This is a genomic window from Lysinibacillus boronitolerans JCM 21713 = 10a = NBRC 103108, assembly GCF_000772935.1.
GTDB lineage: Bacteria > Bacillota > Bacilli > Bacillales_A > Planococcaceae > Lysinibacillus > Lysinibacillus boronitolerans.
Window position 1 is genome coordinate 115,344 of record NZ_JPVR01000077.1, and the last position, 115,343, is coordinate 230,686.

The 115,343-nt window shown below is 35.4% G+C and carries 102 protein-coding genes, 1 tRNA gene, 1 other RNA gene and 2 pseudogenes (2 of these 106 cut by a window edge); 21 read left to right on the plus strand and 85 right to left on the minus strand.

Going from position 1 to position 115,343, the window contains the following annotated elements; all coding sequences use genetic code 11:
- Window positions 1-203, minus strand: partial view of an MFS transporter gene (locus tag CD31_RS14960; RefSeq protein WP_036078703.1) — the start only. 1,084 nt of this gene lie to the left of the window's left edge; the window shows 203 of its 1,287 coding nt (coding positions 1-203); the start codon lies at window positions 201-203; the stop codon falls past the left edge of the window.
- A gap of 134 nt (window positions 204-337) precedes the next feature.
- On the minus strand, window positions 338-1,798 hold the full coding sequence (locus tag CD31_RS14965) for an amidase (protein WP_036078705.1): 1,461 nt from the start codon (window positions 1,796-1,798) through the stop codon (window positions 338-340).
- A 130-nt stretch (window positions 1,799-1,928) separates the two neighbouring features.
- Between CD31_RS14965 and CD31_RS14970 the strand changes: the two genes are divergently transcribed.
- Window positions 1,929-2,660: a response regulator transcription factor gene (locus CD31_RS14970; RefSeq protein WP_036078708.1), complete on the plus strand. Its 732-nt coding sequence runs from the start codon at window positions 1,929-1,931 to the stop codon at window positions 2,658-2,660.
- Between the two features lie 164 nt (window positions 2,661-2,824).
- Here the strand turns inward: CD31_RS14970 and CD31_RS14975 are convergent, their stop codons facing one another.
- The 5 genes from CD31_RS14975 to CD31_RS14995 form a co-directional block, all read right to left on the minus strand.
- Window positions 2,825-3,721 (minus strand): hydroxymethylglutaryl-CoA lyase, encoded by an 897-nt coding sequence (locus tag CD31_RS14975; RefSeq protein ID WP_036078710.1) that lies wholly within the window; start codon window positions 3,719-3,721, stop codon window positions 2,825-2,827.
- A 19-nt stretch (window positions 3,722-3,740) separates the two neighbouring features.
- Window positions 3,741-5,096 carry a tripartite tricarboxylate transporter permease gene (locus CD31_RS14980; protein ID WP_004228168.1) on the minus strand — a complete coding sequence of 452 codons (1,356 nt, stop codon included), beginning with the start codon at window positions 5,094-5,096 and terminating at the stop codon, window positions 3,741-3,743.
- Complete coding sequence (locus CD31_RS14985) at window positions 5,093-5,533, minus strand: hypothetical protein (RefSeq protein WP_004228167.1); 441 nt, start codon at window positions 5,531-5,533, stop codon at window positions 5,093-5,095. The genes CD31_RS14980 and CD31_RS14985 overlap by 4 nt, the downstream gene beginning before the upstream one ends.
- 3 nt (window positions 5,534-5,536) lie before the next feature.
- On the minus strand, window positions 5,537-6,793 hold the full coding sequence (locus CD31_RS14990) for a hydroxymethylglutaryl-CoA reductase, degradative (protein ID WP_036078712.1): 1,257 nt from the start codon (window positions 6,791-6,793) through the stop codon (window positions 5,537-5,539).
- Window positions 6,794-6,930: 137 nt separating this feature from the next.
- Window positions 6,931-7,479, minus strand: coding sequence for a helix-turn-helix domain-containing protein (locus CD31_RS14995; RefSeq protein ID WP_036078714.1), 549 nt, complete (start codon window positions 7,477-7,479; stop codon window positions 6,931-6,933).
- Window positions 7,480-7,818: 339 nt separating this feature from the next.
- Here CD31_RS14995 and CD31_RS23865 point away from each other — a divergent pair.
- A pseudogene (locus CD31_RS23865) lies at window positions 7,819-8,157 on the plus strand (IS3 family transposase); the annotation flags it as partial.
- Between the two features lie 539 nt (window positions 8,158-8,696).
- Here the strand turns inward: CD31_RS23865 and CD31_RS23550 are convergent.
- The 3 genes from CD31_RS23550 to CD31_RS15015 form a co-directional block, all read right to left on the minus strand.
- Window positions 8,697-8,846, minus strand: a complete 150-nt coding sequence (locus tag CD31_RS23550) for a hypothetical protein (RefSeq protein WP_036078716.1) — start codon at window positions 8,844-8,846, stop codon at window positions 8,697-8,699.
- Between the two features lie 521 nt (window positions 8,847-9,367).
- Window positions 9,368-11,452, minus strand: a complete 2,085-nt coding sequence (locus CD31_RS15010) for a hypothetical protein (protein WP_036078718.1) — start codon at window positions 11,450-11,452, stop codon at window positions 9,368-9,370.
- 10 nt (window positions 11,453-11,462) lie between these two features.
- Entirely contained in the window at window positions 11,463-13,766 is a 2,304-nt protein-coding gene (locus tag CD31_RS15015; protein WP_036078720.1) for an McrB family protein, read from the minus strand.
- 351 nt (window positions 13,767-14,117) lie between these two features.
- On the opposite strand from CD31_RS15015, the gene CD31_RS15020 reads away from it, so the two are divergent.
- From CD31_RS15020 to CD31_RS15030, 3 genes are all read left to right on the plus strand, one after another.
- The gene (locus tag CD31_RS15020; protein ID WP_036078723.1) at window positions 14,118-15,098 is read left to right on the plus strand and encodes a restriction endonuclease; all 981 of its coding nucleotides are present in this window, start codon (window positions 14,118-14,120) and stop codon (window positions 15,096-15,098) included.
- 15 nt (window positions 15,099-15,113) lie between these two features.
- Window positions 15,114-15,668 carry a hypothetical protein gene (locus CD31_RS15025; RefSeq protein ID WP_036078726.1) on the plus strand — a complete coding sequence of 185 codons (555 nt, stop codon included), beginning with the start codon at window positions 15,114-15,116 and terminating at the stop codon, window positions 15,666-15,668.
- Window positions 15,669-15,820: 152 nt separating this feature from the next.
- A complete protein-coding gene (locus CD31_RS15030) occupies window positions 15,821-16,624 on the plus strand; it encodes a hypothetical protein (protein ID WP_036078729.1) in 804 nt (267 codons plus the stop codon).
- Between the two features lie 189 nt (window positions 16,625-16,813).
- On the opposite strand, the gene CD31_RS15035 is transcribed toward CD31_RS15030, so the two are convergent.
- From CD31_RS15035 to CD31_RS15080, 10 genes are all read right to left on the minus strand, one after another.
- Entirely contained in the window at window positions 16,814-17,917 is a 1,104-nt protein-coding gene (locus CD31_RS15035; RefSeq protein ID WP_036078731.1) for an AAA family ATPase, read from the minus strand.
- A complete protein-coding gene (locus tag CD31_RS22735; protein ID WP_052125386.1) occupies window positions 17,917-19,245 on the minus strand; it encodes a coiled-coil domain-containing protein in 1,329 nt (442 codons plus the stop codon). Before CD31_RS22735 ends, CD31_RS15035 begins: the two co-directional genes overlap by 1 nt.
- Before the next feature lie 108 nt (window positions 19,246-19,353).
- A complete protein-coding gene (locus tag CD31_RS15045) occupies window positions 19,354-21,030 on the minus strand; it encodes an AI-2E family transporter (RefSeq protein ID WP_036078733.1) in 1,677 nt (558 codons plus the stop codon).
- Between the two features lie 491 nt (window positions 21,031-21,521).
- Window positions 21,522-22,496, minus strand: coding sequence for a TIR domain-containing protein (locus CD31_RS15050; RefSeq protein WP_036078736.1), 975 nt, complete (start codon window positions 22,494-22,496; stop codon window positions 21,522-21,524).
- Between the two features lie 15 nt (window positions 22,497-22,511).
- Entirely contained in the window at window positions 22,512-24,899 is a 2,388-nt protein-coding gene (locus CD31_RS15055; protein ID WP_036078738.1) for a sacsin N-terminal ATP-binding-like domain-containing protein, read from the minus strand.
- Window positions 24,900-25,548: 649 nt separating this feature from the next.
- Window positions 25,549-25,806, minus strand: coding sequence for a hypothetical protein (locus CD31_RS15060; RefSeq protein ID WP_036078873.1), 258 nt, complete (start codon window positions 25,804-25,806; stop codon window positions 25,549-25,551).
- 9 nt (window positions 25,807-25,815) lie between these two features.
- Window positions 25,816-27,420 (minus strand): hypothetical protein, encoded by a 1,605-nt coding sequence (locus tag CD31_RS15065; RefSeq protein ID WP_036078740.1) that lies wholly within the window; start codon window positions 27,418-27,420, stop codon window positions 25,816-25,818.
- Window positions 27,421-27,602: 182 nt separating this feature from the next.
- Window positions 27,603-27,899, minus strand: a complete 297-nt coding sequence (locus CD31_RS15070) for a hypothetical protein (RefSeq protein ID WP_036078743.1) — start codon at window positions 27,897-27,899, stop codon at window positions 27,603-27,605.
- Between the two features lie 100 nt (window positions 27,900-27,999).
- Window positions 28,000-28,266 (minus strand): hypothetical protein, encoded by a 267-nt coding sequence (locus CD31_RS15075; protein WP_036078745.1) that lies wholly within the window; start codon window positions 28,264-28,266, stop codon window positions 28,000-28,002.
- Window positions 28,267-28,280: 14 nt separating this feature from the next.
- On the minus strand, window positions 28,281-28,577 hold the full coding sequence (locus tag CD31_RS15080) for a hypothetical protein (protein ID WP_036078748.1): 297 nt from the start codon (window positions 28,575-28,577) through the stop codon (window positions 28,281-28,283).
- A gap of 126 nt (window positions 28,578-28,703) precedes the next feature.
- Between CD31_RS15080 and CD31_RS15085 the strand changes: the two genes are divergently transcribed.
- Window positions 28,704-29,072, plus strand: a complete 369-nt coding sequence (locus CD31_RS15085) for a helix-turn-helix domain-containing protein (RefSeq protein ID WP_036078750.1) — start codon at window positions 28,704-28,706, stop codon at window positions 29,070-29,072.
- Between the two features lie 361 nt (window positions 29,073-29,433).
- On the opposite strand, the gene CD31_RS15090 is transcribed toward CD31_RS15085, so the two are convergent.
- The 11 genes from CD31_RS15090 to CD31_RS15140 form a co-directional block, all read right to left on the minus strand.
- Window positions 29,434-30,483 carry a replication-relaxation family protein gene (locus tag CD31_RS15090; protein ID WP_036078752.1) on the minus strand — a complete coding sequence of 350 codons (1,050 nt, stop codon included), beginning with the start codon at window positions 30,481-30,483 and terminating at the stop codon, window positions 29,434-29,436.
- 884 nt (window positions 30,484-31,367) lie between these two features.
- Window positions 31,368-32,231, minus strand: a complete 864-nt coding sequence (locus CD31_RS15095; protein WP_052125387.1) for an ATP-binding protein — start codon at window positions 32,229-32,231, stop codon at window positions 31,368-31,370.
- A complete protein-coding gene (locus CD31_RS15100) occupies window positions 32,140-33,132 on the minus strand; it encodes a helix-turn-helix domain-containing protein (RefSeq protein WP_036078753.1) in 993 nt (330 codons plus the stop codon). Before CD31_RS15100 ends, CD31_RS15095 begins: the two co-directional genes overlap by 92 nt.
- Window positions 33,133-34,463: 1,331 nt before the next feature.
- Entirely contained in the window at window positions 34,464-36,644 is a 2,181-nt protein-coding gene (locus tag CD31_RS15105; protein ID WP_244905035.1) for a Z1 domain-containing protein, read from the minus strand.
- 33 nt (window positions 36,645-36,677) lie between these two features.
- Window positions 36,678-36,998, minus strand: coding sequence for a hypothetical protein (locus tag CD31_RS15110; protein ID WP_036078757.1), 321 nt, complete (start codon window positions 36,996-36,998; stop codon window positions 36,678-36,680).
- 83 nt (window positions 36,999-37,081) lie between these two features.
- On the minus strand, window positions 37,082-40,036 hold the full coding sequence (locus tag CD31_RS15115) for a type III restriction-modification system endonuclease (RefSeq protein WP_036078759.1): 2,955 nt from the start codon (window positions 40,034-40,036) through the stop codon (window positions 37,082-37,084).
- A 2-nt stretch (window positions 40,037-40,038) separates the two neighbouring features.
- Entirely contained in the window at window positions 40,039-41,919 is a 1,881-nt protein-coding gene (locus tag CD31_RS15120; RefSeq protein ID WP_036078761.1) for a site-specific DNA-methyltransferase, read from the minus strand.
- 19 nt (window positions 41,920-41,938) lie between these two features.
- The gene (locus tag CD31_RS15125; RefSeq protein WP_244905036.1) at window positions 41,939-42,715 is read right to left on the minus strand and encodes a DUF4391 domain-containing protein; all 777 of its coding nucleotides are present in this window, start codon (window positions 42,713-42,715) and stop codon (window positions 41,939-41,941) included.
- Between the two features lie 15 nt (window positions 42,716-42,730).
- Entirely contained in the window at window positions 42,731-45,952 is a 3,222-nt protein-coding gene (locus CD31_RS15130) for a helicase-related protein (RefSeq protein WP_036078764.1), read from the minus strand.
- Window positions 45,953-46,500: 548 nt separating this feature from the next.
- Window positions 46,501-47,397, minus strand: coding sequence for a group I intron-associated PD-(D/E)XK endonuclease (locus CD31_RS15135; protein WP_036078767.1), 897 nt, complete (start codon window positions 47,395-47,397; stop codon window positions 46,501-46,503).
- An 11-nt stretch (window positions 47,398-47,408) separates the two neighbouring features.
- Complete coding sequence (locus tag CD31_RS15140) at window positions 47,409-47,657, minus strand: hypothetical protein (RefSeq protein ID WP_052125388.1); 249 nt, start codon at window positions 47,655-47,657, stop codon at window positions 47,409-47,411.
- A 355-nt stretch (window positions 47,658-48,012) separates the two neighbouring features.
- On the opposite strand from CD31_RS15140, the gene CD31_RS15145 reads away from it, so the two are divergent.
- The 4 genes from CD31_RS15145 to CD31_RS15160 all read left to right on the plus strand — a co-directional run bounded on the left by CD31_RS15145 (window position 48,013) and on the right by CD31_RS15160 (window position 52,429).
- A complete protein-coding gene (locus CD31_RS15145) occupies window positions 48,013-49,149 on the plus strand; it encodes a competence protein CoiA family protein (RefSeq protein ID WP_036078769.1) in 1,137 nt (378 codons plus the stop codon).
- Window positions 49,150-49,662: 513 nt separating this feature from the next.
- On the plus strand, window positions 49,663-49,875 hold the full coding sequence (locus tag CD31_RS15150; RefSeq protein ID WP_052125389.1) for a helix-turn-helix domain-containing protein: 213 nt from the start codon (window positions 49,663-49,665) through the stop codon (window positions 49,873-49,875).
- Window positions 49,876-49,899: 24 nt separating this feature from the next.
- A complete protein-coding gene (locus CD31_RS15155) occupies window positions 49,900-51,078 on the plus strand; it encodes a tyrosine-type recombinase/integrase (protein WP_036078773.1) in 1,179 nt (392 codons plus the stop codon).
- A 184-nt stretch (window positions 51,079-51,262) separates the two neighbouring features.
- Window positions 51,263-52,429, plus strand: a complete 1,167-nt coding sequence (locus CD31_RS15160; protein ID WP_036078776.1) for a site-specific integrase — start codon at window positions 51,263-51,265, stop codon at window positions 52,427-52,429.
- 146 nt (window positions 52,430-52,575) lie between these two features.
- On the opposite strand, the gene ssrA is transcribed toward CD31_RS15160, so the two are convergent.
- The 5 genes from ssrA to secG all read right to left on the minus strand — a co-directional run bounded on the left by ssrA (window position 52,576) and on the right by secG (window position 57,488).
- Window positions 52,576-52,931: a transfer-messenger RNA gene (gene ssrA / locus CD31_RS23025) on the minus strand.
- Window positions 52,932-53,274: 343 nt separating this feature from the next.
- Entirely contained in the window at window positions 53,275-53,742 is a 468-nt protein-coding gene (gene smpB, locus CD31_RS15165) for an SsrA-binding protein SmpB (protein ID WP_004228105.1), read from the minus strand.
- 71 nt (window positions 53,743-53,813) lie between these two features.
- Window positions 53,814-56,288, minus strand: a complete 2,475-nt coding sequence (rnr, locus tag CD31_RS15170) for a ribonuclease R (protein WP_036078778.1) — start codon at window positions 56,286-56,288, stop codon at window positions 53,814-53,816.
- Window positions 56,289-56,325: 37 nt separating this feature from the next.
- Window positions 56,326-57,072, minus strand: a complete 747-nt coding sequence (locus CD31_RS15175) for an alpha/beta hydrolase (protein ID WP_036078780.1) — start codon at window positions 57,070-57,072, stop codon at window positions 56,326-56,328.
- 188 nt (window positions 57,073-57,260) lie between these two features.
- The gene (gene secG / locus CD31_RS15180; RefSeq protein WP_004228101.1) at window positions 57,261-57,488 is read right to left on the minus strand and encodes a preprotein translocase subunit SecG; all 228 of its coding nucleotides are present in this window, start codon (window positions 57,486-57,488) and stop codon (window positions 57,261-57,263) included.
- A gap of 205 nt (window positions 57,489-57,693) precedes the next feature.
- Here secG and CD31_RS15185 point away from each other — a divergent pair, with 205 nt between their 5' ends.
- From CD31_RS15185 to dltD, 7 genes are all read left to right on the plus strand, one after another.
- Window positions 57,694-58,941 (plus strand): transglutaminase domain-containing protein, encoded by a 1,248-nt coding sequence (locus CD31_RS15185; protein ID WP_036078783.1) that lies wholly within the window; start codon window positions 57,694-57,696, stop codon window positions 58,939-58,941.
- Window positions 58,942-59,089: 148 nt separating this feature from the next.
- Window positions 59,090-60,736, plus strand: a complete 1,647-nt coding sequence (locus tag CD31_RS15190; protein WP_036078784.1) for an alkaline phosphatase — start codon at window positions 59,090-59,092, stop codon at window positions 60,734-60,736.
- A 279-nt stretch (window positions 60,737-61,015) separates the two neighbouring features.
- On the plus strand, window positions 61,016-61,153 hold the full coding sequence (locus tag CD31_RS15195; RefSeq protein WP_004228095.1) for a teichoic acid D-Ala incorporation-associated protein DltX: 138 nt from the start codon (window positions 61,016-61,018) through the stop codon (window positions 61,151-61,153).
- 17 nt (window positions 61,154-61,170) lie between these two features.
- A complete protein-coding gene (gene dltA / locus CD31_RS15200; RefSeq protein WP_036078786.1) occupies window positions 61,171-62,646 on the plus strand; it encodes a D-alanine--poly(phosphoribitol) ligase subunit DltA in 1,476 nt (491 codons plus the stop codon).
- A complete protein-coding gene (dltB, locus tag CD31_RS15205; protein WP_036078787.1) occupies window positions 62,643-63,806 on the plus strand; it encodes a D-alanyl-lipoteichoic acid biosynthesis protein DltB in 1,164 nt (387 codons plus the stop codon). The genes dltA and dltB overlap by 4 nt, the downstream gene beginning before the upstream one ends.
- A gap of 42 nt (window positions 63,807-63,848) precedes the next feature.
- Window positions 63,849-64,082 (plus strand): D-alanine--poly(phosphoribitol) ligase subunit 2, encoded by a 234-nt coding sequence (gene dltC / locus CD31_RS15210; RefSeq protein ID WP_016994756.1) that lies wholly within the window; start codon window positions 63,849-63,851, stop codon window positions 64,080-64,082.
- Window positions 64,079-65,254: a D-alanyl-lipoteichoic acid biosynthesis protein DltD gene (gene dltD / locus CD31_RS15215; protein ID WP_036078789.1), complete on the plus strand. Its 1,176-nt coding sequence runs from the start codon at window positions 64,079-64,081 to the stop codon at window positions 65,252-65,254. Before dltC ends, dltD begins: the two co-directional genes overlap by 4 nt.
- A gap of 42 nt (window positions 65,255-65,296) precedes the next feature.
- On the opposite strand, the gene CD31_RS24045 is transcribed toward dltD, so the two are convergent.
- The 12 genes and pseudogenes from CD31_RS24045 to CD31_RS15265 form a co-directional block, all read right to left on the minus strand.
- A complete protein-coding gene (locus CD31_RS24045) occupies window positions 65,297-65,422 on the minus strand; it encodes a hypothetical protein (protein WP_258860336.1) in 126 nt (41 codons plus the stop codon).
- A 218-nt stretch (window positions 65,423-65,640) separates the two neighbouring features.
- Window positions 65,641-65,757 (minus strand): annotated as a pseudogene (locus CD31_RS24050) (hypothetical protein); the annotation flags it as partial.
- A gap of 359 nt (window positions 65,758-66,116) precedes the next feature.
- Window positions 66,117-66,644 carry a DUF6241 domain-containing protein gene (locus CD31_RS15225; protein ID WP_036078790.1) on the minus strand — a complete coding sequence of 176 codons (528 nt, stop codon included), beginning with the start codon at window positions 66,642-66,644 and terminating at the stop codon, window positions 66,117-66,119.
- Between the two features lie 585 nt (window positions 66,645-67,229).
- The gene (gene eno, locus CD31_RS15230; RefSeq protein WP_016994760.1) at window positions 67,230-68,522 is read right to left on the minus strand and encodes a phosphopyruvate hydratase; all 1,293 of its coding nucleotides are present in this window, start codon (window positions 68,520-68,522) and stop codon (window positions 67,230-67,232) included.
- Window positions 68,523-68,524: 2 nt separating this feature from the next.
- On the minus strand, window positions 68,525-70,066 hold the full coding sequence (gene gpmI, locus CD31_RS15235) for a 2,3-bisphosphoglycerate-independent phosphoglycerate mutase (protein ID WP_036078793.1): 1,542 nt from the start codon (window positions 70,064-70,066) through the stop codon (window positions 68,525-68,527).
- Entirely contained in the window at window positions 70,059-70,820 is a 762-nt protein-coding gene (tpiA, locus tag CD31_RS15240; protein ID WP_036078795.1) for a triose-phosphate isomerase, read from the minus strand. The genes gpmI and tpiA overlap by 8 nt, the downstream gene beginning before the upstream one ends.
- Window positions 70,821-70,839: 19 nt before the next feature.
- Window positions 70,840-72,024 (minus strand): phosphoglycerate kinase, encoded by a 1,185-nt coding sequence (locus CD31_RS15245; RefSeq protein ID WP_026023505.1) that lies wholly within the window; start codon window positions 72,022-72,024, stop codon window positions 70,840-70,842.
- 544 nt (window positions 72,025-72,568) lie between these two features.
- Window positions 72,569-73,585 (minus strand): type I glyceraldehyde-3-phosphate dehydrogenase, encoded by a 1,017-nt coding sequence (gene gap / locus CD31_RS15250; RefSeq protein WP_016994764.1) that lies wholly within the window; start codon window positions 73,583-73,585, stop codon window positions 72,569-72,571.
- A 126-nt stretch (window positions 73,586-73,711) separates the two neighbouring features.
- Window positions 73,712-74,764, minus strand: coding sequence for a sugar-binding transcriptional regulator (locus tag CD31_RS15255; RefSeq protein WP_036078797.1), 1,053 nt, complete (start codon window positions 74,762-74,764; stop codon window positions 73,712-73,714).
- A gap of 175 nt (window positions 74,765-74,939) precedes the next feature.
- Entirely contained in the window at window positions 74,940-75,062 is a 123-nt protein-coding gene (locus CD31_RS24055) for a hypothetical protein (RefSeq protein ID WP_004228055.1), read from the minus strand.
- Between the two features lie 261 nt (window positions 75,063-75,323).
- Window positions 75,324-75,557, minus strand: a complete 234-nt coding sequence (locus CD31_RS15260; protein WP_036078799.1) for a glutaredoxin family protein — start codon at window positions 75,555-75,557, stop codon at window positions 75,324-75,326.
- 52 nt (window positions 75,558-75,609) lie between these two features.
- Window positions 75,610-76,527 carry a DMT family transporter gene (locus CD31_RS15265; RefSeq protein WP_036078803.1) on the minus strand — a complete coding sequence of 306 codons (918 nt, stop codon included), beginning with the start codon at window positions 76,525-76,527 and terminating at the stop codon, window positions 75,610-75,612.
- A 122-nt stretch (window positions 76,528-76,649) separates the two neighbouring features.
- Here CD31_RS15265 and CD31_RS15270 point away from each other — a divergent pair, with 122 nt between their 5' ends.
- Window positions 76,650-78,020, plus strand: a complete 1,371-nt coding sequence (locus CD31_RS15270; protein WP_036078805.1) for an aminotransferase-like domain-containing protein — start codon at window positions 76,650-76,652, stop codon at window positions 78,018-78,020.
- A gap of 54 nt (window positions 78,021-78,074) precedes the next feature.
- Here CD31_RS15270 and CD31_RS15275 read toward each other — a convergent pair whose 3' ends face one another.
- The 3 genes from CD31_RS15275 to CD31_RS15285 all read right to left on the minus strand — a co-directional run bounded on the left by CD31_RS15275 (window position 78,075) and on the right by CD31_RS15285 (window position 81,827).
- Complete coding sequence (locus CD31_RS15275) at window positions 78,075-80,348, minus strand: S9 family peptidase (RefSeq protein WP_036078808.1); 2,274 nt, start codon at window positions 80,346-80,348, stop codon at window positions 78,075-78,077.
- 148 nt (window positions 80,349-80,496) lie between these two features.
- Window positions 80,497-81,246: a TPM domain-containing protein gene (locus CD31_RS15280; protein ID WP_052125390.1), complete on the minus strand. Its 750-nt coding sequence runs from the start codon at window positions 81,244-81,246 to the stop codon at window positions 80,497-80,499.
- Entirely contained in the window at window positions 81,246-81,827 is a 582-nt protein-coding gene (locus CD31_RS15285; protein ID WP_036078810.1) for a LemA family protein, read from the minus strand. The genes CD31_RS15280 and CD31_RS15285 overlap by 1 nt, the downstream gene beginning before the upstream one ends.
- 133 nt (window positions 81,828-81,960) lie before the next feature.
- On the opposite strand from CD31_RS15285, the gene CD31_RS15290 reads away from it, so the two are divergent.
- Window positions 81,961-82,575: a spore coat protein gene (locus CD31_RS15290; protein ID WP_036078811.1), complete on the plus strand. Its 615-nt coding sequence runs from the start codon at window positions 81,961-81,963 to the stop codon at window positions 82,573-82,575.
- A gap of 88 nt (window positions 82,576-82,663) precedes the next feature.
- Here CD31_RS15290 and CD31_RS15295 read toward each other — a convergent pair whose 3' ends face one another.
- The 4 genes from CD31_RS15295 to CD31_RS15310 all read right to left on the minus strand — a co-directional run bounded on the left by CD31_RS15295 (window position 82,664) and on the right by CD31_RS15310 (window position 85,549).
- The gene (locus CD31_RS15295; RefSeq protein WP_016993912.1) at window positions 82,664-83,386 is read right to left on the minus strand and encodes an amino acid ABC transporter ATP-binding protein; all 723 of its coding nucleotides are present in this window, start codon (window positions 83,384-83,386) and stop codon (window positions 82,664-82,666) included.
- The gene (locus CD31_RS15300; protein WP_004228035.1) at window positions 83,383-84,093 is read right to left on the minus strand and encodes an amino acid ABC transporter permease; all 711 of its coding nucleotides are present in this window, start codon (window positions 84,091-84,093) and stop codon (window positions 83,383-83,385) included. The genes CD31_RS15295 and CD31_RS15300 overlap by 4 nt, the downstream gene beginning before the upstream one ends.
- A gap of 90 nt (window positions 84,094-84,183) precedes the next feature.
- On the minus strand, window positions 84,184-84,978 hold the full coding sequence (locus tag CD31_RS15305; protein ID WP_016993913.1) for a basic amino acid ABC transporter substrate-binding protein: 795 nt from the start codon (window positions 84,976-84,978) through the stop codon (window positions 84,184-84,186).
- Between the two features lie 496 nt (window positions 84,979-85,474).
- Window positions 85,475-85,549 (minus strand) — tRNA-Arg (locus CD31_RS15310).
- Between the two features lie 309 nt (window positions 85,550-85,858).
- Between CD31_RS15310 and clpP the strand changes: the two genes are divergently transcribed.
- Window positions 85,859-86,449, plus strand: coding sequence for an ATP-dependent Clp endopeptidase proteolytic subunit ClpP (clpP, locus tag CD31_RS15315; RefSeq protein ID WP_004228025.1), 591 nt, complete (start codon window positions 85,859-85,861; stop codon window positions 86,447-86,449).
- 54 nt (window positions 86,450-86,503) lie between these two features.
- On the opposite strand, the gene CD31_RS15320 is transcribed toward clpP, so the two are convergent.
- The 29 genes from CD31_RS15320 to lplA all read right to left on the minus strand — a co-directional run bounded on the left by CD31_RS15320 (window position 86,504) and on the right by lplA (window position 113,980).
- Entirely contained in the window at window positions 86,504-86,761 is a 258-nt protein-coding gene (locus CD31_RS15320) for an HPr family phosphocarrier protein (RefSeq protein ID WP_004228023.1), read from the minus strand.
- Window positions 86,762-86,873: 112 nt separating this feature from the next.
- Window positions 86,874-87,821 (minus strand): DNA-binding protein WhiA, encoded by a 948-nt coding sequence (gene whiA / locus CD31_RS15325; protein ID WP_036078812.1) that lies wholly within the window; start codon window positions 87,819-87,821, stop codon window positions 86,874-86,876.
- Window positions 87,822-87,886: 65 nt separating this feature from the next.
- On the minus strand, window positions 87,887-88,882 hold the full coding sequence (locus tag CD31_RS15330) for a gluconeogenesis factor YvcK family protein (protein ID WP_036078813.1): 996 nt from the start codon (window positions 88,880-88,882) through the stop codon (window positions 87,887-87,889).
- A 4-nt stretch (window positions 88,883-88,886) separates the two neighbouring features.
- Window positions 88,887-89,780, minus strand: a complete 894-nt coding sequence (gene rapZ / locus CD31_RS15335; protein ID WP_026023440.1) for an RNase adapter RapZ — start codon at window positions 89,778-89,780, stop codon at window positions 88,887-88,889.
- 9 nt (window positions 89,781-89,789) lie between these two features.
- Window positions 89,790-90,257, minus strand: a complete 468-nt coding sequence (locus CD31_RS15340; protein ID WP_016993558.1) for an NUDIX hydrolase — start codon at window positions 90,255-90,257, stop codon at window positions 89,790-89,792.
- A gap of 348 nt (window positions 90,258-90,605) precedes the next feature.
- Window positions 90,606-91,550, minus strand: a complete 945-nt coding sequence (gene trxB / locus CD31_RS15345; protein ID WP_036078816.1) for a thioredoxin-disulfide reductase — start codon at window positions 91,548-91,550, stop codon at window positions 90,606-90,608.
- A 161-nt stretch (window positions 91,551-91,711) separates the two neighbouring features.
- Entirely contained in the window at window positions 91,712-93,235 is a 1,524-nt protein-coding gene (locus CD31_RS15350; RefSeq protein WP_036078818.1) for a tetratricopeptide repeat protein, read from the minus strand.
- 90 nt (window positions 93,236-93,325) lie between these two features.
- Window positions 93,326-93,943 (minus strand): bifunctional phosphoribosyl-AMP cyclohydrolase/phosphoribosyl-ATP diphosphatase HisIE, encoded by a 618-nt coding sequence (gene hisIE / locus CD31_RS15355; RefSeq protein WP_016993559.1) that lies wholly within the window; start codon window positions 93,941-93,943, stop codon window positions 93,326-93,328.
- Window positions 93,940-94,701 carry an imidazole glycerol phosphate synthase subunit HisF gene (gene hisF / locus CD31_RS15360; protein WP_036078821.1) on the minus strand — a complete coding sequence of 254 codons (762 nt, stop codon included), beginning with the start codon at window positions 94,699-94,701 and terminating at the stop codon, window positions 93,940-93,942. Before hisF ends, hisIE begins: the two co-directional genes overlap by 4 nt.
- Entirely contained in the window at window positions 94,695-95,327 is a 633-nt protein-coding gene (gene hisH / locus CD31_RS15365) for an imidazole glycerol phosphate synthase subunit HisH (protein ID WP_036078824.1), read from the minus strand. The genes hisF and hisH overlap by 7 nt, the downstream gene beginning before the upstream one ends.
- Window positions 95,324-95,923 (minus strand): imidazoleglycerol-phosphate dehydratase HisB, encoded by a 600-nt coding sequence (hisB, locus tag CD31_RS15370; RefSeq protein ID WP_036078827.1) that lies wholly within the window; start codon window positions 95,921-95,923, stop codon window positions 95,324-95,326. The genes hisH and hisB overlap by 4 nt, the downstream gene beginning before the upstream one ends.
- Window positions 95,924-95,927: 4 nt before the next feature.
- Entirely contained in the window at window positions 95,928-97,202 is a 1,275-nt protein-coding gene (hisD, locus tag CD31_RS15375) for a histidinol dehydrogenase (protein WP_016993563.1), read from the minus strand.
- A 41-nt stretch (window positions 97,203-97,243) separates the two neighbouring features.
- Window positions 97,244-97,879 carry an ATP phosphoribosyltransferase gene (gene hisG, locus CD31_RS15380; protein ID WP_036078829.1) on the minus strand — a complete coding sequence of 212 codons (636 nt, stop codon included), beginning with the start codon at window positions 97,877-97,879 and terminating at the stop codon, window positions 97,244-97,246.
- Window positions 97,872-99,044 (minus strand): ATP phosphoribosyltransferase regulatory subunit, encoded by a 1,173-nt coding sequence (locus CD31_RS15385; protein WP_016993565.1) that lies wholly within the window; start codon window positions 99,042-99,044, stop codon window positions 97,872-97,874. Before CD31_RS15385 ends, hisG begins: the two co-directional genes overlap by 8 nt.
- A gap of 514 nt (window positions 99,045-99,558) precedes the next feature.
- Complete coding sequence (locus CD31_RS15390) at window positions 99,559-100,101, minus strand: acyltransferase (protein ID WP_016991706.1); 543 nt, start codon at window positions 100,099-100,101, stop codon at window positions 99,559-99,561.
- 5 nt (window positions 100,102-100,106) lie between these two features.
- Entirely contained in the window at window positions 100,107-100,748 is a 642-nt protein-coding gene (gene ppaX / locus CD31_RS15395; protein ID WP_036078831.1) for a pyrophosphatase PpaX, read from the minus strand.
- A 13-nt stretch (window positions 100,749-100,761) separates the two neighbouring features.
- Window positions 100,762-101,583 (minus strand): prolipoprotein diacylglyceryl transferase, encoded by an 822-nt coding sequence (gene lgt / locus CD31_RS15400; RefSeq protein ID WP_016991708.1) that lies wholly within the window; start codon window positions 101,581-101,583, stop codon window positions 100,762-100,764.
- Window positions 101,584-101,629: 46 nt separating this feature from the next.
- Window positions 101,630-102,565 (minus strand): HPr(Ser) kinase/phosphatase, encoded by a 936-nt coding sequence (gene hprK, locus CD31_RS15405; protein ID WP_004227974.1) that lies wholly within the window; start codon window positions 102,563-102,565, stop codon window positions 101,630-101,632.
- Between the two features lie 142 nt (window positions 102,566-102,707).
- Window positions 102,708-103,031, minus strand: coding sequence for a cytochrome c551 (cccB, locus tag CD31_RS15410; protein WP_036078833.1), 324 nt, complete (start codon window positions 103,029-103,031; stop codon window positions 102,708-102,710).
- Window positions 103,032-103,079: 48 nt separating this feature from the next.
- The gene (locus CD31_RS15415) at window positions 103,080-103,922 is read right to left on the minus strand and encodes a YitT family protein (RefSeq protein WP_036078835.1); all 843 of its coding nucleotides are present in this window, start codon (window positions 103,920-103,922) and stop codon (window positions 103,080-103,082) included.
- 163 nt (window positions 103,923-104,085) lie between these two features.
- Window positions 104,086-105,315: an EAL and HDOD domain-containing protein gene (locus CD31_RS15420; protein WP_036078836.1), complete on the minus strand. Its 1,230-nt coding sequence runs from the start codon at window positions 105,313-105,315 to the stop codon at window positions 104,086-104,088.
- Between the two features lie 165 nt (window positions 105,316-105,480).
- Window positions 105,481-106,128 (minus strand): VTT domain-containing protein, encoded by a 648-nt coding sequence (locus CD31_RS15425; RefSeq protein WP_036078838.1) that lies wholly within the window; start codon window positions 106,126-106,128, stop codon window positions 105,481-105,483.
- 249 nt (window positions 106,129-106,377) lie between these two features.
- Entirely contained in the window at window positions 106,378-107,925 is a 1,548-nt protein-coding gene (locus CD31_RS15430; RefSeq protein ID WP_036078841.1) for a fatty acid--CoA ligase family protein, read from the minus strand.
- Between the two features lie 142 nt (window positions 107,926-108,067).
- On the minus strand, window positions 108,068-110,002 hold the full coding sequence (locus tag CD31_RS15435) for an FtsX-like permease family protein (RefSeq protein ID WP_036078843.1): 1,935 nt from the start codon (window positions 110,000-110,002) through the stop codon (window positions 108,068-108,070).
- Entirely contained in the window at window positions 109,974-110,750 is a 777-nt protein-coding gene (locus CD31_RS15440; protein ID WP_004230460.1) for an ABC transporter ATP-binding protein, read from the minus strand. The genes CD31_RS15435 and CD31_RS15440 overlap by 29 nt, the downstream gene beginning before the upstream one ends.
- Window positions 110,751-110,762: 12 nt before the next feature.
- The gene (locus CD31_RS15445; protein WP_036078845.1) at window positions 110,763-111,188 is read right to left on the minus strand and encodes a hypothetical protein; all 426 of its coding nucleotides are present in this window, start codon (window positions 111,186-111,188) and stop codon (window positions 110,763-110,765) included.
- A gap of 11 nt (window positions 111,189-111,199) precedes the next feature.
- Window positions 111,200-112,183 (minus strand): sensor histidine kinase, encoded by a 984-nt coding sequence (locus CD31_RS15450; RefSeq protein ID WP_036078847.1) that lies wholly within the window; start codon window positions 112,181-112,183, stop codon window positions 111,200-111,202.
- Entirely contained in the window at window positions 112,183-112,887 is a 705-nt protein-coding gene (locus CD31_RS15455) for a response regulator transcription factor (protein ID WP_036078849.1), read from the minus strand. Before CD31_RS15455 ends, CD31_RS15450 begins: the two co-directional genes overlap by 1 nt.
- 100 nt (window positions 112,888-112,987) lie before the next feature.
- Window positions 112,988-113,980: a lipoate--protein ligase gene (gene lplA, locus CD31_RS15460; RefSeq protein ID WP_036078852.1), complete on the minus strand. Its 993-nt coding sequence runs from the start codon at window positions 113,978-113,980 to the stop codon at window positions 112,988-112,990.
- Window positions 113,981-114,124: 144 nt separating this feature from the next.
- On the opposite strand from lplA, the gene yhfH reads away from it, so the two are divergent.
- Window positions 114,125-114,250, plus strand: coding sequence for a protein YhfH (yhfH, locus tag CD31_RS23035; protein ID WP_004230455.1), 126 nt, complete (start codon window positions 114,125-114,127; stop codon window positions 114,248-114,250).
- 424 nt (window positions 114,251-114,674) lie between these two features.
- On the opposite strand, the gene CD31_RS15465 is transcribed toward yhfH, so the two are convergent.
- A protein-coding gene (locus tag CD31_RS15465) for a YhgE/Pip domain-containing protein (RefSeq protein WP_036078854.1) crosses the window boundary here: on the minus strand, window positions 114,675-115,343 show its 3' portion. The gene runs 1,521 nt beyond the window's last position; only the last 669 of its 2,190 coding nucleotides appear in the window; its start codon lies off the right edge, out of view; it ends in the stop codon at window positions 114,675-114,677.

The window sequence follows — 115,343 nt, forward strand, 5'->3', positions numbered from 1 at the left end:
ATCCCCATTGGAATTTGCAAACTCGTGTACACAAAAAATTGAATACTCGTCAATAAGCCAATTGTCGAAGCCGTTACCCCAAAATCCTCCATCAATTGATCTGTAATTAACCCTGGAGCAGTTCGCTGACTTGCCATTAACAAATAGGTAAACAATACAGCAACAAACACAATCCATCTGTACTTATGTTGTTGTTTGTCCAATAATCACTACTCCTATTAGCTTTTATGTTATGTATATGAGTTCGAGGTCAGGATAAAACCTGCTTTTGAGGAAGCTTGAAAATTACGACAGAAAGAAAACGCACCCAGTCTACACTAAGTGCGTTCATGCTATATTATACTGCTGGCTGAGGCTGTTCACTGACATGTACTGCTGGTTGACGGTCTTTCCAAGGCATTGCTTCCTCTAGCTGTCTACCTAGCTGTAATAACGTCAATTCATCTGCAAACTTACCTGTCATTTGTAGACCAATTGGTAGACCTGATTTACTTTCTGCTAAAGGCAATGATATGGAGGGCTGACCTGTAGCATTGAATAAATTTGTAAACGGTGCATACGTGAAAATTTGCTCTGTCCATTCAACAGCCGAAATGTTAGGATTGTTGGCATTTAATTCACCAATTTTAGCAGGAAGTGTGCCAATAGTTGGACTCAATAAAATATCATAATCTTCAAAGAAGCCTGCAACTTGACGTGAAACGACTGCATTTGTATGAATAGCTTCCAATAAATCAGCCGCCTTTAATTGACCACCATATTCATAGCATTTCCAAATGGCGGCTTCAATATAGTCTGGAGAAACTGCTTTACCAGTTCCCGCCGCAGCCCCCTTAATCATTTGATAAATATTCGCTGTCCAAATATCGACCGTCGCCTTTGTGAATGATGCTTGTTCATATTTCGGACGCGCCTCTACTACCTCGTGTCCTAGTTCTTTTAATACTTGAACTGTTTTATGAACCGCTTCTATACATTCCGGATCGACAAATGCCCCAGAATTTGTTTCAGTTGTCCAAGCAACTTTTAGCGGGCGCACTGTTTCCTGGATAAGTTGTCCATACGGTGCATGTGTTACTTCTAATTTGGAATAGCTCCCTAAGTCAGGACCTGCTACTTGATCCAATAGCACCGCTGTATCACGAATTGTACGAGTCACAGCGAACTCAGTGGCAATACCATTTAAAGGCTCACTATTGAATGGACCAGCTGGAACTCTTCCACGTGTAGGTTTTAATCCCACTAACCCACTACAGGAAGCGGGGATACGAATAGAACCTCCGCCATCATTAGCATGAGCGATTGGCACAATACCACTTGCCACAGCGGCTGCTGACCCTCCACTCGAACCGCCTGGACTATGATTTAAATTCCACGGATTGCGCGTTGCACCATAAATAACTGCTTCAGTCGCTGCATTATAGCCAAACTCAGGTGTTGTCGTAGTACCTGCTAAAATCAAGCCAGCCTTTCTAAAACGCGCCATTAATTCACTATCGACGGGTATAACCGTATTTTCTCCAATACGACTCCCCATACTATGCGGAACACCCTCTGCATGTAACACAAGCTCTTTAATTAAAAACGGAACACCTGCAAACGGCGCATTTTCATCAACCTTCTCAATTGCTTTGTCAGCCTGCCCTTCTAACACACTAACAACTGCATTAATGGATGGATTGACTTTTTTTATTCCTTCTAACGCTAGCTCCTTTAATTCCTGTGGTGTTACTTCCTTTGATTTTACTAGCTCTGCTAACCCAATACCGTCATATGATGCATACTCTTGTAAATTCATATTCTCACCTCGTATAATAGTAATCTTGCAACTATAATGTACTGAATATTCTAAAATTAAGATATTACCCAAAAGGATAATTCTGTTTTAAGTAGAATATAAAAGCATAATAGAGAAATGAGGTGTTTTCATGTTTTTAGAAAATGATTTAGAAAACATTCTTAAAGCGAGCTATCATATTTCAAATATGAATGTGAAACAAAGTAATGAAGGGTTTAAACATGAACTATTGCATACAATAAGTCAGCATCTCGGCTATCACCATATGTTATTTTGGGAAATAGCAAATAATGAGTTAACCGCCCCTGTGCTTTTTAATATAGAGCGTCATACAATTAATGACTATTTACAAAGATATAAAAACTTTGATCCATTACACCCTCAAAATATAAATACACAGCATTCCATTCAGCTAATGAATAGGAATGAAGTTATGTGCCTGCAAAAACAAACCCACTATAAAGAAGTTTTTTTGAAAGAAAATCGCTATGAAGATGAAATGGCAATGTATTTAAGAATAGACAATAAGCTCGTAGCAGTTATTGGCTTTTTAAGGAAAACCGGAGAGAAGCTATTTAATGAAAAAGATATTTTAAAGTTAGTGTATTTGAAAAGAAATATCGAAAACATGTATTCCTTACATCACTATTCACAGCCTTCCATCTTATTTGAAATGACAGAAAGAGAAAAAGAAGTTTTAAGCTTTGTTTTAAAAGGCTTAAAAAATATAGATATCGCCCAGCAATTATTTGTCAGTGAAAATACAATCAAAAAACACCTTCAAAACCTATATAGAAAGTTTCAAGTAACCAATCGTACCCAACTGCTGGCAAAGTGTTTGAAGTATATTGATCATGTTTAGTAGGGTCCTCCATTGAATTCAAACATAGTATTAGTAATTTGCTGATTAATTGGCATAAAACTATTTTTCCTCAGTAAAAAAACTGCCCCACCAATTGGTAGCGTGTGTCTAACAATTGGTGGGGCGGTTCTAATTTTGATTCTAACTATAAGGTGCTCTTTTACTTAATTACTTTGCACTTTATACACTTTACTATCAAGCTGTCTATTTATTGCCTGCTGTAAAAATCGTGTGGCGGTAAATAGTTTTTCTTCATCAATATTCGTTTGGACGCCTAAACGATGCAGGAAATTTACTAAATCATTTGTTGATACATTGCCGCTTGCACCAGGGGCATAGGGGCACCCCCCTAAACCTCCAATAGCACTGTCGTATTTTGTAATCCCCAGCTCAAGTGCTGCAAAGATATTGGCTAAAGCACGGCCATACGTATCATGAAAATGAAGGGCAAACAAATCACGATCGTATTGAGTGAGTAGCTCTGATAAAATAGCCTTTACTTGTACAGGATCTGCTACCCCAATTGTATCGCCTAGTGAAATTTCAGAAACGCCCATTGTTAGATAGGCATCAATGATTTCCTTCACTGTTTGAAGCTTTACTTCATCACCAAACGGACTGCCAAATACAGTTGAAATATAGCCTCTTAACGATATACCTTCACGATTTGCTGCTTCAGCTACAGCTTTTAAATTCTGTAAAGATTGGTTAATTGAAGCGTTTACATTACTTTGATTATGCTCCTCAGAGGCAGAGATAAATAACGCAATTTCATCAACCTTTTGTTGAATGGCTCCTTCTACCCCTTTCAAATTAGGCACAAGAGCTGCATACGTTATTTTTTCATGACGTGTGATTTGCTCAAATACTTCATGATGATCGGCTAAAGCTGGTATCCACTTGGGACTAACAAAAGAGGATACTTCGATATGGCGGACACCTGTTTCACTGATTAAGTTAATCCATTGCACTTTCAAATCAGTTGGAATAAAAATTTTCTCATTTTGTAAGCCGTCACGAGGACCTACTTCTCTTATCTCCACTGCTTTTGGTAAGTTCATCAAAATACACTTCCTTTAATTAAATGCCGAATAGCTGTAGCATAATCCAGCTTGATGCGTAGAATACCATGAATTGCACACCGGCCCCTACACCTAAAATACGATTTAATAAACCACCAACAGTTGCCACTGTAAATGTTAGCACTACTCCTAGTAATTGTGCCTCGTTATAGGCAAGCAAAAATGCTAAACCGATGAACATCGCTACGATTGCTTCCTGGCTAATATATTTCAATACTAATACAGATGCTTTACGTGCATAATTCATCGCAAATGGATAAGCAATTAAAGCGGCTACACTAATACCGATTAACCCAAAAATGAAAAAGTCCCATGAAGACATTAGCGTGTGTAAGTTGTTAACTGGATCTACTGTAAAAATCGGTGGTGCATTAAATAATGGTGACGCTGGTCCAAGTGCTACTGGGCTTAACGGAATACCGAATGCAATTAATGGAATAATCGCTTCAGCAATATATGTCGATTCCGTTACACCATTCATAACAGTAAGACTCGTTGTTGATTTTTTATATGCACCTTTTGTACGAGAGCCTACAATTTCTCCCATCAATGACGTCATCCCAACAGGACTGAATACAAATGTAAGGGAGGAAAGAAACGTTGTAATACTCGTAAAAATGGTCTGCCTTTTCGATAAAATTTTAAATGGATTCGGGAAATAGCCTTTCCATGATTTCGTTTCAGGAGCGAGATTATATTGATTTGGCTTACTGCGTGCTAGATCATTTTTAGCAACAGAAGAAGCCGCCATTAAAATATTACAAAACATCGGTCCAATCGCAATTCCTAAAAAGAATGTAATACTTAAATGTTTATCCAGCATCGCAAAGCTAACGCTATCTAAAGCTTTAATGAAAAATGCAAATGGAATAATGATTAAAATACTTGCCCATTTTCCTTTTGAAAAGAATGCGATTAAAATAGCAGCAAGTGTAAAAATGATGCCTGATGAAGATTTAAAAAAGTCGGCAAATTGACCTAAAAACTGACCTAACAATACAGCGGTTGGTAGGGCGATAAATGCACCGATAACACCGCCAGAAATCATTTTGCGTAGTGCAACGTGTGGCATGCCTAAACGGCGTAATGTATTGGCATGATCGATCAATGGTACAGCCGTTGTATCCCCTGGAATGCCTAATAACGCAGTTGGGACAGCATGTGTTAAATGCTTAGCTAACACGCCCGCCATGAAAAAGGCGAATACCCCTTCAGGAGGCGCTCCCAGCAAAATAACTAACAATGTAATGGGTACCATAATTGCTGTTTCATCTGTCCCTGAAATAAGTCCAATTATAGTAAAGATAGCTGCACCAAGAAGTGCAAATAAAAGAGCTATTACATAAATACTCATTTTTTATCCGCTCCTTTCAAGCCTTGTAAGCTAGAAAGAATGCCAAAATCCTCAAGCTCCTTTTTTGTCACCGGATCTTCCTCGATTAAGCGTATTTCCTCGTCTATATCAATTTGTAAATCCTCAAATGCTTCCTTTAAAGAATGACTGGATGCTTCATCTTCTACTAAAATACGCTTTGGTTTAAAAAGAATCGTATTAATAGCAACAACAATCAGAATACCCGTGATTCCTGTTAACAGTGAATAAGAGTTAATCATCTGAGGGTCTGCAAACTTCGGAAAAACCCACTGGCCAAACTGATAGCCTAAAAAGCTTGCGGCAACACTTAAAATAATTGAAATAATTAACTGATTGCCAGAAACCGTGTCTCCTAAAATTTCAATAAACTTCTTTTCCTCTACATTTTTTTGCCCATTGTATGGAGTATTCGCCATGTATTATTCACCTCGCAGAGAGTTTGTAATCTCTAAAACACGATCATAACGGAAATCCTTCTCTTCTACCGCCTGCTGCACAACTCGATCAATAATATCGCCTGTTGCCCCAGCCATTACAGCCAAGTTTTTCGCATGCAGACGCATATGACCAGATTGAATACCCTCTGCTGAAAGTGCTCGTAAGCTTGCTAGATTTTCTACTAATCCTACTGCGGCAATGTAGCTGGCTAGCTCCTCTGCAGATTGCACATCCATAATTTTTAGCGCTGCTTTTGCAACAGGATGAGTCTTCGTAGCACCTCCCACAATACCAACAGCTAATGGCAATTCCAACGTACCAACAAGATTGCCTGCTTTATTCAGCTCCCACGTTGTTAAAGAACGATATCTACCAGAACGAGCAGCATAGGCATGAGCACCAGCCTCAACAGCACGTGTATCATTACCCGATGCTAATACCGCAGCTGTAATACCATTCATAACCCCTTTATTATGTGTGGCAGCCCGATACGGGTCAGCATCTGCAAATTCGTAAGCACTTACAATATTTTTCGCAATCTCTATCCCCCCGAGCATTTCTGTCGAGAATTCTCCACGCGCACGGACAATACGCTTATCTGCTAAATTTGAAATAATCCGTAGCACAACTCGTCCATTTGTAATACGTTCGATTAATGGTGACACAGATTCCGCCATCGTATTGACTGCGTTTGCCCCCATTGCATCCTTCGTATCAACGATTAAATGAACGACAACCATTGTTTCTTTTGCTGTGTCGATTAAGTGCACTTCTATATCCTTCACTCCACCGCCTAACTTGACTAACGTTGGATCTTTTTCATTACAATGCTCAATGATCTCATTTTTATGTTCAAAAATTTTCGCCCTCGCTGCATGAGGATCCTCAATATTTAATACCTGAATCTGTCCTCGCATAACTGTGCCCGAGCTGGAAGTAAAAATACCACCTAACTCATATGCTGCACGGGCCGCATTACTAGCCGCAGCAATTACTGATGGCTCTTCAGTAGCCATCGGAATAAATACCTCTTTGCCATTCACCTTAAAGTTGGCCGCTACCCCTAGAGGCACTGAAATATGTCCAATAACATTTTCAACCATTGCATCTGCAAGCTCTAATGAAATTCCACTTTTTAAAGCTTCAACTTCCTCTTTGGTTAAATTTGATTTTTCAGCGATTAACTTAATTCGCTCTTCTACTGAAAGTAAATAAAATCCCTTAATACGTGAAGTCATCCCCATACCCCCAAAATTAAAAAAGTGTAATATAATTCAACTTAGTTGAATAACATTACACCAATTGTAAATTGTCTGAATAGTATTGTAAACAAGAAATTTGTATTTTCGATAATATTTACGTTTAAAAGAAAGATTTAATCCTCAACATAAATCGTTAATACCTTTGAGTTTTCTGCAGAATTATTAATAAAGATATGCTCCTTTTTCCCAGAAAAATACGCAGAGTCCCCCTCTTCTAAATGGTAAAATTTATGATCGTATTTCAAGACGATACTACCAGAAATGACATAAATAAATTCATCATTATCGTGTGTATAAGGAGCTAAATTTTCCGCCCCATTATGTACAGTAACAATAGAAGGATTGATATTGCTCATATAGCTCTTATTCGCTAACAGCTCATATTGATAGCCAAGTTCATTCGTCTCAACAGTCTCTTTGCGTTCTTTTTTCGAAACAATCGAAATGCCATCAAATTGATCCTGAATAACAAACCAGGCCATTGGCACATCAAATATTTCCGCAATCTTGGACAATGTCACCAGACTCGGTGTCGCTTTGCCATTTTCTATTTTTGAAATATGACTTTTTGTTAAATTAATCTGCGAAGCTAAATCATCCTGAGACATTTTATTTTTCTTCCGCATCTGCTTTATTTTTACTCCAACTTCTAGTAAGTTCATTTCTTCCAGTCCCCTCGATCATTTCGGTTTTTACAATAACTATACTATATTTTTAAATGATGGATAGAAAAATACGGGAGTATATTACTCCTTCATTGTCGTCTGTTCAATTAAATACAAAAAGGGTGTGCTGAAAGTTTCTCGACTTTAAAATTAATTTTGAGAAGCAATAATCAGCTTAAATAGAGGAAATAAACGGGAGTTTTATTTATAAATGATATTAAATTACATTTAGTAAAAACGAAATGTTGGTCACAGTTTTTCTATACGAATAACTTTGATTTTTGCTGGATTTGACTCCGAAATTTCAGAATACCAAATCCTCACTTCAACACCACTGTTTCAGACATGTTGGACAAAGCACTCGAACGTTTACCTGAGCACCACCAGTTACTCATGTATACCGATCAAGGCTGGCATTATCAAATGAATAAATATCGTCGCGCCTTAGAATCAAGAGGGGGTGCTCAAAGTATGTCTCGTAAAGGAAATTGTTACGAACAACTCTGTCATGGAGAATTTCTTTGGAAATCCGAATTCCTTTACATGAGGGAATTAGAAAGTATAGACCATTAAAAATAGAATTAGAAAAATATATAAACTACTATAATATGAAACGGATCAAGGCAAAATTAAAAAACGAGTCCGGTGCAATACCGAACTCATTTACCCAAGTAGCCAAATGAAATAACGAAGCTAACATACTTCGAATTAACTATTTAATTCATTTATGTGTAACCTACTTAATTGCGCTCTGATTTTAGGAATGCTACAAATAAGATAATTTTTATTAGAAAAACCTTAGTTACCTCTAAAGACATTACTCTCTATTATTGAAAGCAAATGCAAATAAAAAAAATACTAAGAGACTGAGACATTCAGATGTAAAAACAATTATATAAATTAATACCCAAAATAGAGCCTTTGAAGAGTTTGATATGCATATATTCACATGAATTCTTTCACATTTAACCAAAAACGATGGATATCAGTTTAAAGAGATAAACGGGTGGTTATCTCGCTTTATGACTACTCCCACTCAATCGTCGTTGGGGCTAAAATGTAGTTTTAAGATTATTATCAAATAGAAAAATGCATTCAAATCATGTAATTTTTTGTCCTCAATTGTAGATGGTGACTCCCATTTATATGTCTATGTCATCAATTTAAAAAGAAAAACATAGGGAGATTTTAGTCTTCCTATGTTTTCATCCAAATTATTGATCTGTTTGTTCTTGCTTCTTTTTCAAATACGCCGCACGTATTTTCTCAAGTTGCTGCTTTTTATCAAATTTGGCCGGCTTGTTTTTTTCATGATACTTTGCCACAGCCACCTTACCTTTAGTATCCAATTGATATTTCCCCACTTTGGTTCACCTACTTTTCCTGCCTTTAAAGAAATCTATTCAACAAGTATAGTATACCTTATTTTGCTGATGTAAACCTTTTTCCTATATTGGTGTATTGCTTAACCTTAATTTCGGTAAAAGCTTAGTAAATAATTCATAGCCAAATGTATTTAAAATATCTGTATCCGCACACATTTCAGATGCTGTTACCTTTATTCTTATTTAGCGTTAATTATTGCTCACCTTTATGTATGGAGACGGCGGGTGTTGCTAATCAATAAACCCGAAACCCTATCATATCAGCGTTTGCAAGGCTTTTACGACCATTAAAAAATGCTCTTACAAAGGAATTAATAAGGTTTTACTAATTTGCTTACGGAGACGATAACTTAACTGTTAAAAATCTTGTACCCTTACTTATTTTAAATTGTACATGAAAAAACAGTTCACTCAAACATTATGCAATTTTAATTTTTATACTCAAAAGCAATATAAATAAATTCACCTAAAACTAATTTTCCCAAATAATTTTATACATTTTAAACATATCTAACATTACTTTTTTTAGTGTGGTACTGTACATTAGGACCTTTGTATTCATCATCATTAAATGTATACGGTCTTTCAGGATAACTTAAACAATTACAGGTTGGACAGTGTACTTCCCACTCATCTCCTACTTGGACATTATAATTATGAGTTGGATATTTAAATAATGGACGTGGGTAGTTATATCTTATGTTGTTTTCATAATCGGTTAATGGATTACGATTATTAAATGAACAATCACTACAAAAGTTTGCTACCCATAATTCTTTACATTCATCACATTTATAAATTGTTTTCCAGCTTCGTTTATTTCTATTAATTACTTTATAATTTAGAATTTCCCCTTGTTTTTCTTGCCCGCAATTAGGGCAGCAATTAGCATAACCACTACCCTCGTGCAGTAATCGCTTTAAATAAATTTGTAGGTTTTTGCCATTAATTGGAGAAAAAACAAAATGAGCTAATTTATGCTGAGTTATTATTTTTTCAGATAAATTAGGTTTGACATTCCAATGTCCACCCAATGGATCTAAATGAACTAGGGTAGCTGAGTGCAAATAGTCTTTATTAGGAAATAATTCTGTCAAATATCTAAAAGCCGACTTTTTTAAGTCTTTATTAAACTCCTTTTTGCCATTTTTCATTGCACTGTAATTCTTATATTTTACATCCAATGTATGGAATGCCCATTTCTTTTTACTTTTATTATAAAAACCAATCATAAAATCAGGTCGATACTCTTTTTCAAAAAAATTAAAAGTAAAATCATAATATATCCCTATATCATATGGTTTGTCCATTAGCCTAAATTGCTTTCGATAACCGCTAATAGAATGTGTATTTGGTTTTACATATTTATTCTCAATATCATCTATAAACTCTCTCGGATTAACTCCCCATTGACTTAATTGCTGTATAATTTTTAACAAAACCCAAACTTCATATAATGTAGGAGATTTTAATAATACTTGTATAAACATTCTGAATGTATCCGTTAACTCTGGCGTCAAATTTTCATATTGCATAAATAAATCATAGATTCTACTGTAATACGTATGCATTCTGAATAAATGTGTATCCTCTAACTGTTCACTTTCCACCTGTAACATTGGTAATTCTAACAATTCATCCAATGTAACTTTTAGACTGCTCCACTGTTCAATCCTTTGTTGTAATACTAGACAATCATTATTTAAAACTATTAATAATTGCTTAGGTTTTTCTACAACTGAACTGTTCTCTTGTGAAATCATTATTTTTAATTCTTCAATTTCTTCTTGAAATAGCTTTAATTGACTTTTCTCTGCTATTAACTCACTAATAGTTCTCTCTAAAAATTGTTCTATTATATTTTTAAGCATTTTATTTTCTTTTATATCAGTTACTTGCTCACTTACTAATGCAACTACCTTTTCTTGCTGTTTTAAAGCATTTTCTATAATAATGGATGGAGTCCATTTACGGACGTCTTTTACATTTATTTTTTTTACAACAGTTTGCAATTCAACTTCAGGACGTTCTACTAGCTCATTAACTAAAGCAGCAACTTCTTGGACTATCAGATGAAAAGTCTGTAATGGAAACATAGGCAATTGTACACGACTTAAAACATTATTCTCCTCAAATTTATTATCTGTTAGGTCATAAGAAAAAATTTCAAATAACCGCCGTACTTCATGCTGCATTGATTTATATTCTTCAATTGACATCGTACCCGGAGTAATATTAACGTGTACTGAATCTAATAAATTACCAGTTTCATCAAGTGCTTCTACTTCAAAACTACCACCAACATTAAAGCCAAAGATTCCATCCGAACGGCGTTTAAATCCTTTTTCAATCCATTGTGTTTTTTTTTGATACCAAATATCCATGTCTGCATCATAATCAAGTGATAACACTCTGTTGTTAAATTGTTTAACAATCACTTCTGACGCTGCATTGACTTTTACACCAATTTCAAACATTTTCCCTCTTTTTTTATTGTATTCGCATGAAAAATATTCTTTTCCATTGAATTGTAATTCATCTAAGCAAGTTATTTCATCTTCACAAATAATATGAAATAGCTTCAAGGGCACTCACCTACCAAAACGTTATAGTATGTTTTGCTTCTACCATCTTTTGTAGTTTTTTATATGACTCTTCATATTTTTGAAGTTGGGACATTATAGTATTTTCAAATGGCACAAAGTCACTTTTCTTAATTTCTAAACGTGGTAAAATTTTACCGTAAATTAAATAATCAATGATTTTTTCTATTTCGTTAGCATCTTTACAGTAAGTTAATATTTTAATTAAATGTTTCATTCCTCGACTATTAAGCGAGGCATTCGGAAAATCTTCGAATAAATCTGAAATATTCTGCAATTCATCGATGTAAACCTCCAAAATGCCTTCCTCGCTATATGATTCAATAAATTTTTCATAATCCATTTCCACTTTGCCCTGTAAAACATCCAAAGAAGAAATAATTTCACGTTTTTCAGAAGCACTTAAATGATTGATTTCGATTATGAAGCTTCGGTCAATTACTTTAGGACTCAATGGTTTCACTGTATGATCCATATTTAATGTTCCGATAAAACGTACATTTGTAGGTATACTAAATACAGGTGGATATAGTTCAATTAATTCTTTTGCACTGTGTAAACGTTCTATATCTACTTGTCCTTGTTCTAAAATCAACTTTGCTGTTTCCCATTGACGCTTTGGATATAATCTTATTTCCTGATTTTTATCTTCTCTTGCACTCAGTATTTCAGAAAAATAATATTCTACATGTGCTAAATTCATCTCATCTAAACAAATTAAAAAGATTTTATGGGCACTATCCTTTTGCGCTGCTTCTGCCATTGCTTCCATAAATGGAGTTGGAACAAAAGCCTTATCAGTCGGATGAAAGTATCCAAGTAAATCCTGCGTATCTGTCCAACTAGATTGTACTGGAACCATACGTACCTCTACATTTTTAACTGCATTTGCAAATGCATGAACAATACTTGATTTACCCGTACCAGAAGGACCTGCAAGCACTGTTAAAATATTCGATTGTAACGCATACACAAAACTGCGAATTATTTCTTTGTTATAAACAAGTTGTTGTTCGTCGTTATAATAAAAAAGAGATTGTAATTGTTCAATAAATAGTTTGGGATTAAAAGGAATTTCATTATGTTCTTCTTCAATACTGACGTTATTAAATTGCTCAAATCTTTTATAATAATCAATACGCTGTAGAATATTTTGCCACTGTTTTTCTTGTTCATTTAGTTCCATCTGCTGTTGCTCTAATTCCTTCTCTTTAATTTGTATAAGAGTGAGATTCTCTTCTAGATTTTCTAAGTTTTTCATTAACTTCTGTTTTACCAAGTCCGATCTTTCTAGTACTTTTTGAATTACATACGCTTGAATATGTTCATCATTTTCTTCAGATACATTTAAATTAATTAATACTTCTTTTAATACGTCTTGCTTCAAATTTGTGGCTAATACATCCAATATTGTACGAGGAAGTGCTGTAGCACGTCCAAAATCTACAAAAAGCAATAAGTATCTAAAATTTTCATTACGTGTTTCATTGAATGAAGCTTCAACAATATCTCCAGCCTTATATTTAATATTTTTTACATATTTTTCAATAGGAGCAGATACTTCCCATGTAATATTTAAAAATGGATGCTTCATTTCCTCATAACCTGAGCTTGTTATTTCAAGCGGAATACCGGAAACTGTTTTTTCGTTTACATCTGTAATGTAGAATAACAATTTTCCCCCTACAAATTTACGAAATTCTTTTACAAAATTACGTACAGATTCTTCTGATATAGTATTATTTGCATATTCACGCTTTAGTTTTTCTAATGTTGGAACAATATCACCTTCCAACCAACTAATATAATGAGACTTTTGCTTAATAATTTTTAGCGAATCTTGCTGTATAATTTGTTCATCGTTTTTCACTTCTAAATGAATTTGTTGAGTACTTGACTCAGTATCAATTAAAGGTTGTGGATTATACTTTGAAATTTGTTCAATATATTGTTTAGTAAAGTTTAGAATCCCAAGTGAAATTAATTCATTTTTCTTTGATAAAGCTAAACTCATATCTTCATTTATATTTGCCTCTATTGCATCAGATAAAGGACTAATAAATTGTTTTATATTTTCATTATCAAATTGTTCAAAGTACAATTTGAGTATTTTCTTCTTTTTAGTCTTCGCACCAGATTTGATAAAACTTAGGACATCTTTAGCTGCCAAAAAGGATTCATCGTACAAACTATAGTCTTCTTCTAATAACCAAGAATGAAATTTAGTAAAAGAAGGAAGGTATTTTGTAATTTCTATATTATTTAGAAACTCGGAATCTAGGACAATTGAATTCATTTTACTCACCAACTATTAAATTATTTTAATTACTATTATTATAAGTAATTTAATTCCTTTTTCCTATGTTATTTATAATTAAATCTATGATCCAAGCTATTTATTAATTAATAAACTTTTTGAGAATTCCAAGTTTATACAGTTTTCTATTAATGTTGGTTTCAAATAGTACCTTGCCGTATTAAAGCAAGCTAGACTTATGAAATTCAACAGATTTAGAAAAAATTATCATCTTCGAAAGAAGCTCATATGTTCTTTAATTTATCTCTATGTCTAAGAATAGTTTTCAATGAGCTAACTTATGCATTATAATCCAAATATAGTAAAATTATTAAGACCGGAGGATTATAAATGGAGCATTGGTGGATGGTTAGAGCTGGTGACCATAATGAATTAATTGAAACTTGGCTAAATAATAATATCGCATCAGTTGGTTGGCCAGCCATTGGAAACCCTAAAGAATATGCCACGAAAAAAGATCTGATATCAGTAGCTAATCAAGTATATGAAGAAAGAAAGCCAAGTACACGGCAAAGTCAAATGAGTCAAGTTTGGCGCTTTATTAATGAGATAAAAATTGGTGATCGCATTTTATCTTATTCTAAAGAAAAACGCGAATATATTATTGGTACAGTTGAACAGGAACATTTTCATAATACAGCAATAGGAAATCCAGATTATCCAAATCACATTAAAGTGAAATGGGAAGATAAGAGAATAAGTCGTGATTCTCTTTCACAAGCAGCTAAAAACACATTAGGGTCAATTTTAACAATCTTTAGAGTAGATAATCTTAAAAATGAAATTGAAAAATTAATATCAAATTATCCATTATCAGTAGAGCCGGATACCGAGGCTGAAGATGAAGCAGTAATTGAAGATTTAATAGGCAAATCAACAACTCTAATCGCTGATAAAATAGATGCTTTAGACGCATGGCAATTACAAGACCTTGTTGGAGGCTTACTACAAGCTATGGATTATAATGTAAAGGTAAGCCCCAAAGGTCCAGATGGAGGCGTAGATGTTTTAGCATATAAAGATGCTTTTGGCTTTGAAAAGCCCATAATTAAGGTTCAAGTGAAACACAGAAAATCTTCTGCAGGTTCACCCGAAATTCAACAACTATTAGGTGCTGATCCCATTCAAGGTAACTCATTATTTGTTTCAACAGGTGGATTCACAAATCAAGCACTTGCGGTAGCCAAACACAGTGCCGTCAAAACACTTGATTTAGATGACCTTGTTGAATTAGTTGTTGAATGGTATGAAAAAATGCCAAATGAAGTCAGAGCGTTAATACCATTAAAACGAATTTATATACCGGAGTAAAATTGGAGGAATATGATGACAGAACATAATTTCATTCCTTATTTAACAAGACTACAATATAAAAATTTAAATAAAATTAATAAAGAAACTAATATGTACAATATTCAAAACATGATTTGGGACGCGAAAATTTATGCTGATAATACTAAATTTATACAAGATATATTTATAGCTAAAACATATAAAATTCAAAGATTAACCTTAACAAACTATAAGCATTATTTTATATTAGAGCAAAAACCAGATGAATATAAACCCTTACTATTTTGGGTAAACACTCTAAATATTAGTAATCCAGAACCACAAAATATCCAGAAGATTATGACTTATCGCATGGTTCCTAATGATATTCATTTAGTTTCTTTAAATAACGAAAGATATATTACAATTCATGTGGGAAATATGTTATTCGATTATGCGAAAATTAAAAGTTTACCCATGAATAAGAGAACTGAAGAAGAATTATTCCTTGATTTTGAAAAATATTTAAATGGTGATGCAAGTCAGCTAGAATTTAAATATTCTATCTTTAATAAGACATGTATTATTTATCGTGTAATAAGGATTTAATTATTATAAATAGAACTTATCGACTTCAATCATAGTATTCTTTATTAAGGCGCTGTTAGAAACAGTGCTTTTAATTATTCACTATAATAAGTTTCTCGAATTAACTTTCCTATTATTATGATATTAATTTATATAAAGGGACTGATATATAATTGACGATATATAAAGCAACATACGCTCGTTGGTTAAATACCCATTCAAGAGAACATAAATCCTATCTACGGAGAAAGCGATACCCGTGGGATATTTTATCTAAAATAGATTTTAATCCAACAAATCTTAGACAGACTCAAATAATTAATGTTCGAAATTTCGAAATAACAATCAATATTAATAATTTTAAAGTAGATAAAATTAATCAAAGATATAAATACGATTTCAGTTTCAAGGATAATCATAATGAAGATTTTATATTTAAGTCTATTTTTTCTTATGATGGAAAACTTATTACAATTTTTCGGATAAATGATCCAAAAGAAGATTTATATCACAATTTATTTGATATAAGGAAGCCAGTATCTTTACCATTAGAAATAATTGAAGTAGAAGACTTAGTCATAGAGGTTATTATAGATGCTCTAGAGAATTCAAATATTGAATATGATTTTTTTCAGGCTTATGAACCTATAGATATTACCGTAGAACATCAAACACTGCTAAAAAACTTATCAGGAAAGAAATTTCTAAAAAGAAATTATATTATCCCACTATCTATTAAAAGAGAGCTATGGATTAATATTTTTTTAACTAAAAAAAGAGCAATTCAGTATGGATTACGAGAAAGTTTTCAGTGTGAAAAATACTATGGATTATATTTTATTGATGATTCTTACGATCAGCCCAATCTAAGTTCCAATTTTAATTTAATAAATATAAAAGAATTTTTTAGGGATCAATTAACTAGTGATTACATTTTCGCTTTAAATAGAATAAAATTAATTCCTATTTATGACTAAAGAAATTTGATAACAATATAATTATGGATTCTCAATACAGGTATTGAAATACTGACATCACGCTATATTATTAAACAACAGATATTCATATATTTACGGTAAGCTTCAATATAATTTTTTAAAAGTCAAAAAGACAATGGTAAATCATTCTTACCATTGTCTTTTTCTCATTAGAATGCTTCCATATCCTCAATTTCCTAATTCCTTATAATCATTAGCAATTATAAGTGATAACTCTTCTCTACTTGGGTTTTCAATATCCACGACTCTTTTAGCATGGTTCATAATCAGCTCATCGTAAATATTTCGAACCAAGCGACCATTGGCAAAATTCCCGTCTTTCCTTTCAACTAACTCTTGTAATACCGGTCTAATTTTCTTTTTAGCATCTTCATTTAAGATATATTCATTTCTATTGCACATCATCAATAGAATTTCTTCTAATTCATCTGCTGTATAATCTTCGAACTCGATGAACGTGTTAAAACGAGATTTAAGCCCCGCATTCGAATCAAAAAATTTATTCATTGGTTCTGTATAACCAGCTACTATTACAACCAAATCATCTCGATAATCTTCTAGTGCTTTTGTCAGTTCAGTCAAACACTCTCGACCATAAGAATCGCTATGGTCATTTTCGGTAATGCTGTAAGCCTCATCAATGAACAACACACCGCCTTTTGCTTTTTCAATAACCTTTTTCACTTTCAGAGCTGTCTGACCTTGATAACCCGCTATCAAGTCCGTTCTGGACACCTCAATGAAATGCCCTTTCGAGAGTAATCCTATCTGTTTATAAATTCTTCCTACAATTCTAGCCACAGTAGTTTTCCCTGTTCCGGGTTTACCCATAAAGGCGAGATGAAGAGTGTTTTTAGTAGATGTTAACCCTTTGGCTTTACGCATCTGCTGTACCTTTTGATAAGCGATAAGATCATTTACTTTTATTTTCACATTATTCAGACCTATTAGTTCATTTAATTCAGATAACAATTCAGGCAAAGTCCTATTGTCTTCAACTATTAAATCCTTATTACAAATATTCAAGACTGTAATATAACCATAATACTTAATTAAGCTATCCTTTAATGCTTTTGCCAACAATTGAACTTCTTGAATGTGTTTTTTCAAATCAACAACATCGGATATCTTTTTAAGTAATGTGATTGTCGCTATTTGGTCTTGATTTTCGACAATTGCTATAGCATACTTCGTTATTTCTCCATGTTCTCCTACCAATGCATCTAATTTCGAAGCTAAATCTAAAAAAGCATTTTCGTATTTATTTCCCATTATAGAATCCCCAATATATTCAACACAAATTGAATTAGTGTAATACCTATGGAACCTCCAGCTAAGACATATGCAATTTTCGTTTTCTTAAACAGAGTATTAATCTTGCTCTCGTAATTCATCTTATCTTCATTCATTTGTTGCTTAGCAACATTCAAATCTTTTCTAAGATCTTCCACCTTTTCGTTAAGTGATTTAACTTCTACCTTAGAATTTTGAGAATCCTCCCACATTTGATCAATATCTCTAAGATGGTTGTAGTTGCTAATTTCATCTTTAAATTGATTTAAGGTATCCACTTCGTGACCTTGAATTTTGATTGAATCATTAATACCTTCAATTTGCGTATTAATCGATTTAATATTTTTACTGTGAGCTTGAGCATCTTCCCACATTTCGTCAATATCTGCGAGATGGTTGTACTCTGTCATCTCTTCCTTAAATTGATTTAAGGTATCTACTTCGTGACCTTGATTTTTGATTGAAACATTAATACCTTCAATTTGCGTATTAATCGATTTAATATTTTTACTGTAAGCTTGAGCATCTTCCCACATTTGGTCAATATCTCCGAGATGGTTGTACTTTCTCATCTCATCCTTAAATTGATTTAAGGTATCCACTTCGTGACCTTGAATTTTAATTGAATCATTAATACGTTCAATTCGCGTATTAATCGATTTAATATTTTCACAGAAAGTTTGAGCATCCTCCCATAATTGATCAATATCTCTAAGATGATTGAACTTACTCAACTCTTCATTAAATTGATTCAAGTAAAATATCGTATCAGCTTGATTTTCAACGTTTTGTTTTATGCTATCAAATTCTGCATTTATTGACTTTAGCTTTTTTGCAGATTTTTGTGTATCTTTCCATACTTCATCAACACTTTCAAGATGCTCATATTTATCCAGTTTTTCCTTAAAATTCTTTAAGACTAATATTGTTTGTTTTTGCATTTCTATAGTTTTATTGATATCTTTTTGAGCATCTTTCGCTTCTTTACTTGCTTTTTCAGCAGCCTTAATCGAAATTAGTATTGCTTGTATGTATTCTTTATCTAATGCTTCCAACGCATTATACACTTCTCCAAATTCTTTAATAAACTTTGTATTTAGAGTATTAAATTTGATTAGATAATCCTGTACCTGATTTGTTAAAGCATTTAATTCTTGACCTGTTACCTTATGATCAAACCAATTAAACAATCCCCCATCAACGTCAACTTTTTTTAAAGCTAATTCATCTGGTTTCGTCATAGAAAATTGTTTTAACTGATTTTTTGCTTTTTCAAAATTATGTGTTTGAATAACTAGTTCGTTCATATTAACCCTCTAATTCGATAAGATTTTAAGTTCATCGGAAATAAAATCAAATTCATCATTATTTTTATTTTGATTATTCTCGGTATAATCACTCATAGAGTGTAAAATTTATTCCAAAAGCTCTTTAATCATTTGCTCCATCTCATCAAATGAATCCTTGTTGTCTTTTGAATTCAATGTATCCTCATTGAATATTGAATTTAAGGATTGTTCCATTTCTCGTTTTGCTAATTCATGTCTTTTGGCTATTGAACTAGACACGTTTTTTTTGGTATTAGCAAGTTTCTCACTATTCAATTCTATTAGTAGGGATTGCGTATTCAAAACTTCATTCCCTTTTTCGATTTGTTGACCTACATTATAAGTTATCTGCTTTTTTTCAATAGCTTTATCAATTAAGTTTATAGCTATTGCCCCAATAATCCCTGCAGTTAAACCGCCTGCAAACAATCCTATCAAACTTGCTAGACTCCCTAATAGGGGGATTTCAACTGCAAGAAACGGAATTGCCATTAAACCTTTTTCAATTGCTTCCCCTAACAGTATTGCACTAACAGCACTTAATCCTGCCATTACAATTTTTCCTGTTTCAAGCAAACGGATACCAATAGGTTTGTCTTTATTCTCAGGCTTATTTAGATAATTAATAGCTTCTTTTATTGATTTCCATCCTTGCTTTAACAAAGTCCATACTTTTTTTATAGTCGCTACGATCGGACCATATATAGCTGTAAAAATAGTCGTTAGGACTGAATTTCCAGCATTCTTCAAATGGGTTTTTAATTTACTTATAAATGAACTAATTGCCTCTTTAATGTGGTCAATTAGCGTATTCATATTTTTCTGAGCAGATTTTAACCATTTAATCAGTTTGCCAATTACTTCTTTAAGGAACTCGGTAAACATTAGCATAACAGCAGTACGAAGAGCCTTTCCTGTTATTCTAAAGGCTTCTTCCTTACGTGATTGCTTTCCTGTCTCTATAGATTTTTGAATTCCTTCTTGCTTCTTTTTCTCATATTCTTCACGAGCAACGCGATCTTGTTCTCTCAACTCTTCTTCATTGATGTCAAATCGTTCAGTAGGCTTTTTACCATCACGTTCACTATCTAACCAATCATTCATGCTACTATCACCTTTCGATTGATTAGCTGAAGAATCTAAGTCATTAAGGTTTTTCTCACTATTAGCAAAAGCCACTTGTTCATCTCTACTTAAATGTGCATTTGCTTCTGGATCACGATTGATTTCACCTGCCGAGACTGTATGATCTTTATTAACACTAGTGGAACCTTTATCTCTTCCTTTATCAAAATCATCTCGCGCATCTTTGTTTAATACCTTTTTATCCTTGCCAGTTCTACTATCTTTTCTTGTTTTAATTTCACCATTATCATCTTTTTGAAACCTTCCTTGATAATCGTCGTAACGTTGCTGATAATCGATTTTAGTATTATGTTTTGCTATTTTACCTTTTTCAAAATTTTCAGTGGTCTGAATATGAGCTTCTTTCCTTAAATCTAATGTAAGACCTCTATTTTCTTTAATAAAGTCCTCCCCTGCTTTAGCAGCAATTTGATTAGTAAACTGTTCCCAAACCACATTCATTATTGTATTTCCTAAATTGTCGACATTCCCGAATTTTTCTTTTTCTTCCTTTAATAAATCTAAATCTGAAAGTTGGATATCTAATTCGCTTTGTAATTTATTTTCTAGTTCATCAAAGTCGAACGAATCTTCAACTTCAATATCTGTAATCTTCAAACTTGCATTTTCTTTTGACATTTGCCACCTCAGAGTTATGAATACATATATAAATAGTTTAACTGAAATTCACTTCAAACTCTATTTCAATTATTTGGTAAGTAATTTTTTACCTATAATTAGAGTTACATGACGATGGTTTATACACCTATTGCATTTACTAGCTAATCCCAGCATGTAAAAAGGTAAAGCAATGGCATTCGACTTGTGTGATATTAATTTTGTTGAGAATGAATTGTGGATTAATAAAGCCATTTCTAAGAACGGTATCACAGTGAACAATCCGTAATCTTCCAAAATCCATTAGTAAATTATGTCTAGCAGCAAAGCGACTATTCGAATTAATTGAATGCTACTATTATATATCCCTTATGATGCAGTTCACCTTAGAAATTTAAGAGGCAAAAAAAGACAGGATAAATATTTTCCTGTCTTTTTTAGTTTATTCAAAGAAGAATTTGAATAATACTGTTAGATAATTAGACTTCCTAAAGCCACCTGAAATATATTTACTAATGTGATCTATTAATTGTATCTATTATTTCCTTAAATTCATCCTCATACATTTCTTTAAATGATCTGCCTACTTTATCACTCAACAACTTGATGAAGTCATCCATTGAAGGTATTACAGAATTTAACTTTCGCATATCTACCGCTAGATTGACCATTAACTCTGGGGAAAGCCCTGCTTCATTAATACTTTGCTCTAGTTCTACTTTTTTATCTCTCCAATGAGTAATATATTTTAATCTATCTATAACATCATAAATTTTCGCTTCAAAGCCATCATACCTATTTTTTTCAGCATAGTATTCTACATCATATCTATTAACAATAATAAAAAATAACTTTTCTAGATAATCTTTATCTTGCATTAAATGCATAACTTCATACATGCAATTTAATGACTTGATATAGGCACTACTCACCACTGAAATAACAAAATCATGTTCCTTAATAGTCTTCATAAATTCGTCCAAACTATCTCTGTATGCTGTAACATTTATATCACGAGTTATTTTAATGTTTTTATGTTTTTTCAATTCTTCTTCTAAAATATTCACTAGATCACTATCTTTGTGTGCATACGAAATAAAAACTTTTTTTATGGCCATCTCTTCTAAATCACCATCTTTATTAATTTTATAAGGTATATTATTTACTTTTACTAACTCATCTGATTTATCAATTGAAATGTAAAAGAGATTACTACCTTTAAATGTGAAATGATTATACTTAATTTTCACCGCACCATCTAATAAATCTAGAATATTGCCTATATTAAGCTTAAATGCGAATTTTTTAATGCTTAATGTCATGCCATCATCTTTTATACCTAAAATAATATCTCCACCATTACTGTTCGAGTATGCAGCAATAAATTTAGCAATTTCTTCAGGACTCGCAATTGGGTGTATATATGTTGTATTCTTTCTATAATTTGTAATTATTTTGTTTTTTATATCATTGTTTGTTCTAAACACTAAAAATTACCTCGCTCATATCTTGGTTAATGGAATTTTAGATATACCTGTTGTTTTAAGCAAATCACCTAGAGTAACCATTCTTTGTTTTTCTCCGTCATCCGTCCACAATTGATAGGCGTAATCATCTAAAGCCTCTAATTCTTCATCATAATAAAAAATTATTTTTTGATAATCACTTGGACGAATAACAATTCTAATGTCATCTTTCTTATACTTAGCTGGAAATACGGTATCAGAATACTTTTCATTCATCCATTCTTCTAAAGTTGCTGGAAGTGTATAGTCTTTAAGACCACTCAAATAATTAAAAATATTTTCTGTACTTCTTAATATTAAATTCTCAACATAGCGTCTCATCTCTTCTGTTGAGGTAACAATATGTTTTAACTGTTCGATTATATCTTCTCTACTCAGTTCGGAGTTGTTAATAATTTCTAACACCTTGTCTCGATTACTAATAATTTCATCTAAATCTTCATATTTAATATTATTCTCTTCTATTTTTTCTGCTATTTTATATCTTCTAAGATTTTCTTCTGGAGAAGATAGCATCATTCTCTTTGAATATAAAGTTTCAAACCACTCTTTTGATTTTTCTGGATTTGCTAGGAACCAATTAGTTAGTCTATTAAATATCTTTTGTGTATCTTCTTTTCTTTCCTCCCTATCAATAGCTTCTTTGCTTAACAGTTGTGATACTTTTATATCTATTTGATCGGAACATAATTCATTATTCTTAATTCTATCTGGATGTTCTTCAAAATATTGATAGAATGAAGTAATGTCTTGGTTTAATAACTGTTTTTTAATTTTACCCCCCAATAATGTTAAAATCTCTTTTAATTCAATTTCAATATTGTTATCGAAATGTATATTACCAAATTGTACGAAATCATTGATCTGATTCGGTACAAATGCAGATTCTACAACTTCTTCAACTCCTGCATCACTAATCCAAAGAGAATAAAATGTATTTAACCAATCTGAGCATAAAGTACCTTTTTCTAAACAGTCGACTAATGTTTCAATATTTAGATCTTTAAGAACATTATTCATCCAAGAGAAATCAACATTCCCTCCAAAAACCGCAGCCCAACCTAAGTATGTATCTCTTGTCGGTATCTTTAACCCTTTATGCTTAGATAAAATATCCCAAAATAAATTATTAAGTGTATTCTTTTTGGTCTTTGGTATACTTATCTTTACCTTACCTTCATTATCTTTATATGCTAATCGCTCTGAACCCTGAATAGGGACAATTGCACTCTTCTCAATATATTCTTTAATTTCTTTATAGCTATATGTTTGAATAGTTGATGTGACATTGGGTTTTAGTATACAAATATTAAATTCATTTCTAGTCATATTGCTATTGGAACAATAATCTATTAATTCCTTATATAAAGAGACAGCTACCTTTATTAATTCTTTATTTACCGGATTACTATCCCGAATGGCATTTCTATCTCTTTCTACTTCAAATAATTTCGAATTAATAATTATAGGAAAACTAAATTCTTCAGTTCCTAATAGCGGAAATTCACAGAAGACTTTTGGCATAATACTAGGTATTGCTAAGAAATATAACTTATTGTCTTTACGCTCAATTGCGCATCCAATAGTTACATTTTTTTCATTTAATATTAGTAACTCTTTATTATTATCAGAAGCATCAATTCGAACAACTTTTAGCTTGTCATTTTTTTTTGAAATATCTTCTTTACCCTTCTTGTAACAATTCCCATTGTAAGTAATAGAGTTTATATTCTCATTAAAAGCTAATACATATGGGATAGACTCTTTTAAATCAACTATCCCTTCCTCTACTGCTTCTCTTATGTTTTCATCTTCTATTGAATAAATGAATTTTGTATCCTCATACGTGGCTTGTAATGCCTCTTGACTTTTGGTTAATAGTTCTAGTTGTTCTAACATTATTTTTGTTTTATTCTTAATATCGCTATAATTTTCTCCAGATCTATCAACGGTGAACTCTAGTTTTTTATACTTATTATCTTCTTGAACAAAAGACCCTTGAATTTGTACAACATCTGACAATAAATGGGTTGACATAAAACCAGTTCCAAACTTCCCTGTTTTCTTTTCTTCTGAACTTTGTTTAGAAGAAATTTGAGTGATTAAATCTAATAAATTTCCATAGGAAAACGGTAGCCCATTATGGCTGAATATAATTTTCTTATTAGAATAATAAATTTTTATATCTATCTTCTTACCTTTCGGTGTACAATCAGATGCATTCTGGATGAGTTCCCATATCCATCTACGCCTAATAGTCCTTTTTTCTATTTCTGATGACTCTTTTATCTTTTTCAATTCATCCCAAATTGTATTAGAACTCGCATCTAAAACTTTATTTAATAATACTACTTCATTAGACATAGTGATAATCAAACCCCTTTTCCCTGTACTTTACAAAATTACCAAGTTCTGCGCATTTTTCTCCATAGCTATGACACTGCAATTTAATTAAGCAAAGAAATAAAAAATACAATGATTCTTATTAAAATCCGCCTATTTATTTCCATTGTAAAGGTTTGCAAGTCAGTTCATAAAATAGTTATTTAGTGTAGTGAGTATTTTCTCTAGATGTTTTCATCCCCAGAAATTTCTAAATACCCACTTCTTTAAATATACCTTTTTACCCTAATAAAAAATACTAATCTTGTGTTTAACCATCAAAAAACAGACAGAATACAAATTTTCTGTCTGTTTTATTTAATTTAAAGTGCTTAAATGCTAGTAATTCTAAAATGCCCTTAACCACCTATTAAACTATTGAATTAGCTCTATCTAATGAATTTAATTTTTCTTGTATGTTTCAATAGTACACCCCATACTAAAGTCCCTAAATTCACTAGAAACCCTTTTTGATTAAATCAAGGAGTACATCAGCTTGCTTCTGAAACTCATTTATTTTTTCTTCCCTAATCCTTTTTCGGTCTTCCATAATTGTATTCATTGATTTACTTTGATCTATACTTCTAGGCCACTGATTAATATTAACTATCTTCTTGTACATCCCTACACATCACTTTCTAAAAAAAGTCTCACAGTTCTTAGGGATAACAAAAGCAGTGAACTCCTTACCCATTCCTTCATTCGGTTGATCCTTAATTGCTTGTATAAATGATGGGTTAGAAAAGCCAAGAGGTACCGCAGACTTTCCCGTATATTCAGCAAGTTGCTGGTTTATATATTTCCCCTTACTTCTTCCGCAGCTGCAAATTTTTTCTGACAGGTCTAGATTAAATATATCATTACATTCAAGGCACATAAGAAGCTTCATTTGCATCCCTCAATCTCTATTAGTATTCTTTTCCTTATCAATCATTTCCTGAATATATGTTATTACTTCGGGGTCGTTCCTGTACTTTGTTATTTTTTCAGTAATTAGCTTGTTTTCAAACATGCCCCTTAACAGCTTATAGTTGTCAGCTTTCCTTTTTAAATTATAAAAGTCATCCAGTATTAGCTTTGCAAGTAGCGTTACAATAAACTCTTCTTCTAGAACTCCTTCAAGCCTTAGCCAAGCATCTTCGGTAAGATATATCTGAGACTTTTCAGTAAGCATTTTTCCGAGTATTAACTTCATCGATTCAATTTCATATTTATAAAGTCGTTCTTTAATCTCTGGATTTTTCCTTAAAAATTTTTCAATGCTAAATGCTACTGTTTTTAAATGGAAGTCTTGCTTTTCGGTCAGCAAAACCGAATGATTATCAAAATAAAGAAAAGCATCTTCCATATCCAAATAACTACCTTCGCTTTCCTTCTTGTTATTTAGACCCAACATAGGAGCAATACTCTTATAGAATTCCAGAAGTTCATCTTCTATCCTAGTATTTTCCTGTTGTAATAAAAGTCTCGCTTCATTCTCCCAATCTGGAAAATAAGAGGTTAACTTTTCCACAACCTCGGTTAAAGGGATATAGGTTCTAATTTCACGTCCCGGAAACTTGATATCCATTACCATCATTCCAAATTTTCTTTCAACAATGGTTGGATGACCTTCAATTTTGCGGAAGGCTTCTAAAAAATCATGTTTTTGTGAGGGGATACTTACCCAAGTAAGAGTAATTGCCCTTAACATTTCTTCAGGGTTGTACTTCGGTCCACCTTCCTCCTTGCAAGCCATTAAAAACAAACTATCTAGTTCCTTAACTAGATTCAAATAATAGACCAAGAGCTTAACAGCTCCAATCTGTGTTGAGGAAGAGTACTTAACTAATTTTTCCTTAATCCAATTATGGAAAGTTTCTTTATCAGAGTTCTTATAAATTATCTCCATGATTTTTTCCTGATCTGCAATTGTCCATCTTTCAATCAATTCTATCTTTTCACGTTCACTTTTAGGAAAAAATCGGTTAAGTAACTGCTGTGGATCAACGCGTAACGGTAACTTTATTGGGGTTGAGAGATGAGTGTCTGCCCATTCTTTTGCTTTTATACACTGCAGATAATCTATATCTCCACTTACACTAGCAAACTTGGGAAAACGACTCTCAATAAGCATAGCAATGGCTAATATATAAAGATGGTAAGGGTATCCTTGAGTCTTAGAATCAAAAACGACAACTGAGCTTTCGCTATTCATTAAAATATCTGTTTCATTATTAGTAGATGGTGCAGCATCCCTATACATTTTAATATCTGAGTAAAGGATGAAAGTTTCTGCAAATTTCTTACTGCCTAAATCTCCACATGTTTCCCAATATCGAGAAGGCTCTTCGTGTTCTTTGGATTTAACATATACAGGGATCTGAGTGTCAAATAAATTTTTTTCTTTTAATTCTGCAAAATCATAAGCTTGCATTAATATCACTGTTTCTTTGTAAACACTTTTCCAATCTTGTTGTGAAATCTCTTCAGGAAGCACCGATAGGCGAATATATGTCCCCACTCAAAACCACATCCCTTCTCTTATAGATACAATTGAATTGAATTCTTCTCTCTCATTTATTGATATGTTTTAATATCATTGAAATAAAAAGGTTATCTCGATATTAGTAAGATAACCTCATAGTTGCATTACCAGAATTGCATGCATAGCCCATAAATCATTTAGGTTATTATTAATTCCTGTTACTCAATTCTAAAAGTTGCTCTGTTATCCTTGTTATATACTCGATGTACATCTTTCTTGGATTGCTTTACATATGATTTAATCATTGAATAATCGTTTGTGTTGACATCTTCCACTTTCTCCAGCGTTGCTCCTACACTTCCAGCCAAATACCCAGCAGCCCCCAGTATCACTCTCAGTTCCTGCATCAATTCTGAAGATAATGCTTCATGTGCATTAATTTTCATGACTTTTTCTTCATCACTTTCAACAATTGTTGCCAGATCAATTACTAATTTCCCTGAATAAATTTGCATATAGCTTGTCCCCTTTATGTTGTATTTCATTTTCATTATTAAAGAATCTATACTTTCCACTCGCTTTTACGGGTTGATTTAAAAGACACTTAATTTTCTATTACACATTTTCTTGTAACAGTTGATTTTCCTTTTCGATTCGCATTCCTGCTTTTATCAAAGCTAAGTGCAAAATATCTCGCTGCTCACATTTCTCACTGCTGGAAAAATCAAAAGTAAAATGGTCAGTCACAATTTCATACTTTGCTAGAAGAGTTATTAAATCTGTTAGAAGCTTTTCAGATATATCTGCACGGGGATCTTCATTTATTTTGGTAATTCTATGTAGCTCGACTTGAATAAATCCTAATTGCTTCGAATATTGCACACGCTCCCCTCCTTCTAAAACATTTTCTGTGGATTGACCAAGGAATTTATCGCAAATACAAGGGCATCATTAAAAGCTGTCCTATATGCTAATTTTGTTTGGATATGTACTTGATCAAAGATGTTTCCTTTAATGTCGTCGATGAACTCGATTCTTTTTGCCTCATCGTCAAACTTTCCAAATTGGGTAAGCTTCTCATCCAGATCCTTATGCAGCAATTCTGAATACATAACATACTCTTCACTAGTAATAATCTGTTCAAGCCTTTCTTCGATTAACTTGTTCACAACTTTTTGAAATCCATCAATCATAAAATATCACCCTTTATTTTATTCTAAAAATGAATAAATTCTTAATTAGAATATATCATGATATATATTGATTGTAAAATGCAATAACGATACGATTACTAATAATGATATTTAGAGGGTTGAAATATGAGTGATTTATTAATTGGAAGACTAATTAAGCAACTTAGAAAAAAAAACAATATGACAATGGTTGACTTCGCAAAAAAAATTAAAATATCCCAGCCTTCCTTATCTAAGATTGAATCAGGAAGACAAGAGGTATCGTTTTCACTTTTGGAAGCTATATGTCATGAATTTGGGATTACAAGGAGTCAATTTTTTCAAATACTTGAAAGGGATAGTATATATCACCAAACTTCTTCGGCTTTAGATTTCGAAGAATCTGTGGATGCAAACAAAGAAATTGAACATAAAATCGGAGAAATAGTTTCAAAGATGACATTTGAACAAAAAAGAGCTCTGTACATTTTTTTATTTTCCAGTAGCAAGGAGTAGTATCATCCTGTAAGTAGATATTTTAACTAAAAAGACCTAAGTCTTGGATTTTTTCTCTATCCATGATTTAGGTCTTTTCGTTTTACAAGTCAACTTATTTCATGTCGAGATTAAACTTATTCTCACATCGTTACTCGACTTTTAAGGAATCTAGAGTATCTCTATATTTATTCATGCCCTAATTCTCCTATATTCGTTTTTCCAAATGCTTTAGTAATTTTTGAAGTGAAGATTGTTGGAATAATCACATTTGTACTTCCAAAATCAAATGATATCCCCCTCTAAAGGGGGATAAATTTACTTACACATCTACAAACAAATTTTATAAAGTACTAAAGCTGCAACTTTGCTGAATAGTCCACTATTTAAATAATTCCGGTACCAAAAACTTAGTTGCAACAACCCCAGCATTTCTTAACGATATTACACCTACTGCTAAATTTACTTTTTTTATCCTATCAGCCATAAACGGATCATTAAATATTTTTTCACGGATATTTGTTATTCGCTGACTTCTATCGCCATACTTCGTCCTTTTTGAAAAGCTTTCGTCAGGAAGAACAAAGAGAACTCCGTGTTTACTGTCTGAATCCTGCTCAGCCAGTATACAATATCTCCAAACCTTATCCTCTAGTTGTTCCAATGGCTCCGTACCGGTATCTAATTCAATGTTTAGATATCTTGTTTTTTGTCCTTGATTATCAAATTCCCTTTTTAATATCCAGTCTGGACGAATAATTGTTACCCAATTACCAGTAGTTTTTTTATACTGTTGATTGTTATTAATAAATTGCGCTGCCCTAGCGTGTGCTGCTCCCTTGTTAAACATAGCTACGGGCTTACTTGTCTTCTCAATCCACATTTCATAAGGAACATGAGACGGTGATAACGAGCTATATAATTTAGTTTGACTGCAATGCTTATATTGCGGCAATGATAATCTTTGTTTAGTGGTACACATAATATTCAGAACTACCTCTTGTGTATATAAGAAATGAAGTTTGTTCTTCTTTTCTAATAGTTGATATATTTGATTCTTATTGTAATCTTCAAACAAAAGCCCATTTTCAATTAACAAATTGATTCCACAAGTACCAATTGAACAACACTTAAAACGTTCACCATCGAAACCTTCTGCAAAACTAGAAGAACGAACTAATTTAAATTCCTCCAGTCTTCTTAATCGATTTTTAAATGAGTATTCTTTAATCTCTTCTCCCAAGAACTGAGTAAAATACTTATAAAGTTGTGCCATCGTAAGCAATCGATGACGTTCTAAATATTCTAATAACAAGATTTCAGAAGTTTTAACTTCCAGCCGGGATCTCCCTTTCCCTTTAATTACACTAACATCGTCCAATCTTTTACAAACTCCCTTCAAATTTATTTTAAAAATTACTTTGATAAACAAATAGTACCTATCCCCTTTTATAGTTGTTACTGCTAAAGTCTGTTACCCCGGAATTAGTAAGCCAGAGTAACAGTGTTTTCCAAAGTAATAGAGTTTCCTCTACTTGAAAGCCTATTATTTCGGATCAATTAAACTATATTACTTAGATTAAAATCGACCTAATAAAACTAGATAGGAAATCATATCACCTTGGTATATATAGAGAATTCAGTAGAGAAAGCTCAAAATGGATTTAATCTAACTGCTTTTCATTAAGCATTATATCGGGGATTCTCTATATTTCTAGTAAACTACCATAATAAAACTGTAAGGCTAAGAATGCACAAGGTTCATAATAATTTTCAATTAAATGCTCGAAATCTCTAATTTAGATCCATTGAAATGTTTTTATATGTCAATAATTTAAGATCATAAAATCGAAGTACTTTGAACTATATTGATTGTTCCTGTATCCGTATTTGCCATCAAATGCTTATTACGGCTATTAGTAACTTTCAATGGTTACTAGATTCAGATACCGTTAATATATAGTGTTGCAAAATTGTTGATATAATGGCATTTTATATAGTTACCATCATTCGTTACCAAATCATTTTCAAACGTAAGTTCTAGCTAGAATTCTCAAAATAATCCATTTATGTGCCACTTAAATCTTAATAAACTATCATTTTTAGTTATGGTACTCGATTAAGGTAACCAGTCATGGTAACCTTTACATGAAATAGACACTATTATGGGTTACCAATATCAGTTCCTCTCAAGAATTGGCTTTCTTTATTTAATTTACGGTTGCTCTTATTGTTACAACGATAAATTCACATAATCGAATCTCTGTAAAAAACAAGATCAACCTAATCAGATTGATCTTGTTCATTGCTTCTTATCTAAACGCCGAATATTTTTTCAAATATGCCTTCATTCTCTTCTGCTGCTAAAATAGAACGAACGCTTTCCTCCGGCATTGCTAGAGGAAAAGTTATTTTTTCGATTCTGCTCTGAATTCTTCCAGCCGGATATTTACCCGACAATTCCTCTACACTCAAATTCGAGGTTAAAATGGTGACTTTTTTATTATTCATGCGCTCTTCTAAAATCTGAGTAAAAATGCTTTCTGACCAATCTGATGCTTTTTCTACACCAAAATCATCGATAATTAAAACTTCCACATTTCCGTAATAATTTAAAATATCTAATTCACGAATGCCATTCTTATTGTCAAAAGTATTTTTTAGCTCATTAAGCATATTTGCTGAAGAAATATATAACACATTTATATCAAATCGTCTGATAATGTCATTCGCAATACTCACTGACAAACGGCTTTTTCCACTACCAGTTGCTTTACTGTAAAGATACAATCCCTTTCCGTGATCATTGAATTCATGAAAATTTTCCGTAAATTCAGTTGCGACTCGTTTAGCAAACTCGGCTTTCATCCGGTTTTCCTCTACTCGATAGATATCTGTTCGAAACTCCTTTACAGTACAATCTTGAAGGTCAATTGGAATCTTTGCGAATTTAAACTTAGTTAATAATTCCTTATCTTGTCGGCATTCACAAATAGCCATTTTAACTTCACCTAGATCTTTAAATACAATATAACCTGAACCGTCACACTGTTTATAAGGACATTTGTCTGAAACCTCATCTAAGACTTCAAATGATTCCGTTCGCTTTTGCTCGATTGAACCATACTTCTCCTGAAGATTGCTTAGTATTTGCGAAAATTGATCGTTTAGTTTTTCCATTAAATTTTTCCTCCTGAATATTATCTTGCTTGTGATTTAATTTCTTCTTAAAATTATGATGCTTATCGAAAATGTAGTTTGCCACATATGCAAATGACCGAATACGGTCCCTTTCGTGTTGTGGTACAAACCCATTGAAACAATTGTCAATTAACTGAATTACTGTTTGTAAATTAATATCCAGTTGTGCAACTTGTATAATTGATAATCTATCCGAATCCGTTAAAACGTACTTGGCACTTTTCATTAAAAAATATCGAGCAATTTGATCAGCAAATGGGTCTTGGAAATAACTATCATTTGCTGACTTAGTGTCTTCCTCATCAATTTCTTTATAAATAATCTCTGTAGTATTCTCTGGTATTGCTCGCGCACCTTGATTACCCGAGGATTCAGTAATACTCATCGATGCGTCATTTTGCACATTCGATGGTTCACTTAATACCTGTTTTGATGATTCAGTAGTCTTAACTCGATCATTATAAAAATTATCAAAGTGTTCTAGTCTATAGCCCAATTCATTAAGTTCCTCAACTATTTTCACTAAATTAACCCTGTACTGCAGGGTTTTATCAAATTTATATCTTTGGTTTGGATTTCTCCTTTCAAAGACATATTTCTGGTTAACAAGCTCTTTCAAGTTTCTCCTAACTGTACTCGGACTTCCTAACATGATTTCCTGAGACAATTCTTCAGAAGATTTATAAATCCAGCCATGTCTTAAATCAGAAACTTTATTTGTAGAAATACGCTCTAACTCTTCAGCAATCAAGCCGTCTGAATCCTTTACTCGTTTTGACCAATATAGTAATTGATTTAAAGTTATTGCCATGGCACAGTTTCCTGTTAATTCTACTAGTTCCTCTTTAATTACTGCTCTTTTTAAAATGGAATTTGCCATACTTTCCCCCTTCTAATTGGAAACAAAAAGACCCCCTCCTTATTCAGATAATGAATGTTTAAACCACACATTATTAGAACCAAGTTGGGGATCTCCCTTTTTAAATTGAATTTAATTAATTTGTATTAAAACAAATTGAATTTATTTGTTTATACTTAATTATATTATTTTCGCTCCTTTCAATTTAAACTATAAAAATTATAGCCGCATTTTTTAAGATTTTAAGATATTTTTAGAAATTAATAAATATTAATTTTAAATTTTTGCTGCCAATAACTACTTTCTCTTAAACTAGACTCCATTGCTTTGTTCCATTTTCACTTCTTCTACAATATTATTGTACTTTGCAAAATCATAAGATTGCAATGGCAACTACACAATATTGAAACTTGACATGGAGCCTCTGCAGGCATGAGTATCAAGCCAGTTTGTATCAATTCTCTAAAACAAAAAAACCTCCAATCAAGGAGGTACAAAATTGTTTGATTTAAAGGTTCTTCAATTAATATAGTTAGCGAGCAGCATGATTCTGTCTATTAGCTTGTTACGCTTCTTGTTTCTTCCCTTTGTAAAATAAATTGCCAATTAAGCCAACTAAACCTCCCAAAGTAAGAATCAGAAATGGGAGTGTAAAACCCTGAGTAATTATATTGTACAGCCCACTGGAAAGTAGAAGAAGGCAGCTAATTATAACAATAAGAAATCTTATCAATTGTTCTCCCCCTTTACTCTTTGTCTAATTTTATTTTACTGCATGGTAAGTGAACTACTTGATTGGAACATTGACTTTCCAAAGAAGATAATTTTTTAATACTTCTTAGAGAAAACATTCTTGGCAAGAAGAGTAGAGTAAATAATACTAGTATTATCATTTGTTTCGCTTTATAACAATTAGAATAATCACTGCAAAAATAACGGTGTAGAGTTGATATGTACTATTATTTTTTTCAAACACCTTTTATTAGGCTTATGTTTAAACATATGTTAATAAATAATCCACCCTGCTACACTGTGAATGGTTAGGGTGGATTACTTTGCTCTAATCCACAATGGCACTGCCATTTGGATAGTAAAGGATTATGTCCTTTATCTTCCTTATTTTAACATATTTATCAACGTTTTCACCAGAGAATTGGTTGCCGGCATTATTTAACACATTATTTAACTATGCTGAACAATTTTTTGACTATCTTTTATTCTTCCGTTCACTATGTTGCTCAAATATTAATGTTTATAATGGTAACTAACGATGGTATAGAATAATTTTCATAACACATTAAATAATGAAATTAGTATTTACTTCTAGCAATTTGACTTTGATATTTCATTTTTCAATCATTAGATTTACTTGAGAAAATAATCGTTTTTGTATTCTCAGGAGTTAATAAAACTGGCCACCAAAAAGCAGCACCTCTCCATTTATTTTCTCCTTCTTCTCCGTTTTGTCGAGTTAGTATCAATGCAGGAATATTTTTGGCTACACTTCTTGCTTCTTTGAGTTCACCTTTTGCTCCCTTAGAACTTACAGGCGAGTCTTCATATCTACCATCTTCACGAATACGTCCAATGTTACGATCTTTTCTAACAATACACCAAACATGTCCAGCATGATTGCTATCAGTGTTTAACGCCAAATATTCCATACTTGAAATAAATGAAACTTCATCCCATGATTCGCCTACTGCATCATCATGTGTGCTTTTAATTAGGTTTATTATATTTGTAGCTTTTTCCAAGTCTAGTAAAAACGGTTCTTCACTTCCACCGCTTTCCTCATCAATTAGCTTGTCAATTTGATCTACTATACTTGATATATACGTTTTGTAACCAGTTTGGAAACCTATCGGCAATAATCGTTTAAATGGTTTTAATGTAGTTGTCTTTGATAACAACAATTTATTTGGTGAACAAGGTATAATTTGATTTTTTGCATCCTTTTGAATAAATACAACACCGTTATCTTGACTTCCCTTTTCGAAAGCTTCTCGTAGTGCTGAATCGAATTCTTGCATTTTTTTCATTACTTCGTAGATTCGTAGTGTTGTATAAAATCTTGTAACTGCTAAATCTTCAATTGGGCGGTAACCGAACATTCGAGAATGTTGCAACACTGTATCTTGTTGGAATTTATTCGGATTACGTCCATAATAAAATCCAATTAAGTTTCCAATTGTTATCCCTCTATCTAAGATTTGTCCACCAATGAAAATATTAAGAGGTGTACGTAGTTTTAATTGACCTGTTTCATCTAATAACTGACTAACATCTTTTTCTGAATTTACTTTCGTAATCATTAAATAATCTTTCTGTAGCGCCTTAGTAACTTCATATTTTACATCCTCAAATGAAGGCATATAACAGTCTAGTACATTCATAGAGTCCTCGAAGTTTTTGTATGATTCTAACACTAAATCGCTTAATAGAACAGGATCTGAATCTACAGCTGCTCTGAGTAATTCCTTAATTTCATTTACAATGGTTTCTTGCCATTCGTGCGCGGCTTTTCCTTGCTCTGTATGTACAATGAAGCTATATTTTTTTAATCGTTCACCCTTACTTTGTTCCTGTATCCTTCTAATCACTCCACCTACAATAAAGTTAACAATGGCACTTCGAAGGGACATAATTTTATGGCTTGTTAATGCTTCTTCTATTTTAAATTTACGGCGATCAGATTTTTTCAATACGACTAGTTCATCTTCTAAAATTGGTTGATATATATACGACGCAATGGAGTCCTCATCTTCGCTTTCTTCAAAATAATAATCTCCCCCGATATATCCTTTATGAACAGGAACTAGTTCTGTAAATGCTGGGAGAATTGGTGTAAAGGTTTTAGTAGAGCCTTCAATTTTTAAATCCTCCGGTTGAAGATACAGAGAGTATGGAGTAGCTGTTACTTGAAGGAAATCACATTGAGATAAGTTTTTTCGGATTTCATCAATTTGTCCAGCAATTACATTAATTTCAATGATTTCTTGTTTAGTCTTTGAAAAACCGATACTAGCAAAATCTGCTTCATCATCAATGATTAAAACTCTTTTCTCGGCTAAAGATGGATATTGCTCAAATAGAGCATAAATTAGCCTTTTTAAATTGTTTGTTTCTTTTTTAACTACTAAAAGTAGTTTTTGATCTAATTCCCATTGGCTTAAATTATCCGGTAAATTCATAATGTCATGAATTTGAATTTCATCGTTTCGATAAAACTCTTCAAATTCGGACTTTAAACGTTCGTATGTTTGCTGTGCTAATGCTCTTGTCCCTTTAGTTAATACAATTGTAGCGTCATACCCATTATCAAATGATAAAGCAGTAATACCGATAAATGTTCTTGTTTTACCACTTTGAATTTTCCCAAGTAACATTCCCGGTCTATTTAAACTCGTATTCTTATCTAAAAGATTGATAACGGTTTTCTCGATACATTTCTTTGTTTGTTCATCATATTGATTCTTCCTCGATAAACCGCTGTAAAAGTAGCCTGTTGTGTTCAGGGTTTTCGTTTCCACTTTAATTCCCCCTTATACTAAACATTTAGTTAGTTAATAGTCTTTATTAAAATTCATTACATAATATATATTTGCTTGGTCTTCCAACTCTTGATAGCTATTTATCTGTTTCTTCTCTAAAAATTTTCGAAATCCAGCTATTGAACTAATTTTTTGCCAAAAGTCATCTTTTTGCACTGTATAGATTGCTTTACGTGATCGATTAACTACATCCTCTAATTGACAACTATTAAGTTCTTTCATAAATTTTAACGTTTCTTGATCTCCTACTAATCTACCGTTTAAATAAGTAAGTAATAATTTAATATCATTTCTAGTTGCTTTTTCTGTTGCATTTAATTTTGTCATAGTCATAAATATGTACACCTACTGTTTTATAAAGGTTAGACAATAGTGATTATGAAAGGATCCACTTTCACTATTGTCTTATCATTAATTTATTTTGATGAAACTCTCAATAAGAAGTCACTAACGTCATTTTCTGGTCCTTCAAAAGCGACATCTGTATTAATCGCCTCAAAATGTTTTCTAGCAAATTCAATTTTCGATTGCTCTTCTGGACGTAATAATCCCAAAATGTCTGTTCCTTTCGTTTCTAATACGAAATAGAGTTTTTCTACGCCACCTTTATTAATGACTGCTGCCCAGTCAGGGTTATAGCTGCCCACTGGCGTATCGATCTTAAACCAATTTGGAAGTTTTACATACACTTTGACATTCTCATCAGATTCAAATCGTTTTGCAAAACTTTCCTCAATATCAGAATCATAAAGAACATGATCAAACGGCGACTTTGAACTTTCTACTGCATTATCATTCAAATAAGCAAGTAATTCTTGGTTTTGGAATAGCTCAACTGCATAAAATTCGTCATCCATTTTGTAATATTTAATCCCATCTTGAAGAATAAATTTCATTTCACGTAAGATAATCTTCGATACTTCTACAATGAACTTTTGAGGATTATTTTTAAAATCCTCTAGTCGATTACTGCCAGTTAAAATGCGAACAACTGTTTTACGTGTTAAGTTCGTACGGTTTTGTAGTTCAGTGATCACATCAGGTAAAGTATGGTGTAAAGATACATAATTCTCTACTCCTTCTTTCACTGTAACAGTTTCTAGGCCTGTTAGACGATCCATTGAGGAAATTGCGTCTTTTCGGCTAATCATTCGTACCTTTTCAATTTTCTTCATTCCTTGAATACTGTCAATAGACTTTTTAATTAGCTCGTCACTATCAAATTGAATGGAGTAAACTGTTTTATATTTAATCTTGTCCCAAAGTTCAATAAATTCATGACTATCTAGGATTGCCTTATTTAGCTTTACTTTCTTCTTTTTAGTTCCATCTTTGATTGGTAAACGCTCTGTAATACGTTTTAACTCTATCATAATCGCTTTATTCCACGGTTCAAATTCTTGCGGAATATCGACTTCATAATGTTCGATGGCTTCTTTTAAAACAGATGTAGCTTTGTCTTTTTCATTGATATATCCTTTTTCTTTAAAGTCTTCGTATAGCTTCTTAGATAGATCGTATCCAAGTTGTTCAAATTCTTCTGTTTCTTTATTTAAATAAGATACATTTGCAAATGTATGTTTTTCAATTTTACCAAATGTAATTCCTGATTCCTTTTCAATTTCATTTTGTAAGCCCATTACAAATTCTTCATAAGATTCGTTTGCCATAACCGTTAACGTATTAACATTGTAATCTGGTTCACGTTTTCCATTCTGATTCACTGCTAGACGTAAACCTCTTCCAATTTCCTGTCTACGACTAACGTAGGTTCCACTTGAATCTTTTAGCGTACAAATTTGAAAGACATTAGGATTATCCCAGCCTTCACGTAAAGCGGAATGTGAGAAAATAAAGCGCAGTGGTTCATTAAAGCTCAGTAATCTCTCTTTATCTTTCATAATTAAGCTGTAAATATCTGTATCAGCTTGCGTATTACCCCTTGTATCTTTTAAATTACCTTTTTTATCTTGAGCAAAATAGCCATTATGAATTTTTTCTACATCGACATCTACATCAATTTCTTTAAACAGAGTGTGATATTTTGGCTTTTGAATTAGCTTTTTATATTCCTCTTCAAACATAACTGCATATTTACCTTTTACTGGGTTTCCATCTTTATCGTACTTACGATAATTGGCTACTTTATCAATGAAAAATAGACTCAATACTTTAATACCTCTTGGATTTAACCGTAGTTCTTTATCAAGATGTTCTTCTATTGTTTGATGGATTTGATAACGCTTAATTGTATCATCATCGAAATCACCAATAGAATCACCTATCCTTAACAGGTTACCACCAACTTCAACGGACTCATTACCTTCTGTCCACTCAATTTGCTCAATTCGATAATCTCGATATAGCTCACGTTCACCCGATATATCGAATAGGTCATCTCCGTACTTCACGTTTTTTACCGTACGCTTCACTTTCCCTTTTGTTTCTACATCCAATTCTAGTTTTGCTTTTCGTTCCTTTACCTCTATCAATTTGATGTACGGTTGATTGAAAGATTCTTCAGAGCGAATAGACATTACTTCAATTTTTTTCACCAATCGTTCGTTATACGCGTCCACCGCATCTAGACGATAAATCATATTATATTTATCTACGTGTGTTGCAGAATACCGCAATGTACATAATGGATTTAATGAAGCTATAGCTTCTTTTGATTTATCTGTTGTATCAACACTTTGTGGTTCGTCAATGATAACAATTGGATTGGTTTGTTGAATAAATTCAATTGGTTTATATCCATTTAAACGGTCATTTGGACGATGAATGACATTTGCCTTATCTTCTTTTTCAGGATCTTCAAAGCTTTTACGGAACGCATCGATATTAATTATCATCACTTGTATCGTAGTTGCTGTTGAAAAACTACGAACACGATCTAACTTGTCAGAATCGTAAATAAAATACTCTAAAGTTTGATTATCGTATAAACCTTTCAAATGTTGTTCAGTTATTTGTAACGATTTATATACCCCTTCACGAATTGCAACAGAAGGCACAACAATGACAAACTTTGTAAAACCGTATTTTTGGTGTAACTCATAAATCGAACGTAAATAAACATAAGTTTTCCCAGTCCCTGTTTCCATTTCAACTGTGAAATTTAAGCCATTTAAACTTTCACTACGAGGTAAACCGTTAAGAGCTTGAACTTCTTGTACATTTTGTATAATTTCTTCTGGTGTTAAATCTAATCGATTTCCGACTCCTAATGCAGTCTGAATTAACCCCGCCTCTTCTCCATAAGATACAGTAAAGTTTGATTGACGAACAGGTTGTCCTTGAAAAACCTTCACCACAGAATCAATTGCTTGAAGCTGGTAGGGTAATTTAGATTCAAAATGAAGCTTCATGTCTACACACTCCTAACATCAGTGATTCCGTTTTTCTTCAACGTTTGAATGGCATTTGTTTTCACCGAATCATCAAGGAAACCAGTCTCTTTAAAAATTACTTTCGTATCAAAATCTTCTGGTTTCAATTTGATAATTTCATGCACTATTTCTAAACTAATTTCATTTTCTAAACATAGTAGAACCGCTCCAAATCCAACATTATAAATGACTTTACCATTGATATTTACTTCTTCGATTGGAGTAGTTAGTGGAATACCAATCTTTAATAAAATTTCAAACAATAAATCTTCTCTCGTACGATCCTCTTTAATATTTTCCTGTAGCTCAAAAAGATTATCTTCGAGATTTTCTATATTCGGATCCCAAATTTTAACATTAGATGAATCCAATTTAAATACTTTAAAACCAATATCTAAGTCAGATTTCCCTGTATCTTCAACGATCTTATCTCCTGCGCGACGGATGCGTTCTTTTCCTATTTCACAAATGTTTTTGAATCCGGCTTTATATGCTTCAGATTTCTCATCAGTTACTTCAGGTAGCTGAATAAGAATAAATTTTCTATTTCCATTATCCTCTGAGTTTAATTGCATTACTGCATGTGCAGATGTTGCTGAACCAGAAAAGAAGTCTAATATTATATCATCGCTTTCTGTACTAATAGAAATAAATCTTTTTATAAGTTCAACAGGTTTAGGGAAAGGAAATATTTTTCTATTAAATATACCTTCTACTTCTGCAGTGCCTCTTCTTGTGGATATTTCATTATCTAATTGTAAAGATCTAATCACTTTTCCTGTAAGTCTTGTTTTTTGCACTACACGATATTCTCCAGAGTCTGTTTTATAACCTACTATTTCATCATTTAGTCCTTGCTTTGCCTTTTCTTTCCCCCATCGCCAAACTCTTTGAATACCATCTTTCCTTGAAATTACCGGAAATACTTCTATCCAACCTTCTCTATTTTCTAATCCGATTTCATAAAAGTTTTCATCTAATTTATTATTTGGGTTTAAGTAAAATGGATAAAATAAATTAGGTCTTGTTTCAGGGTTAAATGCTACGTTACCGTTATACAAAGGATAAATATTAAATTCTCCTTTTGCATCACTATACTTAAACTCTTTTTCTTTTTCAGGTAGTATATTAGTCTTCGTTTCAGATATATCTTTAGCATAGAACAGTGCATAATCATTAGTTTTTGCTATATGCCCATAGTCAATTGCACTTGGTGATGAATTTACTATGAACATTCCAATAAAATTGTTTTCTCCAAAGATTTCATCACATATTTTTTTTAAATTAAAGGCTTCTGTATCATCTATAGATATAAAAATCACACCATCATCTTTTAATAAATTCCTAGATAGTTTTAATCTTGAATACATCATATTTAACCAATCAGTATGAAATCTACCATTAATTTCTGTGTTTGATTTAGTGATCTGTTTGGTTAATTCTTTGTAGTTTTTAACATTATCCCTAAAATCATCTTTATACACAAAATCATTACCAGTATTATAAGGTGGGTCAATGTAAATCATTTTCACTTTACCGAAATATGATTTTTGAAGAAGCTTTAGTACTTCTAAATTATCCCCTTCAATATAAAGATTCTCAGTTGTATCCCAGTTCTTACTCGATTCTTTATCCGGAAGTAATGTGCCAGTAGAAGGTGTTTGGGCAAGTTTTAAGCTTTGTGCTTTCCCATGCCAAGTGAATTCATACCTTTCATTATTCGTATCTATTTCATCACCTAGCACCAATTTTAATTTGTCAAAATCAATTTTCCCTTCCGTTATAACTTCGGGAAATAAAGCTTTAAGTGCGTTTATATTTTCGTGTGTTAGGTCAAGTGTTTTTCCATCTAACTTCTCCATTTACTATTCTCCTTTACTTTCAAAAGTTGTTTTTTAGCTGCTCAATATCCATTGTTAATTGTTGAACCTTTATATTCATTTCCACTTTCTTATTAAATTGTGTTTCCTTTTTTATTGCAGCTATTAGTCTTGATATTGCTAGTTCTTTTTCTTGTATATGCTGAATTAGTAAGAGTTGCTGTTCTCTTTCTTCATCCGACTTTACAATAGTAAAGTCACCAACCGTTTTTGCGTTTTCAAAAGCTTCCACTGTAAGGTCCATGTCTTTATAAAATTCATAGAAATTAGCAAAATTCAGATTCACTAATTGGAACGATTGAAGAAAAGCTGTTTTTACTGAATCAGTAATTTGATCGTCTATCCAATTTGTACGATGTATTGTTTCTAAAACAACAGCAGCTCTATTTACTTTGTTCAATCGTTTGATACAAGTACTAATGAGAATTTGATCTTGCCACGTAAAGGTAATAACCACTGGATGAGGCAATGCTCCGTGAATAACTTCTTCTAATACATTAACATGTTTATCTAATGTCTCTTCTTTTAAGGAAGCAGTAACAAACATTACCCCTTCGTAATGGTATTCTTCATTGATCATAGGTTGAATATTGATTGTGGAAGGTGTTAAAAGATATGAAAGTTCTAATCTTTCAACAAACTTTGATATTACATTTTTCTCCTTTTGTTTGATATCTGCAAAGTCATAGAACATCTTCTTATCTAGTTTTTTATTTAAAGGAGTCAATCTGCTTTCTAGACCCATCCTTTTATAAAGTTTTTTCGCTTCTATGTTCAATCCCCCCAAGATTCATCATTTAACAATTAAATACGAAACAATTTCAAAATCTTGTATGTTTGTATTCGTACTAGTCACAAGACTATCCAAACTACCGAGACTAAATATATTTAGCGTTGTTTGTTGTTCGATTTTGCCTAAGATTTCATCCGTTGCTTTTTCGAGTAATTCTTTATATGGACCCATCTTTTTCCCATTACTTGTTTCGTCATAAAATAGTTGGTATAAATCTTCTACAGCTGTATGTTGTCCTAGACATAATGAGCGATAAATATCTAATATTTTTTTCACTTTTACGTGTGAATATAAGACATCTCCATTTTCTTTCATATAAATGAGAAAATAAGGGAACAATGCGTTTTTTTCTTTTGTATCTGTAATATTACCAATTTGTTTCAAGCAGAAGATGATACCCGGTTGAATTTCCTCTTGAAGATTTTGATTATGATTTTTTGTAATACTAAATAATCCTAATGGAGCAGTTTTAATGTCTTCTCCGTTGTCCTTCATAAAGTTTAGTAAATCCATCCGGAAATCATCCATTGTAAAATCAGTGAGGCTGATTGTACCATTTACTTCCTCTAAATCAATAACTTCATTTTGAAGCTTTTCTAATTGTTTACGACGATATTCTAAATCTTTCATTTCATTACTATCTTCCACAATGACGTTTTCTTCACCGGTAGATGAAATATCTAAAATGGTCATTCGATTTTTCACTCGACCAATTAGATTGATGTATTCATCTAATTCCATTGATGGCCAGAAGTTAACCAGCTGAATATCGTCATTTTTACTTCCTAACCGGTCTATTCGTCCAAAGCGTTGGATAATGCGAACTGGATTCCAATGAATGTCATAATTAATAAGATAATCACAATCTTGTAAGTTTTGTCCCTCTGAAATACAGTCTGTTGCAATTAAAATATCAATTTCTTCTTTCATTTCTGGCTGAACTTTCTCTCTTTCTTTTGATAATGGAGAGAAATTTGTTAACACGTTATTAAAATCCACTTTCTTCATTTTCAACGTAGTCTTTGGATTATCTGATCCTGTCACAATGGCTGTATGGATAGAAAAGTTTTGTGAAATCCACGAATGCAAATTCTCATATAGATAATTTGCTGTGTCAGCAAATGCGGTAAAAATTAAAACCTTTTTATTTCCTTTATTAATAGGGTGATTAATTTTTTGCTCAATTATCTGTTTCAATCTATTTAATTTTTTATCTCGCTTAGCATCTATTTCTCTTGCTTGCGATAAAAGTTTTACTAAAATTTCTTTATCATACAATAAATCTTGCTTCCAACGAATTAAATCTACATCTCTCGGTAGAATTTTCACTTTGGAACCAATGAATGCATCCGAAAGTTCAGGATCTTCTACATCTAAATTCATTATGTCTAATGAAACATCAAACGTATAATCATAGTTTTCTATTTTCTGGATATGTAATTCAATATTTTGAATAATTTTTTCTAATGTTAATGTAAATGAACTGATAGAGCTTTCCAGTCGTTTTAATAAATTTGATTTCATTAAGTAAATCAAGCTATTTTCACGGTCCGTTTGTTTGAACACTTTTCCATTTGCAATTTTTGTATCATATTTCTCACTATAAGTCGCTCTCATATTTGGCAAGATATATTGCATTGGTGAATAAACCGCTAATCTTAAACGCAAAATCTCATTATTAATTTGTTCCATAGGCGGAAATTTTTCAATTTCATCGATGGATTCTTTTATATTCAGTGGGTCTAACCGGTTTGGAAACTTCCCAATATCGTTCATGTTGTAATATTTCTCAATATGGCGACGAGATCTTGCAATTGTTAATGAATCTAATAGACTAAAATAATCCCAATTTAACATATCTAGTAATCGATCAGTTGTTCGTTCTTCTTCAGATAAGCTACTCCACTTATTATATTGAGTTTGGGCAATCCGAATGGTATGGGTTATATTTTTGATATTTGCTGTCTTCTCTAAGGCAGTATCTTGTCCTTCCGTTATAAAGGCAATCTGATTCTTTAAATCATCTAGCTTATTGTTTACAGGTGTCGCCGAAAGCATTAAGACTTTTGTTTTAACCCCAGCTTTTATAATTTCATCCATTAATCGAGAGTACCGTGTAACACGGTCATTTCGAGCCTCATTGTTTCTAAAATTATGAGATTCATCAATAACAATTAGGTCATAATTGCCCCAATTTATATGTTCTAGATTTATATCTCCGCTGTATCCTGACTTACGTGATAAGTCTGTATGGTTTAATAAGTCATAGGAAAAGCGATCTTCTGCCAGTATATTGCGTTTATCATTTAAACGATAAATGGACCAGTTTTCGCGTAGTTTTTTTGGTGCTAACACAAGGACACGATGGTTACGCAACTCGTAGTATTTAATCACAGCTAATGCTTCAAATGTTTTCCCAAGACCAACACTATCCGCTATGATACAACCACCAAATGTTTCGATTTTATTAATTGCACCGACAACCCCATCTTTTTGGAAGTTGTAAAGTTTGTTCCAAATTATTGTATTTTCAAATCCCGTCTTTTCTTGTAAACTTCGAAAATCACGGTTTCCATCTAAGAATTCTTTAAAGAGATTGTAAAGTGTAACGAAATATATAAATTCAGGAGAGTTTTCCTTATATAGCAATTCAACTTTCTTTATAATTTTATCTTTTACATCTTTAAGGATTTGAGTATTCTCCCAGATTGATTCAAAGCTTTGTAACAACTGTTGATTAGTAGCCTCTTCATCTACAATGTTATTAATATATATATTTGAAGAATTACTAAATCCTAATCCCGGACTAGAAAATGGCGCACCACCCACTAATCCTACTTGATTTCCATCTTTATTTAATACATGATAAAGCCCACCCTCAATTCTTTGATCCACAACCGATTTGAATTGGGCTTTTTTCTTTAACCATTTCGTTAATTCTTTTGCTAAATAGCTCTGCGTTAAATCTGCTTTATATGTTTGTTCTTCTCTTACACCATATAAACTAACTTCATTATGACCATTACTGTCTTCTACAAACGATGGTTCAGTAAAAATAAATCGAAATTCATCAATATGAGATAGTTCCTTTTTTAATTCAACGAAAGCGTACAATGTAAAATGAGCTGCTGCTATCGAGATTTTACTTCCTTGCTCGATATTCTCCTTTAAAATATCACCAACGATACCTGACTGTTTATTATCAATAATTCCTTTAGACATAATGCAACGCTCCTTTTTACGGACCAAAAGTAGTATATTTCAATTTTTTAAAATTTTTGATTGTAATTGATTGACGATATGTTAAAATATTTCTCTCAACTAATTTAAGTATATTGTATTTAATATATATAGGCTACAATTAGTGGTAATATTTAACTTAGAAAATACTACATTATAGTATAATTAGCACTTCATTTTACAAACTATATGGAAAATCATACTTTGCTTAACGCCATTATAATGATTGTATCAGTATTTTCCGCACAAATTTCATACTGAAATGATTGTTTTTATACAATAACTACATGAACTCTTGCTTTTTACAAGAATCCTGTACCGAGATATGTAAAATATATGACTGGGCGAACATTCGTTTAGGACATTTCTTCCTAGACATTTAACAATTCCTACTGGATTTAATTATCTTACGACAAAAAAGGCAGTAGGCGACGAATGCTACCTACTGCTATATTCTTATCTAGTTGTTTATTAATGTAAAAATTTTTAATTACTATTCTTTACTTTATTATCCCCTTACCCGTTTTTAACTACTTATTAAAATAATTCTTTAATTCATTCCATGAATTATAAAACTCAGATCTTAATCCTTGTTTTTCGTGTACAACTCTGCTTTTTTTTTCAATAAAATCCTCAATTGCTAAACAAGCAAATGCTTTGTCTTTAAAGTTATATCCCACAATGAAATCGATATCGTTCAATTTAACCTTCTGATCCTCAAGATTTTCAAAAGCATCGATTTTATATACTTGATACGGTAATGTAGATTCCTTATAAGCGTAATCATATTGAAGGTGTCTAACTAATATTTTCGCAGTTTTACCATTTGCTGCTGCAAGTATATGATAATTAGGATTTACCTGTGATGATCTAGATACATTAAAACCTTGTGCTACCAATATATCAGAAATAACTTTTACTGCTTCATCTTGATTATACATAATAGAAGAACTAATAGTTTGTCTTGGTAAGTCAAGGATGCTTTTATCAATGCCAATTGTTAAATATTCGCTTCCGTATTTTTTTTCAAGGCCACTTGATAAGATAGTTGCTACACGCTTTGCTAATATTATATCCTCTTTACTATATGTAAACTTATATTTCAGCCAATCATTTGCATCTTTATCTTGGAGTAAATTATATACTTCATTATATTTATCAATTTTTCTTAAAAAGTCACCTTTCAATCTTACTTCCACATATTTAAGATTTATTGAACTCTTATCTATCAATGGATATTTAACTCCACCATACTGAATAGATCCAATTTGCATATTACCCACATCTAGTTCTTTGGGTATTAATAATTGTACTGATTCAGAACGTTCTGATGGTAAACTGATCTCAAGGTTGATACTTTTGAAGAAGAAACATATTTTAACTAACAGTTTTTGTATATTTCCATGTTCATATTCTTTTTTATTCAATCTCATCGCCCCTAGCTTATATAATATCTTATTGTTAAAGTTGCTCCTTTACCTTTTGCTGGTGCATGAAGTATCTCATCTTTTGATCTCTTCATAGAATACATAACATCACAACAAAGAGGCATACTGTGATTCTTAGAAGGATAACCACCTACACTTCTATGAACATCCCCCGAAACAATATCTACGTATGGCAATCCCTGCTCTTTAGCTTCATTTATTAATCTAGTAATTTCGTTTTTAAAAGTGTTACTTTTCAACACATTCCCCCCCTTTAAAAAAACATCCTTTTTTTATGTACGTACTTGTAGCTGTTTGCTAATCTAATATCCATAAATTCCTTCTACCTACCAGTTAAACTTAATCTGTTTGAGGTGATGCTAATAGACAAATTCAATATCTTGTTGGAACCATCGTTCACTTGCAAAACTAGCTGAGTATTCCATTGAATTCCCCTCACTTTTCCTCTTATTTGGATTATCTAGAAATGACGTAAATGAGAAATCGGTTTACTAGAAAATTTACCACTAATGGGGAATCTAGTATATTATTATGAAACTTTCTATTAAGATACTCGTATTACTTATAAGAACCATTTTTTAGGAGGTAAATTTGATGAGAGAGGCTTGGCATAAGAACGATGAAAAGATTTATTTGATTCCACAAAATTTATCGGAAAGAGAAGTCGAAAATCATAAGCAAATAGCAAAGAAAGGTACATTTACTTGTCCCTATTGCGAAGCAAAGTTAATTGTAAAAAGCGGAGACGTTCTTGGAAATTATTTTTCTCACCTTCATGGCGAAGGATGTGAAATTTCAAAACAAAGTGAAGCAAGGTACAAAAAGTACGAAAAGCAAAAGAAAAATGATACACCACGACATCCACAAATCTTATCACTCATGAATGATGAATTAGAAGTTCTATCCAGAGTTTACCCACATCTAACTAGTTCTTACGGTTATTTAAATACTGAATTTAGTAAATATATCCCTGACATCTCACTTAAAATCAACGACCAAAAATATGCCCTTACTATCATTACGAACATTAGCAGTTCAACTGATGCTACCATAGCAAAAAACATGGATAAGCAAAAACAATATTACGAATCACTTGGATATGAACCTCTATTCTTTATTGAACGGAGTCACTTAGGAGTTGATATTGATGGACAATCTTTAGTACTTTGGGCAACTGAACATGAAGCGTTAACAACCCAAAAAGCCGATAAAAGTTGGAAGTGTTTTTTAAGTAATTTAGCCCCAATCAATGATTACCATCAAATTTTAAACCTTCCAAATACAGATTTGAATGTAAAAAGCATTATGTACATAACACCAGCGGATGAGGAAATTGCAATTGAGGCATTCCATGTACTGGAACAGCCAAATACTACACCTGTAAAGGCTTATTTTTTAAGTAGCCCATATAAACTTACATTTTCTAAAGCATTTAAACTAGCCGAAAATACACTATTATTGGCAGATATGCAAATTGAAAGTGGGAACCAATCAATATACGCAGAGAATTTCAGACAAGCGAAAAGCACATTTATAGAACAACAAAAGGAATTAGAACGAATCAGAGAGGAACAAGAAGCACTTGCAAAACTCAAAGAGAAAGAAAGACGAAAACAAGCAGAAGAAAAACGAAAGGACTATCAAGAAAGTTTAAAAAATAGTTCATATAAAAAAGCGGATAAAATAGCGAAGCTCGAATTGTTAAAACGAACTTATAACGCTAATAATTAGTTGAATTCTAACTCCAAATTTACTTTAACTTTGGTATAAGTTTATTCACTAACTCTATTAATTCTTAATGAGACAATATGAATAATACATATAAATATTTTTTCTATCAATCAACAATCCTCTATCAACAAGTTATTTATTTGATGTCTAGGACATAACTTCCTAGACATCTGACATAAAGCAGTGGGCATTCATCACTTCCCACTGCTTTTTTTGCGTTTATTTATCAAAACAAAAATATGAACCCCTTAATTATTCTGTAGATCTCAGCACACTCAGTTATGAACGGAATATAATTCTTTCCAAAATTCTTTTATTTTTTTTAAAAAGCCTATTCGAATATTCAATAACACCGGCTATTATATTTTCACATTGATTCCGCTAGAGATTTGATTCACTCAAAAAAATTTTTAATTTATTAAAAAAACCTATTCGAATATTCAAAAACACTAGCTATTATGTTTCTAGCTTGCAAGCACTAGAATTTATCACGAACTGAAAGGAGCTATTTATATGCTAAGTAAAAATACACTAGAGGAAACAGTCGAATCGAACAATTTTATAGGTGAATGGATGGATTTAAAAACAGCAGCTGCCTATCTAAATGTTTCTTATAAGACTTTAAGAACTTTTCAAACAATGGGATTAGAAATATCAGAAATCGGAAGAATTCGTAGAGTTTCTAAGACTGCGTTAGATAACTTTATGAATAAACACGCTTTTTAACTCTATAATAGGAGGAAATAAAGTATGACTAGTAGTACAAAATATCATAACGCAATTAAGGAGTATAAATTAAAAGACGGGTCTACCTTTTATCGATTTACTGTCTATTTAGGTGTTGATCCAGATACAGGAAAGGATACAATTGTTACTCGCAGCAAATTCGTAACTCCCAAAGCTGCTCAAATCGCAATTGATAGACTAAAATACGAATTTAATATCGGGAAAAAACCTGAAGATATGCGTAAAACGTTTTCGGATGTATATGAAGAGTGGGATGTGCTTTATAAAAATTCTGGAATTGTTATGAGTACGTATTCTAAAACGGAAGGCTATTTTAAGAATCATATACTACCATTTTTTGGACATATGAAAGTATCTAAAATTACTGTTCGTCATTGCGAAAAGTTCGCTTTACAGCTATCAAAAAAATTGAAGTATTTTCAACATATCATAAATTATGCTTCTGATGTGCTGAAAACTGCAGTACGATACGGTTACATTAATTCCAATCCATTTAATATTTCCGAAATCCCTAAAGAAACAGTACATGAGATTAGTGATAATTATCTCGATATCGAAGACTTTAAACTATTAATATCCTATTTACCAACTCTTGATTTAATGGCACAAGCTTTATTACGCTTACTGATGTTAACAGGTATCCGTAAAGGTGAATTAAAGGTATTAACGTGGTCCGATATCGATTTTAAAAAGAAAACACTGGCCATTTACGATGCTTATTCTTATTCGAAGCATAATAATGGAGAAAATGTTAGCCATCCTAAAGGGAAACTTAGCCGTATCATTTATCTTGATGATGTAACTCTTGAAATTCTAAAACAGTGGCAACAAGAACAAATGTTACGTTTAAATCAACTTGGAATCTCACTAGAAAAACCAACAGATCAATTGATTTTTATTAACTCTGTTAATAACTATGTTGATTCCTATTATCCAAATGAACAACTAATTAAGGCAATAAACGACTTAAAGATAAAATATATTACTGTGCATGGTCTACGACATACTCATGCAACACATTTACACGAAGCAGGTGCAAGTTTAATTGGGATACAGGATCGTCTTGGACATACAAAAAATTCAAACACTACTCACAAATACTACACGCATGTGACAGATAAAATTAAATTAGACACTCTACAATCTTTACTAGATTACTATAAAGATCATGACATTTATTGATTCGTGTGATCATATTCACAATCTACAATATTAAAAAACCACTAAGGGAGTATAATGTTATTCCCTAGTGGTTATTTTTTTGCCCTTTTCTAATTTGCCAATGTTAATTTCATCAAATACACTTTAATTGTAGTAACTATTACTACACCTCTTTGTCTCCGTAAGCAAAAGACTGGAGGTATATATGACAACAATTAAAAGTTACCAACTAAAAAACAAAGAAACGAGATACAAATTTCACGTTTATGTTGGTGTTGATCCGTTAACAGGTAAAGAACAAACGACTACCCGAAGTGGATTTAAAACAAAAAAGGAAGCTAAAGAAGCTCTTCTTCAAATTCAGCAAGAAATTCGTAATGGTACTTTTCGTAAACAGGCAGTTGAAACATACCGTGACGTATACGAATTATGGATAGAACATTACGAAAATACAGTTGAAGACAGTACATTGTTAAAAACGAAACGGATTTTTAAAAATCATATTTTACCGATGTTTGGTGACTATAAAATTGCTAAAATTGATGCAGCTATTTGTCAAAAGCATGTGAATCAATGGGCAAAGAAGCTCCAGCGTTTTCGTATGGTTAAAAATTATGCTGCGTTAGTAATGAAATACGCAATCAAACATGGTCTAATCGATAAAAACCCTTTTGATATTGTTGAGATGCCTATCATCAAATCGAAAATCAGTTTAGAGGATGAAGATGAAGAGTTTGAGAACTTTTATTCACGTGAGCAATTGATTCAATTTTTACATTGTCTAGAGCAAGATAACAATTTAAAGCGAACTACCCTATTTCATCTTCTTGCATTTACAGGAATGCGTAAAAGTGAAGCTTTTGCACTTCAGTGGAAAGACATTGATTTTGAGTCGGAAGAAATTCGAATTACTAAAGCTGTAAAACGTGGGGAATCAGGACTATATCTGGGGCCTACCAAAAACGGTGAGTCTAGAACAATTAAAGCTGATGAAAAAACGATGAGCCTTTTTAAACAATGGAAGAGTGAACAAGGGAAAATTTATAAAGCTAAAGGATCCAGTACAAACAATAAAAAACAGCTAGTATTTTCAAATGAACTTAATGTAATACAAGATCCAAATAAAACAGTCCAATGGCTTTCATCTTTTCTTCAAAAGTATAATCTTGATTATATTACCGCTCATGGATTACGTCATACTCACTGTTCTCTCCTATTTGAAGCTGGTGCAACCATTAAAGAAGTGCAATTCAGACTTGGACATAAAGATGTGAAAACAACCTTAGATGTATATGCTCACGTTACAAAAAAAGCAAAGGCAGAAACAATCGATAAATTTACTAACTTTATTCATGAACCCAATCATGATTAATTTTCTAACAAAGGATTAACAAAGGTTAATAAGGTTTTTAATAAGGTTTCAGTCCAATTCAGTACAACTCAAAGGCATTAAAAAAGTGCCACAAACGTTGATAAATCAACATTTGTGACACTCCATGAAACTCAGTACATTTCACTGTATGGAGACGGCGGGAGTCGAACCCGCGTCCAGAAACTCCAATACTTCAGCTTCTACGCGTGTAGTTTGCCTATTTACGATTCACGTAACATTATGCCGACAAACAGGCGTCCTGTACGCTAACCTGGAAATCTCTTGCCGATGACTCAGGTGGCACCATCGACCGTATCCCACTAAAGTTGGGCCCCACGTTCTCTACATGGGCGATAGAGAGGCAGAGCGCTTACGAGCTTACGCTGCGAAAGCTAAGTTTTGTTGTTTGCCAGTTATTATATAACTGTCGTTGATGACGGAGCCGAGCCCTCCGACGCGCGACCAAAGCTTGAACCATCCCTGTCGAATCCGTAACGTCCCCTTGAATATGAAGCGAAGCGGCTTGCCTCGTTCAAACAAAGAGCTAGAATTGCTTCTAGTACGGTGGGAGCTTAAAAGTACGCTTCCATGAAATCTGGCAATCAGTAATACATATTATAAAACAAAATGAGAGAGAGTTCAAGTGTACCGCTTTAATAGAAAAAATTGGCTTAGCTATAAATACTATCCGCCAGATTAAGTCTGCTATCCATCACTTTTGCAATGCTATCCACCACTTTTCAACCTCTATCCGTTACTTTCACCATTCTATCCGCCAAACTCGCTCGCCCCACCCAACAACGAAAAAACTCACCGCTATTCGCAGTGAGCTTTCTCCAAATCTATTAAAATTGATTTTTTGCCTTGAAGGCACGTTCCATCTCGCGTTTGGCTTCTTTTTTGCGCATGTCGCTGCGCTTATCGTAATCTTTTTTCCCTTTACCAATGCCGATAAGGAGCTTGGCGTAGCCATCCTTGATGTACATTTTCAGTGGAACGATTGTGTAGCCGTCACGTTTTACGGCACCGACTAGCTCGCCGATTTGCTTTTTGTGGAGCAGCAGCTTGCGAGTGCGTAGTGGATCGTGGTTGAAACGGTTGCCTTGTTCGAATGCGCTAACGTGCATATTGTTGATCCATGCTTCGCCATTGCGGACGCGGACAAAGGAGTCTTTCAGTTGGACTTTGCCTGCACGGATGGATTTGATTTCTGTACCTGTTAGGACCATGCCTGCTTCGATTGTTTCTTCGATGAAGTAGTCGTGGCCTGCTTTTTTGTTTTGTGCTAATACTTTACCAGAACCTTTTGCCATATCTTTCACCCTCTACTTAAAAGGTTGAGCTTAAGCGAAAGCACCCTTCCAATGGATACTTTCGCTTAGGCTTATTTACGTTTTGTTTTTTTCTTTTTGCCTTTTTTGGCAATGCCCTCATAGAACTTTTGCTTTTGTTTCACGCGTTTTTTAGGACCTGGGCTTGAGTCATCTTTGCGGCGTCCACGTGGATCACGGTCGCTTTCGCGTCGTTCACCTTGCTTTGATGATGAGCTACGAGTTCCACGGTCATCCTCTTGACGACCACCTCTACGATTGCCACCACGTCCGCCTTTTTCCTCATCACTGCGTGTGCTTCGGCGACTGCGTCCACCTTTGTTATCGCTGTAATTTTTACGTGCATGAATAACAGTTGGTGCTGCTTTGCGTGTTCGTCCATATGAAGTTACCATTCCAACGATTTCAAAGTCAATGGATGACTCCTCAATAATGACATTTGCCACACGAACTGTCACTTCATCACCAATACGGAATTGGCGATTTGTTCGTTCCCCGATCATAATCATTTGACGATCATCGAAGCGGTAGTAATCATCTGTCATATTGCTAATATGGACAAGTCCTTCGATGGTGTTTGGTAGCTCCACGAAAATACCGAAGTTTGTAATGGATGAAACAATTCCTTCGAATTCTTCGCCAATTTTGTCGGACATATATTGTGCTTTTTTCAGTGCGTCTGTATCACGTTCTGCATCAACAGCACGACGTTCACGCTCAGATGTGTGGTCAGCAATTTCATCCATTGCCATACTCCACTGTGCAACGGTTTCTCTCGATGTATCCTTGTTAATTAAATACGTACGAATTAAACGGTGTACAACTAAGTCAGGATAACGACGAATTGGTGATGTGAAGTGTGTATAGAAATCCGTTGATAAGCCAAAGTGTCCAAGACTTTCAGGGTAGTACTTCGCCTGCTGCATTGAACGTAAGAGCATCGTTGAGATAACAGGCTCCTCTGGCATACCTTCAATTGCCTTCAAAACATCCTGTAATGCCTTAGGATGAACGGTATTACCAGTACCTTTAATTAAAATACCGAAGTTCGTGACAAATTCAAAGAAGCGTTGAAGCTTTTCAGGCTTTGGATCTTCGTGAATACGGTATAGAAACGGTACATTCATCCAGTGGAAGTGCTCAGCCACTGTTTCATTGGCAGCTAGCATGAAGTCTTCAATTAATTTCTCCGCTACTGTTCGTTCACGTAATTCAATATCAACTGGCCATCCTTCTTCGTTTACGATCACCTTGGATTCTTTGAAGTCAAAGTCAATGGCTCCTCGCATTTCGCGTTTACGGCGTAAAATACCAGATAGCTCAGCCATGTTTTTAAACATTGGAACAAGTGGCTCATAGCGTTCAATTAGTGCCTCATCCTGCTCCTCTAAAATTTTGTAAACGTCCTTATACGTCATACGCTCAGTCGTTTTAATGACACTTTGGAAAATTTCATGTGCAACCACATTACCATTCGCATCAATAATCATTTCACAGGATAGTGTTAAACGGTCAACCTGTGGATTTAATGAACAAATACCGTTTGATAAACGATGTGGAATCATTGGAATTACACGGTCTGTTAAATAAACACTTGTCGCACGATCGTAAGCTTCAATGTCAATGACTGAGCCTTGCGTTACATAATAACTTACGTCTGCAATATGTACGCCAAGCTTATACGTACCATCTACATTTTTCGTTACGGTTACAGCATCATCTAAATCCTTTGCATCTGCACCATCAATTGTCACAATCGTTTCATGACGTAAATCACGACGACCTACTAAATCGGCCTCGGTAATTTCATCTGGCACACGTTGTGCAGCAGCAATGACTTCATCTGGGAATTCAGGTGGAATGTCATGCTTATATAAAATGGATAAAATGTCCACACCCGGATCATTTTTATGCCCTAAAATTTTTGTAATATAGCCTGTAGCAGATTTTAAATCCTCTGGCCATGTTGCTACCTCAACAACAACCTTATGTCCATCGACAGCTCCTAATGTATCTCCTTTGGCAATAAAGATATCCATTGGTAGCTTTTTATCGTCTAGGACAACAAAGCCGAAGCCTCGATTTGCTTGGAATGTCCCAACAAAGCTTGTTTGACCACGTTCAACGACCTTTGTTACAGTACCTTCGCGACGATCTCCGAATGATTCCTTTAAAACACGAATTAAAACGATGTCTCCATTAATGGCACCATTAATTTCATGTGGTGGAATGAACACATCGTCCATGCCCTCAATATCAGGCGTTACAAAGCCGAAGCCCTTCGCATGCCCAATAAATTTACCTCTTAGTAAATTCATACGCTCTGGTAGGCCATAGCGATTGGAGCGAGAACGCACAACTAAGCCCTGCCCTTCCATGCGGACAAGCGTTTTTACAAGCTCCTTGAACTCCTCCGCATCCTCAAAGCCGAATTCATCCTCGATTTCACCGACGGTTAGTGGTTTATAATCATCTTTGCTGAAAAAATCGAGTAAACGACTTTGTAGTGTATCTTTTTGATCTTTCATACATATTCCCTCCTTCATGAGAAAATCCTATTTATAATTATTGTGCCCAATTTAGGCTTTCTAAAAAGCGATAAATGTCCTCATGTAATTGATCTTTTTCTTGATCTAATGTAATAACATGTTTTGAGTTTTCATACCACTTGATGTGCTTTTCAAGTGACTCAGTTTGATTATATATAATGTTGGCAGATTCTGTCTCTATTACTTCATCATTTGTAGCTTGTACGACAAAAATAGGCGCATAAATCATGTCAATTTCTTGACGAGTGCGGGCTATAAATTCTCGTAGTTGCTGTAGAGATGGCATGCCTTTGTCAGCAATACTTGCAACTTCAGCTTCAATTTGTTCTTCCTGTTTCCCTTGGAACTTTTTATAGTCCCTTGCATATTTCAAGACACCCTCAAACATAACGTCAGTTGTACGCATTGTCATAGGGGCACACATTGTAACAATTCCTTTAACAGGATTATTTAATGCAACGTTTAATGCCATAACACCGCCTAATGAAAGGCCAGCAACGGCTATTTCCTGATAGCCAGCATCCTGTAACTGTTTGTAGGCGGCAACAACATCCTGCCACCAGTCTGCTGGACCTGTTGTGATTAGTTCTTCTGGTTGCACACCGTGACCTTTATAGTGAGGTGCTAATGTAGTATACCCTTTTTTCTCTAAAAATCTACCAAGCATTCGTACGTCTGCAGAGCTTCCTGTGAAGCCGTGTAATAATAAAACAGCACGTGGTCCTGCCTGAAAGAAAAATGGCTGTGATAATGATTTGTTCACTGTAAGCACTCCTTCATTCTAAAACACTTATACATACTATACCCATTCTCGTCATCTCGATGATGCCCAGCGGATGGCATTGGTTATTTCGTTACAATTCATTTTTAACTACTGAGAGAGAATTTACCATTTAACAATGATAAAAGAAAACGCCCAACCAATTCGGTTAGGCGATATATCTTCAACTATTAGATTTTTGTAATAGCGATTGCTAATAAAAAGAACACTATAGCTAACACAATTGTTGCACGGTGAAGGATTAAATCCATACCACGTGCTTTTTGCTTTCCAAATAGTTGCTCAGCTCCACCCGAGATGGCACCTGATAAGCCTGCACTTTTACTAGATTGAAGTAATACCACAACGATTAACGCTAATGATACGATAACTAATGAAACTAATACTACTGTATGCATTCACTGCACCTCCCGAACTTTGAAACATCACAACAGACTACATTATAACAAAAAAAGGTTACGATGACAAACTTCGCTTTATGTTTTGCTGGAATTTTTCCGCCTCATGCTTCCTTCCTTGTCGACTTATGCTACTATTTGTGGATGTCACTCCCTGTAAATTAAATTATAATGGCAAAAATGAAATTTTTTGGAGGGCGGGAAAATGAATAAAAAAATAGCAGCGCTGCTTGTATTATGCTGCATGATTCCCTTTCTTACGGCATGCTCAAAGGCCATTGACCTACTTCTTGAGGAAGAGGATGTAACAACTACTACCTTAGCAGAAGATACAGAGAATGATATGAAGAAACCAGAAAGTAAAGCGCTATCTGCCTCTTTTTCACCGAATGATCTTTTCTCAACCTCATTATTTAAGGATGATCCTGCCTTACTACAATTCACTAAAAGAGTCGAAAAACAAGTAGCAAAGTTTGAACAGCACTTTGAAGTCCCTTATACTGGGAAGCTAAACTTCGAAGATTTTGAGGTGCAGCTGAATGACTTAAATAGCCTTCTTTCCTTCGTTAATCCCTATACAGCTGGTTATTTTCTTACTTATGAATGGACGGCTTGGGAAACAGATGATGGCTATCTGGTAGAGTTGTCGATTGATTACTTAACAGATGCCAAAAAGGAGCAAAAGGTCGATCAATATGTAGAGGCTTTTGCTGAACAGTATATTACGACAGATATGACAGATTTTGAACGTGCTAAAATCATTAATGATACGGTCGTACAGTTAGCCACTTATACAGAACAAGGCTCTACTGAGGGACAAACGGTTTTTGAGCTGATAGACGAGGAAACTGCGGTATGTCAAGCCTATGCTCTGCTAGCTTATCGCCTATTATTAGCTTCGGATGTAGAAGCGAAATATGTTTATGGCTATAGTGAGGATCAGCTGCATGCTTGGAATTTAGTCAGTATCGATGGCAATTGGTATCATCTTGATACAACGTGGAATGATGTGGATTCAGCGGAGCCTTATGCGATTTCCTATGAATACTTTTTAGTCAGTGATAAAAAACTAAGCCAAGATCATTTATGGGTAAAAGAAAATTATTTTACTGCTACAAATAACAATTATGATTTTATGCATGATATGTGGTATGCCAATACTGTGGATGATGTGATTTATTATAATAGTATCACTGATAATATGGTCTATTCCTATAATTTAGACACAAATGAAAACAATCAAATTACAGAAACGGCATGCTATTATTTAGCTACTTATGATGATTCCATTTATTGCAGTGACTATGACAATGCTGGTTATTTAACAAAAATTAATGTTCAGGACGGCTCAGAAGAAGTCTTACTTGAAGATGAAGTCCTCAACTTGTACATCGAAGAAGACATTTTATATTATGAAACGATTGATGGCGCACAACACCAGGAAAATTTGTAATGCCCCAAAAGAATCTGTGTGACTATTACACAGATTCTTTTCTTCCTCTTTATTTACATAATTACCATATTTCATTAACAAACCTTTAACGCTAGCTTTACACCCTTCCTTTACACTTACAGTTGAATTCACCTAAAGGAGGAAAATCATGAAATACGCAAAAAAATGGACTTCATTGTTTTTAGCAAGTGCAGTGACTTTATCCGCAGTTAGCATCCCACAGCAAGAGGTACATGCAGCCGAAGTAAAGAAACCGACAAATGTCATTATGCTTGTGATGGATGGTAGCAGTAATAATGCTGTCACCCTTTCTCGTTGGTATAAAGGTGAAAGCCTAGCAATGGATGAAATTTTATCGGGTGCTATGCGCACATATTCTGCTGAATCAGCCATTACTGATTCCGCGCCTGCTGCTACAGCATTAGCAACTGGGCATAAATCGAACGATAAATATATAGGTGTGCTTCCCTCTGTAATCAACTCCCCTGGATTAGCGCAAATCGCTAAGGAAGATGCCTTCCGACCTGTAGCCAATGTGCTAGAAGGAGCTAAGCAGCAAGGTAAGGCCACTGGGTTAATTTCTACTTCCGAAATTCAACATGCTACACCAGCTGGTTTTTCTGCACACGTCAACAATAGAAGTCAATACGGGGATATTGCAGAGCAGCAGGTTTATCAAAATATTGATGTTGTCTTAGGCGGTGGTCTAGAATCACTTTCACCAGGCACATCAAAAAATGCTCGTCAAGATGGCGAAGACTTAATCAAGGTTTTGAATGAAAAAAATTATGATCTCGTTAAAACACGCGATGAGCTTTTTAATAGTCAATCCTCAAAAATTTGGGGAAGCTTTGCACCAAGTGCACTTGCTTATGATTTAGATCGTGCAAAAACAAGGGCATCTGAGCCTACACTTGCTGAAATGACGAATAAAGCAATCAATACGCTGAAAAAGGATGAGGACGGCTTCTTCCTCTTTGTAGAAGGTAGTAAGGTTGACTGGGCTGCACATGCCAACGATACAATCGGTATCATTAGCGATATATTATCATTCGATGCTGCAGTGAAAGAAGCGGTTGATTTTGCGAAGGAAGACGGTAACACTTTAGTCATTGCAGTAACTGATCATGGAAATAGCGGCATTACGATGGGGAACGCTAACACTACTAGTACCTATTCTAGCATTCCAGTCTCTGCTTACATCGACCCGTTAAAAAAAGCTACGATGACCATTGAAGGAGCTTTAAGCCAACTAAAAGAAAATCGCTCTAATTTAGTTGAGGTCGCTGCTCTATATGGCTTAGATTCGTTAACGGAGGACGAGCTTAAAACATTACAGTCCGCTAAAAACTTAGGCAATGAAATGGTAAAAATGCTAGCCAATCGTGCTAACATTGGTTATACAACAGGTGGCCATACGGGTGAAGATGTATTCTTATATTCATTTGGTCCTTCCAAATTGACAGGATTAGTAGAAAACACTGATTTAGCCCATACAATGGCACGCTTTATGGGCTTTGACTTAAACACATTAACAAATGATTTATATGTGCCTGCAACGAAGGCATTTACGGAAAAAGGATTTACAACAAAAATCGACTTATCCGATAAAGAAAACCCAACATTTATTGCACAAAAAGCAGATATCACAGTGAAAATTCCAGTTAACAAAAACACGATGACGTATGAACAAACTTCCTCAAACACGGTAAAGACTCATACATTTGATACAATCAATGTCTACAATGGCTCTGAATTTTATGTATCTAAAAAAGTTATTAATGAAGTGAAATAAAAATAATAGCACGAACATAAGTTGAAATTATTCCCTTATGTTCGTGCTTTTTTTACATAAGATAACCAACCAATAGTTTGTAAAACCCACACACTCCCCCAAAACCTTAAATTTACCTTAAATTAATCTTATGATTTACTGAATTCATCTTAATTCAGCAACATTTTTCTCCACATTCCGTCAAATCAGTGTTAAAAACATAAGGTAAGGATTTTTAACTAGTAAATTACTATTTTTTGAAAGTTTAATCTTATACTTTTTTTCATTGGAGGTGGACAAATGCAATCCATCAAAAATAATGAGTATTTACGCTTCATTGGCTTCACGCTGTTTTATTTGATTGTTTTGGTACTGTTGTTTCTTATACATGGCTTCCATGATATGAACGCTGGACCATTTATATATACGGAATTTTAAATAAAGGAGATTAAAATATGTTAAGTATTTTGGCAGCTATTGAACGTGTGGCCATCCAGCAGCCACAAAAAACTGCTTATCAGACACACAATGCCTCCTTAACTTATAGTGAGCTTTGGCATTTATCGGATCGTCTTGCCGATTATTTAATGAAGTTTAACTTGCGGAGACAACAACCTATTGTCATTTATGGACATATGTCCCCCCTGCAAATTGTTGCGTTTATCGGAGCTGTAAAGGCTGGCCATCCATATGTACCTGTTGATTCATCAACACCATCGGAAAGATTACAGCTCATTACAGAAGCTTCTGGAGCAGGTTTAGTATTGACAACAGAGCTATTACAGATGCAGATGAACATTCCCGTTATGGCAGTGCATGATATTCTGGATGCCTCATCAAAGAACGTGATCCTATCATCCGCAACATGGGTTCAAGATGAGGATATCCATTATATTATTTACACTTCTGGTTCAACGGGTCAACCAAAAGGGGTTCAAATAACAGCTAGTAATCTAACACACTTTGTTATGTGGATGCAGGAGCACTTTCCTTTACAGGAAGACGGCGTATTTTTAAATCAAGCACCTTATTCCTTTGATTTATCTGTTATGGATCTCTACCCAGCTCTTGTTGGTGGACACACACTTTATGCGATTACACAGCAAGAAATTGCTAATCCAAAAGCGTTGTTTGATTCATTAGCGACGTCAAATACTCGTGTATGGACTTCTACACCTTCCTTTGCCAAGATGTGTTTGATGAACAAAGAATGGGATCAAAAACTCATGCCTGCATTGGATACTTTTTTATTTTGCGGAGAGGTATTACCGATAGCGGTATGTAACGAGTTGATGCTCCGTTTTCCACAGGCAATAATTTATAATTTATATGGTCCTACAGAAACAACAGTTGCTGTATCCTATGTAAAGGTGACGAAAGAGCTAGTAGCTCGCTTCGAACAATTACCGATTGCCCCTATAACGGAGCCAAACGTATCTGTAGCTGAAGATGGAGAAATTATTATTTCAGGGCCAACCGTTAGCGCAGGGTATTTGGGAGCGCCTAAATTAACAGCTAAAGCTTTCCCGATCGTGGATGGCGATCGCATCTATCAAACGGGTGATATAGGCTATGTGCAGGATGGTTATTTGTTCTTTTCAGGTCGTAAGGATTTCCAAGTGAAATTACATGGCTACCGTCTAGAAATTGAAGAGATTGAAAAACAAATTAGTAACCTGCCACCTGTTTCAAGCTGTGTTGTTGTGCCTGTTTATAAGGAGAAGGAAATCATTTCTCTTAGTGCCCATATTGTTTTACATGAGCCATTAACAGACGGTGCTTTTAAAACAACAAAGCAATTGAAGGCACTTTTATCAGCGTACTTACCTGCCTATATGATACCGAAAACGTTTAAATATATGGACGCTTTACCACTAAATCCAAATGGTAAGATAGATCGTAAAGGATTGGCGGTTATGGAGACAGTATGACGCCTTATGGAAATATAGCATTTTTTGTGATCATCGGACTTTTATTACTACCTACTATCCTCCTAGGGTTACGAGGCAAATCTTCGAAACGCTATAATCTTTTTGTTTCGGTCATTGTCTTAGCATTAATCTTCGGACATTCAATGAATGGGACCATCTCGCTCGTATTATTTACTGTCTTTCAGGTAGTACTTATTGTGGCTTATCAGCGTTACCGACTTCAGCAAAATAGCGGAACCATTTTTATAATAGCAGTGCTTTTATCCATATTACCCCTGATTCTTGTGAAGGTTTTGCCGATTCTCGGGTTACATCATGTATTTGGCTTCCTAGGTGTATCCTACATTACGTTTAAAGCGGTGCAAATGATTTTAGAAACTCGTGATGGCTTGATGAAAGAGAAAATTTCTGTAGTAGAGCTAGTCTATTTCTTATTATTCTTTCCTACCGTATCATCGGGACCTATTGATCGTTGGCGTCGTTTTACAAAGGATTTTCATACCGTACCTTCCTCGGAGGATTACCAAAAGCTGCTATTGAGTGGCATTAACTATATTTTTGTCGGCTTTTTATATAAGTTTATTTTGGCTTATTTAATTTACAACTACACGCTTATTTATTTACCTAACCATACGTATAACTATTTGACACCCTTTCAGGGACAGCTAGCGTATATGTATATGTATAGCTTTTACTTATTCTTTGATTTCGCTGGCTATAGTGCATTTGCTGTTGGTGTGAGCCGGATAATGGGTATCCAAACACCGATTAACTTTAATCGCCCATTCGCCAGCCGCAATATTAAAGATTTTTGGAATCGTTGGCATATGAGCCTTTCCTTCTGGTTTAGGGATTATGTCTATATGCGCTTTGTCCTTTGGATGACAAAGAAAAAATGGTTAAAAAATAAATTTGCTATTTCGTATATAGGCTTCTTTTTACTATTCTTTTTAATGGGTATTTGGCATGGTCTGGAATGGCACTTTGTGGTCTATGGACTCTATCATGCCCTATTGATTATTAGCTTTGATAAATTTGAGCGCTGGAATAAAAAGCATAAGCGTTGGCCAAAAAATAAATGGACGCATGCTATTGGCGTAATCATTACGTTTCATGCTGTATGCTTTGGCTTCTATATTTTTTCTGGCACATTATTTTAAACAAAGGGCTGTAAGAGCCTGTTCACTAAAGGAGAATTATTAATGGATCAACAACAAGTTTTAGAAATGCTAGTCGAGTTATGTGAAGATGAAATTATTGTAGAAAATCCAGATATTGATTTATTTGAAGAAGGTTTACTAGATTCATTTGGGACAATTAATTTATTAGTTGAAATTGAAAACCGTTTTAATATTTCTGTCCCTATTACTGATTTCAATCGTGAAGAATGGAATACGCCTAATCGAATAGCAGGGAAATTAGCTGAAAGACAATGATCAAAAAAGGCTTTCTTTCTTTATTTATTGCATTTGCTCTTTTTACTGGCTTTGTCTTTTTTCCTAATGCTTGGATTAAAGCATGGATATCCAATGAGGATGTGGAGCAAGCCAAAACAAACATGTCTCCACTTGTATTTCAGGGCACATATTTACAGGAGCGAATGTTGCAGGAGCCTAGTTCCATGCCACTTTATGGCTCCTCAGAATTAAACCGATTTGATCCATTCCATCCATACAATTATACGCGAGCAACTGATGCTCCGTATTCGACATTTATGATTGGGCGTGGAGGCATGCAGTCCATTACCCACTTCTTGAATTTCGCAGCACAAGAAAACAATTTAAAGGATAAAAAAGTGGTCTTTATCATCTCCCCTCAATGGTTTACAGAGAAGGGCATGGGTGAATTTCACTTTTCACCGAATTATTCCATGTTACATGCTTATGATTTAGCCTTTAATCAGGAGATGGATGCCAACCTTCGTAAAAGAGCAATGGAGCGCCTACTTGAATTTGATACTGTCAAACGAGATCGCCTCTTAAAGACCATGTACCAATATCAAATGTCTAACGGCAAGGAAAAACCAATTACTGGACGTATGGCCATGGTTGCGGGGCGTTTCCACAAGGCGTTACTAGAAAAGAAGGATTTATATTATTCCCTTTTCCCACGTAAAGGTCATGCATTAAAAAGTAATGACAAGCTCATTGCCAATCAAAGCTTTGAGCAACAATTGCAGCATGCAGAGGCCTATGGGGAGAAGCGTGTATCCAATGACTATATGATTGAAGATCGCGCCTATCAGCGACTTGTAAATGCTAAATTTTCAAAGTTTAAAGATATACGAAAAAAAGAGGATTATACAAACTCTCCTGAATATGAGGATTTCCAACTAGTTATCGATATTTTAAAGGATGCAGGTGCCAAGCCACTATTCGTCTCCATTCCAGTCAATGGCTATTGGTATGATTATAATGGCTATCCTGAGGAGCGTCGTCAAAAGTACTACGATAAAATGGAGCAAGTATTAAAGGATGCAAAGGTTGCCTATGTTGATTTTTCAGATCATGAATATGATCCTTACTTTATTATGGATACGATTCATATTGCCTGGAAGGGCTGGGTCTATCTCGATCAGCAATTAGATCAGCATTGGTCACAGCCATAAACATAATCAGGACAGTCTAACAGAGTAGACTGTCCTTTCCTATTATCGTAAGAGACCTTTTATGTAAAGCGCCATTTGCTCGCTTATCTCATTTAGTTTTTCAATGGCTTCACCAAATTGTTGAACCTGCTCTGCCTGATCATTTGATGCTACTTCAATATGCTCCATACTTTCCATAAGTGCTTGAATATTACTCGTAATCGTTTTAAGAGAGGTTTCAATTTGTTCTGTTACTGTAGCTGTCTCACTAGAAAGTTTCCTTACCTCTTGATCCCCATAACCCTATTAACCTCTAATTTTCTTTATTATACTTGACTGTTTGGGGTATACATACTTCTAATAAAATACCTCAAAGTATGTACATACTTTGAGGTATTTTTTGTCTATTATTTAAGGTTGTAGAACGATTGTAAATCAAGATACTGAGCTGTTGAACCAAGTTGCTCTTTAATGCGAAGAAGTTGGTTGTATTTTACTACACGGTCTGTAAGTGATGGAGCACCTGGCATGAACCTTAATTGATTAGGGTCAATTCTATGAAGTCTACAATAAATTCGGGAGTCTTAGTGAACACAAAAACTTGAAATTTCGGATTTCGCTTGTTCCGTTTTGTAAGGTCCAAATTGTGACCGCATGAATGATTGGATCGCCAAACTCTTCTTGTACACGTTCTTCAATCCATTGGCTTTTGCGTTCAAAGTGATATTTAAATGATAAAGTCCTTTGTCTGTTAAGTTCTTTCTTCGTTCATTAATAAAACCCTCCACCGATAATGTTTTTGTATCCTAGTAATTGGTGGATTTTGTGTAATAAATATTAATGGTAACAAACAGAAAAATTTGCATACAATTTAAAAATTCACCTATTTTTCATCTGTGTAAAATTGTTCAATATACTGCTCTTCTTCCTCGGGCGATAATAAACGAGTTGCTCTTCCTGAATTTGTTGTGTCATCGCCACCTTGCAATTCCCAAATTTTGTTATGGTCGTCAACGGCGTTTGAAAAGTCACCTTTCGACCATCTTTCTAATATTGAAATGTAAAGATCTTTATATTTATAATCGTTCATTTTAACTACAGTTAACAATCGGTCAACTTTTTCTTGTGTTATTCGCTCACGACCCCATTGAGAAGCAGCTTTCACTTTTTGGTGAGACATGCTATGGATGGTTTCATTTACTTTGCTTTCCATTAAATTGTCAGGATAAAGCAATTCTTCTTTTGTAACTTTTTTATCTTCAAGCGCTACTCCGTCAACAACAATAGTGGCTCTTTCTTTTTTGGTAACAGGTTTTTCCTTTTGTTCGGTGGATTTAATGTAACCAAAAATCCCTCCAAAAATTAACAATATTGCAATGATAACAATTGCAGATTTTGTTTTTCTCTTCATGTTATTAACTCCTCATTGTAATTTATATCATTATATCATTATGTAATTATGTATTGGTTTATATTATGTAATTAGGATAATAATAACAGAGTGTTCAATGACTATAGTACGAAAACTGTTCGTAGATAATGGTATATACTTTGTATTCAGCATGTTAACCAACGCAAAATTGCGTCCTTAATTAAATACAACTAATACAATTTTGTATGCGTTAATCCGTCACAGGTGCTCTCTATAGAGGAGAGTACCTCAAAAAAACATTGCTGAGGTATCTAGCATTTTGCTAGGTACATAACGTTTTTACAAGGGGGGCGTGTTTTGCGACTCCTTTTACATGAACTGTAGAAACGTTTTCAATTTCATTCACCTCATGAAACTCGTCCAGATATTGAATGAAGTGAGTTGTATTGTAGTTATAAATTTCTGTTGTTCTGATTGAATAATTTTTAATCTGCAAATGTAAATTCTTTCAACAAATCTTTAATAAGCACGAAAAAACCTCCAATCTACAAGTGTTTCTCACACTTATAAATCAGAGGTTGAAACAATACATCCGTATTGCCTATTTTCGCTTTAATCAAATACTTATTTTAAGTTATAGAAGGAATTTAAACCAAGATACTCTGCTGTTGAACCAAGTTGATCTTCGATGCGAAGAAGTTGGTTGTATTTAGCTACACGGTCTGTACGTGATGGAGCACCTGTTTTAATTTGACCAGCATTTGTTGCAACAGCGATATCAGCAATTGTTGCGTCTTCTGATTCACCAGAACGGTGAGAGATAACTGCTGTGTAGCCTGCACGTTTCGCCATTTCGATCGCTTCAAATGTTTCTGTTAGTGTACCGATTTGGTTTACTTTAATCAGGATGGCATTGCCTACGCCCTGCTCAATACCAGCAGATAACTTTTTCGTATTTGTTACAAATAGGTCATCACCTACTAATTGTACGCGACTGCCGATACGGTCTGTTAATAGCTTGTGTCCAGCCCAGTCGTTTTCGTCTAAGCCATCTTCAATTGAAATGATTGGGTATTTATTTGTTAACTCTTCGTACCAATCCACCATTTCTTCAGAAGTTTTGACAACACCTTCTCCATCTAAGTGGTATTTGCCGTCTTCTTTATTGAATAGTTCAGAGGATGCTACGTCCATTGCAAGTTTCACTTCGTCACCTGGTTTGTAGCCTGCTTTTTCAATCGCTTCTAAGATCACTGTAATCGCTTCTTCGTTAGAGCCAAGGTTTGGTGCGAAACCACCTTCATCACCTACTGCTGTGTTGTAGCCTTTTGCTTTTAGAACAGCTTTTAGGCTATGGAAAATCTCAGCGCCAATACGTAATGCATGACGGAATGATTCTGCACCAACAGGCATAACCATAAATTCCTGAATGTCTACATTGTTATCTGCGTGAGCACCGCCATTTAGGATGTTCATCATTGGTACTGGTAATTGCTTAGAGTTGAACCCACCAAGATATTGATAAAGAGGTACATCTAAATAATCTGCCGCAGCATGTGCAACTGCCATGGATACACCTAGAATTGCGTTGGCACCTAGCTTGCCTTTATTTTCTGTGCCATCTAGCTCGATTAAAGCTTTGTCGATGACTACTTGATCAAGAACAGAATAGTTACCTTCCAATTCTTCCGCAATAATTGTGTTTACATTTTCAACTGCTTTTAATACACCTTTGCCTAGGTAACGAGATTTGTCACCATCACGTAATTCTACCGCTTCGTATTCACCTGTTGATGCACCTGATGGTACGATTGCGCGACCAAATGCGCCTGATTCTGTAAATACTTCAACCTCTACTGTTGGGTTCCCACGTGAGTCTAAAACTTCGCGCGCATAAACTTGTGTAATAAATGGCATAATTAATTCTCCTCTTTTTCAATTAATGATTGTCCTGTCATTTCAGTAGGCTGTGACACCTCTAATAATTCTAACATGGTTGGTGCTAAATCGGCTAAAATACCACCATTTCTTAACATTATATTTGGTTTTGTCACAATTACTGGAACAGGGTTTGTTGTATGAGCTGTCATTGGCTCACCTGCTAAAGTTAACACTTCATCAGAGTTGCCATGGTCAGCTGTAATAATAGCTGCGCCCCCTTTTGCAAGGAGTGCATCTACTACTTTTCCTAAGCATTCGTCTACTGCTTCAATGGCTTTAATAGTTGGCTCCAGCATTCCACTATGACCAACCATATCAGGGTTGGCAAAGTTAAGAATAATGCCATCAAATTTTTCAGCCTCAATTTCTGCAAGTAAAGCATCTGTCACCTCATAGGCAGACATTTCAGGTTTTAAATCGTATGTCGCCACCTTTGGAGAAGCAATTAAAATACGTTCTTCACCTGGGAATTTTTCCTCACGTCCACCACTCATAAAGAATGTAACATGTGGATATTTTTCAGTTTCCGCAATGCGCAACTGTGTTTTTCCATTCGTCGCTAATACTTCACCAATTGTATTTTTCAAGTTGTCATTTTCATAAGCAACCTGTGCGTTGACTTCATCACTATAGTGTGTGAAGGACACAAATTTTAAATTCTTTGGATGATTTGTAGATATAGCAAAGCCATCGAATGCTTCATTTGTAAACACTGTTGACAGCTGAATGGCACGATCAGGACGGAAGTTAAAGAAAATCACAGCATCATGATCGCCAATTGTTGCTACTGGCTCGCCATGCTCTTGAATGCTAAATGGGATGACAAATTCATCTGTTACCTCACGCTCATAGGATGCTGCTACACCACTTTTAGCACTTTCTGCTGTTTGACCAACGCCATCCACCAGGACATTATAAGTCAGTGCGACACGATCCCACCGTTTATCACGATCCATTGCATAGTAACGTCCATGAATTGAAGCAAATTGCCCTATGCCTATATCAGCCATTTGCTTTTCAGTTTCTTCGATATAGTCTAATGCTGTTGTTGGACCAACATCACGACCATCTAAGAAGCCATGTACATAAACTTCATCTAATCCCTGCTGTTTAGCTAGCTTCAATAGTGCAAACATATGCTCATAATGACTATGGACACCACCGTCTGACAATAAGCCCATAACATGTAGCTTTGACTGATGAGCTTTAACATGTGCTACTGCATCTAAAAAGGCTTGATTCGTGAAGAAATCTCCATCACGAATAGATTTATTTAAGCGTGTTAAGCTTTGATATACGATACGTCCTGCACCGATATTTAAGTGCCCCACCTCGGAATTCCCCATCTGTCCTTCAGGTAATCCAACGGCTTCTCCCGCAGCTGTTAATGTCGCATGAGGGAATTGATGCCAATATCGATCAAAATTTGGCTTATGCGCCTGTGCTACTGCATTCCCAAATGTTTCATCTCGAAATGCGAAGCCGTCTAAAATAATTAATGCTACTGGCTTTTTAGGCATTTGCTGCCGCCTCCAATAATGTTAAATAAGATTCTGGTTGTAAGCTTGCTCCACCAACTAAAGCACCATCAATATGTTCTTTCGATAAAAGCTCCTGAATGTTATCAGGCTTGACACTGCCACCATATTGAATGCGCACAGCATTCGCAGTTTCAGCATTATATAGCTCTTCTACTACTGCTCGAATCGCTCCGCATACTTGATTTGCATCGTCTGCTGTAGCAGTTTTACCAGTACCAATCGCCCAAATCGGTTCATACGCAATGACCATATGCTCTACTTGCTGTGCTTCAAACCCAGCAAGTGCCGCTTTAATTTGGCCTGCCACTTTTTGCTCTGTTGTGCCTGCTTCACGTTCTTCTAGTGTTTCGCCACAGCAAATAATAGGCACGATAGCGTGTGCAAGTGCTGCTGCTACCTTCTTATTAATCGCTTCATCTGTTTCGTTGTAGTATTCGCGACGTTCTGAGTGTCCTAAAATGACATAGTCAACATCCACACTTGCTAGCTGTGCTGGACTAATTTCACCAGTAAAAGCACCTTCATTTTCATAGTGCATAGTTTGTGCACCAATCGCCAGCTCTGACTCACTAGCAACTTGCACAAGTGTAGGTAGGTAAAGAGCTGGTGCGCAAATAACAGCATCTACTTTGTCATTGGAAGGAAGTTTTTCTTGTACAGCATCTACAAACTGAATAGACTCTTCAAATGTTTTAAACATTTTCCAGTTACCTGCAATAATTGGTTTACGCATCATTTTGCCTCCGATTAGCTTATTTATCGTTTAGTGCTACAATCCCTGGAAGCTCTTTGCCTTCCATTAATTCTAAGGAAGCACCACCACCTGTAGAAATGTGATCCATTTTATCTGCTACTTCAAATTTTTCAACTGCCGCTGCCGAATCGCCACCACCAATTACTGTGTAGCCTGCTGTTGTTGCCATTGCATCAGCAACAGTTTTTGTGCCGTTTGCAAATTTGTCCATTTCAAAGACACCCATTGGTCCATTCCAAATGATTAATTTAGAGTTTTTGATAACTTCTGCATAGTTTGCAGCCGTTTTAGGTCCAATATCTAGACCCATCCAATCAGCTGGAATAGCATCTACATCAACGATTTGTGTTTCAGCATCCTGTGAAAATTCATTTGCCACAACAGCATCGACTGGCATATGTAATTGCACACCTTTTGCTTTTGCCTTCTCAATAAAGGACTTTGCTAGCTCAATTTTATCTTCCTCTAGCAATGATTTACCGATATCGTGGCCCTGTGCCTTAATAAATGTAAAGGATAAACCACCACCGATAATTAAGTGATCTACTTTTTCTAATAGGCTTTCAATAACACCAATTTTATCTTTTACTTTGGCACCACCAATAATGGCTGTAAACGGATGCTCAGGGTTAGACAAGGCTTTACCTAGTACATCTAACTCCTTTTGCATTAAGAATCCAGATACAGCTGGAATATGCTTAGCGATTCCTTCTGTAGAAGCATGCGCTCGATGGGCTGCACCAAAAGCATCATTAACATAAATATCTGCTAGCTGAGCAAATTGCTGTGCTAATGTTGGGTCATTTTTCTCTTCACCAGCATGGAAGCGTACATTTTCAAGCAATAGAATATCTCCATCTTGCATGTTTGCAACGGCTTCTTCCACTGCTTGCCCAATGGATTCATCAAGCTTCGTAACAGGCTTGCCCATTAATTCAGCTAAGCGAATGCCAACAGCTGTTAAACGCATATCCTCTTTTACCTCACCTTTTGGACGTCCTAAGTGAGAAGCTAGAATAACTTTAGCACCCTGCTCTACTAAATACTCAATTGTAGGAATCGCTGCACGAATACGCGTCTCATCGGTAATAGCACCATCTGCCATTGGCACATTAAAATCTACACGCACAAAAACGCGTTGACCCTTTACATCAATATCTTTCATTGTTTTCTTATTTAACATGAAGAAACTCCCTTCAAAGTTTGTTTTAGTTTTACACCCTTGTGTTTTACCCATCTTGGCTCTACACCATGCTTACTAAATTGAAAAGTCAGTTAGTACTTTTTCAGCGTCACTATCTCATGTAAGTATGATTCTCCAACTTTTGATAATGAACCCTAATACTTGTTTTTATAGTAGCAAAAGTTAACTGCGATGTCTTGCAATCAACATGTATCAATTACGTCTCAGCGTAATTGTGTCCAGATTTTTTTAGAACTTGCTTTGAAACATTCCTCTTCAAAATCCGTGACATTCGCTGAGGCTTTTATCTTGATTCAGTCGTGATCGGACACCAATGAACCAAGAGAGTCATTTGTGTATACATCTCACCACCTATAAAGGTGGGTGTTTTCTGGCTGAATCTAGAAAAAAAGGAGTAAGGGTTATCCCTTACTCCCAATACCCTTGTATATTATATCTATTCGATATTATAAAGGCTATACTTTTTGTGCATAAAAAGCAGTAATATGTCACACTTTTTACTCAAAATGTCGAAATATGATACTTATTTATGGTTTAAGCCTTGTTCAGCAATGTATAAAGCTAGGTCCATTAAGCGAGTAGAGTAACCAATTTCGTTATCATACCAAGCTAAAACCTTCACCATTTTGTTTTCTAACACCATTGTTGAAAGGCCGTCTACCGTAGAAGAATGATGGTTACCGTTATAATCAATTGAAACTAATGGTAGCTCATTGTAATCTAAAATGCCTTTTAACTCATTTTCAGAAGCTTCTTTTAATGCTGCATTAATCGTTTCTTTCGATACATCTGCTTTTAGCTCTACAACTAAGTCAACACATGATACGTTAGGTGTTGGCACACGCATAGAGAAGCCATCTAGCTTACCTTTTAATTGTGGCAATACTTTTGATACAGCTACTGCTGCGCCTGTTGTTGTTGGAATCATAGACACCGCTCCAGCACGTGCACGACGTGGATCAGAGTGTGGGAAGTCTAGAATTCGTTGGTCATTTGTATAAGAGTGAATTGTTGTCATCATACCGCGTTCGATGCCAAATTTCTCATCAAGTATTTTAGCTACTGGTGCCAGACAGTTTGTTGTACAAGAAGCATTGGAGATCACATCATCAGTTGCTGGGTTATAATCCTCATGGTTTACACCCATAACAAATGTAGGCATTGCTCCTTTTGCTGGTGCTGATAGAATCGCTTTTTTCGCCCCTGCTTCAATATGCTTGCCTACTTCTTCCATTGAACGGAATCGACCAGTACATTCAAGCACTACATCTACGCCTAATTCGCCCCACGGTAATTGTGCAGGATCTTTTTCAGCATATACTTTTACACGTTGACCATTTACTACGAAAGAATCTTCATCTGCATTGACTTCAGCATCATAGATACCGTGTACTGAATCATATTTCAATAAGTGCGCAAGCTGACCAGCATCTGTTAAGTCGTTTACGGCTACTACTTCAAATTCATCATGCTTCATTGCCTCACGAAATACTAAACGTCCAATACGTCCAAATCCATTAATCGCTAATTTTAATGCCATTGTTAATTCCTCCAATAATGTGTGATGTCTGTCTCTATGAATAGAGACATCAAAATTTACTTTATGCTCATTCAAAAAATGCTTTAGCACTTTCTGAGATCGAGTGACATGTTTACAACTTTGCCATCATTCAAGATGCTTATTTTCTATAGAAGATATTTTAGCAGCAATTGCTTTGGCCGCTGCTTCATCTGTTACAAATATGGTTTGCTTAGGTGCTACTTTGAAATAAGAAAGCATTGCATTGACCTTCTTTTTGCCTGCTGCAACTGCAATGACCTGCTCACTGTTTTGTACCTGCTCAAGCTGGATACCAATTGTGCGTATGCGATGTACTATTTCTCCATCGGCATTGAAATAATAACCGAAAGCCTCACTTACAGCGCCTTTGTCCTCAAGAATTCGCAAATCCTCAGGAGATGAGTTACGACGAATAGCCATTTCCTCTGCGGAGCCAATCCCATGAATGACGCAATCTGCTTGATCATAGAAGGCCATCATTTCTGTTACCATCGGCTCTGTTAACATCGCTTGATAAGCTTGCTCACTTAAATGCTCTGGTAAAAATAAAGTACGGTACTGAGTTTCCATTTGCATGGCAAATGTTGCAACAAGTGTATTGGCCTGCATTTGCATTTCATGTCCAATCCCCCCGCGTGCAGCTACAAAGGTGATATGCTTTTGTCCGTCTAAAGGATGTAAAAACTGCGCAAGAGAGGCAACAGATTTTCCACCAGTGACAGCTACAACTTGCTCATCAAAAGCAGTCGACATAAATTGCAATGCTGCTTCTTTGCCAAGCATGGTTAGGATTGTCTGATCCTCATTGTAATCACCAGGAACTACGACTACACGTTGGATGCCCAAGTGGCTTTCAAGCACTTTTGCAAGCTGGGTTAAACCAGCCCATTCATAAACGATGGCTCTTAATTTTTCAATGACTATTTCACCATCATCTGTACATACCATACCCGACTTTTGCGCATCTAATAACCCTTGTTCACGTAAAATATCAGTTTCTTTGCGTATTTCTCTTTCTGTCATTTTCAGTGAATCGGCTAGCGTACGTCGCCCGATTGGTTGCATAAGTTGAACGGCCTGCAAAATTCGATATCTTGCTTGCAGAAGCGGATACATTTCAGGAAGTAGCCTTTGCTGTGCCTCTGGAACAGTTAACATATCTATCTACTCCCCTAATTAATAGTGGTGGGTTTGTTTTTAACCCACTTAATTATTTTGTGTCCCACTTATGGTTTTATTATAATATGCATTGTTTTAAAGTGCAAGTAGTTGTCTTGTTCTGGATAAAAAAAAGCCTCATAGCTATAAAAACAGCTACAAGACTTTGTTGAACTTATTTAGTGAAAGATAAAATCGCGTTCTTTTTAAAACCTTCTAAAGCTTTTGTTGCTTCAGTTTTATTTGTAAATTCAAAAATACGAACGTCCTTTTTCTCAAATACTGTAATTACCCACATTGTAAAATCTCCCTTCACATCATTCATTTTTGTAATATAACAACCACTAAAATTTGTGATACATTTGCTAAACTGTTTTATAACAACTTCTTACTTGATACCTATTCTACTCCGATTTTTAGGAAAAGAAAGTCTAATGTGAAGGTCTTCACAAACTGTTCAAATTCAAACCGCTTTCATTGAACAATTTGTGAATTGTGAGAATGACAGCTAATAATAAAGTCATTTATACCGTTAATAACTCTTTATACTTTCAGTAGATTAACTGCCTAATCGCTCCATTAACGTGGCATAATCTAAATTACCATACTGAATGACGACACCATCTTTTTCAACTACCGGAATCATTAGCATATATTTTTCATGTATACGATCATCCTGCTCTATATCAATTATTTCAATATCAAATAGAACATCTTCCTGAACAAGCTTTAATGTCTGTAGCCCTTCTACACATAAAGGACAATTCGCCCTACTAAAAAATTTAATTTTCATAGATAGCACCTCCTCCTTTATTATAAACGATGTAGCAATGAAGAAATGGCTACTATTCTTTGATGATGTTTATTTGAGCTTTCTTAGTATCCTTCTTTGTAATGGCTGTATTTTTGCCAACAATGACGGAAATCACAACAATCATTGCCACGACGATCGTAAACCAAGAGATGGATTCATTTAAAAATAGCGTAGCAAAAAGAATCATTAAAAATGGCTGTAAATATTGAATCTGACTAACTCTTGCAATACCTCCTAAAGCCATTCCCCCATACCAAGCAACATATGCTAAAAACTGACTGACAACAGCTAAATATAACAGGCTAACCCACGCTGTAAGAGGGGCATGTAGCATTTCCAAGGAAAATTGGGAAATGACAGGGACAATAAAAAAGGGAGCCGCCAGCAAAATAGCCCAAGCAATAACCTGCCAGCTCCCTAATTCCTTCGCTAACTGTCCTCCTTCTGCATAGCTAAGACCTAATATTACAACTGCTGCTAATAATGCTAGATCTGCCTTATGTAATTGTCCTAAGCCTAAAAAGCTAGCATAAATAATAACTGCTATAGCCCCAATAACACTCGATAACCAAAACTTAAATGAGGGACGTTCACCTGCTCTGAATAAAGCAAAGCCCGCAGTCGCTAAAGGTAAAAGTGCTAATTCGATTGCGCCATGTGTAACTGGCAGCCTTGTCATTGCCCAAGATGTAAGTAAAGGAAATCCTAATACTGCCCCAAAGGATACTATTATCAAGCTTTTAAATTGTCTAGCATTCGGTAGTCTTTCTTTTCTTACAAGTAAAACGATGGCTACGATGAACGCCGCGATGAAAGCTCTCCCCAATCCTACAATTGTCGCTCCAAAGTATGGTACAGCTGTACTTGTTGCGGGTAACGTTAGACTAAAGCAAATTACCCCCACAAATCCTAACAGCAAACCTATTTTTTCTTTTCTTTTATCCTGCATGTGCTCATCCTTTCATTTTCCTCTCCATCTGTCCCTGGTATAATCCATAGTAATCGGTGCTATCTCTAAAATGAACAGAATTTTCTGCCAACTGTCCTGGTACAGATAAAGGAGGAAGGACGATGATTGCAAAATATGTAGAGGTTGTAGAGAACATTAAAGAGCAGCTTGCTAATGGTGTGCTCATTGCAGGCAGTAAACTACCTTCCGTACGACAACTGTCTGAGAAATTTTCCTGCAGTAAAAATACAGTGATAAGAGCTTATAATGAGTTAGAAAAGGAGCATCTTATTTTTTCCAAACCTAAAAGTGGCTACTATGTTGTGAATAACATAGAGCAACCGAGTACACACCAACAAGTTATTGATTTTTTATCTGCTGGTCCAGACAAAAGCATTATGCCCTATATTGAATTTCAGCATTGCATCAATCAAGCTATTGACACATATAAAGAAGAATTATTTAGTTATAGTGATCAGCAAGGGCTTTACTCGCTACGTGTACAATTGGCTAAGTATCTGCAGGATTTACAGGTCTTTACTGAACCTGATCGATTATTTATTGTCTCGGGTTCACAGCAAGCATTACATTTACTAGCGGCGATGCCATTTCCGAATGGTAAAAATAATATATTAATTGAACAGCCTACCTATTTTGGTTTTATAGAATCTGTCCATCTACAACAAGCTACAACTTTTGGGATTGATTTAACAATGGAGGGCATTGATTTAGATCGTCTTGACTATATTTTTCGCAATAATGACATTAAGTTTTTCTATACTGTCCCGAGATTCCATAATCCTCTTGGTCATAGCTATACAAATGACGAAAAAAGAAAGATTGTGGAATTAGCAGACAAATATGATGTTTATATTGTGGAGGATGATTTTTTAGGAGATTTAGATCCTAACACAAAAGCGGATCCGTTATTTTCTTTTAATCCCTCTGGTAGAGTTATTTATATTAAAAGCTTTTCAAAAGTATTTCTTCCAGGTTTAAGAGTAGCGACAGTCGTCCTTCCCACTATAATGACAAATCATTTTCTACGTTATAAATTTAGTGCTGATTTCAATAGCTCTGTTCTCTCGCAGGGTGCCTTAGACATTTATTTAAAAAGCGGTATGTTTCATAGCCATATTAAAAAGATTAAAGAGCTTTATATAAGAAAAATGAGCGTTTTACAGGAGGCTTGCGAATCATTACTTCCCACCTCTACTAACTATACGAAACCAGTATCAGGCTTTTATCTTTCTATTGTTCTTCCTGATAATGTAAGTGCTAGGCAGGTGGTTCATTTATTAAAGGAAAAAAATATATTGATGGATGACGTTGCTAGAATGTTTCTACCAGAATTTAAAAAGGATAATCTTATTCGTTTAAGTATTTCTCAGGTAGATGAACAATTAATTTATACTGGTATTGAGGAGCTAGCACTTTGCATGTCATCATTTAAACGTAAAATGCGCTATCCAAATTCCATTCACCTATTGTAATTAAAAAAGGCATTGATTGTGAGCAAGCTACACATCAATGCCTTTTGTTTTAAGTTATTTTAAATGACTATCGAAGAATTTTACCATGGCATTATAGAATTCAATTCTATTTTCTTCATTTGCGAAGCCATGTCCTTCATTATCTTTTAGCATGTACTCTACCTCCACACCTCTAGCGCGTAAGGCTTCCACAATTTGATCGGATTCTGCTTTGTTCACACGTGGGTCATTTGCTCCTTGAGCGACAAATAAAGGTGTTTTGATTTTATCTGCATGGAAAACAGGTGAAACAGCAGTTAACAATTCTTTGTCTTTCTCTGGATGGCCTACACGCTCATAAAACATGTTACGCATAGTTTCCCAGTAAGGAGGGATGGTATTTAATAATGTAAATATGTTAGATACCCCTACATAATCAACTGCAGCAGCATATAGATCAGGTGTATACGTAATACCCGCTAATGTTGCATAACCACCAAATGATGCTCCATAAATACCAATGCGATCAGGGTCTGCAATGCCCTGGTCAATTGCCCATTGTACACCATCAGTAATATCATCTTGAATCTTCAGACCCCATTGCTTATTACCAGCCTGAAGGAACTCTTTACCATATCCAGTTGACGAACGGAAATTCACCTGAAGCACTGCATAGCCACGATTAGCTAATAATTGTACTTCTGGATTGAAGCCCCACATATCACGTGCCCATGGTCCACCATGTGGATTGACAATAAGAGGGAGATCTTTCACTTCTTTATTTTTCGGTAAAGTTAAATAGCCATTAATCGTTAAACCATCTCGGCTCTTATATGAAATTGGATGCATTTCTGCAAGTTCATTCGGATTTAACCAAGGGCTTAAAGTCGCCAATTCAGTTAATTCATCTGTTGTAGAATCGTAGTAATAATATTTTCCATAGACAGTATCACTTGAAACGCTCACAATAAATTTTGTCATTTCTTTATTATAATCATTGATACCAAGCTCACTTTCATGCACATTCAGCTTGCTTTGGATTTTACGGAAAAGCTTTTCAAAGTTCTCGTCAAAGAATTGGTAATGTGGTTTATCTGTTATATACGCACCATATAGCAATTTATCGTGTTCGGCACTATATAAGACACCAGAAACATCTACTTGATCATTCGACATAATTACTTCTTCATTACCTTTTAAGTCGTATTTCACAACTTCTACTTTGTCTCTACCTTTGTTTGATGTAGCATAAATGTATTGATTGTCTTTTGAGAAAGCTAGTGGCATTACTTCATCTCCAGCTTTCATTTCAATAAATGGCTTGAATTCATCCTTTTCAGAATCTCGATAAAGAATCGTGCCTTCCACACCATCTGAAGCTACAGCAATTCGCACATTGCCATTGCGATCCGCTAGCCAGCTCGTAATATTACCTGGATTTTTTGCAACGTGCGTTGTTTCACCAGTCTTTACATTCAGCTTGTAGACATCAAAAACTGTTGCATCTTCCTTATTCATCATGATAAGTATTTCATCTTTAACACCCTGTAGGCCACTTAATACCCCAACTGTGACATTTGGATATGGCGTTAGATCTTTTTCCTCAGAGCCATTAAATGTTGTAGAATAAATATGGAAGTTCTCATCTCCACCTTTATCCTTTAAATATAGTAAATTATTATCCTTCCAGAAAAATCCTGCGACATCCCGATCTTTTGAATTCGAAACACGAACAGGCTCACTATCATCATTCATCTTTTTCACGAAAACATTCGCTCTATTCTCCCAAGCAGAGGAGTAAGTAATGTAATTGCCATCTGGTGAAAGTTCATAACCGAAATTACCAGGATTTTTCATAAAGTCTTCAACTGAAATTTCCTTTACACCTTCATGATTGGAACCATTTTTTATTTGTTTTGCATTGTTTAATATTTTTACTGCATCTTGTTTGGACATTGCTTCTGTATTTAATGATAAGCCATTAAATAGACCAATCTTATTGGCTTTCTCTAAATAGTCAGCAAGTGAAGCTTCTTTTTCTTCTTTATTTAACGCTCTAACTAAAATACGAGCCGCTTCATCACGTTTAATTGTCAAACTTAAATCTGTGAATTCTCCAGCCTTTACCCATTTATCAATAATTTGTTGACGCATTGAATCTGATCCGTGCTGGAATGTTAAAGTTGTTACAGCTAAATTCAAAAATTCCTGCGCTGACACACGTTCTTCTTGTGCTGTTACTGTGCTATTAGTTTCATTTGCAGCACGGACATCTTGCATTGTTGCAGGAATAACTACAGAGGTTGATAGAATAATTGCTAACGATGCAGATAAAAATCTTTTTTTCAAAATGATTCCTCCCTATATCAGTTTACGTTATATCGATTGTCGATATATTTAAATTATACCAATTCTAGCATTATTGTCAATAATTGAGAGGCTATTATTTAAGCCATAATGAAAGCGAACTAAACAGATTAGTTCGCCACTACCTCTATTAAAATTTCCTGCTTGCTCCGCCACCAGCAGAAGATCCACCACCAAATCCACCAAAGCCGCCTCTACTCGAACGTCCTCCACCAAAACTACCAGGATAACCGCCATAGCCTCCAGCACGAGGACCTCCGCCACCTTTCGAAAAGAACGTATAAAAAATAAGGACAATGATAATGATTAGGATAATTAACCAAGTGGGCATGTCTTCCTCTTCGTTTGTTTGCGCTGGCATATCACCGTTCCAATTATACTCTTGGGCAACAGCGCGAAAAACTTCAGAATAGGTTGCTTGAAAAGCTTGATCTAAATTACCCGTACTTGCCGAGGGATAAAATGCATTATCTAAAATGCGTCCTAATTTACCATCTGGTAATGCTCCTTCTAATCCCTGGCCCACTGCAATTACAACGTCGTTATTTCCTTCCCCTTGACCAAAGGTAGCTAAAATCAAGACACCGTTATTTTTTTCCTTATCTCCTATGCCCCATGAACGAATCAATTTTGTCGCATACATTTTCGGTTCTTGTCCATGAAGACTATCAATTGTGACAACCATGATTTCAGCCCCTGTGCCTTGATCCAATTGCTCGGAATAATGATTTATCTCTTCTTTGACATTCGCCGAAATGACATTAGCAAAGTCATGTATATACGTATTTTTCATAGGTGACGGCATCGTTGCTTTCGCTAGATTTGAGAAAAAAAGAAGCACCGAACAAACGATGATCATCTGTACAATGCAACGTTTCATTAATGGGTACCCGATTGGCTAAAGTCGATAGATGGTGCTTTGTCAGCTCCTGCTGCGGCTTTAAAGTATTCTTTTTGTTCGAAGCCAAACATTCCTGCCATTAAATTCCCCGGGAAACGTTTAACATGTTTATTGAATTGTTGCACCTCATTATTGTAATCCTCACGTGCTACAGCTAGACGATTTTCGGTACCTGCTAGCTCATCCATTAACTGGCGGAAGTTTGCATCTGACTTTAAGTTTGGATAATTTTCTACCACTACTAGTAAACGACTAAGAGCACCAGTTAAAGCATCATTGGCAACAGCTTGCTCCTCTGGTGTTCTTGCACTTCCCATTTGTGCACGTGCCTGCGTAATATTCGCTATCACCTCTTGCTCATGACTCGCATAGCCTTTCACAGATTCCACTAGATTGGGAATCAAATCATAGCGACGTTGGAGCTGATTTTCAACTTGTGCCCATTTAGAATCAACATTTTCCTCGGCTGTCACCAGGCTATTATATTTAGGTATAAATAATAAGGCGATTACAACAAGAATGATGACAATTATTCCAATTGGTCCAAGTAACTTTTTCAATTTTAAGCCTCCTTGACTTGCATTTCCTTCTATCTTTAGTCTACATTTTTACCTTTACATTTATACCGTATGAAATTGAATTGACACGACATACTAAATACTGCAACAAAAAATTATTGAGGAGGCGTTTTTTTTGTCACAATCGTTTTACAATGAATCATCAAACCAAACAAATTTCAATCAACAACATAGCCTAAATCATGGTGGACATGAAATGATGGACATGCATGAAACAATTGGCGAAATTATTGCAGGTATGAACCAAGCGATTATTTTGCGTCCCCATGTAAAAGATCCTGAATTACTCAATATTTTGGATCGCCAATATAATTTCACTCTTGGTATGTACAATACGATCGTAGAATCCTTCAAAACAGGACACGATCCATCTGTTCCAACAGGACGCTACCAAATGGAAACAGGAAATGACTTCAAATATGGCCTAAATCCTGGTCAACCAAAAAAGCCAATGCAAAACGCAAATGAAATCAATGATGAAGCTATTTCTGGATTTTTACTTGGCGCTCAAAAAGGAGCAGCAAAATGCATGACAACTGCTGCGTTGGAGACAACAAACCCTGTAGTTCGTCGCGTTGTTGCGGATAGTATTCCTAACTGCATCGAAATGGGATACGAATTATCCATTTATCAAAATAAACACGGCTATTATCAGGTGCCTCAGTACTCTCAACAGGATATGCAAGCGATGCTGAATGCATACGACACAACATCTAATCCCCTTCATTAAATAAAAACAGTCCATGGTGAATACTCACACCATGGACTACTTTTTTAGTACAAAAAAGCGAACAAGCATGTCGTTCGCTTTTTCAGTTTTATAATACTTTTCCTAAAAACGCCTTCGTACGGTCGCTTTGTGGATTGCCGAATAGTTCCTCTGGAGAACCTTCTTCTACAATATAGCCCCCATCCATGAAGACCACTCGATCGCCTACTTCACGGGCAAAGCCCATTTCATGTGTCACAACAACCATTGTCATCCCTTCAGCTGCTAGATTTTTCATAACATCTAGCACCTCTTTTACCATTTCAGGGTCAAGTGCTGAAGTTGGTTCGTCAAATAAAATAGCTTTTGGCTTCATTGCTAAGGCACGAGCAATTGCCACACGCTGTTGCTGACCACCTGATAGCTGCTCAGGATAATTATATGCCTTGCTATCGAGGCCAACCTTTTTTAATAGTTCATGTCCTAGAGCCTCTGCGTCTGTACGACTCATTTTACGAATTTGCATAGGTGCCATTGTAACATTATCAATAACAGTCATATGCGGGAATAAGTTAAATTGTTGGAACACCATACCTACTTCAGCGCGAATTTCATTGATATTCGTTTTAGGATCGTTAATTTTTACATTTTCAATATAAATAGCACCATCCGTTACTTCTTCTAACATATTGATGCAACGGAGAAATGTACTTTTTCCTGAACCAGACGGCCCAATAACACAGACAACTTGTTTTTCTTGAATTTCATAATCGATTCCTTTTAATACTTCAAGCTTGCCAAAGTATTTGTGTAGGTTTTCAATTTTTATCATCTAGCTTCCCGCCCTTCTACCTTAGCTTTACGAGGGACATAGCTATTGCTAAATCGTTTCTCGATAAATGCCACAATTTTCGTTACACCATATGTTAAAACTAAATATAATAATGCTGCAACGATATACGGTTCCCAGAAGCGGAAGCTTGCACCAGCTACGACCTTACTAGCGTATAAAATATCTGGTGCTGCAATTACTGTTACGAGTGAAGAATCTTTTAATAATGCGATAAATTCATTTCCTAATGGTGGAATCATACGTCTAAATGCTTGAGGTAAAATGACCTTACGCATCGCTTGGTTATGCGTTAATCCAAGAGAGCGAGCAGCCTCCATTTGTCCTTTTGCAATACTTTGAATCCCTGCACGGAAAATTTCTGCATTATAAGCAGCACAGTTTAAAATAAGCGCTGTAATCCCTGATACCATATAGCCTAAAGAATGACCAAAAATTGTTGGAATAACTGCTAAGTGAATTAACAAGATTTGTACAAGCATCGGTGTTCCACGGAATAAATCGATATATAGTTTAGATGGCCAATAGATCCATTTTTTACTCGATAATTTTCCAAGGCCTAAAAATAGCCCTAATAGAATACCGCCAAAATAACCACTAAGTGTCAAAATAAGTGTTACGCCAATACCTCGTATAAACATATCTCGGTAGTTCCAGACAATGTCCCAGCGTAAGTCAAAGATGTCCATCCGAAAACCCCATTCCCCTTTAAATTACGATTAATAAATGAGCCGTTAGCACAGTTACTATGTTAGTAGCATCATGTCATTCATTTCTTACTAAAAATCAGTACCTGTAATTTCTTTTAATTTACCGTTTTCTTTAATCTTTTTAAGACCTTCGTTTAATTTATCTAGTAATTCTTTATTGCCTTTTTGAACCATGAAGCCATAGTATTCTTTTTCGAATGCGTCATCTTCAATTACTTTTAGTTTTTGATCTGGATGAGCCTTAATATATTCATAAACGACTGCGTTATCTCCGATAGCTGCATCAACATTACCATTTAGCATCTCTTGAATAGCGATTGGCTGACTTTCAAAAGCCATAATATTTGTACTTGCTTCCCCTTGAAGCTTTTTCGCAGCCATATGACCAGTAGCATTGATTTGTACTGATACTTTTTTATCTTTTAATTCATCAAGAGATTTAATTTTTGAATCTTCTTTCACAACAATTAATAACTGAGACTCATAGTATGGTTCTGTAAAATCAAATGATTCTTTACGTTCTTCTGTAATTGTGATCCCTGAAGCACCGATATCTGTTTCACCGTTTTTAATTGTTTGGAACACTGGCTCCCATCCAATATTATTCCACTCAACCTCAAAGTCCATCTCATCTGCAATTGCTTGTAGAATATCGACATCAATCCCTACAATTTTCCCTGAATCGTCAACAGATTCAAATGGTGCAAAAGTGGCCTCAGTACCTACTTTATAGACCTTTTTGCCATCTCCACCATCTTCTGAAGAAGAGCTACCTGAAGATGCCCCATCTTTTGTACCACATCCTGCAAGTGCTAATGTTAATGCCGCAATAATCATCAGTAACATCCAACCTGTTTTTTTCATTATATTTCCCCCTAGTTCGATAATTTTCCAAATTACGTATTATTTTTCGCAATTCGGAAATGTTAGACTATTAGGTCAATTATATTAACATTATAGTATTTAGACAACAACTTTTCGCATAAAACTAAATATTTTTTCATATAAATTTATATGAAATTCATATAATTTGAAAAAACATGTATAAATAACAAGAAAATAAACCTAAAACTAATATATATACAATGAGAACCATGCCAAATTTCGATAAATTTAGGCAAAAAAAAGAATCCCCTCAGATAGGATTCTTTTTTTTCGACTATTGCTAGTCTCACGTACAGTATGTTCACTAAAAAATAATTTGGAGTTGTTGCTTTTTTGAAGGTTTGAAAGGAATAAATAGGGGAATAATGCCAACTAGGACAGTATTCCCTATTCTTCCTCTCGATCTCCAGTAAGCAGGCTGCTAAACTACTTATTAGGAGATGAGCTATAACAGTATATCAATTAATCAGTAAAATGGCGCCCTCGGAGGGAATCGAACCCCCAGTGCAAGAACCGGAATCTTACGTGTTATCCATTACACCACGAGGGCAAAAGACACAAAAAAAAAGTACTCACTCTAGGCTTACGAAAAGCATGATGTAGATAACCCTCATTTTTGAAGCATACCTGCAAAATAGTGTTCTGTACTTTAAACCTTATAACCTTAATCATTATACAAGCCTATCCTATATAATTCAACCATAGATTGCAAAAACAATTTATTTTTTTTAATTTCACTTTAGCAGGGTTAATATTTGACCTTCCCTGACTATAATGTGTATGATAAGGATACAGCTGAAATACAAAGGAAAATTTTCAGCAAAGGTATTCGAATTTAGCTTTTTAAGGAGGATTTAACATGAATTTAATTCCTACAGTTATTGAACAAACTAGTCGTGGTGAGCGTGCATATGACATTTATTCACGTCTACTTAAAGACCGTATTATCCTTTTAGGAAGTGCCATTGATGACAATGTTGCCAACTCCATTGTCGCTCAGCTTCTTTTCCTACAAGCAGAAGATCCAGATAAAGATATCTCTCTTTACATTAATTCACCTGGCGGATCCATTACGGCTGGTATGGCAATCTATGACACAATGCAAATTATTAAACCACAGGTACAAACAATTTGTATTGGTATGGCTGCATCAATGGGTGCTTTCCTACTTGCAGCTGGAGAACCTGGTAAACGTTTTGCCTTACCAAATGCTGAAGTTATGATTCACCAACCACTAGGTGGTGCGCAAGGGCAAGCGACAGAAATAGAAATTGCTGCTAAACGTATTTTATTCTTACGTGAAAAATTAAATGGCATTTTATCTGAACGCACTGGTCAACCACTTGAAGTCATTGCAAGAGACACAGATCGTGATAACTTCATGACTGCTGAACGTGCAAAAGAATATGGCTTAATTGACCACATTATGCATCGTAGCGATAATAAATAAAAAAGAGAAGGCATCACAGAATTGCTCTGTGATGCCTTTTGTATTTTTTGAATGTTAATCTTCATTTTCAATAATTGTTGCCAACGCTGTAACCGCTTGCTCAGCATCGTTACCTTCACTGCTTAAAGTCACTTCAGTACCTTTAGCAACTGCTAAGCTCATGACACCCATAATGGATTTGGCATTTACTTTTTTCTCGTCTTTTTCTAGAAAGATATCAGCACTAAAACGATTTGCTTCCTGCACAAATAGTGCTGCTTGTCTAGCTTGTAGTCCTAATTTTAATTTAACCTGGACTCTTCTCTCAATCATTCTCAAAACTCCCCTTCACTACCGTTCATCTATTAGTTTTATCTTACCTTACTTACAGGCAAAAGAACAATAAGCGATTAGCATGACATTCATACCTGAAAAGTATGATAACTTAACCACCTATTTTTTCACCACGCCTTAATGCATCCGCAATCTCATCAATTTTTCTCAATCGATGGTTAACACCAGATTTACTAACCGTTCCACTAGATACCATTTCACCAAGCTCTTTCAATGTCACATCTTGGTATTCAACACGGAGACGAGCTATTTCACGAAGCTTCTCTGGTAGTTGATCAAGACCAATTGAATTTTCAATAAATCGAATATTCTCTACCTGCCGTAATGCTGCACCAATGGTTTTATTTAAATTGGCAGTTTCACAGTTCACAATACGGTTGACACTATTACGCATATCTCGCAAAATCCGAACATCTTCAAATTTCATCATAGCCTGATGTGCGCCAACAATATTAAGGAAATCTGAAATTTTTTCCGCTTCCTTTAAGTACGTCACAAAGCCTTTTTTACGTTCGATTGTTTTGGCATTGAGTTCAAATTCATTCATCAAATCCATTAATGCTTCACCATGCTCTTTATATAAAGAATAAACCTCTAAATGATAAGCCGATGTTTCTGGATTATTGACAGAACCTCCTGCTAAAAAGGCTCCTCTTAAATAAGCTCTTTTTTGGCCACTCTTTTGAATGAGCTTTCTTGAGATAGTATGGTTAAATTGAAAGTCGTCTGAGATGATTTCTAAATCAATTAATAGCTCACGCGCACCTTCTCTTACACGACATATATACACATTATTTTTTTTCAATCGCATTTTCTTTCGAACAAGTAATTCCACATTGTAAGGATACAATTTTTTCATAATCGTATATAGTCTTCTGGCTATTGCAGCGTTTTCGGTTTGCACGTCTAAGCTTAGTTGTTTATTTGCAAAGGATAATGAACCATTCATACGAATTAGGGCAGAAACTTCTGCTTTCATACAATGATCGTCCGCTTCTATTTGTGTCAATTCTTTTTTTGTTTCAGAAGCAAAAGACATATCACGCCCCCCTTTCAATCATGATTTCTATGTATATGTTCATCTTACCATATACAATAAAGCCATTATGTTTCTATTATTGGTCCTCTTACTTTTTGATGGTAAATATCAGCATAATCTACCAGCCATTCTGCAACATTCGTAGCATTATGGCGAACCGTTCCATCTGGTCGAATTGTAGCAATGTCCCGTTTAATAACTTCTAATCCCATACTTTCAAGCTTTGCTACGTCAAATGTTACTGGTTCCGCTCTTTCTTCTTTATACAATTCTTTTACAGGGTTCGGTAGTTCTTCATCATTTACTAAAATGGAATCGATAAAATCATGGCCAACATGCTTATGTATGGCTGTTACATGATCGCCTGCTGAATAAGAAATAGTTTCGCCCTTTTGTGTCATTAAATTACAAACATATATTTTTCTTCCTTTAGCCTTAACAACTGCTTCTCCTATTTCCTTCACAAGCAAATTCGGAATAATACTTGTATATAGGCTTCCTGGTCCTATTAAAATATAGTCTGCACGAAGTATTGCACGAATAGCTTCTGGTAACGGTTGCACATTTTCAGGTACTAAAAAAACGCGATTAATGCGTTTGGTCGCTGTCGGGATTTTTGATTCGCCCTCTATAATTGAGCCGTCATCAAGTACAGCATGTAGGGTGATTTTTTTATTAGCAGCTGGAATTACTCGACCATGAACTTTTAAAACCTTTCCCATCTCACTTATAGCATGACTGAAATCTCCGGTAATATCAGTAAGGGCTGTAAGCATTAAATTTCCTAAGGAGTGACCTCGTAAATCTTCAGATGCCGAAAAACGGTATTGAAACATTTGCTCTACAAGGGGCTCAATATCTGATAATGCTGCAATCACGTTGCGTACATCACCAGGTGGTGGGATATCATAATCATCACGTAAACGACCTGAAGATCCACCATCATCTGCTACTGTTACAATAGCAGTTATATCAAATGGGTGATGCTTCAGCCCGCGAAGTAACGTGGAAAGCCCTGTGCCACCACCAATTACCACAAGCTTTGTTTGCTTTTTCCCCATTCACTCATTCCTTTCTACGATTAATATCACGATGCGTAATAACCGTATTTTCCTTGCCCGCAAAATATGCACCAAAAAATTCTGCTAATGTCACGGAGCGATGCTGGCCCCCAGTACATCCAAAAGCAATAACAAGCTGTGATTTGCCTTCTTGTCGATAGAGCGGAATCATAAAGTCTAATAAATCCGTTAGTTTTTGTATTAGTATTTGTGTATCTTCCAACGCTAACACATAAGAAGATACCTCCGTTTGAAGACCCGTTTTTGGACGTAGCTCCTCCACATAGTACGGGTTTTTAAGGAAACGAACATCAAACACTAAGTCTGCATCAATCGGCATTCCATGTTTAAAGCCAAAAGACATAATATTAACGGTAAAAATAGTATCTGCCTCACTCGCAAATTCTTTGACGATTTTTTCACGTAATTGCTTTGGTTTCATGTTAGATGTGTTATAAACAAAATTGGCACGACCTTTTACGACAGATAAAAGTTCTCGTTCCTGTTTAATCCCATCTAGAGGTAAACCATTCACTGCTAATGGATGTGCACGTCTTGTTTCTTTATAACGTCTGACTAATGTGGCATCATCTGCATCTAAAAATAAAATACGAGCAACAATATCGCCTTCTTTTAGTATATGGTCTAATGCGCCAATTAGAGCATCAAAAAAGTCGCCTCCGCGCATATCCATCACTGCTGCAATTCGAGTACTGTTTTTACCAGAATCCCTTAGTAAGGTTAAAAAAGTTGTAAGTAACGCAGGTGGTAAATTATCAATACAGTAATACCCTAAATCCTCAAAGCTTTGAATAGCTACTGTTTTCCCAGCCCCAGACATTCCTGTAATAATAACCAATTCATGTGTACTTTGTTGGCCTTCAACCACCACTGTCATGCAACTCCTTTATTGTTCTTTTGAAATTTGTATTTTTTGATGAAGTAATTCAAAATCCGTTGTATAGTCAAACGTGCCATACTGAATGCCTGATTGCGAAACAGCAAATTGTAAATTAGTTCGATCTCCTTCAGCCATTGGCAAATGTGCTAAATCCTCTACTGGGTGCCATGCAAGTTTGCCTTCTCTTGTTTCTTCAAATGGTACTCCATCTACATCCTTTGCAACAAATGTATAGAGCATCCATTCATCCACTACATCATTGTTTTCTTTAATGATCATCGTATAAACACCCTTTAAATGAACATGTAAAGGTGTGACATTTGTCTCTTCTTGAAACTCACGAATAGCAGCCTCAAAGATTGACTCGCCGCTCTCCATTTTCCCTCCTGGAGCTACATACCAGCCTCGTCTTGGTTTCTGAAGTAATAATACTTTACCGTCTTTTACGGCAATTAAATTTGCAATTCTTTGCATAGGCACACCTCTAATCACTTTTGCATTCTACTCTTCATTATAACAAGACCTTGTAAGATTTGTCCTCATTTACAACTCTTGTACGCAGACTATTAACAATTTAGTTCTATTCAAAGATAACCATCTCATCTTGGGCGAAATTTACGTGTTTCGTAATATTATTATTTGATTTTTTACACATAAAAAAGTAGGCTGCTCCCACCTAATGGAGGCGGAAACAACCTACTAAACAAAATAAAAGGGGGATTGCTAATTACATTTTTAATCATACACCTTTTATATGTCATTCAAGTTACAGCAATATTAAAACCACATTAAAATTGTATTTTTTTCCTTAAAATAGCCATGTTAGGCATTAATCTTCTCTAATAGCTCTTCTACATAATGTTGAACAGCTTGCGCGGCAATACTACCGTCACCAGTTGCTGTTACAATTTGACGAAGTGATTTTTCACGAACATCTCCAGCTGCAAAGATACCTGGGATTTTTGTTTCCATCGTGTCATTTGTCAAAATATAGCCAGCGTCATTTAAAATACCTAATGATTCAAATGGTTTAGTTAAAGGTAGCATACCAATATAGACGAATACACCATCTGTAGCAAATTCAGATTCTGTACCATCAACAGTTGATTGTAGTGTTACACTGCCAACTTTACCATTCGCTTCATTGATTTCTTTGACAGTTGCATTCCAAATGAAATCAATTTTTTCATTGGCGAAGGCACGATCTTGTAAAATTTTTTGTGCACGTAATTTATCGCGACGGTGGACAATTGTCACTTTATCTGCAAAGCGAGTTAAATAAACACCCTCTTCAACCGCTGAATCTCCGCCACCTACGACAACAAGATTTTTTTGTTTAAAGAATGCACCATCACATACTGCACAGTAGCTGACACCACGGCCACCAAGTTCTTTTTCACCTGGCACACCCATTTTTTTATATTCTGCACCAGTTGTAATAATAATAGCACGTGTTTTATATTCTTTTGCGCCTGATTTAATTGTTTTATATTCTTCTCCATCGATGATTTCCGTTACATCACCATAGGCGTATTCAGCACCAAATTTTTTAGCATGCTCAAACATTTTTGTAGAAAGCTCTGGTCCTAAAATTGTCTCAAAACCTGGGTAGTTTTCCACTTCTTCTGTGTTTGCCATTTGTCCACCCGGAATGCCACGTTCAATCATTAATGTTGACAAATTCGCACGAGATGTATAGACGGCAGCAGTCATCCCAGCAGGACCTGCACCAATAATTACTACATCATAAATTTTTTCTTCTGACATAAATACTTCCCCCTAAACAGAATACTTTTTATCTTCATTCAACCAATACACAAAACGTCATTATAGAAGAAGATCAATGACGCTACGAAAAAATTGGTGATAGCGTTAGTATGTTCATCGTATGTGAAAGTATAAAGTTATTCAACTATGTTGCTCATACTTTAATTATGACTGTTTGGCAAAAACGTTAAGATTTCGTCAATATACTTCGATAAAGTAGATACAGATACTCCATATTGCTGTGCAATTTCCTTTTTTGTCACTTTGAGCATTTGTGAAGATCTGAATAAATAATCATTTGCTCCTGCAATTGCTGTTGGATTTGTAAAACGATAATTTTCTACTAAAGCTTGTTCACATAGCACAAACCACATTTGAAACATAGGTACAATTAATGATGATAGCTTTCCATACTGTTCTAATAAAATTTCTGAAACCTCTACTGACCGTAAAAAGCTTGCTTCTACTTTGTTTTTCTTATCAAATTCATGTCCTAGTGCATAAGCCAAAAATAATTTCTCAAAAGAGCCTAATTGTTCAATATTAATCCATTTTGGATGGGCGATAATTTCTTGCTTATGCGCTGTGCCTTTCAGTAAAAACAAGCCAAAAATGCGCTCACTTGTATAAGTGCTCTCTAATTTTTCAACAATAAAATCACGATCATGCTCCAATGCATCAAGCCCAAATTCATTTTCTTGTTGACGCCAAGGTTCAAAGCCCTCTTTGTCTGGGTCTAATTCTAGAAGCTGATCCCAAGCACTTTTCGAAATCTCCTCATGTCCTGAGAAATAGGCAGCATGCGACAACCAAAAGTAAAATCCTGCATCTCCTACATAGCCTCTCTTTTGCATACTGCGCAGCCATTTATAGGCTAATTCATATTGGCCGATTAAGGCTAATGTAGCACCAAGTTTATATCGATGCTCCCAAGTATAGGGTTGAATTTTGACAAGAACATTTAACAGTTCCTGTAAATCCTCTTCATTTTTTTCATAATACGCAATCACCGTTAAATTGCATAATGCATGTAGATTGCCCTTATTTTCACGTAGCACTGTATGCAAGAGAGCCTTTGCTTGCTCTTCTTCTCCAACATAAAAATAAGCGAGTGCTAGATTATTATAGGCGGACCAAAATGCTGGTCGATCTTCAATTAAATCTTCTAAAATAGTAATAGCTTCAGGAAAATCTCCCTTTTCCATACAACGACGAGCTTGCTCCTGACGATATAAATCCTCACCAGAGCCTTCAAGCTCTTCAAAATCATCTTGCTCAAAAGCGACAAACTCTAATATTTCTGCCGCTTCATCCGCATAAGCACCCTCAGGTTCTAGCTTTAAATATTCTTCAGCAAAGCGTTTTGCATCATGCATGATGCCCACACATCCTGATACTTCTGCCATGTAAAATATGATTTCTGGATTATCTGGATCAATTTGATAGGCACGACGAAGTAGATCATACGCTTCCTCAAAACGTTGACCTTCTAACTCTACTATGGCTAACTGCAAGATAATCATTGGATCGTCGGGGCTTAAATCTACCGCACGCTGTAAATATTTATAGGCTTTATTCATTTGTCCACTGTTCATTGCTTGAATTGATTTCTTATAATAATAGTCGCCTGTTGGAATGAACGACACTATATTCGATTGAGTCTCATTTTGACGTTTCTTTTCCAATATATTTCCTCCGAAACAAGAAATAAGGAACGTATTTTACGTTCCTTTACACAGTATCTCCTATTATACCACACAATCAATAATATGCTGTTATTTCTCCTCGTGACGTTTTTCCAACACATGTAGAACATCATAAATGCTTACTTTTTGTTCTTGTAATAATACTAGTAGGTGATAAATTAAATCAGCAGCCTCCCATTTTACTTCCTCAGCATCTCGGTTTTTGGCACCAATAACCACCTCTGTTGCTTCTTCCCCAACCTTTTTACAGATTTTATCAATACCCTTATCAAATAAATATGTAGTGTACGCTCCTTCTGGCATTTCCTGCTCTCGCTTTTCGATGACACGAGCAAGTTTAGAAATGATGTCAATAGAGCCTACCTTCTCATTTTGCTGAATGACTTCAGTGAAGCAAGAAATTGTACCATTATGACATGCTGGCCCCGTCGGTAGAACCTCCACTATTAACGCATCTTGATCACAATCTGCTTTGATTGACACTACTTTTTGTGTATGGCCACTTGTTGCTCCCTTATGCCAAAGCTCTTGACGGGAACGAGAATAAAACCAAGTTTCCCCTGATTCAATGGTTTTAGCTAATGACTCCTTATTCATATATGCTACTGTTAATACCTCTTTTGTATTGGCATCTTGTACTACAGCTGTAACAAGACCTCTCTCATCAAATTGAATGTTCTCTATCATCTTACCGCCACTCCTTTTTCACGTAAGTATTCCTTTACTTGCGCTACACTCGTTTCTTTATAATGGAAGATGGAGGCTGCTAGTGCAGCATCTGCATCTACCTCATGTGCTAATACTTCGTAAAAATGTTCGGCATGTCCTGCTCCACCACTGGCAATCACAGGAACTGTCACAGCTTCACGTACTGCTTTGGTTAAGGCTAAATCAAAGCCTGATTTTTCTCCATCTTGATTCATACTTGTTAATAAAATCTCACCAGCTCCTAAGCGTACAGCCTCTTTTGCCCATTCAATAGCTGACCAAGATGTTTTGTTGCGTCCACCATGTGTATAAACCATCCATGTGCCATCTTTCTCACTATAGCGAGCATCAATTGCTACAACAATGCACTGTGCGCCAAAGTAATCAGAGCCTTCCTTAATAAGTGCAGGTCTTTCCAACGCGGATGTATTCACCGAAACTTTATCAGCACCTGCTCGTAAAATACGCTTCATATCATCCAACGTACGAATGCCTCCGCCAACAGTAAAGGGTATGGCAAGCGTAGCCGCTGTTTGACGAACGACATCTACCATCGTTTCTCGACCTTCATGTGAAGCAGAAATATCTAAAAATACAAGCTCATCTGCTCCTTGTTCATCATAGAACTTCGCAAGCTCCACAGGATCTCCTGCATCTCGGATAGAGACAAATTGTATACCTTTTACAACACGACCTTCTTTCACATCAAGACATGGGATAATACGTTTTGTTAGCATGCCTTCACACCTTTCAACCATTGCTCTAATAAATAAACACCTAATTCCCCTGATTTTTCAGGGTGAAATTGCATGCCAGTCACAGAACCATTCGTCACAATACCAGGTACTTTAATGCCATAGTAATCAGCATAGGCAACAAGCTCTGATTCTACGATATCTGTTGCATAAAAGGAGTGAACAAAATAGACATGCTTCGCTGATACTTCATTGTGTAACCATGCAGGACGTTTTGCCACAATCAGTTCATTCCACCCCATATGTGGTACTCTGTATGCTTGGCCCTCTTGGCTACCACTAAAGCGTTTAATACATCCCTTGAAAAAGCCTAACCCCTTTGTTGGGGTTACTTCATCACTTTGCTCGAATAATAATTGCATGCCTAGACAAATCCCTAAAAGAGGACGGTTTTCGCTTTGTACCTTCTGTAAATATTGATCTAAGTTTGTTTCAGCTAAACGCTTTCTGGCATCAGGGAATGCCCCCACCCCAGGTAATAAAAGTGCGTCAGCTGTATCTAACGCCTTCTCATCAGCAGTTATAATAACCTCACAGCCAAGCCGTTTTAATGCTTGCTCCACACTAAATAAATTGCCCATACCATAATCAATAACACCTATTTTCACGTCAACAGCCCCTTAGTAGATGGTACGCCTTTAACACGCGGGTCAATTTCCACTGCGGCATCAATCGCACGTGCTAATGCTTTGAAAATTGCCTCAATAATGTGATGTGTATTCTGGCCATAAGGTACAATTACGTGAACATTCATCCTTGCCTCAAGGGCAAATTTCCATAAAAATTCATGCACTAATTCTGTATCAAATGTTCCTACTTTTTCTTTTAATGCTGGCACACGATACTCTAAATGAGGTCGATTCGAACAATCGACCACTACCTGAGCTAGTGCGTCATCCATCGGTACAAAGGCGTTACCATAGCGTTTAATGCCTTTTTTATCACCAAGTGCTTCTCGAACAGCCTGACCTAATACAATACCAAGGTCCTCTGTTGTATGGTGATCATCAATATAAGTATCGCCATTAGCATGTATTGTGCCATTAAATAGTCCATGCTTAATAAATAAGTCAAGCATATGGTCCATAAAACCTACGCCTGTTTGGATATCAGCCTTGCCCTCACCATCTAAATCAATGGCTACTAAAATTTGCGTTTCATTCGTTGTACGCTCTATCTTTGCATATCGTTTCTTTTCTGTCATCGTCCTATTCCTTCTCCCATCCACGTGATTCCACTGCACGAGCATGTCCCTCTAAGCCTTCCATACGCGCTAGACGTGCAATTTTTGATGCATTGTCACTCCAGGTTTTTTTACTATAGTAAACAATACTTGATTTTTTCACAAAATCATCGACATTTAAGCCACTTGCAAAACGAGCCGTACTATTGGTTGGTAGTACATGATTGGTCCCTGCAAAATAATCACCAACTGGCTCAGAACTATATCGACCTATAAAAATACCGCCAGCATGTCTTATTTGCTCAGCTAGTGCCTCCGCATTTTCTGTCACAATTTCTAAATGCTCTGGTGCTAATGAATTAATAGCTTCCACTGCATCCGCTAATGTTTCAGCTACATAAATTACCCCAAATTTCTCTATAGAAGCACGCGCTACTTCTTGACGTGGTAAGTTCAGCAGCTGCTTCTCTACTTCCTCAGCTACTTTTTTAGCTAATTGCTCTGAGGTTGTGACAAGAATTGCGCAAGCTAGCGGATCGTGCTCTGCTTGTGATAAAAGGTCTGCAGCAATTTCATCAGGATAGGCTGTATCATCAGCCAGCACAGCAATTTCACTCGGTCCAGCGATCATATCAATGGCCACTTCTCCAAATACCTCACGTTTGGCAAGTGCCACATAAATATTTCCTGGACCTGTTATTTTATCGACTGGGGAAATTGTTTCCGTGCCATAGGCAAGTGCAGCTATGGCCTGTGCCCCACCAACTTTATAAATCTCATCAATCCCTAAAAGGTGAGCCGCCACAAGTACACCTGCTGGTAGTTTCCCTTTCTGCCCTGCAGGTGAAGTAATAACAATACGTTTCACCCCTGCAACCTGCGCTGGTATCACATTCATCAATACAGATGAAGGGTAGGCTGCTGTACCACCTGGAACATATAGTCCTACTGCATCTAAGGCCGTTACCCGTTGACCTAACCAAGAACCCTCTCCCAGTTCTAGGCGATACCCTGAACGTATCTGTTGTTCATGATAAAAGCGAATATTTTCTGCTGCTTCCGCTAAGTCCTTATAAAGTTGAGGATCAAGTTCACTTACTGCTTCTTGTATTTCTTCTTCAGAGACGCGCAAACTCTTAGGGACATAGCCATCCCACATCTCAGTATAGGTACGTAACGCCGCATCTCCCTGTACCTTAACATCCGAAAGGACTTGTCGCACAACTTTTATTTGTTCCTCATTTCCTCCTTCAAGTGGTCTTTTTAAGGAAATGCCTTTTTCAAGCTTTGTTATTTTCATCGGATTAATCCCCTTTAGTCCTCATATGTAGCTAAAAATGATTACTCTTTCTGCTCATTCACACATTTCTTTAATCGCTTCACAAGATCAATAATACGCTCACCTTTCATACGATAACTTACTGGGTTTGCAATTAATCGAGAAGAGACAGCAGTAATAAATTCATATTCTACTAAGCCGTTCTCTTTTAATGTACGACCTGTAGAAACAATATCGACAATTCGATCAGCTAAGCCAATCATTGGTGCTAATTCAATAGAACCATTGAGCTCGATTATTTCCACTTGCTCACCAATGCCTTTGTAGTATTTCATTGCAATATTCGGATATTTCGTAGCAATTCTTGGCGCAATCTCATTCATGGAGGTGTTTGGTAAGCCTGCAGAAGCGATATAGCAATTACTAATTTTCAAATCAAGTAATTCATGCACCTCTCGCTGTTGCTCTAACAAGACATCCTTACCAGCAATACCTATATCCGCAACACCATGTTCAACATAGACAGGAACATCCATTGGCTTTGATAAAATAAAGCGAATTTTTTCCTCTGGTATTTCAATCATTAATTTACGTGACATTTCTACTTCTTCTGGTAAATTAAAGCCTGCCTTTAACAGCATTTGATATGCCTCTTCAAAGATTCGTCCTTTGGGCATTGCAATCGTTAATTCATTCACCGCCAACTTCCTCCTGTCCAACTACCACCACTTCTGTAAAATATGCTAAAAAGGCCGCTTCATCGACTAGACTACTACGTAACTGCAAAGTAGCTAATTTTCCTGCTGCTCGTAAAGTTTTAACCTTTAGTAAAGCTGCCTCAAATTGTTCTTCTTCAAAAAGTACAACTGTTGCTTCCTGTCGTTTCTCGGACTGCCCATTAAGTGTTTCTAATAAACGATCCACACGAATACTAAATCCTGTAGCACCAACCTTTGAACCAAATACCTCTAACAAGCCATCATAACGGCCTCCATTTCCTAATAGGAAGCCACTTCCTACAGCAAATACTTCAAATAGCATACCCGTGTAATAACTCATATGACTCGAAAGTGTGAAATCAAAAGCTACATAATCAGCTAAGTCAGCCATTTCAAGTAGTTGAGCAAGTTGTTGCATGTATTCTAATGCGTCATTTTTACGTACATATTTTTCAATATCTCGTATATCCTTGACATTCATGGCTTCTTCAATAAATTGTAAGAGGGCATCGGATTTAGCTTTTGGCAGATCAAATGATTCTACTGCTTCTTCAAACCCTACATAATTTCGTTGGACAAGCAATGTTCTAAGCGTTGTTTGCTGTTCAATACTCTCTGTGTAATCTTGTAAAATGCAATTTAATATACCAGCATGTCCAATTGTGATTTTAAACTCTTCCAATTTAAAATGCTTTAATAGCTCCATTGCCGTTACAATAACTTCTGCATCGGCAAAAACTGATTGATCACCTATTAACTCAATTCCCATTTGATCAAACTCAGCTGGCCTGCCACCTTCTGCTTCCTGCGCTCGAAAAACGCTTGCAAAATAGGCAAGGCGTAGTGGAATCATTTCCTTTAATAGTTTCGATGTAGCCACTCGAGCAATCGGTGTAGTCATGTCAGGTCGCAGCACTAACGTATTTCCTTGGCTATCCACTAACTTAAATAAATGAGCATCAGCAATCGCTGAAGCCTTCCCCACTGTATCGAAATACTCCACCGCAGGCGTTTTTATAAACTCATACCCCCTCTTATATAAAAAGTCTCTACCAGCATGTCTAACTGCTTCAACTTTCTCATAGATTTGCGGAAATGTATCGCGCATTCCAAGTGGTTTTTCAAACATTTTTATCGACGACATATGGACACTTCCTCACATTTCACTTTAATTCACTAGAGTGTTAGAGAATTAGATTATGAAAGAATTTTAACTTATTTCAATAAAACAGTCAACGTTATCCTCATTAATTATCGAAATCTTTAAATACTTATTATTCTGTTAATTATACACATTGAATTGAAAAGACTTGCAAAAAAAGCTTGACTCATTTTTCTTATAATTTGACAAAATGCTTTAGCGAGAACAAGAGTATGTCTAAAATGTGACAAATCAATCATCAATAGACTATTCTCAATATCCAAACCCTGTGACAAAGTGTCACTTCACTCAACTGAAAACATTGATAGGACTGCAATTAAATTAACTTTTGTTGAAACAACTTGCTTAGGCGATCATGACACTTGTAAATTCAAATCAGACTCTGACGTAACTCTTATATAAACAGTAAAAGCTACTCCAAAAAATAGTGTGTTTTGGAGTAGCTTTTTTATGCTAAAAAACTCACGAAGTATAGATCATACTACGTGAGTTTTTATTATTTCTTTGGTGTACACCACTCTACAACCTCATTACGTTTGCGCTCTGCCATTTGTTCAGCAGTGTAAATAATTTGCATCGGATTCCCCCCTGCTAAACAGCCTGCTGGCACATCCTTATGTACAAGAGTGGCAGCTGAAACAATGGCGCCATCACCAATTGTTACTCCTGGTAAAATGGTTGAATTTGCCCCAATCATTACTTCATTTCCAATATGCACATCACCTAAGCGATATTCCTCTATTAAATATTCATGTGCTAAAATGGTTGTGTTAAATCCAATCACAGTGTTGTCTCCAATGAAAATTCGTTCAGGAAACATGGTATCTGGCATGACCATTAAGGCTAATGACGTTTGCTTTCCAATAGTCATGCTTAAAAACGTACGATAAAGCCAGTTTTTCACACGTAAAAAGGGTGTGAAGCGTCCGATTTGAATGACAATGAAACACTTCATCACCTTCCAAAAGGACACCGTGTCATATATATTCCAAAGTGAATTGGCTCCTTGGACACGGTAACGTTCTGTTTTACGCGCCATCTACCTTACCCCTCTTTCACAATATCAAATAAATCTGACATATGTTGCAACATATATTCTGGTTGATACTGCTGTAAGTAAGCCTCTCCCTTAATTGCCCAAGCGACACCTGCTGCTCTTACACCAGCACGATGTCCAGCTTCAATATCGTGCGAATTATCACCAATCATAATCGCATAGTCTTTTTCTATTCCTAATCTTTCCAACGCAAGTAATACTGGCTCTGGATCAGGCTTCACATTATTCACATCATCTGTACCAATACGTACATCAAATAGATGTGTTGCACCAAGAATAGCAAGTCCACGATCGATGGTCTCATTACGTTTCGTCGAAACAATAGCCAATCGTATACCTTGCGCTTTTAATTGCTCAAGTGTTGACACAACATCAGGGTATTGGCTAACTAGTTCATCATGGTGTGCAATATTCCAAGCTCGATACATTTCTATCAAAGTATCTTCTTCACCTGGTGCAATGTCATTAAATGTCTGTTTCAATGATGGACCGATGAATTTCAGGCAGTCTTTTGGCGAATATTGCCCGGGAAATCGCTCATTTAATACATGCATAAATGTTTGAATGATTAAATCATTTGTATTCAGTAAAGTTCCATCAAAATCAAATAGTAGTGCCTTTACAGCCATTTTTTACAACCCCTTATTTATTATCCAAGTATTTTACGGCTGGTTTCACCTTTATTCTACGATAAATAATGGCACCTAGACCCACTACAATACCAATAATGGATACAACCTGTGCTGAACGTAAATCTCCAACTAAGTAGAGGCTATCTGTACGCATTCCTTCGATAAAGAAGCGACCGATAGAATACCAAATTAAATAACTAAAGAAAATTTCACCACGATTTAAGTTCACTTTGCGCAAAACTAATAAAATGATAAGCCCAATTAGGTTCCAAACCGATTCATATAAAAAAGTGGGATGTACATAAGAACCTAATTCTTCGATATACATTTGATTAATAATCCAATCTGGTAGCATTAGGTTTTCTAAAAATGCTTTCGATACCTCACCACCATAAGCCTCTTGGTTCATAAAGTTGCCCCATCGACCAATAATCTGCCCGATTAAAATACTAGGTGCTGCAATATCTGCTACTCGTAAAAAGCTTACATTTTTTATACGAGTAAATATGTAAGCTGTCACAAATGCCCCGATGAGTGCACCGTGGATGGCAATACCACCATTCCATATCTCAATGATTTTGCCTGGATTTTCGCTATAGTAATCCCATCGCATTGACACATAGTAAATACGTGCACAGACAATGGATATAGGCACTGCCCATAATAATAAATCTGCAAGAAAGTCTTCAGGCAAACCTCGCTTAACGGCCTCTCTCTGCCCAACAACATAGGCTAAAATGATTCCCGATACAATCAGCAATCCATACCAACGAACTGGAATTGGTCCTAAATGAAAGGCAATCGGGTCAATTTGCAATAGTAATAAATCCATTTTCTACTCCTCTCAATATCCAATTAACAATATTGTTTAAAAATTTTTAATCGTCTAACACATCATTTGATGAAATCACTTCATCTAAACGTCTTGAAAATTCCTCTGCCGCATTGACGCCCATTTTCTTTAAACGATAATTCATCGCTGCTACTTCAATAATAACGGAGACATTGCGCCCTGGTCTTACTGGAATTGTTAATTTTGTTAGTTCCGTATCGATTATTTTCATTTTTTCTTCTTCTAAGCCTAATCGATCATAAACTTTTTGTGGATCCCATATTTCGAGTTCAATGATGAGGGTAATACGTTTATAGGGGCGTACTGCACTTGCACCAAATAGTGTCATAATGTCAATAATGCCGATGCCTCGTATTTCCAATAAGTGCTCTAATAAAGGTGGAGGGCTTCCAATTAATAGGTTCTCTGATTCTTGACGAATTTCAACACAATCATCCGCTACTAAACGATGACCTTTTTTTACAAGTTCAAGAGCTGTTTCACTTTTACCCACACCACTTTTACCAATTATAAGCACACCGATGCCATAAACATCGACAAGTACCCCGTGCGCTGCTGTCATCGGAGCTAAGCGTCCCTCTAAGTAGTTCGTCAATCTACTCGAAAATTTGGTTGTGGTCATATGTGTTTTAAACACAGGTACATGCTTTTCGTTTGATGCTTGAATAAGCTCCTCTGGTACTTCTAAATCTCTAGAAATAATGATAGCAGGCGTGTCCTGTGAACAAAGTAAACGCATACGCTCAAGCTTAACATCTGCTGGGAGCATTTCAAAAAAGGAAAGTTCAGTCTTGCCGAGTAATTGTACACGATTCGCTGGATAATGAGTAAAGTATCCTGCCATTTCAAGCCCTGGTCTTGAGATATCGCTTGTCACAATTGTCCTGCCTATTCCTTCTTCACCAGCTAATAACTCTAACTTAAATTTCTCCATAACATCTCTTGTTAATACTACGACCAATGAAAAAGCCTCCAATCAATGGATAAGGTTCACCTTATTTTAGCATGTCTATGTGTAAAAGAAATGTATTTACTCTCAATACAGCGTTTGCTTGCACTAAAAAAACTAGCGGCTCTCCAGCCCGCTAGTTTTTAAAAAGCAATTATTTTTGAGTTGCTAACCACTTAGCAACTGCCTCAGCATCTGCACCTTTTACTAATCCTGCAGGCATGCCGTTTTTACCATTATTTATAATATCTAAAATTTCTGATTCAGACAAACGTGAACCTACATTATTTAATGCTGGACCATTTGCACCTTGTAGCTCGCCACCATGACAAGTAACACAAGATTTCATCGCAATTGCTTCGCCATTTGGCTCTGCAGCACTTTCATTACCATTATTAGATGCAGTTTTATCTCCGCCGCCACATGCAGCTAAGAAGATTGCTGATCCGAACACTAATGTTAACATTGCTTTTTTCATTAGTACCCCTCCTCATAATAAATACCTTACGCCGCCATTATACCAAAATTATGCACGTTTGAAACCTTCTCCTAATACCTCGTATGCATCAGAAACGATAACAAACGCTGATGGGTCAACGCTTTTAATGAGTTGTTTCAGCTTTGTGAATTCTGTTTGATAAACAACAACCATCAGTACTGGTCGTGCCTCTCCTGTATACCCACCAATTGCTGGTAACTTCGTTACACCACGATTAATTTCAGCATAAATGGCTTCTCTAACCTCATCTTGTTTCAATGTAATGATATAGACCATTTTAGATTGACTAAAACCTAGCTGAATAATATCAATCGTTTTTGTGGTAACATAAAGTCCAATGAGAGCATACAAACCTTTTTCTAAGTCAAAAACAATTGCTGCACTAATTGCGATTACGCCATCTATTAACAGCACACTTGTTCCAAGCGACAATCCTGTATACTTCGTAATGATTTGCGCTAGTAAATCAGTGCCACCAGTTGAAGCATTCCCCTTAAAGACCATTCCTATTCCTAGTCCAACAACAATTCCACCAAAAAGAGCACCCAATAAAGGATTATCAGTCCAAGGTTCCCAGCTATTTGTTAATAAAACAATAAACGGTAACGTAATTGTCCCAATAAAGGATTTTATCCCAAATTTTTTGCCCAGTAATAAAACACCAGCAATAAAAAGCGGAATGTTAAACGCATACTGAACAATTCCCGGATTCCAGCCAAACAAACCATGCAAAATCGTACTAATTCCACTTACCCCACCTGAAGCGACTTGATTTGGTAATAAAAAGACATTAAAACCAATAGCAATTACTGCCGCTCCTACAATGACATACACATACTCCACAATGCTATCTCTCACATCATGTTTCATTTCCCCACGCCCACTTCAACTATCAGAATTTTTTAAAGACGAGATGATTATAGCAAATACTTTTAGCATTGAGAACTTCATCTTGATGAAGGGATACTTTATTGAGGATCTGTAAAATAAGCTATCTTACTGTAATCAATAAGATAGCTTTTGCTGAATTAGTTTAAAATGATTTTTCTGCCCATTCAATGGCTTCATAATATAAAAGATCAATGTCAACTAACTGAATATTCAACTGTACAGCTAGCTCTTCTAAGCGCGGCCAATCTAGTTTACTTAACGCAACACTAAACTCCAAATAAGGAGTCATTTCCGTTTCAAAGCCTAGAATGGTATTCGTAATATCCTCTGAGAATGGTAGCTGCTGTAAAATAACATTCATCGGTCTTTGAAGTAATGTATCAATTAGAGAAAACATGCCGACTAAAAAATACTCTGAGAAATTCTTTTTATAAGCTAGCTTAGCTAGTTTTTCACAAACCTTAGCTCGGAATAAAGACGTACACATCACTTCTTTAAAAAGATCGGAATCGGCATCAATATCAATTTCACGCATGGCCAATAAATAAATCCATTTACGTAGATTTGATACACCCAATAACACAATCGCTTGTTTGATGGAGCGCACTTTCGATTTAGAACGTTTAGATGAGTTATTAATCATTTGCAATAACTTGTATGTTAATGAAATATCACGTTCAATATTTTCTGCTAACAATTGAATATTCGGTTCTTCCTCTTTTAGTAAGGAGATAGTGTGAATATATTGAATCGCATTTGCTGGAATGTCTGTTGCTCGTATTATTTGCGGTTGTTCAAAAAAATAACCTTGAAATAACACATAGCCAGAGGATTTAGCGACTTCAAATTGATGACGCGTCTCTACTTTTTCAGCAAGCAATTGAATATGTGGAAACTTCTCCTTAACTTTATTTTCGATTTCCATTCTTTTTACAATGGAAGAAGCTAAAAAATCCACCTTAATATAATCAATTTGTTCGAATAATTCATCATAAACTTCCACTTGATCATCCATCATAAAATCATCCAAAGCGATTTGAAACCCCTGTTTTTTTAGCTCAATTACACGTTCCACTAATTGATAGGTAAGTGGAACATCTTCTAATATCTCAATCACTACCTGTGAGGGATTTAAAAATTCATATATAGAGCTCATCAATAAGTTTTCAGTAAAATTTACAAAACCAGGTTTACCTTTCGTTACCTCTTCAAAACCAATTGAAAGAAATGAGTTCACAAGTACGTCAATCGTTGCTGCATCTGAATCGACCATTGGAAAGGCATTTACGTTTTTGCTACGATATAACAATTCATATGCAACGACTTGCTCATGAAGATTAAATATAGGCTGTCTGCCAATGAATACTTCCATTCCGTTGCCCCCCATTTCTCCATTTTCTAGTAATTTATAGTATAACATTTTTTACGACCTGATGCTTATACTTCAAGCTAACTTAACATGCCAAATCGGCTTTTTTAGATAATTAAAAAGAAAGGACAGTCCCCCGTGACATTGCTCACTTGAGGACTATCCATATTATTTACCGACTCTGGATTTTATTGCTCCGATCACTGCAGGCACAACCGATATAAAGATAATCAAAATCAATACAACTGAGAAGTTATCTTTAATAATTGGAATATTCCCAAAGAAGTAACCTAATAATGTACAACTGAATACCCATAAAATAGCACCAAAAATATTATAAAATAAGAAATAACTATATTTCATTTTACTTGCACCCGCCACAAACGGGATAAATGTACGAATAAATGGCATGAAACGAGCGATCACGATCGTTTTCCCACCATGTGTATTAAAGAATTTTTCAGCTGCTTCCATACGTTCCTTTTTAACAACTCTACCGAGGAGGCTCTTTGGTGGAATAGATGTCCCTACCTTATGTCCAATATGATAATTCACCGTATCTCCCAAAATAGCTGCTGCTAAAAATACAGGGATTAAAATCCACATATCGAACGCGCCCATTGCTGCTGCTAATGTTCCACTTGCAAATAACAAGGAATCGCCAGGTAAGAATGGGAAAATAACAACGCCTGTTTCTACAAAAACAATCGCAAATAAAATAAGATAACTCCAATTGCCAAAATCACGAATAATTTCTTCTAAATGCACATCAATATGCACAATAAAACTTATTAACTCCTTAATGAGTTCTAACATGTTTTTGTATGCTCTCTTTCAATAGTATTTTTACCTAAAAGCTTTGACGTGGCTTCACCTCAAAGGGTTCCAGTTTTGTACGTCTTTTTACATTACTTCCTCACTATATGACAAGCCCTCGAAAAGTATGTAGAAGATTTCACAAGTTTGATTTTATCACTTACTGATATCTACTCTCAACTGATTTTACTATTATACGAATAATGTACAAAAAAATAGCTACCATTTTTCAATAGTAGCTTTTCTTGCTTAAACTTTTTCTTTTAATGAGCGTCTTAATATTTTTCCTGTAGTGTTTTTTGGTAGTTCATCCAGTATCTCAATTACCTTCGGAACCTTGTACTTCACCATATGTTTAGCACAATAGGATAGAAGATCGTCTGTTGTAGTAGCCGCTACTTCTTTTAACACAACATAGGCATGTACCGCTTCCCCTAAGTTAGGGTCTGGGAAGCCTACTACTGCTGCCTCCACAATATTATTATGGGCAAACAGCACTTCCTCCACTTCACGTGGATAAACATTGAAGCCCCCCACAATAATCATGTCCTTTTTACGGTCAACAATGTAGAAATACCCTTCTTCATCTACCTTTGCTAAATCTCCTGTATAGAGCCAGCCGTCACGAATCGCCATCGCTGTTTCTTCAGGCATTTTATAGTATCCCTTCATCACATTGGGACCCCGTACAATTAGCTCTCCAACTTCGCCCACAGGTACTTCCTGACCATTGACATCGACAACTTTGTTCTCAACATTGCTGATAGATGTTCCAATAGAGCCAGCTTTACGATCACGATCTAGTGGGTTAAAACATGTAACAGGTGAAGCTTCGGATAAGCCATATCCCTCTGACACACGCACATTAAATTTCTGCTCGAAATTATGTAATAGCGCAACAGGCAAGGAAGCGCCACCTGAAATAGCTAAACGAATAGTCGAGAAATCTTCAGGATTGCCTTCCGGTAATTGGTATAAGAAATTATACATAGTAGGAACACCAGCAAATACCGTTGCTTTTTGCTCTCTTGCTAAAGCAAAAATTTCGCTAGGGCTAAAGCGTGGTGCAAGTAAAACTGTTGCTCCACTTAATAAAGGTGCATTAACTACAACCGTTAAGGCAAATACATGGAAGACAGGAAGTGTCGCAATAACACGGTCCTCTGCATTAATGCCTAAATAATGAGCAACATCTCGTGCATTTGAGTACACATTACCATGTGTCAGCATGGCCCCCTTTGGACTACCTGTAGTTCCTGAAGTATATAAAATAATGGCATTGTCATCATCTGCAACTTCAATAGGTTGTAAAGATTGAGTTGTTTTGGCGATGACATGTGTAAATAAATGTGTTTTTTCTTGTGCTTGTGGTGATAAAGCTGCCACTTTTTCCGCTATATCTGGTGTTGTTTCACAAACTATAAATGTTTTTACTTGTGGAAATGCTTGTACACCTTTTTCAACCAATGGTAGCAACATATCCAGAGCAATGACCGCTTTTACATCTCCATTATGCAAAATATAAGAAATTTCATCAGGTGTATAGATTGGATTAACAGGTATTGCCGTTGCCCCTAAGCGCATTGTTGCATAGAGAGCAATTAAGTAATGTGGCGTGTTGCCGAGTAAAAACGCCACATGATCCCCTTTTTCAACGCCTAAATCTTGTAATCCTTTTGCAAAGCGGCCAACAGTATGCTCAAATTCCCCGTAAGTCGTATCTTTCCCCATAAAATGATACGCCACTTTTTCAGGTTGTTCTGTTGCCTGTTGACGAACACGTGAAACTAAATTCAATTACACCATCCCCTTATCGTATAAAATGAATCGCTATTCAGTAATATTATATAAGAAATATATCTAAAAAACAATGAGTCTTTTTATCTCATGTCATAAATTACGTTAAATAATTCATTTTTTTCTCTTTTAAACCATTACCTCATGAGCGAATATGGGAGATATAGCGCCATCGAATTAAATAAAAATAAACAACTTGTATTAAGACAAAAAAGCCAAAAGCAAAGAATACTTCTTTTACAATCGATATATTTGCAAAGTCTCTTAAAATACCTTGAACCATTAGAAAAGCAAAGGCACTATGCATCATCGCAACACCCCAAGGTAAGAAGAATTGGGGAAACAAATGGCGATTAACTAGCTTTTTTAGCTCCGTATCTGTTAAACCCATACGCTTTAACACATCAAATTTACGCTTTTCACGTTCGAGGGATGTATGCAATTTAAAATAGATAAAGCTACCAGCCGCAAGTAAAAATACAGTAGCTACTAAGACACCCACTAATGTAAATAATGAGTAGGTAGCTAATATATAAGAATAATTTAATCCTGCATTTTCAAAGTAAAAAGGGCTAAATCTATTCTTTTTAATAAAATACAGATTGGATTCTAGATGTTCTATATCCTTACCGATATCCTTTGTTTCCATCCATTGAGGAATAACAAATGTAAATAGATGATAGCTTGGTTGAATAATATCTTGATCGGAAATCGGATGAATAAGCTTAGCGAAGTCTTCATCACTAATGACAATCGAATTAACACTTACAATCGAGCCTGGAAACACAATTTTTGGATAGACACTATCGATAGTGAGCGGTATATTGTTTTCTTCTAAAACCGTCTGCACGACTCGATCTTTTAATTTTTTTAGGGAATCCTCCGAATAAGGAATGAATACTGCCTCACCTGCTCCCAGATTTAATAATGGATAACTATAGGAAGAAAGCAAGACATTCATATCGGACTCGCGAAAAACCTCCACTTCATTTCGCGTGTAGGAAGAGGTTTGCTTTACAACAATAAATCGGGATAGCTGATAAGATAAACCTTTCTCCTCTAATTGTAGCCTTAAAGAATTGATATGCTCCCGTTCATATGGGTTATCGACATCCCCCTTATATACCAGTCCGAGTGGATTTAATCGATCATATTGAGTGGTATAAGAGGACATCGTCGCTAATACACCAACAGATAAAAATGCAAGTGTCGATACCATCGTCACAACGAAAAACATTTTCACGTTATCCATCATTATATGCGTTTGTTCTGCTAGTGACAGGAGACGATAACGTTGCCAATGATATTTGCGTTTCCCACGTGCTAAATCTAAAAAACAAGGCACGGAATCACTGAAAAAATAATAGGTGCCAAATGTTGCAGAAAATGGTATTAACAGCGTTAGCCCGATTAGTGATGTATGACCCACAACAAACGCGAGGACATACGTCGTTACAATTAAAGCAATACCATAGAAAGCTCGTATTTTGGAATACGTTGTTAAGCTATTTAAATAATCACTGCCTTTAATAAGATCTCGTAATTTTCTCTCTCGTGTAAAATACACACTAATAAAAGAAATAACGAAAAATGCACTTGTGAAAACACCAATCGTCAGTAAAAATGGCTCCCATGAAACGTACAGTGGTAAATCATCTAAATGTAAAATTTCCCGAACAATCATAAAAAAGAATTTTGAAAATGAGAAACCAAAGACAATTCCTACAATAATGGAGCCTGTTCCAATAATCATTGTCTCTAAAAAGACAAGTCTATTCATCTGACGTTTTTCCATTCCCAAATGCAATAAAATGGCAAACTCATGTGATCTGGCCTCTAAAAAAGCACTCATGGAATAATATAAAAAGAATAATGTAAACAGGACGAGAACAATTTCAGCCCCCACCATACCAATGAGAGACATCTCCCCTAATATCCCACGTTCAATATCAGGGTGAAACATCAACATAGAATAGATAAAAAATACAGCCACAGAAAAAAAGCTTGCCATGAAAAAGGCACCATATATCCGGCTGTTCCGCACGACATTACGGTAAGCGAATTGTCGAAAGGTCACCTACTTGCCCTCCTCCTAGTAAGCTCAAAACATTTAATATCCGTTGGAAAAACATCTGACGACGGTCATCTCGATAAATTTCATTAAAAAATTCACCATCTTTAATGAATAACACTCGATCACAATAACTTGCTGCAATCGGATCATGCGTGACCATCACGATTGTCGTTTGTTTATCCTGATTCACCTTTGTTAATAGTTCAAGCACATCACGTGAAGAATTTGAATCTAAATTACCTGTCGGCTCGTCCGCTAAAATGAGACTAGGATTATGAATAAGTGCACGACCAATTGCCGTTCTTTGTGCCTGTCCCCCAGATATTTCATTTGGACGTTTATGAAGGAAGGAAGTTAAGTCTAGCTTTTCTACAATACTTGCCAGACGCTCCTCCATTACCTCTAGCGGCTGCTGATCTAACGTTAAGGGCAACACGATATTTTCCTCGACCGTCAGCATATGCAAAAGATTGAAATCCTGAAACACAAAACCGAGCTGTCTTCTTCTAAAGTACGCAAGCTCTGTTGCATTCAATTTATGTGGATTCATTCCATCCAGTATGATTTCTCCACTAGTTGGTTCATCGATGGTCGAAATAATATTCAGTAATGTCGTTTTACCGCTCCCTGAGGGGCCCATAACAGCTAAAAACTCGCCTTCTTCCACGTCAAAGCTCAATTGATTTAATGCACGATGTGTTACTTTACCTTCGTACACTTTTGTCACATCTTTAATTTGCAAAATAGGCATACTTCATTCACCTTATTTCTTCGTTAATTCTAAAGATTGAGGTAAAAGCCACTGTAATACGACCTCAAAACCAATGTGAAAATGAGGCTCAGTTAAAGCCAGTATTGACTCTTCCTCTACTAAACTAAAGCAATGCTCCCCAACAATTACATCCCAAGCATCCATTTCACCCTCTACGATTGCCCCACATACAGTATAATACCCACTATACATAATCTGTTGACCGTCGACAGGAAAAGCATTCAATAATGTTGGTTGTTGTAAGTTTAACCCAAGGCTATTTGAAAAATGCAGTAGTTCTTCATCTAACTTTTCATTTGCCAGAAGAAAATTTTGATAGGCTAATGGATCCCCTGCTTGCAGATGTGTCATATAAAGCGCATTTGTTTTTTCCTTATCAATCGTTAGTTTCCAATCTTCAATACGTACCTCTACCATCCTAGTGCCCCCTAATTTGTAAATGTTACTGTCACAATCGTCCCTTTCCCTACTTCAGATGTAATAGCCAGCTCATGCCCTAGCTTTTCACAGATTTCTTTGGCTAAATAAAGGCCCATCCCAGTTGATTCCCCTGTTTTCCGCCCATTTTCGCCAGTAAAAAAGGCTTTCGTAACTCGTGAAAGATCGGAAGCGGGAATCCCAATACCCTCATCGCAAATCGCAAGCTGTACATAGTCATCCTTTTCAATAGCAGAAATAACAATTTTTTTATTGGCCTCAAACGTGTATTTCACTGCATTGGTGATAAATTGTCCAAGAATGAAACGAAGCCATTTCGAATCACTGGCAACAATTAGATCGTCCTCAATATGAATTTCCGGAAAAACTCTTTTCGTAATAAATAAACGTTTATTTTCATTAACAGTTGCAGTTACAATGGCTTTTAGCGCAACTCGCTCTACTTGCATATCATCCTCAAAATTTTCTAGGCGTGCATTAACAAGTACCATATCCAAACCTCTACGCAAACGATCAATTTCCTCCTGAACATTCTTTTTATCAAGAGGACGGTCATCCTGTAATAATAATTCAATCACTGAAATAGGAGTTTTCATTTGATGGACCCATTGGTTCATAAACTGATCATGTCTTTTTTGACTTGCATATAAAGCATGCAGCTCATGTTGATAAAGTCGATACAACTCATGCATATACTTCTCGGTTTGCATAGCTTCTGGCGTTTTTGCGTTTTTTTGTAGCACATCTTCCATTGCTGTTGGAAGCTGAGTTATCTTCAATAAGTAGCGTTGTCGCATTAGATAACGAACTAGTAAAAAGGATGCTAATAGTACAAGGCTAATACAAAAGGAATAAATTGCCGTATCTATATTTCGAAAACCGTCTAGTGCATAGATAACCATGATGAAGCCAACCAATAAGAGCTGGAACACAATAAATGAGGCATAATCACGTAAAAAAAGCTTCCAGCCCACTATAGCTCACCTGCACTTAATATGAATCGATAGCCTGCACCACGGACCGTTTCAATTGTTGACGATATATGATAATCCGCTAACTTTTTTCGAACTCTGGTCATATTCACATTCAATGTGTTTTCATCGACAAATGCTTGATCGTCCCAAAGCTCCTCTAACAATTGCTCACGTGACACTACTTTCGGTGCATTGCCCATCAATAGCTCTAAAATGATACATTCTTTTTTCTGAAGTGGTATTTCTAAATCATTTTTATGTAGCTCCATTCTTTCTAAATGAAGTACAAGCTGTCCTTGCTTGATCGTCCGTTCTTCTTGCCTTACTGCATATTCACCATATGTACGGCGTAGATGACTACGGATTTTAGCCAACACAATTTCGTAGTTAAAAGGCTTTGTAATGAAATCATCGCCCCCATTTTCAAGTGCAAAGATTTGGTCCATTTCTCCAGAGCGAGCAGAAATGAAAATAATTGGGCATGTTGTATGCTGACGTAGCTGGCGACACCAATAATAGCCATCGTAAGCAGGTAAATTTATATCAAGCAGCACCATATGTGGATTAAATGCTGTAAATTCTTCTATAAGATGATCAAATTCTTGAATTGTTGCAACTTCGTATTGATATTTTCTAAGCGTTTCCGCTAATAATGACGCAATTTTGACATCATCTTCAACTATGAATATTCGATGCTTTTCCATACCAACACTCCTTTCTTTCTATATTGTATCAAAAAAAGATTCGACGACATAATTGTCAGCGAACCTTTAGGCTAAAACATTACACGAAACCGTATTTTCCTTAATAAATTAATTGTAAAAAGTCCTCAGTTGAAATTCCGCCAAAATATGTAGGAATATCAATGTCTGCTAATGTCTTAGCAATGGCCGCTCTGTCATAGTTTGTCCCAACTAAGCGCTGTTCTATATCAGCCATATCTCCTACACCAAAGAAATCTCCAAAAATATGCGCTTCTTCAATCACACCATGATTTACTTCTAGGCGAATATCAATGCCTCCTGTTGGGAACCGATGTGTTTTTTGAATATTAAAGCGTGGTGATTTCCCAAAATTCCACTCCCATGTTTGATAGCGCTCTTCTGATAGCTTATGGATATTTGCCCAATCTTCTTCGGTTAACTCATAATAACGAATATTTTCTTCCCCGCCAAAAATGGATTTTAAAATTTCAAGACGGAATTCCTCAACCGTCATTTTCTCTTTTAAAAACTCTGAGATGTTTGCTACTCGTGAGCGAATCGATTTAATACCTTTTGATTCAATTTTATCCTTTTTAACCTTTAAGGCAGAAACAACCGCATCAATTTCTGTATCGAACATCAAAGTTCCATGACTGAACATACGTCCTTTTGTAGAGAACTGAGCATTTCCTGAAACTTTACGTCCCTCTGCTAGTATATCATTGCGTCCTGAAAGTTCTGCATTTACACCCATTTTTGCTAGAGCATCAACTACTGGCTGCGTGAATTTTTTATAATTCATGAAGCTATCGCCATCATCATTTGTAATAAAGCTGAAGTTAAGATTCCCTAAATCGTGATAAACAGCACCACCACCTGAAAGACGGCGCACAACAATAATGCCATTGTCCTCTACATAGTCTGTATTGATTTCTTCAATTGTATTTTGGTTCTTACCGATGATGATAGACGGTTGATTAATGTAGAAAAGGAGCACCGGCTCTTTCTCAACGTCCATTGTTTTTAACAAATACTCCTCAATAGCAAGGTTAATGCGTGGATCATGGATCCCTTTATTATCAACGAAAATCATAGTTCACGTTTCCTCCTTCACAAAATATCCATATTTATTTTACCGTAAATTAGGCATTTTGTGTTGACGAAAAGCATCTGTTATAATACACTAGAAAATATCAAAACAGTAATAGTACAGATGAACTTAAAGGAGGAGTCCACAATGTTAGAAAACGTAGTTGAATTTTTCAAGAATTTACCTGCAAAGCAATGTACTGAGTGCGGTGAAAAAATGGAAGAACAAAGCGAATGCTACAGCAACACTTGTGAAAAATGTAACCACCTATAAGCATTTGCCTATTCTGATATAGTCATATACGTGCCCCACACGTAGCAATCATGACACCCTTCATCATATTTTGATGAACCCTTAATTAAATCTCTTACACTTACAAAAAACAACAGCTGATACGCTCATATCAGCTGTTGTTTTTATGTTGTTGAAAAGACTATGTCACTAGCAGTGAGCATACATCCAAAAGCAGTTCTTAGCGAAACCTCGAATGGAGCTCGTATGGTTGGAAGCAGCTTGCTACTCGTTCACAGGAAAGTAGCCTGAAATAGAAATCCAATTTCACCTTTCTATGGATGGTTTTGTTTTATTTACGTCATTTGAGGCTGAAGAATTAGCGTTGTTTGTTGATAACGTTCACTGAACATACTCGGATCTAAACAAAAAAGCACTCACCGTTCATTGGGTGAGTGCTTCATAATTAGTTTTCTTCAGCCACTTTAGAGTAACGTTTATTGTGCAGTAGCATGAAATAACCAAATGTGATAGCTAAGAATGCTACTAAGAAACCAGCTAGAACACCATAGTTTTGCATTAAGAATGACGTATCACCAGTAGAAATACTTGATTTAAATGCTTGAACTGTATATGTCATCGGTAATAGCTTGTTAAATACTTGTAATGGTGATGGAATTAATTCTAATGGGAATGTACCTGCACTTGTTGTTAATTGTAAAATCAATACAACAATTGCCATGAAACGTCCTGGATCACCGAAGATTGAAACAAGCATTTGGATTAAGGCTAAGAATACATAGCTTGTTAATAATGCTGTTAAGATAAAGTAGCCCATGTTATTCACTTCAAGTCCTAGGCCCCATTTTACAATGACTACTGTTAGTAATGTTTGCACTAAACCTACGACTGCTAATACAGTCACTTTACTTGTAAACCAAGATGCTCCGTTTTTAGGACGAATAGCAGGTTCAACAAGTGGGAACACAATCGAAATTAATAATGCACCTACGAATAAGCCTAGTGAAATAAAGTATGGTGCAAAACCTGTACCATAGTTAGGAACATGGTTTACAGACTCTTTTTCAACTTCAACTGGACTACCTACCATATCATACGTATCTTGATTTGCTTT

Excerpts from the sequence above, each read along its gene's own strand:
- CD31_RS14965 (WP_036078705.1), bottom strand. The coding sequence starts at position 1,798 with ATGAATTTACAAGAGTATGCATCATATGACGGTATTGGGTTAGCAGAG.
- CD31_RS14970 (WP_036078708.1), top strand. The coding sequence starts at position 1,929 with ATGTTTTTAGAAAATGATTTAGAAAACATTCTTAAAGCGAGCTATCAT.
- CD31_RS14975 (WP_036078710.1), bottom strand. The coding sequence starts at position 3,721 with ATGAACTTACCAAAAGCAGTGGAGATAAGAGAAGTAGGTCCTCGTGAC.
- CD31_RS14980 (WP_004228168.1), bottom strand. The coding sequence starts at position 5,096 with ATGAGTATTTATGTAATAGCTCTTTTATTTGCACTTCTTGGTGCAGCT.
- CD31_RS14985 (WP_004228167.1), bottom strand. The coding sequence starts at position 5,533 with ATGGCGAATACTCCATACAATGGGCAAAAAAATGTAGAGGAAAAGAAG.
- CD31_RS14990 (WP_036078712.1), bottom strand. The coding sequence starts at position 6,793 with ATGACTTCACGTATTAAGGGATTTTATTTACTTTCAGTAGAAGAGCGA.
- CD31_RS14995 (WP_036078714.1), bottom strand. The coding sequence starts at position 7,479 with ATGAACTTACTAGAAGTTGGAGTAAAAATAAAGCAGATGCGGAAGAAA.
- CD31_RS15015 (WP_036078720.1), bottom strand. The coding sequence starts at position 13,766 with ATGAATTCAATTGTCCTAGATTCCGAGTTTCTAAATAATATAGAAATT.
- CD31_RS15020 (WP_036078723.1), top strand. The coding sequence starts at position 14,118 with ATGGAGCATTGGTGGATGGTTAGAGCTGGTGACCATAATGAATTAATT.
- CD31_RS15025 (WP_036078726.1), top strand. The coding sequence starts at position 15,114 with ATGACAGAACATAATTTCATTCCTTATTTAACAAGACTACAATATAAA.
- CD31_RS15035 (WP_036078731.1), bottom strand. The coding sequence starts at position 17,917 with ATGGGAAATAAATACGAAAATGCTTTTTTAGATTTAGCTTCGAAATTA.
- CD31_RS22735 (WP_052125386.1), bottom strand. The coding sequence starts at position 19,245 with ATGAACGAACTAGTTATTCAAACACATAATTTTGAAAAAGCAAAAAAT.
- CD31_RS15045 (WP_036078733.1), bottom strand. The coding sequence starts at position 21,030 with ATGTCAAAAGAAAATGCAAGTTTGAAGATTACAGATATTGAAGTTGAA.
- CD31_RS15055 (WP_036078738.1), bottom strand. The coding sequence starts at position 24,899 with ATGTCTAATGAAGTAGTATTATTAAATAAAGTTTTAGATGCGAGTTCT.
- CD31_RS15060 (WP_036078873.1), bottom strand. The coding sequence starts at position 25,806 with ATGAAGCTTCTTATGTGCCTTGAATGTAATGATATATTTAATCTAGAC.
- CD31_RS15070 (WP_036078743.1), bottom strand. The coding sequence starts at position 27,899 with ATGCAAATTTATTCAGGGAAATTAGTAATTGATCTGGCAACAATTGTT.
- CD31_RS15080 (WP_036078748.1), bottom strand. The coding sequence starts at position 28,577 with ATGATTGATGGATTTCAAAAAGTTGTGAACAAGTTAATCGAAGAAAGG.
- CD31_RS15085 (WP_036078750.1), top strand. The coding sequence starts at position 28,704 with ATGAGTGATTTATTAATTGGAAGACTAATTAAGCAACTTAGAAAAAAA.
- CD31_RS15095 (WP_052125387.1), bottom strand. The coding sequence starts at position 32,231 with ATGGAAAAACTAAACGATCAATTTTCGCAAATACTAAGCAATCTTCAG.
- CD31_RS15100 (WP_036078753.1), bottom strand. The coding sequence starts at position 33,132 with ATGGCAAATTCCATTTTAAAAAGAGCAGTAATTAAAGAGGAACTAGTA.
- CD31_RS15110 (WP_036078757.1), bottom strand. The coding sequence starts at position 36,998 with ATGACTATGACAAAATTAAATGCAACAGAAAAAGCAACTAGAAATGAT.
- CD31_RS15115 (WP_036078759.1), bottom strand. The coding sequence starts at position 40,036 with ATGAAGCTTCATTTTGAATCTAAATTACCCTACCAGCTTCAAGCAATT.
- CD31_RS15120 (WP_036078761.1), bottom strand. The coding sequence starts at position 41,919 with ATGGAGAAGTTAGATGGAAAAACACTTGACCTAACACACGAAAATATA.
- CD31_RS15130 (WP_036078764.1), bottom strand. The coding sequence starts at position 45,952 with ATGTCTAAAGGAATTATTGATAATAAACAGTCAGGTATCGTTGGTGAT.
- CD31_RS15145 (WP_036078769.1), top strand. The coding sequence starts at position 48,013 with ATGAGAGAGGCTTGGCATAAGAACGATGAAAAGATTTATTTGATTCCA.
- CD31_RS15150 (WP_052125389.1), top strand. The coding sequence starts at position 49,663 with ATGCTAAGTAAAAATACACTAGAGGAAACAGTCGAATCGAACAATTTT.
- CD31_RS15155 (WP_036078773.1), top strand. The coding sequence starts at position 49,900 with ATGACTAGTAGTACAAAATATCATAACGCAATTAAGGAGTATAAATTA.
- CD31_RS15160 (WP_036078776.1), top strand. The coding sequence starts at position 51,263 with ATGACAACAATTAAAAGTTACCAACTAAAAAACAAAGAAACGAGATAC.
- smpB (WP_004228105.1), bottom strand. The coding sequence starts at position 53,742 with ATGGCAAAAGGTTCTGGTAAAGTATTAGCACAAAACAAAAAAGCAGGC.
- rnr (WP_036078778.1), bottom strand. The coding sequence starts at position 56,288 with ATGAAAGATCAAAAAGATACACTACAAAGTCGTTTACTCGATTTTTTC.
- secG (WP_004228101.1), bottom strand. The coding sequence starts at position 57,488 with ATGCATACAGTAGTATTAGTTTCATTAGTTATCGTATCATTAGCGTTA.
- CD31_RS15185 (WP_036078783.1), top strand. The coding sequence starts at position 57,694 with ATGAATAAAAAAATAGCAGCGCTGCTTGTATTATGCTGCATGATTCCC.
- CD31_RS15190 (WP_036078784.1), top strand. The coding sequence starts at position 59,090 with ATGAAATACGCAAAAAAATGGACTTCATTGTTTTTAGCAAGTGCAGTG.
- CD31_RS15195 (WP_004228095.1), top strand. The coding sequence starts at position 61,016 with ATGCAATCCATCAAAAATAATGAGTATTTACGCTTCATTGGCTTCACG.
- dltA (WP_036078786.1), top strand. The coding sequence starts at position 61,171 with ATGTTAAGTATTTTGGCAGCTATTGAACGTGTGGCCATCCAGCAGCCA.
- dltB (WP_036078787.1), top strand. The coding sequence starts at position 62,643 with ATGACGCCTTATGGAAATATAGCATTTTTTGTGATCATCGGACTTTTA.
- dltC (WP_016994756.1), top strand. The coding sequence starts at position 63,849 with ATGGATCAACAACAAGTTTTAGAAATGCTAGTCGAGTTATGTGAAGAT.
- dltD (WP_036078789.1), top strand. The coding sequence starts at position 64,079 with ATGATCAAAAAAGGCTTTCTTTCTTTATTTATTGCATTTGCTCTTTTT.
- CD31_RS24045 (WP_258860336.1), bottom strand. The coding sequence starts at position 65,422 with ATGGAGCATATTGAAGTAGCATCAAATGATCAGGCAGAGCAGGTTCAA.
- CD31_RS15225 (WP_036078790.1), bottom strand. The coding sequence starts at position 66,644 with ATGAAGAGAAAAACAAAATCTGCAATTGTTATCATTGCAATATTGTTA.
- eno (WP_016994760.1), bottom strand. The coding sequence starts at position 68,522 with ATGCCATTTATTACACAAGTTTATGCGCGCGAAGTTTTAGACTCACGT.
- gpmI (WP_036078793.1), bottom strand. The coding sequence starts at position 70,066 with ATGCCTAAAAAGCCAGTAGCATTAATTATTTTAGACGGCTTCGCATTT.
- tpiA (WP_036078795.1), bottom strand. The coding sequence starts at position 70,820 with ATGCGTAAACCAATTATTGCAGGTAACTGGAAAATGTTTAAAACATTT.
- CD31_RS15245 (WP_026023505.1), bottom strand. The coding sequence starts at position 72,024 with ATGTTAAATAAGAAAACAATGAAAGATATTGATGTAAAGGGTCAACGC.
- gap (WP_016994764.1), bottom strand. The coding sequence starts at position 73,585 with ATGGCATTAAAATTAGCGATTAATGGATTTGGACGTATTGGACGTTTA.
- CD31_RS15255 (WP_036078797.1), bottom strand. The coding sequence starts at position 74,764 with ATGTTAACTGTTCCAGAGGCACAGCAAAGGCTACTTCCTGAAATGTAT.
- CD31_RS24055 (WP_004228055.1), bottom strand. The coding sequence starts at position 75,062 with ATGTGGGTAATTACAGTATTTGAGAAAAAGGACGTTCGTATTTTTGAA.
- CD31_RS15260 (WP_036078799.1), bottom strand. The coding sequence starts at position 75,557 with ATGAAAATTAAATTTTTTAGTAGGGCGAATTGTCCTTTATGTGTAGAA.
- CD31_RS15265 (WP_036078803.1), bottom strand. The coding sequence starts at position 76,527 with ATGCAGGATAAAAGAAAAGAAAAAATAGGTTTGCTGTTAGGATTTGTG.
- CD31_RS15270 (WP_036078805.1), top strand. The coding sequence starts at position 76,650 with ATGATTGCAAAATATGTAGAGGTTGTAGAGAACATTAAAGAGCAGCTT.
- CD31_RS15280 (WP_052125390.1), bottom strand. The coding sequence starts at position 81,246 with ATGAAACGTTGCATTGTACAGATGATCATCGTTTGTTCGGTGCTTCTT.
- CD31_RS15295 (WP_016993912.1), bottom strand. The coding sequence starts at position 83,386 with ATGATAAAAATTGAAAACCTACACAAATACTTTGGCAAGCTTGAAGTA.
- CD31_RS15300 (WP_004228035.1), bottom strand. The coding sequence starts at position 84,093 with ATGGACATCTTTGACTTACGCTGGGACATTGTCTGGAACTACCGAGAT.
- CD31_RS15305 (WP_016993913.1), bottom strand. The coding sequence starts at position 84,978 with ATGAAAAAAACAGGTTGGATGTTACTGATGATTATTGCGGCATTAACA.
- clpP (WP_004228025.1), top strand. The coding sequence starts at position 85,859 with ATGAATTTAATTCCTACAGTTATTGAACAAACTAGTCGTGGTGAGCGT.
- CD31_RS15320 (WP_004228023.1), bottom strand. The coding sequence starts at position 86,761 with ATGATTGAGAGAAGAGTCCAGGTTAAATTAAAATTAGGACTACAAGCT.
- whiA (WP_036078812.1), bottom strand. The coding sequence starts at position 87,821 with ATGTCTTTTGCTTCTGAAACAAAAAAAGAATTGACACAAATAGAAGCG.
- CD31_RS15330 (WP_036078813.1), bottom strand. The coding sequence starts at position 88,882 with ATGGGGAAAAAGCAAACAAAGCTTGTGGTAATTGGTGGTGGCACAGGG.
- rapZ (WP_026023440.1), bottom strand. The coding sequence starts at position 89,780 with ATGACAGTGGTGGTTGAAGGCCAACAAAGTACACATGAATTGGTTATT.
- CD31_RS15340 (WP_016993558.1), bottom strand. The coding sequence starts at position 90,257 with ATGCAAAGAATTGCAAATTTAATTGCCGTAAAAGACGGTAAAGTATTA.
- trxB (WP_036078816.1), bottom strand. The coding sequence starts at position 91,550 with ATGTCAGAAGAAAAAATTTATGATGTAGTAATTATTGGTGCAGGTCCT.
- hisIE (WP_016993559.1), bottom strand. The coding sequence starts at position 93,943 with ATGATAGAGAACATTCAATTTGATGAGAGAGGTCTTGTTACAGCTGTA.
- hisF (WP_036078821.1), bottom strand. The coding sequence starts at position 94,701 with ATGCTAACAAAACGTATTATCCCATGTCTTGATGTGAAAGAAGGTCGT.
- hisB (WP_036078827.1), bottom strand. The coding sequence starts at position 95,923 with ATGACAGAAAAGAAACGATATGCAAAGATAGAGCGTACAACGAATGAA.
- hisD (WP_016993563.1), bottom strand. The coding sequence starts at position 97,202 with ATGAAAATAACAAAGCTTGAAAAAGGCATTTCCTTAAAAAGACCACTT.
- CD31_RS15385 (WP_016993565.1), bottom strand. The coding sequence starts at position 99,044 with ATGTCGTCGATAAAAATGTTTGAAAAACCACTTGGAATGCGCGATACA.
- CD31_RS15390 (WP_016991706.1), bottom strand. The coding sequence starts at position 100,101 with ATGGCGCGTAAAACAGAACGTTACCGTGTCCAAGGAGCCAATTCACTT.
- ppaX (WP_036078831.1), bottom strand. The coding sequence starts at position 100,748 with ATGGCTGTAAAGGCACTACTATTTGATTTTGATGGAACTTTACTGAAT.
- lgt (WP_016991708.1), bottom strand. The coding sequence starts at position 101,583 with ATGGATTTATTACTATTGCAAATTGACCCGATTGCCTTTCATTTAGGA.
- cccB (WP_036078833.1), bottom strand. The coding sequence starts at position 103,031 with ATGAAAAAAGCAATGTTAACATTAGTGTTCGGATCAGCAATCTTCTTA.
- CD31_RS15415 (WP_036078835.1), bottom strand. The coding sequence starts at position 103,922 with ATGAAACATGATGTGAGAGATAGCATTGTGGAGTATGTGTATGTCATT.
- CD31_RS15420 (WP_036078836.1), bottom strand. The coding sequence starts at position 105,315 with ATGGAAGTATTCATTGGCAGACAGCCTATATTTAATCTTCATGAGCAA.
- CD31_RS15425 (WP_036078838.1), bottom strand. The coding sequence starts at position 106,128 with ATGTTAGAACTCATTAAGGAGTTAATAAGTTTTATTGTGCATATTGAT.
- CD31_RS15440 (WP_004230460.1), bottom strand. The coding sequence starts at position 110,750 with ATGCCTATTTTGCAAATTAAAGATGTGACAAAAGTGTACGAAGGTAAA.
- CD31_RS15445 (WP_036078845.1), bottom strand. The coding sequence starts at position 111,188 with ATGGTAGAGGTACGTATTGAAGATTGGAAACTAACGATTGATAAGGAA.
- CD31_RS15455 (WP_036078849.1), bottom strand. The coding sequence starts at position 112,887 with ATGGAAAAGCATCGAATATTCATAGTTGAAGATGATGTCAAAATTGCG.
- lplA (WP_036078852.1), bottom strand. The coding sequence starts at position 113,980 with ATGATTTTCGTTGATAATAAAGGGATCCATGATCCACGCATTAACCTT.
- yhfH (WP_004230455.1), top strand. The coding sequence starts at position 114,125 with ATGTTAGAAAACGTAGTTGAATTTTTCAAGAATTTACCTGCAAAGCAA.